Genomic DNA, 115,343 nt, shown 5'->3' on the forward strand with positions numbered 1-115,343 from the left:
AACTTTTATGGATACATTCTATCAATACAATATTGATATCAAACATATGCATGAGCCGTGGGAACTGCAAACCAACGGAACCTACGAATCCCGCTGGGCAGTATGTGGCATGTCGAGTGAAGGAACAGTCTATGCCAAAACAGGAATTGATATTGCTCGTGTGAATGAAGAAGGTAAGATTGTATTTTTGGAAAATGTACAGGAGAATCAAGACGCTTTTAGCAAGTATTGATACTAACTATGTAGATTAGGTTCTATGTTTATTGCGATAGGATCTGACTGCTACAATCGTAATCCATGTCAGTACCGCTACGACAGCAATCACGATTCCCATCGTAATCAACAAATTACTCCATACGATATGCATATCATTCACCTCATTTATATCTGGATTTTATTGGTAATGATAATAAGTGTACATAAGCGATCATCATCATGCAAATGAACAGCATATAGACAAGCAAAGGAGCATCTTCGTTCACAAGATGCTCCTTCTTTTGATCTACTTTTTCAATATAAATGTTATTCCTAGAACGACTATTAACAACAACCCCATATACCAACCATCTCTGCCTGCTAATTGTGGAGTTAGATAATAGGTACGCTGACGTGTGCCTGTGAATCCGCGTGCTTCCATCGCTATCGCTATTCGTTCAGACTTACGAATACCTTGCGTGAATAGTGGTAGTGCATAACGGATAAAAGATTTCCAGCTATTCTTCTGCTTATACCCTCTAATCTTATGCGCCGATTTCATTTGAGTCAGTTCTGTCTGGAACAAAGGAATAAAGCGAAATCCAGCTAACAGTCCATAAGCCCACTTTGGCGATAATCTACATTGATGAACCAGACTCATAATCATAGCAGTAAGATCGGTGGTCGATGTGAACAACAGTCCATACGTAACAAATCCAAGCATCCGCAGGGCGATCATTAGACCATTATTCAGACTTTCTTCAGTAATATGGAACCATCCCCATTGCCAGATGGTATGTTCACCTTTACCAAATGCCGCCATCATCCAGAAAATCATTACAAAAAAGATCGTGTACGGCAGCAATCGTTTGAGCAAATAAGCAATCCGCCAACCACCCAAAGTCATTCCAATCACTAGTGCTACTAACCAGATCGCTAAAGTGATACGAGGATCAGTGACTGCCATCAATACGCACATCACTAACAAATGAGTTACCAACTTGATCGTCGGATTCAAGGTGGATAACCACGAATGATTGCTTTTCATACAATACTCCGCTCCTTCTGTGGCTGTAGCAACCGGTAATGAAGCGGAGGGATAATCGCATGATCCCCGATCTGTTCTGGATTAGCAAAGAGATGATAAGGTGCTCCATTGTAGACCACTTTGCCCTGATCAAACAAAATCACGGTATCGGCGTATTCATCGACTAGATCCATATCATGCGTGACCATCACAATCGTTGTTCCTTGCGCTTGCCGTTGTTGCAGTCGCTTGATTAATTCAGCCGATGTTTTAGCATCTTGACCGAATGTAGGTTCATCTAATAGAAGTAACGACTGATCGAATAACAGCATAGTGGCTACACTCAAGCGCCTTTTTTGCCCCAGACTAAGTGTAAATGGATGTTGATCTTGATAAGCTTCTAAACCGAATTCTTGCAACAATTGTATCGTTTTGGAGGTTACTTCCTCTTCTGACCAATTCCGTTGTCGTCCGCCAAAAGCGATCTCGTCAAACACCGTATCGGTTACAAATTGCAGTTCAGGATTTTGAAAAACAAATCCCGCTTGCTCATACAGATCACGATCACTCCATTTTTTTAATAATTTATGTTGAAAAGAAAGCTGACCACTACGAATACGTTCTAACCGAATTAAGCTTTTGAGAAATGTGCTTTTCCCACTTCCATTAGCACCGACAATCGCTACCCATTTCCCTGACTGAATCGAAATGTTCATATCGCTCATAACAGATTTTTGACGATACCCGATCTCCAGTTGTTCGGTAACTATGATATCAGGTGTATGATTGTCGGTTGTATCTGCATGTAGTGTAGCTGTACGGCGTTGTTGTAGTGTCTGTTGCAACTGCTTCGCTAATGGATGAGACGGATGATCTTGTACATCTTCCCATGTATACGGGAATAATTGAGGTTGCCATATGCCGGCTTCTTCCATCTCTGCACGATACCGCTCGATCATCTCTGCTGGCTTGCCTTGAGCCATAATACGCCCTTGCGCATTCATCAAAATGACTGTATCCATCCACTCAATACACCCATCTAATGTATGTTCTACAAATACCATCGTCTGTCCGTACTGATCAGCTAGGTCATGTAGCAATTGAAAAATTTCTTTGCGACTGATCGGATCAAGTTGTGCTGTCGGTTCATCGAAAAAAAGAACTTCCGGTTCAAGCGCTAACAGACACGCTAGCGCTAGCCGTTGCTTCATACCTCCAGATAGGGTCTCAATAGCAGTATGACGATCTATATTCAGACCGACTTGCTTCATCACTGTATCTATCATAGTGTCCATCTGAGCACGCGGAATAGAGCGATTTTCCAAGCTAAAAGCAATCTCTTCATCCACATGAAGCATACAGAACTGCGAATCCGGGTCTTGAAACATCACGCCACATTGAGGGGCTAACTGAATCTCGCCTTCCACTTCAGCTTCTACATGTTCAGGAATAATACCGGACAATGCAGATAATAGCGTCGACTTGCCACTACCACTTGGCCCGAGAATCAATACTTTTTCTCCACGTGAAATCGATAAATGAATATGCGTTAATACATTTTCTTCTCGATGATAAAAACGTACTGACAGGTCTTTACACCCTAGAAGCGATTCCATTCGCATTTCCCTTCTTCCGCCGTACTTTCATAATTTCGTATTGATCCAGTACCCCTGTTTTGCACAAAGCTTCTACAATAATTTTGGCTAACCATCCACCTAAAATCATTCCACTGATCACTTGAATAACCAGAGTCGTAATCAATACTTGTGTGGTGTAATAGCCGAATCCATTAGCGATAACGTTATACAATACTCCACCTACTGCCGCCAGCGCTCCTGATAACATTAACGTCATCAAGTTATAACGTTTGTAGCCAAATAGAGCAAACGCAATCTCTGCTCCAATCCCTTGAAACACGCCGATCAATAATGCAGACAATCCAAAATGGCTACCTGTTAACAGCTCTACAGCCGCAGCCGCTACTTCAGCGATCAATGCCGCCCCTGGCTTACGAATAATATAAGCTACAATCGGGCTTGCAATAATCCAGATGCCGAACATAAATCCTGCACCCACAGGCCCTACTAATGCAGAGATCGGTATCCACAATGTCGACCATCCCAGATAAATAACGCCACAAGCCACCGCCAAAATAACAGTCAGCACCACTTCTTTCATTTTCCATGTCATAGAGATCGATGAGGAGCTCATACGCGTGCAACCTCCATCGGCACAGGCCAATCTTCCAGAGTGTACGCCATATCCCAGAACATATATTCAAACTGACAACTTAGAAGAAAATGCTCTTTCATACGCGCTCGATGTGCAGGTGTCGTCTGCTCTGCCCATTTATCTAACCGAGCACAAAATTGATGCGTAATCGTATCGGTACGATTGCCATAGAAGTTAATCCAATCATAAAAAGGATGGGAGGCATCAGGCTTCACTTCATCCAATAATTTCACACCAATCTCCCAATACGTCCACGGGCAAGGCAACAATACCGCCAAAATATCGCCTAAATCCCCTTCATGAGCCACAGTTAACATATGACGAATATAATGATGAGAAGAAGGAGAAAGCGCATATCCTTGCAAATCTTCATACTTGACGCCAGCCACCTCGCAAAAGTTATTATGAGGATGAATTTCACTATGAAGCACAAATGAAATCTGCTCGTTAAACATCGCCATATCTTCACGTGTTGGGCATTTCGCAATCGCCGTTCCATAAATACGCATAAAAGAATTCAAATACTCAAAATCTTGCTTTACATAATGGATCAATTGCTCACTACGCAGATCACCTTTGGCAATCCCTTGTACAAATGGATGGTTAAAAATCGCTTCAAAAATAGGGTCTGCGGCCTGTCTAATTTCCTGTGAAAAACTCATAACTGTATCCTCCTTAGATTGAAGCATCGATAACGACGCTTGGTTAATAAAGAAGGACCACTACTGGAATATATGGAAAAATACATGCAAAAAAGCCGCCCCGTGATGGAGCGGCAGAATAGGTGTACGTATATGTACAGGTACCCTTGCACAGTCTCCACTTTCCTACGCTAGTATGAACTAGATCAGGTTCCAAGGGTCCGGGATCTTCCCGTCTCAGCCTACACAAAGGCTCCCCTAGTGGTCATTCGATTCATTTGCATCTTACTGTACACACGATTGAACAGACTGTCAACTGCTACAACCTCAGTAATCTTTCCTTTTTTAACAGTTATAGGGTTATAAAATGGTGTAAAATATAATTATTAGTAAGGATTGGCGCGTAGATTTAACTATCCAAACAGAATTGAGTTGATCTCGATGACACGTAAAGTGGTATTGGCAGGTGGCACAGGATTTATCGGACAGTATTTGGAAAAAAGATTTGCAGCATTGGGTATTGAAGTGCAGATCATTTCCAGACAATCTCCACATATCGCATGGGATGATCATCAAGGAATTGTTCAAGCTCTCGATGGAGCAGAAATGGTGATTAATCTAGCAGGTAAATCGGTCAATTGTCGTTATAACGAACAAAATAAACGTGAAATTATGAACTCTCGAATCGAAACCACCCAGATTCTTAGAAACGCTATCCTGGCTTGTGAACATCCACCTGCGCTTTGGATCAATTCCAGCACAGCTACTATTTATCGCCATGCAGAAGATCGCCCTATGACCGAGACGAAAGGCGAAATCGGTAGCGGATTTTCGGTAGACGTTGCCAAAGCGTGGGAAGAAGCTTTTTTCTCTTTTAGCCTTCCGCATACCCGACAAGCCGCATTACGGATTGCTATCGTATTAGGACCTGGTGGTGGTGTCATGACCCCTTTCAAAAATCTAGTTCGCTTCGGGCTGGGTGGTCATCAAGGGTCAGGGAAGCAGATGTTTAGCTGGATTCATGTTGAAGATTTATTTCAGATTATTTTATTTATTCAAGAGTGGGAATCGCTTGAAGGAGTATTTAATTGCACGTCTCCCAATCCGGTGACCAATCGTGAACTGATGGCAACGATGCGCAAAGTGATGCATCGTAAAGGCGGTCTACCTGCGTCTACATGGATGCTTAATCTAGGAGCTAGAGTGATTCGGACGGAACCCGAATTGGTGCTTAAAAGCCGTTGGGTGATCCCTAATCGTCTCATCAAAGAAGGATTTATGTTCAAATACGGACGGTTGGAACAAGCACTGCACCATATTTTGCATACAAAATCATAACATCATACCGTACAGACGAACATGACTTTTAAAATAAAGCAAAAAAGGGTATCGTAGAGATAGACTTGAGTAACGGCTTGAATAGCTTACTCAAAAATTAGAGTTAAAGGTGTGCTTATACGTGCGAATTAATAAATATATTAGTGAATCTGGAATTACATCCCGCCGGGGTGCTGATAAATGGATCAATGAAGGTATTGTCACAATTAATGGTGTGGTTGCCGAGCTAGGCAGTCAGGTCGAAGAAGGCGACGATGTGCGGGTCAAAGGCAAACCGATCAAAGTCGAACAAGAAAATGTCTATATTGTGCTCAACAAACCGGTAGGCATTACCAGTACAACCGAGCGTCATATTCGAGGCAATATCGTAGATTTTGTCAATCATCCCCTACGTATTTTCCATGTCGGACGATTGGATAAAGATTCGGATGGCTTGATTATGCTGACCAATGATGGCGATATCGTTAACGAAATTTTGCGTGCTGAAAATAAGCATGAAAAAGAATATATCGTCACTGTAGATCAACCGATTACGCCTTCTTTTCTCAAACAAATGGCTTCCGGTGTAGAGATTCTAGATACAGTGACTTTACCTTGTCAGGTCGTTCAACAATCCAAATATGTATTCAAAATCATTTTGACGCAAGGATTGAATCGCCAGATTCGTCGCATGTGCTCTGCACTTGGCTATGAAGTTCGTGCGCTACGTCGTACACGCATTATGAATATTCGTCTGGGTAATTTACCGACAGGCAAATGGCGCGACCTGACGACTGATGAACTCAATCGCCTATTCCGCGATCTGGAATATACGCCCAAAAAACGCTAATTCACCTGAAAAAGACCTCTTTGACTTGATCCGTTATCCTATATCAGATAGCAGATCATTGAAAAGGTCTTTTTGGTATCAAAAAATGTCTGTCCAGAAAAAATCCAAATAAACGTGACTTATTCCTATTTGGATAGTCTATATTTTAACTGTAAAGTCTCTTCCAATATCATCGTTTTATAGTTTTTAATTATTGTCATAACAAAGCATATTAGCGAAGATTTTATTCTACAAAGAAAAGAGGCGATCTTATCAAACTACTCCTATCAGTAATTCTGATGGTTATTTTACTTTCTGGATGTTCACTAAACGGAAGTAAACCAAATCCTGAGAACAGTAATGCCGATTATGTGAAATACAAGGATCAAATGTATATTAATGAGCCCAAAATGATCGTTATAGACTCCACCCAACTTTCAAAAATAGATACTGTAAGCGAATCCTCTACAGTACCTAAAGACACCCCTATTTATAAAATAAATGGGTACTCGGATAATGATATAATAGCTGTAAAAAATACTAATAATGCATTGCAAGGAAAAATGAATATAGATATATACAATGTGTATAAGTTATTAAAAGATATGAATGTAAAATCTAAAAAATTGGATATTTTTGATCAAAAGATAGAATCTGTTGATCTATATAAAGAAGGACAATTTATGCGTACATTACACGGAAAAGAAAGTAAACAATTTATTGCTCTCGTAAATGCTGCTAAAACGACTATTCATATAGATAGTAGTAATGCTGTGATGTATTCGTTTTTGTATAAACTAAATAGTGCTATCGTTCTAAAATACAATGTGCTAGAGCATAATAATCAATACATGCTTGATTATACTGATGCAGAACTTCCTTCAGCTATAGGTAGATATCTTAAATAAATATAGATATTTTGCCAGATAAAAGCTATTTTATTGCCAATTATCGTCACGTATACGAAAATTCTACTCATCTGATGAATCCAAAATAAAAAGACCTCTTTTACTTTGTCTATTATCTTATGTTCGATAATTGACTACAAAAGAGGTCTTTTTTGCGATTACTTGTAAAATACTTTTTCTACATTGTATTTCGCATGTAGTGTATTGATAATGTACGTCTCATAAATCTCACGATCCATAGCGTTGTCGATCAAGCAGACTTCGATCTTGGTGACTTCATCACGATGATCTTTGATCGGTGATACGGTATCTTCGAAATGCTTTTTGATACGAGGTCTAAGCTTACGTGCTTTACCGACAAATAGTAATTCATCTTGTTCGTTATAGAACATAAAGATACCGCCTGTTTCACGCGAAATCAGATGAAAATCGGTAAATCCGTAAATATGGCTAAGCTCAGGGTTAATTTGTTTGGTAATCGTAACATCCGCTGTCGGGATTGTTATAGTAATCAATATGGTCACTTCCTCATTCTATATAGGTGTTCATCCTATCATAATTTACACTGCAAAACTACGACTACTCTCATCTTACCACGTTGCTGATCTGCATCTCTATATGATTTTGCTAGTTATGGATGAGGTATGGCTCTATTTCATCACATGATTTGTGCAAATGCTATACCTTTTTCCACCACATGCCTAAGGAATGAGGTGCTGTATACGTAAATCCATACTGTGCATACAATTGGTCTGCCGGCGGGTCTGCGAATAGTACCGCATGAGATTGAAGAGACATATTCTTTTCCAAGTATGTTGTGATCTCACGCATAATCGCTTTGCCGTAACCTTTGCCTTGATATTCTGGGCGCACACAGATATCGGTAATATGAAAAAATAATCCGCCATCTCCTACAACCCGTCCCATCCCGATCGCTTGTCCTTCTTCTTCCAATACAACAGCAAATAGGGTATTCGGCAATCCTTTACTTGCGCCTTCGACACTCATTTCGCTCAGCCCGGATACTTTACGCAACGTTAAGTACTCTTCAATCGCTGGAATACGATGAACAATCTGCATGTATGTACAACTCCTTTTTTTATCTCACATGATAACAAATAATCCCTATACTGCATACGAATGTATACAAATAAAGTTGACGCTCTCTATTAATGGTTAATATCTTAGTAAAAGATGAAAAGGTTGGTGACATTACATGGCGGTACATAACCAAAAAGATACTACGGTAGAACCCACAATAATTATTGGAGCAGGACTGGCAGGTCTATGTTGTGCTTTTGAATTAGCCGACCAAGGCAAGTCTGTAATCGTTCTTGAAGCGGCTCCTTATATCGGAGGAAGAACAGCCAACTGGGTCGAAGACGGCATGGAAGTCGAATCTGGATTTCATAAATTTCTAGGTTACTACACTGTTCTGCCTGAAATTTTGAAAAATGCAGGTATTTCGATGAGCGATATGGTTCACTGGGAAGAAACCACCAATATTCGTCATACGGAAGCACAGGGTACATTTGGGTTAGACCCTTTCAAAGCTCCTCTCAAAACGATTGCGGGTGCACTTGGGAATAACGATCTTATCTCTCCAGCAGACAAAGCATCGTTGATTCCTTTTTTTGCAGCCGGATTTAAAGATTATATCAGCAATCCAGATAAACTCGATCAATCTTCGATCCAAGAATATGCTGAACAGCATGGTGTATCTACCGATGCGATTGAGCGATTGATTCAGCCATTATCATCAGGGATTTTCTTTTTACCTATTGAAGAATATTCTGCGTATGCGTTTTTCGGTCTATTTGCTCCAGCTCTGCCACGTATCGCCAAAGTACGTATCGGTGCTTTCAAAGGCGGAATGACTGATGTCATGACAGGCCCTCTTGCCAAAGCGATTGAAGAACGTGGTGGACAGGTGCTAACAAATAAAACGGTAGCTCATTTACTATATGATAATGAAAAAGTCGTTGGTGTGCAGTTGGAAGATAGCTCTCAAATTTATGGCGAACAAGTAGTTGTTGCTACAAATATCCGTCGTGCTCAGATGCTATTATCCGAACATTTCCATGCACATGAGTGGTTCCAAGATTTCTTATCATTAGAATCGATGCCTTATATTACAGCTCAATTTGAAGCAACAGAAAAATTAGCAGCCGTCGATCATACGATGTTTGGCCCGGGTACACAATTAGGTTCGTTCAGCGAACAATCTCGAACTACATTTGAACGTCCAACTGGACGAGCTTCGATCATTCTGGTTGATCCTGATACATTAATTGATCTACCGGATGAAGAAGTATGGGAAATCACCAAAAAATCACTTCACGATGTCGATCTTCCTAATGTAGATACGATGACACAGTATCGAATTATACGGGGCAAAGAAAACTTTTATCGTCTGGCAAAAGGCAATGAACACAAACGTCCGAAGCAGATTACTCCAATCGATGGACTATTTCTTGCAGGTGATTATACTGATCAACCGCTCCTTGCAACTATGGAAGGTGCAGCTATTTCAGGCAGACGAGCAGCAACCGGTATTTTAAAAGGAAAAGTCATTTAAGAATACAATTAGCAATAAGACCTTGTCATAGGACAAGATCTTATTGCTAATTTTTATATATTCTACTAACACTAATTTTTATAATTATACTTATAGAGCTGTAAAATATTTTGCACTCTCGACCATCGGCGTACAATCGCTGTGATCGCCTATTAGATTAATCTCAAAAATATAATCTTTGCCTTTTACAAAAGGCTTCACCATCTGCCAATCGATCAGACCTTCACCCAGTGGCAAAGAATCATGAACTTGTCCCATACTATCCACCAGATGATAATAGACCGCATATGGAGCGGTACGTTCAAGCACATCGCGTAATTTCTGATTATCTCCTCGAAAAGCGATAAAGGTATGGCTTACATCAACATTCAACGGCAAATCTAACGGAATAATAAGATCATCTATTAAGTATGGATTGGAATAACAAAATAGCCCTTCTGTTGAATCTTCCCAGACAATCTGTTCACGTCCATATTCTAAAATAGCAGCAATTTCTTCGCGCAATGCGATTGTACGTTCACGTGAAACTTCTGCATTTTCACTACGTACATAATGTGCATGTAACACACACTTTGCACCTTCTGCTTTACAAATTTGAACCAATTGGCGTGTTGATTCATGATAAAATCGGCGCAGCTCGATATTTGTACTCATAATATCTAAAAATGTATTTTGATATCGGGATGGATGGTGTAAATATACTGTAACTCCTCTATTTTTCAACTCACGTATTCGAGCAACAATCAAGTCGGGTTGTTGCATATCTGTCGCACTCAAATAAAATTCGATAATCTCGGGGTTATACGCAAGTCGGTTATCTAGACTTGATCGATCTAAGCTTCCTTTTAGTCGCATATTATTCACAGTACTCTCTCCTTTTTTCACTCTATCTATTCTATCGTTTTCTATGTATCTATATATTACAATATATGAAATAAACCTTGATGCGTAATTATATGTGTATTTGTAAAATACGAATATAATCAGCCAGGGAGACAGGACGGAATCTATGGAAAGTTCGATACTTCTAAAAACGAAAGTTTCTAAACCGATGATTCGTAACTACACGATTGACCGTCCAGAGTGGATTCATCGTGTAGAACAAGGCATGAATTTTAGAATAAATATGATCTATGCACCGGCAGGAAGCGGCAAAACCACCTTACTAGGACAATGGTTATATGAAAAAAAGCAACCGTACGCATGGCTTTCTCTAGACGAACGTGATAATGATCCTCGTCGATTCTGGCGCTATATGATCTATTCTTTATCTTGTTATATGATTCCTGATCTAGAAGAGCGATTATTACCTCTGCTGTCTAACTCTTCTATGAGTAGTATCACGTCTTTTATCGATATGTTTATTCATGAATTAGACCAATTAAAGGCACCACTTGCTATGATACTGGATGATTATCAATTTATAGCAAGTTCTGATATTCACAAAGGATTGTGTTATCTGATCGATTATTTACCGCCCCATATTCATCTCTATATTTCGTCTCGCCAAACACTTCCATTTGTACATATTGGAAAATGGTTAGTTCGACAACAATTAAATATTATCGCCGCTGGTGAAATGGCTTTTTCAGAAGAAGAAGTTGCTTTACTTTGTCAGCATACGATAGGTTATTCGCTACCTACTGAGATTATTCATAAGCTTGTTCAACAAACCGAAGGCTGGATTGCAGGGATTCAATTAGCTTTGATTTCATTTCAACAAGATGAAGGACAATACCGTTTTACTTTAGACTTTAATGGCAAGCATCGCAGTATAGCAGATTATTTATTTTATGAAGTATGGAGCGGTTTTGATGAAGAACTGCAATCTTTTTTATTACAAACGTCTATTTTGAAGCGTATGAATGCAGAGTTATGTGATGAGCTCACCGGTCTGCAAGACAGTCAGTGCAAATTACATCGTCTACAACAGCTCACTCTATTTCTAATTCCACTGGATGAAGATGGCGAATGGTATCGATATCATCATTTATTTGCAGAATTTGTCCAAAATGTATTACGTCAATCGTCACATACACGATGGATCAGCGGGCATCAGAAAGCGAGCCAAATCTATATCGAGCGACAATGGATCGAAGAAGCAATCGATCATTCTTTGATCGCCCACCACTATGAGCAAGCCGCCCAATTAATCGATAATCATGTAGAAGAATGGCTAAGTAAAGGTGAACTGGATACGTTACTGCACTGGTTCCAGCTATTCCCTGCTGATTATGAATTTACAATAGCGCTCTGTCTGATTCAAGCGTTTATTTTAGGGATTGTGGATCGTTTTGAAGAATCGATTGAATTACTAAAGCGATGTGAGCAACGTATTAAAGCATTATCTTCTTCTGACAAATATTCTAATTATTTAGGCATTTTATTTTTGGTCAAAACTAATATTTTATTTGCATCTCGAGACTTTGATGAATGGTTTGCTTTTATGCGTTCTATTCAACAACAAATCCCTCAAAACTCGGTCTTTTTCCACTTTAATTATAATAAAAACGAACCGTTTGTTAGAAATACAGCTTTTGGCTTAAAAGGACTTCTAAGTCAGGAGACAGCTCATGTCAGTGCAGAAATGATCCGTATCTTGCATCAGCAACATGGAGAAAATTCGTTATTGGTACAGTATGTTATGCAAGCTGTTGTTGAAGGATCTTATGAACGTAACGATCTCAATACCTGTATCTATTGGGTTCAAAAAATATCGAAAAACGATAACTATCGCATCGTTCCAGGATTGCTTGTTCCTTTCCGCTTAATGACAGTCAAATTAAAATTGAAAGAAAAACAGTATATTACAGCACGTACTATTCTCGAAAATACATTACAACTGCTGGAAGATCCTCAATACCATAACTGGCGCAAACATCTATATGCTTTTATCGCATGGATCGATCTTTTAGAAGGTGATATCGAGAAATCTATCCATGTATTAGATTCGATCTCAATCACTAGCAAGCAACGTATCTCTTTAGACCAATCGCTTGCATTTATGATATTATCTCGTGCACTGATAGCTAACAAAGACTATAATACCGCTCTGGAAATTTTAGCTTCTATTCGCTTTTTTGCAGAAAATGAGCATTCGACTAATATTGAATGTTCTGTTATTGTTCTTCAATCGATCTGTACTTATCGCAAAGGACAAGTAGATACGGCTATTTTATTGCTCCAACAAGCGATTGAATTAGTCATGCCGTTTGATTATGTACGAACATTTGTAGATGAAGGAATGGTTATTTATATTTTGCTACAAAAATTAAGCCATAAGAAGCATATCGTTAACCATCCTCAGATGCTTAAATATATAACTAAATTACTAAATATATTAGAAGCAGAAGGCAAAACGCCTCTATCATTGACAGACAATCATCTTATTGAAGCGTTAACACCTAAAGAATTAGACGTGCTCAAATTGATTCGTCAAGGTCATTCCAACCAACAAATTGCCGATCAATTGGGGCTTACAATCGGTACGATCAAAGTGTATATTAATCGCATTTATAATAAGCTGGGCGTGACTTCTCGTGTTCAAGCATTACTCAAATCGCAAGAATTAGAACTGCTTTCCGGTCTATAAATAAAGGGTTGAACATTATATTTTTTATTAAAAAAAGTATCTCATTTGTAATAAAAATGTATTCAAGTTAACTTTAGTTAATAGATGCGTACGGCTTGGATTTGCTACAATAAAAACAACCCAGATCATGGGAGAATAAATGACATCAAATAGAAAATCTTCTGCTATCATTCGATTTTTCTCTGTGATCTTACCTATCCGAACGGTTTCCTCCAATCATATTTTTGTAGACCTCGATTCGGCAGATATTATCGAGGTCTTTTTTTTTACAGATAATAAATGATCAAAAAGATGGTTGATACCGATGTACCGTTTAACCAAAAGGAGTTGTTAATGATGAATTATCGTATACAAGCTTGTTCCAATGCGGTGTATCAAGAACAACATATGACATTTGTATTAGAAAATTATGTTCCGCTTCATGTGCCTAATACTTTTTTATTAACACTTGGCTTTACGTCTGCTCCTATTCTTTTAGAAGAAGAATGTTTTATCGCTCTGGATCAACATGATGAAGTGATCGGGGCTTGGAATTATCTGTACGGAACAGAAGAGTATGCTTATTACAATACTGAAGTAATCCAGATTCAATCTGTGATTTTGAGCGCTCCTTATCGCAAAACCAGACTATTTGCTCAAGGTCTTCAACATCTGGTTCGACATATTGATCAATCCAGAAGAGGAGTCAAAGAAGTGCGCTTCTGGATTGCTGCTGATCCCAAATTAAAAAGGTTATGTTCCAAATTCGCAAAGCCTACTTCTACTTTATTGACCCCTCAAGGTATTGTAGAAGAGTATCGTGTTCCTTTTAACCAACTCTATAATTATGCTAGAGGATTACAAAGTAAACGACATGCCCGATAAATTAAAATAAGCCCGATAAGGCTTCTCTTATGCTTACAAAGAGAAGATCGTATCGGGCTTTGTGATGTCTTATAGGCTGCTAGCGTTAAATGTATCTCCACCGGCAATCGTTCCAGATTCAAATCCTTTATAAAACCAGCGTTGACGTTGTTCTGACGTACCATGTGTAAAGCTATCCGGCACGACATACCCTTGTCCTTGCTTCTGGAGAGTATCATCACCGACAGCACTTGCGGCAGTTAATGCTTCTTGTAGATCGCCTTCTTCTAACAGATTGGTTCCTTGTGCATCATGAGCCCAGACACCTGCTAGATAATCGGCTTGTAACTCTAATTTAACCTGCATTTTGTTATATTGCGTTTCGCTCATATTTTGACGGGCAGATTGAATCTTATCCATCGTTCCAAGTAATGTCTGTACATGATGACCCACTTCATGAGCAATCACATAAGCCATCGCAAAATCACCCGGGGCTTTGAATTTCTGTTGAAGCTCATCATAAAAACTCAGATCAATATATAATTTCTGATCACCCGGACAATAAAAAGGCCCTACCGCAGAACTGGCTGTACCACAAGCAGAATCAACACGATCGTTATACAGTACCAGTGTAGGCTTAGTATAGGTTAATCCTTGCTTTTCAAATTGAGCTGTCCAGACATCTTCTGTACTGGCTAATACTACAGATACCATATTCACTAACTCTTGTTCTGCTGCGGTTGCTTGATAAGGTGCAGACGATTCAGTCGTTGTGGATGTTGTCCCGTTCAATAATTCACTAGGGTTGCCTCCTAATAACGTTACAATCAAAATAATAATAATACCGCCAATTCCGCCACCTATAATCGTTTTGCCACCTTTACCTCTGCGATCTTCTACGTTGGAACTTGTTCGTCTACCCTGTAACTTCATCTTTCTGCCCCCTAATGACTGATCCAAACCGATTTCTTTTACGTATGTATTAGTGATATACCCCAAAAGAATTGTAACATCCCATTTACGTTCTATCTCAAGCCATTTATTTCGTTTTTTACCTATCTACATAGTTCTATCATAACGACAAATTATTGAAACCCTATTTCATATAATTAAGTTAATTTTTTAATATAAGGTTTTTTCTTTAGTAAATATGTTTAATATAGTATCAATCAACTACATCGATAATCATGATACGAATATATACGGTTGTATCATTTATCAAAATAGCATGATCACACACTATAATAACAAACATCAGGAGGCGACAAGAATGGGACGTTACGTACAAGTAGAAGACAATGTAAAGATTCATGTAGAAGATATTGGTGAAGGGATTCCGGTTATTTTCTTACACGGATGGCCAGCAAACAACCTTATGTTTGAATATCAATACTCTATCCTACCTAAAGAAGGCTACCGTTGTATCGGGATCGACTTCCGTGGATTCGGTAAATCAGATGCACCGTGGGAAAGCTATTCATTTGACCGTATGGCAGATGATTTGAAAGCGGTTATCGACGAGCTTGATATCGAAAATGCAGCTTTGATTGGCTTCTCAATGGGTGGAGCAGTGGCTTCTCGGTATATGGCACGTCATCAAGGTAAAGGCATCTCTCATCTTGCATTGATGGGTTCTGCAACACCAGTCTTTACACAGCGTCCTGATTTTGAATATAACATCACGAAGGAAGACCTTAATGAACAATTAATTATTCCTACGTATGAAGATCGTCCAAAAATGCTATCTCAATTTGGTCTTAAATTTACGCATACGAAGTCCAAAGCAGCTATGATGGTATGGTTAGAATCATTGTGCTTCCAAGCTTCTAATCACGGTACAATCAAAGCAGCAGAATCATTACGTGATGAAGACTTGCGTGGAGACTTGCCACATATTAATGTACCGACAGTCATTTTCCAGGGTCAAAAAGATAAAATCTGTGATCCTCAATTAGCTGAATTAACACAACAAAGTATCGCTGGTTCTCGTCTTGTTGAATTTGAACATAGCGGTCATGCTATGATGTTCGACGAGCAAGAGAAGTTTAATTCAGAGTTATTATTATTCCTTAACCAAATGTCTCGTGATAACCATACACCAAGAGCAGCAAGCCGTAATCTATAATATTTCCTATCATCTGATGAAGATTAAAGCTGGCGATCCCAAGTTGTGATCGTCAGCTTTTTTTATGCTTATTTTTTACGAAATAATGACGATATTATACGTAGTATCTGTTATTCCATAGTAACGCAATAATAGATATGTATAGGGAGCATGCACGAAAGGCTAAGTATGTAATCTATGGGAAAGGAGAAGTATACGCTTGAATGTGCTGGAGTCACTAATTCCGATAGCTCTTTATGTTTTACCGATGCTCTTCTTTTTCTATATGGGGATTAATGTGTTATTACGCAATCCCAAAAAAGTAGAACATCGTCTGGTAAGTATCGCGATTGGTTGTTATTTTTTACTTTTTTTAGAAGAGTATGTTCGCTACCAATTACCGCTTGAATATAGTTCTACTCTGTCTTCTTTGTGGTTCGCTAATGTAGGTATTGTGTTACCGAGTTTGAGTTTTCATTTTATTATCAAGCTATCCGGAGCTTATCGCAAAATGCCCAAATGGTTGTATCCGTATATTTTTTATCTTCCTCTCCTGATTATTCCGGTAGGCATTATGAATAACTCAAAATTTATTTCTTCACAACAATTCGTCATGGCGGGCATGTGGAAAGTGCCTGTATATAATACTTCTTATTATGCCGCTCTTACTGTAAGTATTCTAATCAGTGTTGCTTCACTAATCTTTCTTTCCCGTCATCAGGCTTTGAATCGCTCATCTGAACACCAAGCCATCTATCGTATATTGCGCCGGGGTATGAGTATTTCTTTAAGCTGGATCGCTTTTTTTGGTTATTTTCATTTCGGTGAATCTTTGCCGCCTTATCCGTATTTGTATGGTGGATTAATCTGGTGCTTTACGTTACAAGTCGCTATGAAAAAATATGATTTTCTCAACTTTGATCATCATCGTTACAAAAAATTGTTTGATATGAATCCAGCGGCGATCCTGTTAGCTAATGTATCAGGCACGATTAAAGAAGCGAATCCCAGTGCCAGACAATTATTTTCTTTTGTTGATTTGGATGATACGAATTTGCATACACTAGCCAGTGAAGACCTGGCTTCTAAATTACAAAGGCATCAAGGCATTATTGATATGGAAACCAAAGTGTGGAATGGTGAACAATGGATCGATATTCTGGTCAAAGGCGACTATGTATTCGTAGAGCATGAAGATCATGTTATTCTTATTATGCGTGATATTACAGTCAAAAAAGAACAACAACGTCAAATTGCTTTTCTCGCTTATCATGATTCTTTAACAGAATTGCCGAATCGTCGTTACTTTTATCAAGAATTAGAGAAGTCGATTGTACAAGCCGAGCAACATCAAGAACAACTTGCCATTATTCTGATTGATCTGGATTATTTCAAAGAAACCAACGATCGGTACGGGCATCAAGCAGGTGATGAGATGCTTCAACATACCGCCAAGCTTATTCAACAATTAGTAGGCTCTACCGGTATGGCGGCACGTCTTGGAGGCGATGAATTTGTACTATTTATTCATCCTGTCGAACATCAGATTCAAGTCCAGAAGATTGTGAATCAATTGAATGCTGTATTCGCTCAAGCGGAACTGGCATATGGTAATGACACACTTTCGATTCCGATGAGTTGTGGTGCTAGTATCTACCCACAAGACGGTACCGATGTCGATACACTGCTCAATCATGCAGACAAAGCCATGTATCGTAGCAAACGTCAACGTAAATTAAAAATATGAAAACCGTCTATATCACCTGACTGTGGTATAGACGGTTTTTTTATAGAAGAAATCTTATTGAATCGCAATATAAATCTTCACTTCTGATTGTTCAGGATTAGCCGTCGATTCATACACTTCAAAATCACCTGTATATGTTCGCACTTCCGAAGCATCCTCGAAATAATTCCAGATCATGCCCCATGTCTGAGCAACAGTCTCAAATACAGGTCCTTTCGGTGTGGTAAATACCATATAACGACTGGCTGGTACAGTAATCTCTAGTTGTCGCTGTGCTGATTCTGAAGCATGAGAAGGATCTTCTGCTTGCTGTCCGATCACTACCGTATATGCTCCGGTCGCATCACTTTCATAATCGGTATAGAGTGCATAGGTTGGAGCATCACTAGAAGATAGATCAGGATGTTGACCTTTGTAATGCAGATAAGATGCCCACAACTGTGGTAAACGTGCATTGGTAACTCCTAATTCGTCTGCATTGGTTGTTCTTGTCCCAATGCCATGTATTACAAAAGCAGGTAACTGTACAATCGTCGGTGTCGCTACCGTAGTCATATATCATCCCTCTTTCTGTTCTTTTATTCAAAGTATACAGAAGGAATATAGACAACTGTCTGTCTAGTTAGAATAGCGGTCGATTATTTTTTGCGCACGCTGTATTAATTCTGGAATAAGGGTCGGTGGTGATTGTATCTGCACCTGATCTCCAAAGCCCAGCACCATACTATAAAACCAATCATCTATAATAAAAGAACCCTGCACATCAATATCTCCATCCGTTTGCACAGTGATCCAAGCAGGGTCAAATATATCGCTTAAACGATGGCGGACTTGCGGGCTAAATCGTAATCTTACGTCTTGTCGCTGTTCTTCATTTGTTCCACTATTCCATTGATATTGATCCCAATCTGGAATATCTCGCCGCTCAAATGTATGTGAAGTACATTCTAATTCCAAAATACGAGACAACCGGAACAACCGAAAATCTTGTCGTAATGTGCAATACGCATGTAGATACCAGACATATCCTTTCAAAATCAAAGCAGATGGTTCTACGGCTCGTTCACTTTCAACGCCGTTGGTATTGAGATAATGTAAATTCACTTGATAGGTATTGGTAATCGCTTCACGTAATAGATTCACTTTATCGCGTGTCGCTGGATTCTGGCCCCAGGGGTTAAAATCAAATACAATACCTGCACTTTGTATCGTAGTCTGCATTCGATCATGTGGACGAAGTAGCGCTTGTACTTTATCCAGTAATGTCGCAAACATCTGATCATTGAATACAGTCGTCATCCCTTTTACTGCAGAGATCATCGCATCAATCTCACTTAGTGTCAAAAACTGACGGGCAATCGTGTACTGCTCCATAATCTCAAATCCACCGGTGGTGCCTTGATGAGCGACAATCGGAATACCTGCCTGACTGAGAGTATCAATATCTCTATAAATCGTTTTGGTCGATACTTCAAAGCGTGTCGCCAATTCTTTGGCACTGATCCGTTGGCGATTCAATAACAATACAGTGATCGCAAGTAATCGATCTATTTTCATAATGTCTCCTTAGCTTATGCTCTCTGCTGTATACTCACTTTGCAATAGAGCAAAAATCGCAAGATCCACATACGTTTCTTTTTCATATTCATGTTGTCTTAGTAGACCTTCTTGTACAAATCCTAATTTTTCTATTAGACGAATCGAAGCTTGATTGGCTGGCTCAATTTTGGCTTCAATCTTATTCAATTTCATCTGCTCAAATCCAAACTGAATAATACATAAAGCCACTTCTTTCATAATGCCTTTGCCCCAGTATGCAGAAGATAGATCATATCCTAATTCTGTTCGATGATGTTCTTGCTCATAAGCTAGAAATCCACATGTGCCTATCACTTTGCCTGTCTCGCGATCTTCGATCATCCAGCGTAATCCAGATTGTTCGGCAAAAATACGCTCATACCATTTCATCTCATCTAGCGCTTCTTCCACCGAGTTGAACGGAGTAAATGGCATATACTGTACAACGGCTTGATCTGCATACAATTGATATAGATCATCTGCATCTGTGAGTTGTGCTTGTCTTAATACAAAACGTGGAGTCTCTAACTGTGGAAATTGCTCAAATGTAAATAAATCGCTCATTGTTGTACTCCTTTAGATTATGTATAATGCCACACTTCTATCTGTACCGTTACAGTTGTCTGATTTGGAAAGTACCCATCCTACATTATTCTCGTATACTACATATCATACTACTTATCCTAATCTTATCATCATACCTTTAATATAATCGAGGTGCGTATCCATGTACACATTATCTACAACAGAAATTCAAACCTATCTTCAACAACTGGGAGTCGAAGAGATTCAGCCTCCTACTCTAGATTATTTAGTTCAATTGCATCAAGCTCATGTCCGCCGCTTTTCATGGCAGACGGTCGATATTTTTGCAGGGCATCCGACCGGTATCGATATACAGCAATCTATTGCACTCCTTTTAAGCGGGCGTAGCGGTTATTGTTTTCATCTGAATGGAGCGTTTAGCACTTTGCTACGTTCTCTAGGTTATCAAGTGTTCTGGCATCGAGCAGGTGTACAGCCTTTGGGTACAGAACCGCGTATCAATTCGTTTCATTTAGGATTAACAGTTCATCTGGATCATGAAGGAATATCGCAACCATGGATTATTGATGTGGGTCTTGGCGATATGCCTTATACGCCGCTGCCTTTAATAAAAGGGACTTATACTCAATCGCCTTTTCAATATGCAGTAACGTCTTCAAGTATTGATCCCAAAGGATGGCGGTTAGAACATGATGCTTATGCTTCTATTGTCGGTGTCGATATCGATCATCAGGTGGTCACTGATCTCAAACCTTTTGAAGATAATCATGAATTTTATAGCCGTTCTCCGCAGTCACCGTGGTTTGATGTCTTTCTTTTGCGCCAACGAGATCAATCCACCAGTCATGAATTACGTGGATGTGTGCTCAAAACGATCAATGCTAGCGGTGTTCAGTATACCGAAATCGTAAACAAACAAGAATGGTTGAATGTGTTACATGATATATTTGGCGAATCTTTTGTTCCATACACTGCTTTAGAAAAAGACGAGTTCTGGCATCGTGTACAGCAAGCTCATGACATATGGAAACAGACCCAATCATTGTCCAATCATCCACATTTATAATCACGTATTGCACCTGTGTATCTTATAATTTCAAGCATCCTACATGTAAAATGCTAAAAAGCCACTCCTACGCAGGAGTGGCTTTGCTGATTATATTGAATATCAAGCTGGATTACACATGTAACTGCTGTGCAACGATAGTAAATGTTTTGGGAATCCCTTTATCAAATACTTCTGAAGATTGATTCGGCAATTCTTCCAGTACTTTGATCATCAGACCCGATGTAGCCACAGCGGTAACAATCTCACCGATCGTCCACTGACGTAAATACACTTTTTGCTCGTCTTTGATCTGTTGATCGGATTCGGTATATTTAGAATAAGAGACGGCTTTTTCTGTTAATGAAGTATCAAAGTAATCTCCTGTTACTTTATGCTTGCGAATATTAGCTGTTGTACCTTTAGAAGTAATCAGCTTGGTCGAGATCGGGTGGAAATCTTGTAATACCAATTGACCACCTGGCGCAAGTAAGCTAGATACTACATAGCATAATGGCTGTAGATCGGTAAAATAATGCAAAATGCCAAATTCCATAAATACGATATCATATTGATTAGCCAGTTCCTGTAAAGGCAGTTGAAGCACATCAGACACGATATACTGCAAAGGCACTCCTGCGGCACGTGCTAAATCTTGAGCATACTGTTCATTTTCAGCAGAGAAATCTACGATCGTCAGTTCAGCGCCGAGCAAAGCTAATGCAACTGCTTTGTTACCATTAGAACCGAGTAAATTGATAATTTTTTTGCCTTGTATATGGTCTTCCATATGTTTGAATGCTGTGCCGATCCGTTTTTGCGGATCTTGTTTAATTTTCTCAGCCGCTTCTTCTGGTGTACCAAAGCGATTCACCCATGATTGATAGGTGCCGTTGTTCCAAGCATTTTTGTTCTGTTGTGATGATTCCATAAAAAAACCTCCATAGATAGCGTAACGCGCAAAAATATTATTTTATCTATCGTACCATCTTATGAAGGAATGTAGTTATTTTTATCGTTTTTTATAGAGATTAGATAAATCCACCATTGGCACGTAACGTCTGACCTGTGACCCATTTAGAAGATTCACTTGCTAGAAATAATACAACCCCTGCAATATCATCCGGTTCACCCAAGCGTCCAAATGAATTCATATTGCGAAGACCTTCGATCTGTTGCTCGGTTTTGCCTACTGTGAACAATTCGGTATTCACAGGCCCCGGAGCTACTGCATTGATCGTAATTCCTTTTTTGCCAAATTCTTTGGCGAGTTGACGGGTGAATTGCTCGACTGCACCTTTGGTTCCTGCATAGACGCTATAACCAGGGAACATCTGACCTACAACCGACGTTGAAAAGTTAATAATACGACCGTTAGGCTCCATATGTAGAGCCGCTTGCTGACATGCAAAAAATGTTCCTTTGACATTGATCCCAAATTGTTGCTCAAAGTCCTCTTCAGTTACTTCTGTGATCGATTGTGTTTTCATTACACCTGCATTATTGACCAGAATATCTAATTTGCCATATGTCGATAAAGTAATCTGAAATAATTGTTCGAGTTCAGTAAGTTGACTGATATCGGCTTGAACAGCTGTAGCTTCACCGCCTGCTTGCTTGATCGCTTCCACCACTTCTGCTGCTTTGTCAGGGCTACTTGTATAATTCACAATCACTTTAGTGCCATGAGCAGCTAATTGTTGTGCAATCTCACGACCGATTCCTCGGGATGCTCCTGTAACTAAAGCCACTTTACCTGCTAATATTGTTTCCATAACATAAACCTCCTCTGTGTACTGTACGATCTATATATTTGATGTGTTGATTATAAATAACTCCCCTTAAATAATCAAGTGACAATTTTTGATATTTGTCATTATAGTTTTTTTATTGATTATATGCATAGCAAAAAAACACACTCTCTGTGATGCAGAAAATGTGTTCTGGGACTGATACGTCTATGATGAATGAGCTTGAATACTGGCTAAAACCATATGCCAGACCTGTTCAAATTGTTGATCGATTGCCGGATCTGTCCATTGATAAGCATGAGCAGGGTGATGAAAATAAGAAGTCGCTATTATTAATGTTCGGGCTATCTGCTCAGGTTGGCCCTGCTTAAATTCGTTATCTTTTATCCCTTGCTGAATAATAAGAGATACTTGCTCCACTAACAGATCAACATGATTCACTATAGAAGGCAAAGCTTCCATCGTAACCGCTGTATACATTTGGAACATCTCTGGATCTTCCACAGCATATTTTCGCTTAGTCTGTGCCAGTGTCTCTAACCATTGACGTAAACGTTTTGTTGCAGAATGATCACCATCTTGGACGATATGCTGTAAAGGGCTTGAAATCTGCTGTAACCAACGTTCTGTGACTGATTCTCGTAATTCTGCTTTGCTAGCAAAGTGGCGATAAATCGTGCCATGACTGACTTTTAACGCGCGGGCGACATCGACGACCGATGTTTTGTCAGGTCCGTACCGACGTAACGCTTGCTCTGCCGCATCTAAAATTTGTTCTTTCGTTAATGGTGCATCATATGCCATCTGTTTCACCTCAATATATGTTTTACGATAGCATAGCAATAATGGGATATCAATTCATGTTTATTGTTATTCTCAAGCAACATAGAACTTCCAGAGCAATTAGCGATATAATAGTCTAAAGGTCTACAGCACGTTAGCAACAGGAAAGGACGTGACTTCATCCGTGTCCGATACAACTTCTTACTCATTCTCTCGAAATCAGCTATGCTTTTGTGGAAGCGGGCAAAAGCTTAAACATTGTCATAAAACAGCCGAGCCGGATAGCCGGGCTGCTCATCTATACCAATTGTATCAAGATATCGATCATACGATTGACGATTACCGCGCAACAAGTGTGCAACAGCCTCCTTGTTCAGCAGGTTGCCGGGCTTGTTGTTCGGATTATGTACCTATTTCACAGGTGGAATTTGAATTGTTACTGATCTATATGGAGCGCAATTGGAGTACATCTGATATTGAAAATGCTTTTGCCAAAGCGGCTAAAGACTGGGAGACTTTTCGAGTAGAAAATCCGCCCATGTATGCTTCTTTAGCACATCCTACTAACACTGATGACGAATTGAATGCGATCCGTCATCACGCTACACGTAATAGCTTTGCTTGTCCATTACTGGATGCTGAAAAAGGAACCTGTCGTGTGTATCCAGTACGTCCTTTTATTTGCCGTACTCATGGAAGTTCCCATACTTTTTATGGAACATGGAAAGAACGGCTTCGCCCTGAAAAGATATGCGAATATATTCCCGGTGGTAAGCCTCATCGTAAAATCACGCCTAATATTGCAGATCGTTGGAGTGATTATGAACGTATTGCGGATGTAATGATTGGACCGAAGCGTCGCCCACTCCGTCAATATCCGATTATGTACTGGTTGGTATTGTATGCCAAACATGGTGGCGGAGCTACAACAGCTATCGGTAATCTCGATAACTTTGAACTTTCTCTTCATGATCACAATAATAAAATGGCTCAATATACAGGCAAATAAAAAAAGAGCAGCGATATCGATATCGTTGCTCTTTAGGCTTATTTCTTATGCGTATATTCTTCGTTGGCTTTGTCTAACATCGATTTCCAATCGCTGAAGTTTGTCTCACGATTGACATGACGATCAAACAATTCGCCTTCAACATTTTGAATGTCCTCTAGCGTGTCTGCTTGGAAATTACCTTTTTTCAAAAATTCAGCAAAGCTATCCAGACTCGAATACTTGCTCATAAATCCGCGGTTAAACAACATATCCAAAGATACATAGCCTTCACCTTGTGCTTCTTTTTGCCCTTGCAAATCTTTTAACAAATCTTCCATTGACATCGGTTTTTGCTTTTTCAAATGACCACTCCTATATTGTGTTTTGGCAATAGATAACTTTCGTTCGATTGCAAACATCTTGTTATTGTAAGCTATCTCAACAGAAAGCACCATACTTCTACAAGTGAAATAGAATATAGATACTCCCTATGACTTCTTTATATAACATACTTCTACTTATTATAACATTAACCGCTCTAGATACCCAGAAACACCTTGTGATTTTTTTCCCAATTCTTTGCTACATATTTATGGATTGCCGTTACTTGTTAACAAAAAAACCTTCAAGATCATAAGCAACAGAAATCATGCTTATGACTTTGAAGGTTTGAAATTGCTTTATTATTGATTGGCTTCCCATTCTGCAACTTCTGCACGTACCCGTGGTGCAACTTCTTTTCCTAACAATTCAATCCCATGCATCACCTGATCATGTGGCATGGTGCCTACAGGTGCATGTAAAAAGAATCGTGTAATACCGACTTGTTTGCGCAAATTAATAATTTTACGAGCCACTGTCTCTGGATCACCGACATATAGCGCGCCTTGCTCACTACGAGCAGCATCAAAACTATTGCGTGTATAAGGACCCCAACCACGTTCTTTACCCAGCTTGTTCATACTTTGTTGAGTCGAAGGGAAAAATTGCTCTACGGCAAGTTCAGTCGTATCTGCAATAAAGCCATGCGAATGACAAGCTACAGACAGTGTCGAAGCATCATGCCCGGCGTGAGCGGCTGCTTTGTAATATAGCTGAACCAATGGAGCAAATTGAGCCGGTTGTCCACCAATAATCGCTAATACTAATGGCAAGCCCAGCATACCTGCACGAATCACAGACTCTGTATTGCCTCCACTACCTATCCATACTGGTAATAATTCTTGTACAGGACGCGGGTAGACTCCTAGATTGTGAATAGCTGCGCGATGTTGTCCTTGCCAGCTTACTTTTTCAGAAGCTCTAATTTTCAAAAGTAAATCTAATTTCTCATCAAATAATTCATTATAATCATCTAGATCGTAGCCGAATAAAGGGAATGATTCGATAAAAGAACCTCGTCCCGCCATAATCTCAGCCCGTCCATTTGAAATCCCATCTAATGTTGCAAAATCTTGAAAAACACGTACCGGATCAGCCGAAGATAGTACGGTAACCGCACTGGATAAACGAATACGTTCGGTTTGCGAAGCCGCTGCTGCAAGAATAACTGCTGGTGAAGAAGCCGCATAATCTTCTCGATGATGCTCTCCTACTCCATATACATCCAATCCTACTTGATCGGCAAGTACAATCTCTTCAACCACTTCACGAATACGTTGTGCATGACTCATTACTTCACCGGTTTGTGCATCTGGCGAAGTTTCTACAAAGGTGCTTATGCCTAGTTCCATCGAAACATTCCCTGCTTTCTTATTCTATATTATTCTTTATCTATATCGCTATAAATTTGTTATTTACTAACTTTACAAGTAATATCTTTATATTGAACCTTTTTGACATGAATATCAAGTCTTTTATAACAAATATAGATAAAAAAAGAATAATCAAGGAATTAACGACTGGCTAAAGCTTGCTGACCTACTTTTTCCAACGTATTCATCACTTGCTGATAAGGTGACGGCCCGTAACTAATACGAGATACTCCCCATGCAGAACATTCGGATACAGAAGGGGTATCTGTAGTAAGCATAATATTGATTGGTAATGGAGAATGAGTGCATAACATTTGAATCGAAGAAGGATCACTCAAACCGGGTACAAAAAATCCATTCGCTCCTGCATGAGCATAGGCGATAGCACGTGTTAAAGCCTGTTCGGTATTCTCCTTTTGTACAGAAGCAGAAGACAGCGGATCGGCTTGTAAAAAAATATCGGTGCGCGCATTAATAAACAAAGGAATACCTAACTGGTCAGCAGCTTGGCGAGCTGCAACAATACGTTCACATTGATCTTCGATCGTATATAATCGTTGTTCACCGATAATCTGATCTTCGATATTGATACCTACTGCTCCAGCTTCGATAACCATTTTTACAGATTGAGATACTTGTTCAGGAGTATCGCCATATCCACCTTCTATATCAATTGTGACAGGTAACTGTACTTTTTGCGTAATCTGTTTGAGATTGTCGATCACCTGTGTAAAAGGAAATGCTTGTCCATCTTCATAACCATGTGCACTAGCGACAGACCAACTGCCTGTAGCGATCACTTGGGCACCTGTACGTTCGATAACCGCTGCACTACCTGCATCCCATATATTGACTAACACCAACGGATTTCCTTTTACATGTAGATCATGTAATACTTGTGCTTGCTGAATTTGAGTAGTCATGAGTTATATTCTCCTTGTTCATGTATTAAAGCGTTAGACGATTGAATGGCTTGTAGTGGAGTTCGTTCATGTTGTAATAACCATGTTTTGCGAGTAAGCCCACCGCCATATCCACCCAATTCTCCATTGGAATTAATCACACGATGGCAAGGGATCACAATCGCTAATTGATTCGCTCCATTGGCTTGAGCAACCGCACGAAAAGCAGACGGCTTCCCTAACGCTGATGCAATCTGAGCATAAGAACGAGTTTCTCCTGCTGGAATCTTCATTAATTGATCCCATACCTGTTGTTGAAAAGGGGAACCTAGTAATTGTAGCGGTGTTGTAAATGTCGTAGACTTTCCTGAAAAATACGTATTCAATTCTTGTTCGATCAATCGAATCGGTTCAGTCATTCCTGGGATAATCGCCGATTTTGTTTTTATCCGTAATCGTTCGACTTCACGTTCCAATCCTCTACGATCTACAAATTCTAATAGATACAATGCTTCTTCACTTGAGACAGCAATCATCGGACCGAGTGTCGTATCGATCCAGGAAGCTTTGAGCACTCGATCTTCTGTCAGCAATGTCGGTGCAGCACCCATAATTCGTGCAAACGCATCTCGAAATCCACTACTCGACTCATATCCTGTTGACAACTGTGTATCAATAACCGTTTGCCCGGAACGGATATGTTTGAGCGCTAGTCCCATTCGGCGAGCACGCGCATATTCGACAAACGTCATGCCAAAGCGCTTTTTAAATTGGCGACGAGCGGTGGACTCATCTACTGATAATTGGCGGAAATCTTCTTCACGCCAGCGCTTTTCAGGTTCTTTTTCTACCGCTTCCACCAGTATACGTACAACATCAGATACATGATTCGGATGGGACAATGGACGACAACGTTGGCAGGGTCGATAAGAAGCGAGCAAAGCTTCTTGCGCGGTTGCATAAAACTCACAATTTTCAAATTTCGGCTTACGCGCCGGACAGGTAGGACGACAAAATACGCCTGTCGTTTTGACACCGACATAAAATAAACCTTCGTATTCTGTCTTTTTCTCAAGTAATGCTTGGTAATACTCTTGCTGGTATTCAGGCGAGATCATAGAGATGCTCCTTTACGAGAAGTGGATACGTTTATTATAATTCCTCGACTGTATGTTCATCGCCGAAATTCAGGCATTGATTTTTTTATACGAAAAAAGCTAAGCACAATGCTTAGCTTGATCTCCGTTATATCAATATCGTGTAGCCTTATTCAAAGAATGGATCATTAAATCTTTTTCACAAATTCAGACTTCAATTTCATCGCGCCAAAGCCGTCGATTTTGCAGTCGATATCATGATCGCCATCGACCAGACGGATATTTTTGACTTTGGTACCGATTTTGAGGGTAGAAGAACTACCTTTCACTTTCAGATCTTTGATAATCGTGATCGAATCGCCATCTTGTAAAATATTGCCGTTGGCATCTTTAACGACTTTCTCTTCGCTATCTTGAGTCTCTTCAGCATTTGGATTCCATTCATAAGCACATTCCGGGCAGACTAACATATCGCCATCTTCATATGTATATTCCGAATGACATTTAGGGCAATGGGGCAAGCTCGACATCTTTTCATTTCTCCATTCGTTCGGTTCATTTGACAACCTGTTTATGCTTATATTTTGCCATAGACTTGGAAGTTCTACAAATTTTTATTCCAGATCAACTATGATTTCCTTATTGCTCCATATTTCGTTAAAATAAAGATATCTTTTTACGATATGAACAGGGGGCGTTACATATGGCTTTTACTATTAGCAATCTTACCGATAATAGCAATACAGTGATCAAAGACAAATTGGGTAGTTTTACCGTATTGGAATATATTAAAGACCTTAGTTGTACCTCGGTAGGTGAGGCTAGTGCTCAATATTATATGTCCAAAAGCAATATGCATCGCAAACAGTTAATGATCGAAATTAACAATAGCGAAATTATTATGCGTGCAGGCGCGATGCAGTACACCGTTGGTAATATGGAAATGACAACAGGCGTTAAAGGCGCTGGTGGAGCTGTGCGTGGTTTTCTAAGTGGAGCAGCAACAGGTACTGGCTCTATCAAACCACTTTATAACGGAACAGGTACGATCTTGCTAGAACCTACCTACAAATACATCTGGTTAATTGATGTCGATAACGATGAAATTGTTCTGGATGATGGATTGTTTTTGGCTTGTGAGACGACACTCAAAATCGGCGTTGTTGCACGCAGTAACTTCTCTTCTGCTGTACTTGGTGGTGAAGGATTATTTAATATGAGTGCTAGCGGCAAAGGCGTTATTGCTCTCGAAGCACCTGTTCCTGCTGAAGAAGCTGTTGTGGTTGAACTGCAAAATGATGTGCTAAAAGTCGATGGCAACTTTGCGATGATGTGGTCGAATACACTCAACTTCACAGTCGAGAAATCAGGCAAAACCAAAATGGGTTCTATGGCATCTGGCGAAGGATTAGTGAACGTGTATCGGGGTACAGGAACTGTCTGGTTAGCTCCGCCTTCGAATTAACATATCATAGATTAATCAGACATCTTGTGCTCTACTAATCTACTCATTATTTAATGAATAATATTGATAATGACACCTTATATAAAGGAACAACCTCAAGATTAAAAAGACAATAACAAAAAAGGTAAAGAACGCGATTATGCATTCTTTACCTTTTGTTAGTTTATTATCACAATAGATACGATGTACTTAAGCCGCTCCAAAAATCTTCATTAAGCCCATAATCAGAATCCCTACAGCGCCAAAGTCAGTATCGCCAAATGTCGAACCACCGAAGCCGAACTGTGTCAGGAAGATGAGCAAGATTGCTGGTAAGAAGCTAATTAACAATCCATTTGCAAATGCACCGATCATCGCTCCACGCCGTCCACCTGTCGCATTCCCGAATACCCCTGCTGCCGCTCCTGTAAAGAAGTGAGGAACCAAGCCCGGAATAATCACCTTCAAGCCGACAGCTGGCAAAATAAACATCGACAATAATCCTGCCAAAAAGCTAAATAAGAAACCGATAATCACTGCATTGGGTGCAAATGGGAATACAGTCGGGCAATCGAGTGCTGGCTTCGTATTCGGAGCCCATTTCTCAGCTATCCCTTTAAATGCAGGTACAATCTCTGCAATCAACATCCGTACACCAGCAAGAATAATATATACCCCTGCTGCAAAAGTAATCGCTTGAATTAGAGAGAAGACGATAAAGTTAGAACCGTTAGACAATTCGGTCTGGATATATTCTTGTCCTGCAAACAAAGCTACGACGATAAAGAAGATCGACATTGTCAGCGAGACTGCTACAGAAGTATCTCGCAAAAAGCCTAACGATTGCGGAACTTTAATCTGCTCGGTCGTTTTTTCTTTATTGCCGAACCATTTCCCGATGGTTGCAGAGACAAAGTAACCGATCGAACCAAAATGTCCTACAGCAAAATCGTCACTACCTGTAATCTGACGTACATACGGCTGTAAAATTGCCGGGAATACAACCATACATAATCCCAAAATAATTGATCCTACAATCACCAGTGGTGCGCCGCTCATACCACCAACTGTTAACGATACAGCAATCAGACAAGCCATAAATAGCGTATGGTGTCCGGTTAAGAAAATGTATTTAAGCGGTGTAAAACGTGCCAGTATAATATTTACGATCATCCCGAATACCATAATAAGAGCCGTAGATGCTCCAAATTGACTTTGGGCTGCCGCTACAATCGCTTCATTGGTCGGAATAATACCGGGAACCTGAAAAGCATGGGTAAACATTTTGCCAAAGATATCTAGCGCACCTGTTAATACGGTTGCACCAGCTCCAATAATTACAAACCCCATAATCGTTTTGAGTGTACCGGAGACTACTGTAGCGATAGGCTTGCGCTGTAATAGTAGTCCGATCAGCGCAAACAATCCAACCAGTATAGACGGTGTGCCTAGAATATCGTTCATTATTAAATTCATCATATCGGCTCTACCTTCTTCCCTCAGATCAAGCTAGAAGCGGTTCTAATTTGGATTTAATTTCAGGGATACTCATCATATTTTCAAGCGATACGACTGTACGACCCCCATCGCTAAGTTGTGCCATAATATCTGCCGCTCCGATAAAGATATCCGCTTGCTCGGATTTGGCTGACGATAGATCGGTATGATCCACATCTGCTACTTTGCCCATTTCTGTTAAAGCCTTTTTGATATTGATCTCCATAATAAAACTGCTTCCTAATCCGTTTCCACATACGACCATAATTTTCATTCTGTTTCCTCCTTAGAATATTGATGAATATATTGCATGAGTACATTTTTATCTGGGCTGTTCAAAATATCTTCGATATTCGACGGTTCCCCTAGCAAATGCGTTAATTGCACCAGTGCTCGTAAATGGGACGAACGATCTGCCGCCGCCAAAATAATAATCAACCGTACAGGCTTATCCGGTGCAAAATAAACCGCTTCTTCTAATCGCAAAAAGCTCATTGATAGCGAACGTACTCCTTGATCTGGACGGGCATGAGGAATCGCCACTCCCGGCGTAATTACCACATAAGGTCCATTTTGTTCAATCGATTGGATCATCGCTTCAATATATTGTTCTTCGATCGTACCCATCTCTAATAGTGGCTGAGAGGCTACTGCAATCGCTTCTTTCCAATCGCTGACATTGGACTGGAAAGTTATTGTTTTTTCAGTAATCAATTGTTCCAGCACAGGTTTCTCTGCCCCCTCTAGGGAATGCTTATTTGTTCTATGCGTATAGGTATAAATGTGTGCTTGTAATGCTTTTTCTAACTCTTCCGGTTGAAAAATAGTAGCATGCTGACCAATCACTTTGAGCAGTGAAGCGGTATCTACTTTTTCTATCGTGTACCCGTATAATTCTTGCATCACTTGCTGTCGTAGCTTTTGTTTATCTGGAATCTCCATAATTGGCGGAACTACGAACAATGGCGCAGATGTTCTAAGATGAACGGTTGAAAAAACCAGATCATATCTTAGCGTATAATTCGCCATATCTCGTACTGACAAAGCATCCAAAAATAGAATATCTGGAAACATTTCACGAAGCGTATACATCAGAATATGACTGATTCCTATACCGTTCGCACAGACAACAATCGCGCGCTTGCGATCATCAAGTACGGTTCCCTGTCTACGTAACCATCCACCAAAATGAATCGTAAAGTAAGCGGCTTCATCTTCAGGCACTTTGACCCCGATACTTTTTTCAAGTGGAATCAGTGCTTTGTGGGTTAAATGATGAAGTTCAGGATAGACTTTCTGAATCCGCTCGGTCATCTGGTTGATCAAAGAGATTCCATATAACATTCGGTAATACGCAGGACGCAAATGAACATATAACTGCTGGTACAACAGCTCCTGATCTTGCAGACTTACACATGCCCAGCGTTCAAATTCAGATACAATCTCCCGAATCAACTGCTGGATCACTTTGTCTTCCTGTAGTGGCGAGATATCTCGTGTACGATTCATACTAAGCAAATGAAGTGTCGCATACAGACATTCATTTTGACTCCACTCCTGCTCAAAAGCAGACGATTGCACCATTTGCTTCACCAGTTGATACTCTTGTGTACCTGTTAACTCTTCCCAACTTTGCTGGACTGATAAAGTAGCACCTTTGCCAATCAATTGATCGGTACATAATATCAGGTACGTCAGTTCTTGCAGGCGTTCATCGGCAAAGCTAATTGCCAGTTGATGCTCAATCTTTTCCAATTGTTGACGAATCTGCTCCAACTGCTCTGTATGATCTTCCCAGATACATTGAATAATCAATAAATGGCTGGGGCTATGAAGCACCTCGGGTAACCATTCTTCGATTAGATGGCGTTTGCGATGGTTGCTTCCTTTGATCACATATCCATCTTTTTTGGAATATTCAATCGACAATTTGTAGGCGTGTAACTTGGACTTCAATCGTTGCAGATCTTTGAGCACCGTATTACGAGACACACTGGCGATCGACTGAAAATGGTAAACAGATAATGATTCTTTGCTTAGTAGCAAAAGCAGTCCAAATACTTTTTCCCGATCTCCTTCTGAAAAAAGATAAGATCGTTTGGTTAATTTCACAGGCACATCTTCTGCTCGAATAATATCTGTTAAGTAGTAACCCACTTGACGATCATAGGAAATCGCAGAGTAACCATGATGTACCAACCAATCATTTATTTTGTTGATGCTGTATTGCAATTGTCTTCGGGTAAGCTCCATATGAGTTTCCAACTCGACCATCGTGAGTGCTGATGACTGTTGAAGTAATTGTAAGATGCCGGCACTTCGTTCATCTAAAATCATCTTTGTGTTGCCTCCCTTGTGATAACGATACAACAATAACCGACAAATCTATACTGTTTTTGAGTCCCTTTATTGTCGAATAATCTGCACAACAATATACACTTCTTGTGCATAGTTATACCGATCATAAATAAAATACAGATAAAATCACTGCAATAGCGGAAGAATTTATTTATAATTTAAACCAACTAATAGATTGGTCAACTGCACAAAGGGGGATGAGATATGTTCCAACTGTCCGAGCAGCAAGCTCAAGAGATAGTCGATAAAATGATGGCAGATATTCCATACAATATTAATATTATGAATGAACAGGGGATTATTATAGGCAGTGGAGAGCGACATCGAGTAGGCACTATTCATCAAGGTGCAGTTGAAGCGTTATCGATCGGTAAAATGATTGAAATTCGTACGGCTCGTGAATATGAAAAGCAAGGCACCAACGAACCGATCGTGATCAATCAGCAGTATGTAGGGGTCATCGGTATCACCGGGCATCCTGATGAAGTTCGTCCTTTTTGCAATATTGTACGAACGACAGTGACTTTGTTGATCGAACAGCGCATTGCTTTTGAAAAGCAGACGTATGAAAATAATCGCAAAAAAGCATTTAGTGACCTGTTACTTCATTATGCAGGCACGTATTCGCAAAAGATAAAAAAAGAAGCTACTTCTTATCATATTGATTTGCTTGTCAAAACAACAGTCTTATATATCAAATCATTCCAACGGCAAGAAGATCAACCTAGTAATTGGTTACCTTATCCCTGGTTTGAGATAGATGAAGATAGCTATGTTGTGCTTATACAAGATCCAGCGAATATCAGTCCATGTATCTCCACCTTATATAGTCATCATCCTGAGCAGTGGATTGCAGTAGGCACTTCTCATACCAATATCGCTACAAGCTACCAACAAGCTCGATCAGCAATGACTCTGTTACTGTCTTTGCGTCCATCGACACAGATCATACATTATGATGAAGTGGCATTTATCGCTCAATGGAGTCATACAGAACTAATGCAGACAGGCAATAGTGTAACCAAGTTAGAAGGGTATAGCGATTTGCTAGATACGTTGCGAAGTTTTATAGAGCATAATTGCAATATGTCAGATACAGCGATTCATCTTAATATCCATCGCAACACACTACAATATCGTTTGAAAAAAATTCAGCAAGTAACAGGTAAAGACCCCCGTCAACTGCTGCACTTGATTGAACTCATATACGGTCTAATTTCGCTTTACAAATAAATCAGTCTGCACTATCCCTGATTATGAGACGTTATTAGACAGCAAAAAAACGTTCCTGATCATATAGATATAGGAACGTTTTTTTGATTATTTGATGTATAGAGCTATTTGCGTAGAAAAGTAGCCATCTACCACTATGATCTCTTTATTGGTTACGCAAAGCCAGTACTCTAGCGATATTTTCACACGTACGTTCGATATTGGCTGCACCTGATTGCAATAAGGAGTCTAGATCAGAGGCTCCGGGAACAATACCGAATATCGCATCTATACCTTCATCATATAACGTATCAATGCCTTCTCCAATATACCCTGCGATAGCGATAACAGGCTTACCTGATGCACGTGCAGCCCGAGCTACACCATACGGTGTTTTGCCAAATTTGGTCTGGAAATCGATTCCGCCTTCTCCTGTAAATACAATATCAGCACTTTCCAATTTGGGGATTAATCCGCTGTATTCGATCACAATATCTATTCCTTTTTGCAATACAGATTGTGTGAAAATAAGCAAACCTGCTCCTAATCCGCCTGCTGCGCCTGCACCTGGAATAGATGCTACATCTTTATCCAGTTGTTGCTTCACCACTGCCGCATAATGGTGCAGATTATGATCCAATTGCTGTATCATCTCCGGTGTAGCTCCTTTTTGCGGACCAAAGATCTGAGAAGCTCCTTGTTCTCCACAAAGTGGATTGGTAACATCACAAGCCACAATCAACTGTACATCTTGTAGACGTTGATCCAGTGCAGAGATATCAATAGTAGATAAGCGACCTAGATCACCACCTCCACACGCAAGTGGTTCTCCTTGCTCATCGAGAAAGCGTACCCCTAATGCTTCCGCCATGCCTGCGCCACCATCATTCGTTGCACTTCCACCGATACCGATAATAATCTTTTTCATACCGCGATCTATACACGCTCGAATCAATTCACCTGTACCGTAAGTGGTGGTGATTAACGGATTGCGGGTATGCTGATTTACATAGTGAATCCCACTTGCTGAAGCCATTTCAATGACTCCTGTTACACCATCGCCCATAATACCGTAAGCAGCAGTTACCGGAGTGCCCAAAGGGCCTGTCACTTCTTTTTGATACAATTGTCCGCCTGAAGCGTCGACTAACGATTGGACGGTACCTTCCCCGCCGTCTGCCATCGGGACATGAATATAACGGGATTCTGGATAGACTTTGCGAAGCCCTTTTTCTATAGCGATGCAGACTTCTTTGGCGGTCATACTTTCTTTAAATGAATCGGGTGCTAAAAGAAATGTTGGTTTGTTCATGTTCTCACCTCACTACAGGATAAATCCGTAAAGGATTGTTGCTACAATGGCCATCGTTCCACCGACTATTGCTTCATAAGGGATTAATCCCATCCGTTGTTTAATACTCATTTTCATAGCGCCTGCTGTTACATGGAAATAATTGCCCTGTGGTAAAGAATCGATTACGGTAGCTCCAGTATGTACCATCACTGCCGCAGCTAATGGAGCTGTGCCCATATTCAGAATGGCTTCACCAAATGAACCGGTGGCTAAAATAACACCTGTTGAAGTAGAAGCTGTTGCCGCCGCCATCAATATCCCTGCAATCGGTGCTAAGAATGTTCCCGAAATACCGGAAATTTCAATCAGACTTACCACTTGATTCGACAAATCAGAAGCGGTAATCAGACCTGCTATTCCACCTGCTCCGATTAGAATTAATACCGTAGCCGTCATTTTATTCAGACCTGATGTCGTATATTCTACGATCTTACTGCCTTGTCGCATCGCTAACATGCCTATAATGCCTGCAATCGGCAAAATATACATCGCATCTACTTTGAAATTAGCTAATGCTTGGATACCGGATATCGAACCGATTGGATTAATCATTAATAACACCACAGCTACAACAGGAGCGACAATCGCTCTACCTAGAGGCGGATATTTGGAAGTATCGACATCTTGTTCGACAGCTTCCTCGTCTGTCACCATGACTCCTTTGTTTTTGAGTAGCGAAGCGACTACTACTGTCACAATCAATCCACAGATCGCAGGAATAACACCGGCAAGCATCACCTGACTGAGATCCAGATTGAATCCACGTGCCGCCGCGATAGTATTGGGATTAGGAGAAATAATATTTCCTGCTTTACCGCCTCCCGATAAAGCTAATAACAATGCTATTTTGGAAATTCCCATTTTGTTACCTACTGAAAGAGCAATTGGTGCTACGATCAGTACCGCAACTGGAATAAATACACCTACAGCCGTAATAATCATAGTTGCCAGCGCTAGTGCTAGAATCGCTTTACTACCACCGAACTTTTTGACAATGGCTTGAGCAATAGTCTCTGCCGCCCCTGATTCCATCATCACACCTGCTAATACACCTGCGGCAAGCACGCGCAGTACGGTTCCCATCACACTTTGTGTACCATTGACCAATATTGTAACGGTCTGCTCTAGATTGGCTCCCCCTAGAAGTGCACCGATAATGGCTCCCAGAAATAAAGCATATACCGGATTCAATTTGCGCAAAATGAGAATGATAGCGATAGCTAATCCTACTAAAGCGCCTATCCAGCTAATCGTTAAACCTTCCATTCGTCTTCCCCCTATTGCTTTGTTGAACACGCTCTCAGTATAGCGCTTTCAACTTTGAAAACCTATTGATAAAAAGACGAAATTGATTGTGCATATGAACAACTAAATAAGATTGTTGTGTTGGATCATATCAAGGTCCAATGTGCCGCAATTCGGGTAATAGACAAAGAACCATACCCACGATACATATTATACGTTGCGTATGAAAGGAGTTAACCGCTTGAATCCTTCGGCTATTTTGCTTTTGAAAAACACGATCCGGTTATTACGACCGATTGCTGTGATTACTTCCAGTGTGGTGATTATCTTTTCAGGTGTTTTTCCACTTTTCGCTTATTATGATCTGCCTAAAGGGGTATTAAGCGCTGTCTCGTTATTACTACTGGTTGGATGCTTTATGATTCATGGCGCATTAACTCATGCACTGAATGATTATACCGATTATTTATCAGGTACCGATCAACACAGCCCTGCTTATTTATCTGGAGGAAGCCGGGTTATTCAAGAAGGTCGCATCGCTCCACAGACACTCAAATGGATCGGATATGGACTTGCAATCGGGTTATTGGTGATTGCCGGAGTACTGGCTTTGCTCGGATATTATCCGTTAGCTTTACTGCTGGTGATTGGTGTCTGGGGAGCCGCTTCTTATTCGATGCCTCCGTTACGATTCAGTTATATCCCTCTAGCAGGTGAATGGTTAAGTACCTTTCCGTCAGCCTTTTTCTTAGGATTAGCAGGCGTATGGATCATGTTAGGGGATTTTCCAGAATGGGCGGTACAAAATGCTGTTATCAATGCGCTATATTGTATCGCCTGGGTAATGATCCACCATATTCCTGATCTAGCAGCCGATCAGCAAGCTTCTCCTGTGAAGCGGACAAGTGTAGTCTGGTCTGTCGATATGTTTGGTCCCAAGTACAGCTCGCTTCCTGCAATTGTCTATATGATTCTGATCGGATTATGTGCATTATGGTTAGGTACCGATCGGCTATGGGCGGCTATAGGTGTAGCGGTAATTGCGATTGTATCTATCTTTTTAATCGTCAGAACTGATATACAAGATGCCGAACAAGTAACTGCCTGTGAGAAAAAGCTATTATTGATCGCGATGATCACAGCGATATGGTTAGGTATTTTTATATAAATAGATAAAAGTATATACACTTCACTACATCTAACTATGCTTCAATGATAAAAAAAGAAACGCTATCGACTAAGCTTGATGATCGGTAGCGTTTCTTTTTGGTTTTTTTCATGTTGATATGTTCATTAGATACTGCACATCTATTGATTAGATAGCGCACATACAATTATAGGTACTTACCACTTTGGACAAATTATAGGATTATCGCTACATCCCTATTCTTAATATGCTTCAAAGTAGCTTTGAATCGTTGCAGGGTCTTTGGTCTGAGTTAGAGCTAACATTAACAAAATGCGAGCTTTCTGCGGATTCAGTGAATCAGCATATAATGTACCTATTTCAGCATCCGAGTCTAATGGAGTGACTACACCACTACCTGTACGTGTCGAACGCACAACAGTTACTCCCTGATCGACGGCTCTAGCTGCGCCTTCACTGGAACGGGTAGATAATGATCCATTCCCACTGCCTGCTACGACAATGCCTTTAGCACCTGAGGCTACTGCCGCATCGTACAGATAACTGCCATTGTTTTGATATTCGTATAAAATATCGACCTGTGGTAATTCGGTCATTCCTTTGACATCAAAAACTGTATTTGCTGTATGTTTGCGTGTCGATTGATTATAAAAATACACTTTATCGCCAGACACGACACCCAGATAACCTTGTTCGACCGATTTGAATGTATCGGTTCCTGTCGTATTGGTTTTGGTAATATAACGTGCCGCCCCAATCCGATCATTCAGAACAATCATGACTCCTTTGCCAGTAGATTCAGGGTTACTCGCAATTTTGACAGCATTGTATAAATTAAATGAACCGTCTGCACTGATCGCTGTTGCCGGGCGCATCGCTCCTACAACCACTACAGGCTTATCACTTTTGACGACCAAATCTAGAAAATACGCTGTTTCTTCTAATGTGTCTGTACCATGTGTGACTACAATACCATCGACATCGTCAGAAGAGAGTAATTCATTGATCCGATTGGCTAATTTGAGCAAAACAGCATTGTCAATATCAGGGCTACCAACATTCGCAATTTGTTCTCCGCTGATATCTGCTACTTTTTTCATTTCAGGTACAGCATTAATTAATACATCGATACCTAATGCGCCTGCTTTATATCCGGTTACATCGGTATTGGATTCTGAAGAACCTGCAATAGTACCGCCTGTAGCAAGAATTTTGATGTTTGGTAAAGATGTTTGTACAGCTGTGGTCTGAGAAGTAGGATTGGTGTCTGTCGCCGCCGATGCAGAATAACTCATAACAGGCATTAACAATACCGCTGTTAACATAGAGACACACCATTTTTGTTTCCATTGCACTGATAATTTCATACCTATTCCCCCTTGTCATTGAATAATAACGCTATGACTTTAAACCTTATGTAAATTAATATTACATAAATATAATATTAATATGTATTATAGCGATAAATAGCTAAATAACTCAATAGAATTGTATATTTATGCAAACAATATGTCATTTTATATAACACAAAATAAGGATGTCAGCTTATAATAACTGATATCCTTATTGATCATGTTAGATTATATTTAATTTTTACTACATAATGATTATTGTGCTGTATCTGAGGTGCTATTGGTTGTACCTGTCGTGTTGTTCGTCATATTTCTAGTCGGTCTTTGACCTCCGCCTCCACCAAATCCTGTGTTCGCTGTTGTTACACCTGACTCATTCACCCATGTGATCTGGCTAGCTAATTCAAAATCGACTACTTTGGTTCCGCCTGTATATTCACCATCTGCATATAGTCCATCTGTTGCTGTACCTGTAGACGTTCCACCTGTGTAGATCGAGTATGAATCACCTTTGACCAGATCAGGAGAACTGACAACAACGGATTGATAATCTTTAGTCGGTGCAAAAGTAAGGATATTTTTGCCTGTGCTATCTTGAATATGAACCAGTGTACCTGCTGATTGGGTAGCAGAATAACTCATACTGATTGCAGATTGCGTAGAATCGTCAGAAGGTGCTTGAGCCATACCTGAACTGCCGACAGCGACTACATATCCACCTGTCATTTCAAAGGTACCATCATAATCGAGTGGGCCATTTCCGTTCGCAGTTGGACCATTAACTATAACAGTTCCGCCTGACATCGTGATAGATCCATTGGAATCTAAGCCATCTCCCTGTGCATCTACAGTAAGTGTACCTCCTGTAATATTTAATAGAGCATTTTGGGAACTACCTTGACCGCCGCCTCCACCGAAACCTCCTGGAGGAGCGCTGTTACCTGCTGGATCGGTGTCTGTCGATGTTGCTGGTTCTGTAGTCGTTGCAGTGGTTGATTCTGTGGTAGTTGAAGCTGTTGTCGCTTCAGTCGATGCTGTTGTACTTGTTGTGTTCGCATCACCAGAAGCATTTACACCATCATCAGAAGCTATCACATTCGTGTCTCCACCAGAGACATTGATATTTGTCGCTTCTAACCCTTCATAACTGGTAGTTACATTGATCTTCCCACCAGAGATATTCAGATCCACATCTGCATGCATAGCATCATCACCTGTAGCAATTTCAAGCGTACCGCCTGTGATATGGACTGTTGCATTACTATGAACAGCATCATCTGCAGAATCTATGGTGAACGTTCCACTATTGATTGCGATATCACCTGTTGCTTTCAGACCTTTAGTACTGGTAGATTCAGTAGCTGTTGCATCTGTGTCTGTTGATGCAGTCGTGTCTGTCGATGTTGTTGTATTAGTAGTTGCTTTGGTAGTTGTTGTTGCTGTAGCTTGATCTTCTTGACCTCGTGGTCCACCGAATCCTCCACCTTGACCGGGTTGTTCTTCCACTTTGGCTTCAGCCTTGGTATGACCTCCACCGGATACAATCGTAAATGTACCGTCATCAATAACTAACTGCTTTTCAGATTGAATCCCATCATTCGTGGATTGGATATCGAAAGTTCCACCTGCTATAGCGACAAATCCTTTATCTGCATCAGTATCGTTTGTAGACTTGATCCCATCTCCACCCGCTACGATCTTAAATGTTCCATCTTCGATCGCCACCATATCTTTACCGACTATACCATCATCTGTAGCGGTAATATTTAGTGTGCCAGATACGATTTTGAGATCGTCTTTGCTGGTAATACCGTCTTTGTAATTGGCATGTACAGATAATGTACCTTCACCATTGATAGTTAAGTCTGCTTTGCTAAAAATCGCTGCGCTTGGTTCATCTGTAGTATCATCTGCAAAAGTATATTCTGCTCCATCTGTGATCACATTTTCTGTACCGTCGGCTAAGGTAATAAACGCATTTTTCGCTTCTTTGATATAAATTGGTGCACTATCACTATCTGTAATCGTTACGCCATTTAGTACCAGTATGACATCTTCTTCATCCTGTGAATCGACCACAATCTGTCCATCTGTCAATTGACCGCTAAGCACATACGTACCACCTGCGGTAATCGTAATGACTCCATCTGCTACAGTTGCGCCATTGCCTGTGATGGTTGCACTGGAACCTGTTAATTGGATCGCTGTATAGTCGGATGATTTCCAATCTATAGCATCGTCTCCACTATCAAATGTAACCAGATCAGAGACTTTCAGTGCTGTTGAAGAGGATACTGTAGTCGCTGTTGTTGCCACTGTAGCAGTCGAGCTAGTTGCCGCCGCTAATGCCTCGGATGCTGTCGGTGTTGTTGAACTGCATGCTGATAATGCCAGTGTACTTAGAAGAACTATGCTCAAGTTAGTTTTTGTGATCCATTTTTTCATATGATATCGTTCCCTTCAATCGTTGGTTTGGAATTCGTTTGGTTTGGATAATTTAATATGCTTCTACTGCTGTTGGACTCATCGTTAAGGAGAGGTCGAGGTTACCATTACGGCACCGGATCGCATCCAGAAATTCTTTTTGGTTGGTAACCTGGTTCATTGTGACCAAGTAGACCAGTTCATACAGACTGCCAAGCTCGGTTGTTCTAATTTTTTTCAAATCATACTGTACGTTAAATTGTTGGAATACTTCTGCAAATGCTTCGTCATAAGCTAAATTTTCTGGAATCGTGACTTTAAGTGTTTTTTGCAATTTTTTACTGACACCAAATTTGAAGCGGTTGAGTACAAACATCATCACACACAGGATGATCGTGAATAACACAGCATAACCAAAGTATCCTGTACCACAGGCAAGACCTGCTGCCATGGTGAACAATACATAAGCGATATCTTTAGGATCGCCGGGAGCGCTTCTAAAGCGAATAATCGAGAATGCACCGGCAAGACTGAATGCTCTGGCAATGTTGCTACCAATCAGTAGAATAATGATAGCGACGATCACTGGAAGTAGTACCATCGTTAATGTAAAGTTTTGCGAATACCCGCTCGGATTCGTTTTCATATACGTTAAGCTGATTAATCCGCCTAGAACAATAGCGACGAATATCGTGAGTAGCGAAGTGGTTAAAGTCAGATCTGTTGTGGTTGTAGCTACCGTTAGTAATGAATCAAGCATAAAGAATGCTCTCCTTTTCAGTTGGAATATGTTCTACAGGTTGGTTTATTTTTGATTTCAATAGTTGTTTGTATTCGTTGCCGTATTTGGAAAAGCTCGTACGGTACATTCCGTGTTCGGACAACTTTTGTGATAACCATAATGGAATCGTTTTTTCAGCTTTCACTTCCATCAGCCATTGCCCTTTCTCCATTAACTGGTCGCCATAATCACCTTGTTCTAATTTGAGATCATAACGTCTGGTGCGGATATTGCTATCAAATGTGATCCGTAGATCACGATTGTGCTTGCTGAACAATGCTTTTCGATCATACGAAAGATATAATTTCGGTGCTAGATCGTAAATTTGCAAAAAGTAAGTCAGCTCGTTTAGCACTTGCTGATTCATATAATCTTGATACTCCGGTGCCAGACCCGTGCGAACAAATTCATAGGCTTCGTCTAATTTCAGCGCTGTCCGGCGTTTGTTCACCAAGCCCATCACTTTCTTTTTAATTTCCAGATAGACTTTAGCATTCTCACCGGGAACGCCGTAAGCCCGCAAGCGTAGCTTTTCTTTGTATTTCGGTTTGGAAAGACTCATACGAATTAACGAGTCATGCGGTGTATCAAAGTACAGATTGCTGATCGAGTAAAAATCGTGTTGTTGGCAATATTCATCGACTTCCATATACTCCAACAATTCGTTATACAATTTGAAATACGATGGAGTGTCCATCAGATATTTACTTTCATACCGGTTGAATACTTCGATTGCCATGTGGATCATTTCCTTTCATGTAAGCATGTATTGGATATTGTCTGATTGGTTTTTGGAAATAGTTATCAAGTGTGTATTGAGTCTTACCTCACATGTAGATGTTGTCTGTTGGTGTGTCTCGCTTGCTTATATTTGAATCTTACAGCCCTAACCTTTAGTGAATCTTAAATGTTTTACATTGCGAAAACATTTTTGACAAAACACAAAAAAAGCCATGACGCATACGCGCACATGGCAATAATGAATGATTTATATGATTCGCTTCTATAAAGAAGAATGTTGCTCGCTTTGTTTTATTTTGAATATAAACTGCTGCTTGTAATCGATCCAGGCACAATCTTCTATCCATAATGTATATCCCTGATCATTATAGATATATAATTGCCGATCTTCACTCCCCAGACGTTGATCTATAGTAACAATTCCTTCTTCTATCATCGTAACGATTCCTTGAGGTTGTAAAATCTCAGCAATCTGCTCGCCTGTGCTTAACTTATACAATCGAGTAGACATATCCGACGTGTGGGTAGCATAAAAGATGTGGTTCAGATGATATAATTTGTTATACACATGTGGATAACTAATATATTCTTTATTTTGGTTATCCACAGTGTATATCATCAATAGAGAATCTTTTGTATCAAACCGCTCGACTAAAATAACCAATTGATGATCCAGTATAATTAAATCTGCAAAAGCTTCATGACTTTGAGAAGAAAATATAATATGATCACTTAAATCTGTATCGTTAGCTTGCACTTTGGCAATAAATTCATCGACTGCAATCACTATTAATTGTTCGACTTCTGGACGGTTATATTCAAATTTGGCACAGATCTGGTCGATACAGTAATAAGGTTTAAGATTGGCTAAAGCTTTGACCATTATCATTAATGTATCATACAAATAATCCGTTACTCTACCAAGTACGTGGATAGTGATCAATGTGTAGAGAACGATATATAAAGGACGATAGCCACTATGCGAATATTAATAGTAGAAGATGAACAGCATTTAGCAGAAGCGTTAACCCAAATTTTGAAAAAAAATCATTATTCCGTTGATGCGGTACATGATGGTCGTACAGGGCTGGATTATGCCCAAAGTGGGATCTATGATCTGTTATTACTGGATATTATGATGCCCGAAATGGACGGGATCAGCGTTCTCAAAACTTTACGTCAGCAAGGCGTAGCAACACCTGTTATTTTGCTGACCGCTAAAGGTGAGATTACCGATAAAGTGATCGGACTGGATTATGGCGCAGATGATTATATCGCTAAGCCTTTTTCATCGGAAGAATTGTTAGCTCGTATTCGGGCTGCACTCCGTCGTAAAGGAGAAGTCTTACCCGAAGATGGACTCCGATTTGGAGATATTCAATTAAATACAGCCAATCTCAAGCTATCGGTGAATGGCAAAGAAATGAAGTTAAATCTAAAAGAAAATGAGTTGTTAGAACTTCTTATCACTCGCAAGCAAGGAGTCACTTCCAAAGAACAGATTATCGAAAAGTTATGGGGATTTGATTCGGATGTAGAGTACAACAATGTGGAAGTGTATATTTCTTTTTTACGGAAAAAACTGAACTTCTTGCATTCCCAAGTTAAGATTAATACGATTCGTGGAGTCGGTTATGTATTAGAAGAGGTGACTTCTTAATGTTCAACAAGCTTCGTAATCGATTTCTGATTGTTAATCTCGTGACGATTTCGGTATTGATGCTAATCGCCTTTGCTTCGATCTATACGATTACGTATCGGAACGCTCAAAATGATATCCGTAGTGAGTTATCTCGCATTGCTAACATCGCTCCGCGGAACTTCGATAATGGACAGAATCCTCCAGGTGGAGGGGATATGAACAATCCCGGCGGGATGAATGGAAATGGTCAACCTGTAGACGATACATTTACAGAACGTTCGTTATCTTTTTCTATCGAAATCGATAGTAACTGGAAAATGACAGCCACCCATTCTCCATTTGATATGGATACTACTTTGTATCAATCTGCTCTAGCAGAAGCGAAAGCGATTAACAAAAACAATGGACAATTTAAGCTCGATAATAGTGACTGGGCATTTATCAAGCAACCTATCAGCACAGGGTATAAGCTTATTTTTCTAGATGTAACAGCGCAACAAGATATCTTAAAAAATCTGATCTATACATTTGCTGTAGTAGGATTAATTATGTTGGTCGCGTTGTATTTCACCAGCCGCTTTTTTGCCAATCGTTCGATTTATCCGGTTAAAGAAGCTTTTGATAAACAAAAGCAATTTATCGCCGATGCTTCACATGAACTCAAAACACCGCTGGCGATTATTAATACGAATGCTGATGTGCTGTTATCTAATCGCGAGGAAACGATCGAAAGTCAGGCTAGATGGCTAGAGTATATCAAGTTAGAAACAGAGCGTATGGCTCGCTTAACCAACGATCTATTGTATTTGACAGAAATGGACGATTCTCGAACTTCGATGGTATATACGCCATTTGATCTGAGTGAAACGGTAGAACGGATTATATTAACGATGGAAGCTGTTATTTTCGAAAAAGAATTAACACTGGATTATGAGATTGAGCCGAATCTTATAGTACAAGGTAGCCAAGAACAGATTCATCAGGTGATTATGATTGTTCTGGATAATGCGATCAAATATGCTAATTCTCAAGGAACAATTACGATCTCACTTACACATCAGCAACAGGAAGTTTTATTGAATGTGACCAATACTGGCGAAGGGATTGCGCCAGAACATCTTACCCGTATTTTTGATCGCTTTTACCGAACAGATACTTCACGTGCTCGTAAGCAAGGCGGTTATGGATTAGGACTTGCTATTGCACGCTCTATTGTCGATCAGCATGAAGGCAAGTTGTATGCTACTAGCGTCGTAGGAGAGTCGACCACTTTTCATTTACTATTCAATGCGGTCTGAATGAGATTCATCGTACTCCCACCAATACATGTATCATACAGACACTTTATAAACAAAGGATGCTAACGATCAAGCTAGCATCCTTTTTGTTGCTATTTTATAAGACTGTTCCATCTATCAGGTATATTCACAATTATGGAGCAGGTACTTCAGTGGTCTCTAGGTTATCTTTTTCCAGCATAATAGACTGTCCATCTGTGATCCCTTTGCCGAAAAATTGTTTTAACCATTTTAGTGCAGGGCGTTCTGTACCATTCGCATTCAGTAAATGCGTATTCGGCTCCCATGTCTGTCCTTCGATGTATCCCCATAGTGTCACTCCTTTGACAGAAGGGTGATTCCAAAGTACAGGGAATTTTTCTTTATAACGTGCTAATTGAGTGGCATCATCACCAGTCATATCCAGTTCAGATACGTAGATCGGTAAGCCTGTCGATCCTAATTTGTTCAGTACTGTTGTCATTGTACTGGTCGATACATTGTTCATATTAAAATGGTGACATTGAATACCGATTCCATCGATTAAGCCACGACTTTTGAGAATATTAATAATTTTCACATATTGATCCGCTAGATTAGGATCGCTAATAACGCCGTATTCATTGATAAGTAATTTGGAATTAGGAAATTGTTGCCTTGCTTGTTGGAAAGACCAGACAATCCAATCCCAGCCTGTCGCTCCACTTCCACCGATCGCATTACTGTAAGATGGCTTGGCATGAAATGGCTCGTTGACTACATCAACAAAAGCAGATTTCGAATACTTCTGACCTGCTAACTGTATCCATTGGGTTACTTCTGCTTTTTGCTCTGCCGCAGATAGACCACTTACCCATCCAGGTTCTTGACTTCCCCAGACTAAAGTATGGAATTTGAAAGGGTAGCCTTTACTTTGCGCATAATTGTACGCCATATCGGCTTGTCCCCAGTTCATCGAATTGCGATTGCCTTCAACGGCTCCCCATTTGGTCGAATTTTCCGGTGTCACTTGATTCCAGTAGTTACCGTAACTTGCGGGAACATTCCCAGCAATAATATTACCTAAAAACTTACTTCCACTGGTTAGACTCGCATAGCTGTACTCTGCAAAAGTAGATGTACATAATACCCCTGTTAATGCGACCGTTCCAATCACTTTCCATAGGCTTGATTTTGACATCTCATTTCCTCCTCTGGATAAATAGATGGACTGCGTATGTTTCGATATCGAACATTACCAAAATATGAGATAAGCGCTTACATTTGTAAGTTTAACAACTTATCTTCATTTTTTCGCTATAAACATAAGGAAATAATAGAATATGCTATATAACCACATAACAAAAAAAGAGAAAGCACTGTATATGCTTTCCCTTTAATGAAATAAAATTTTAAGAACGAACAGATTGAACCGCATTTTCCAAAGCTGTAATCACTTTATCGCACCATGTATCAAATTCAGGATCTTCTTTTTGCAATTCAGGATGATTCAGGATATGATTCACTACCTGCTTCACTCCTTGATCGAAGCGAGTCGTAGCTACAAAGTCAGGTACTAGCCGTTTAAGCTTACTATTGTCAAATACAACCGAATTGGCTTTGTCTCCAAGCAGACTTCCACGATAATCTTCTGTACTGCAAGCATCCAAAAATGTAGAAGAGACATAGACTGCATTCAGCTTCACACCAAGCGCATCTGCCACTGCTCCATAAATCTGATTCCAGGTCAGCGATTCATCTGATGTGATCTGTACCGCTTCTCCAATCGCTTGAATATTACCCATCAACCCGATAAATCCTTTGGCAAAATCAGTATTATGAGTCATCGTCCACAACGATGTACCGTCTCCATGAATAATTACCGGTTTATTTTCTAGCATCCGCTTGGCGACTTGCCAGCTTCCTTCACTACCATGTACACCCATAGGAATCGAACGTTCATCATACGTATGGCTTGGACGTATAATCGTGACCGGGAAATGGTGTTCACGATACATTTTCATCAAATAATCTTCACAATCGATTTTGTTACGTGAATATTTCCAATAGGGATTGGATAAAGGAGTGCCTTCATTAATGCGATAATCCGCAGGTGGGGACTGGTACGCAGAAGCGGAGCTGATAAAGATAAATTGCTTTGTTTTACCTGCAAATAGTCGATAATCTCGTTCCAACTGAGAAGGTTCAAATGCAATAAAATCAGCAACAACATCAAATTCTAGATCTGCAATCAATGCTGCTACTTGCTGTTCATTATTAATATCTGCTTGCAACAGATGTGCATTAGCAGGTAAATCTTGATTACGATTTCCTCGATTCAGCAGATACAATTCGCAATCAGTGGTTAACAATTGTTGCGTGATCGCCGAACTGATAATCCCTGTACCTCCAATAAATAGCGCTTTCATAAATACACCTCCGTTGCAAAATAGCCAAGCTTTTGAGCAATAATCTGAAATCTCCTATACGATACCATTTCTAGAGGAAGCAAACAAATGATAAAGGAAGGACTTTTATTATTATATTTTTCAATAATTTAGGCGAAAAGGTAATATTCTTGTATCATCACTGCTATTTTGGGTAATGGTAATTGATGTCGAATTCATTTCCAACTTTTCAAAATTGCTTACATGCACTTATATAAATTGTAGAGGGGAATTCATCTCATGAAGGCAACGATCATTATTAATCCATCTTCAGGTAAAGAACAAGCCTTAGAATATGTCAAAAAAGCAGAAGATATTCTCAGCGAACAAGGATACCATGTCACAGTCAACGAGACTGCCAAAGAATTAGATGCTACTCAATTCTGCACAGACGCTTGTAAAGAGTGTCATGATCTGGTCGTATCGATTGGTGGAGATGGTACTCTGCACGAGACGATTAATGGATTGATGGATCAAGACTATCGTCCGAAATTAGCGGTTATTCCACTTGGAACAGTCAATGATTTTGCACGTGCTCTTCAGATTCCATTGAACCCTGATCAAGCGATAGAGACACTGCGATCTTCTCATGTCAAAAATGTAGATATGGGTAAATTAAATGATCAATTATTTGCCAATGTGATCGCTGCTGGTTCTCTGGCAGAAGCATTATCGTCTGTTCCTTCTGAAGACAAATCCAAATTAGGCGCATTTGCTTATTTTAGAGATGGGATGAAAGAATTGATGAGCAATTCGGCTTCTCCTTTAAAAATCGAACACGACGGCGAAATTTGGGAAGGGGAAGCTCCTCTTTTTCTAGCGGCACTTACCAACTCGGTTGGAGGATTCGAAAGTATGGTTCCTGATGCTGAAGTAGATGACGGTTTATTACACTGCTTTATTATGACGAACCTGAATATGTTCAATACATTAACCGCAGGATTATCGTTATTGCTTGGCAATCTAAAAGAACACAAAGATGTTATTTATTTTACTGCCAAGCATGTTAAAGTCAGTTCAACCGATCCTGTCAAAACCAATGTAGATGGCGAAGAAGGCCCTCCTTTACCTGTGGATCTGCGGATTATTCCCGGTCATATTCGTGTAGTTGTACCTGAAGAATCGTAAAAGATAAACGATAGGCAAACGTTAGATGTCTATATCATTTCTGTATTCATCGCTATATTCAAAAAAACACCGACGACATATTTTGTGTCATCGGTGTTTTTTGATTGATCTTATTTTGGAGATATTTATCTGATCTATTTGGGTAATTGATGTGTGATTAAAGAGGTCTATTAGTGTCACGTGGATCATGACGTCGTCCTCGAAGACCTAACAATCCAAGAAGACCTAACAACCCGAGCCATCCCCAATCCATATCATTATCGTCATCATCCATATCGGTAGTCATCGGTGCATCATTTCCAGAAGTTGTTGTAGCCACACCAGTTGCTCCAGTAGAAGTTGTTCCTGTTGTTCCTGTCGTACTCGTTTCTGTTGTATCGGTACCTGTTACGCCAGTGGAGTCTGTTCCGGTCGTTCCTGTGGCATCCGTTCCTGTTACTCCAGTAGAATCTGTTCCGGTCGCATCCGTTCCTGTTACGCCAGTAGAGTCTGTTCCGGTCGTTCCCGTTGCATCCGTTCCTGTTACGCCAGTAGAATCTGTTCCGGTCGTTCCTGTAGCATCCGTTCCTGTTACTCCAGTAGAATCTGTTCCTGTTGTTCCCGTTGCATCCGTTCCTGTTACTCCGGTAGAGTCTGTTCCTGTGCTACTTGTAGTACCTGTGCTTCCTGTTGTTCCAGTAGTTCCTGTTGTCGAAGCGAATGTCGGCGTTGCCCCAACGGTCAATACGATTAATAATGAGAGAAAAGTAGTCTGAAATTTTTTCTTCATGATGTCATAATCTCCTTGAATTAATGTATTTTGATGTTAGGCTATATTAACCGTTAGTTTACTATTCAAACACTATTTTTTACATTTTTATGAATAAATTGTATAAATGTAGTGGAATAATCTTACTACTTCAAGGATGTAGATTTTTCTTGTAGTCTACGATTTTGGGCATTAAGACGAGTAATCCCGTACAAAAATAGTGCGAAAATCAACAGATAAACGACCAAAATCGTCGTGCGAATTTGCCACATCGGTTGTAACATCATATTCATAATTAGAATAGGTATTAATACTAGACCTACCGTAAGCAATGTTGTTTTGATTCGATTGTTACGCTGAACTATTGAGTCCACATCTGAATAAATTTCTGGACGTTGCTCTGGATGATCTGCTAGATAGGATTTACGCCATAAATACCAATTATTTTTCGCATACATCTGTTCCCAGCCTGCATCTTCATACAACTGCTTATAATCCTCATCTACGTCATGCTGATAATCAAATACATATCGCATTGTGCGTGGAGAACCTTTTGCAAATTGAAATCTCAGCAATTTACTTTTTACTTGGACTAAATGCCAGCCTTGTATTTCCTGTGCTTCGATCCACCGCTCTATTTTTTCAGATTCCCAACTCCACCACCAACGGAATACATTCTTGTTACTCATTGTTATTCCCCTCCATTTGGATAGCGTTATGATATAATTCGCTAATTCGTGCGATTTCTTGCTGAAGCAAACTTTTGCCCAAATCTGTGGCTATATAAGACTTACGTCGATTTTCTTCACCTACTACCTCAATCAGCCCATCCTTTTCCATTCGAGATAGACTGCCATAAATAGTTCCTGCACCAAGCTTAATCCGACCTTTAGTTAACTTCTCTACATCCTGCATAATGCCGTAACCGTAACGAACTTTCTGCAAAGTTAGTAGAATATAAAAGGCAGTCTCTGTCATTGGTAGGTAACTGCTTATTTTTTTGTTCATAAATTCCTCCACTTTTCTACCCCAACTATATCGTACCTCGATATAGTTTAATGCAGTTACTATATCACGCCACGATATAGTAATTCAATAGTAAACTCCATCATTGAGAAAATATACAAAAGCTTATGGGTGCTAGTTTTTACATTCTTCTGTGTTATAAAGCTCACTACTCAATACTTTTATTTGATTAGTCTCATAAAAAAATCCACAGTCTAAACCTGTAATATACAAGTCTACATTGTGGATGCTTACTTTTATTTATTCTTATTTATTGTTGTACAGACTATATGAGAATTAGCGACTTTCTTCAGACTTCACTGCATACTCACTTAACTTGCCTTCATAGATCAATTGCAATCGGTCACTTTGGCGAAAGTCGTCTGGAGTAACAAGTGCAGGAAGCTTGTTCCAGATTTTGATACCAGAACGTTGCAATATTTCAGCGACAAATTGAGAGCAAAAATAAGAATTACTGAACTCGACAGGTTCTTTGAGCGTGATGCTGATTACACCTAGAATATTGTATAAATATTTCTGATGCTTACGGATAAACAGTTGCAACACCCGTTGCATTTTCTCTACTTCACGCTCGGTAACTTGAAGTTCATAGATCACACAAGTGGTATTCGGATATTTGCTATATGTACCTGTTTTAATATCTTCTTTCACAAAACCACCATTCAGCGGATTGCTCGGATGCTTCCGTCCAAAGCTATACAACTCCGATAATTCACGGTCAAACGAAATCGAAGCATGATTGTACGGTGCTTTCGTATAAGTCTGAATCATTTTGGTAAATAACGTTCCTGTATTGGTCAATAAAATAAAAACTGATCGCTCTGCCGCCATCACAACATTTCCCCTTATCAATTCACCTTTATTCCTTCATAATAGCATATGATCCCTTTTATGGAATCCTAATTCAAGGTAAGTTGGTGCCGATTTATGAATAGTTCGCTAATAACATTAATCCTTATTTTTATTGCTTTACTTGTTATCCATTTTATTTACATTATCGTCAGTAAAATTCAAAAAAATCAAGATTATAGTGTGATTGGATTACGAATCAAAACGTGGTGGGGAATGTTCTTTATTTTCTGTCTGGCTACGCTATTTAATCCAATTGTATCGCTATTGTCGCTGATGGTTCTGACCTTTTTTGCACTAAAAGAGTACTTTTCGATGATCCGTTCACGCAAAGCCGATCGGCGTTTATTTTTATGGGCGTATCTAGCCATTCCGATTCAATTTTATTGGATCTATATCGGTTGGTACGGCATGTTTATCGTATTTATCCCGATCTATGTGTTTTTGCTGTTACCATTGCCACGCTTAATTAACAAAGGCACCGGTGGATTTCTACGGAGTGTTAGTTCAACCCAATGGGGATTGATGCTAATGGTATTCGGACTCAGTCATCTCGCTTATTTTCCATTTGCGACGGCTCAATATGGAGGAAGATTGGTATTATTTCTGGTGTTACTTACCCAGCTTAATGACGTCGTGCATTATGTCGCCTCTATGTATATCGGGAAACGCAAAATTGTACCGACATCCAATGCCAGCTTAACTTGGGAAGGATTCGCGTGTGCTTTTGTAGTGACGGCTGTGACTTCTTACTTTGTAGCTCCTGTGCTTACACCACTCGGTGCTAACTTTGGTCTGGTCACCGGGATGCTGATTAGTTTGAGTGGCTTTTTCGGTAGTCTAACCGTTTCTGTACTCAAACGAGATCTGCTCATAGGCGAAGATCAGAAAGTAGATAATGAAAAACAAAGTTATCTCAGCCGTATCGACAGCTTAACGTATACTGCTCCTGTCTTTTTCCATGTAGTACGTTATGTGATGGACTTTATGTAAATAGCGATTGTATATCAGAATAGATCAGCAAAAAAGCCTCTATCTTTGAAGATGGAGGCTTTTTGTAGATAATATATATGATCCAGTTAGACTTCTCCCCAGAACACTTCAGTCTCATAATCGAAAAAGACTACGCCTTCTTGCTGATTCTGCTCAAAAATAACCTTTAATTGCTCCATCATATCGTGATACTTAGGATCATCTGAAGTAGGCACATAGGAAGAAGATTGTAATCTTCCTGCTAATCCATCGAAATCAAATACCTGCCGATTGCCGAACTTCGCCAGTTCCATCGTATCTTTTTTAAAAAAAGGTTCTAATTTCTCTGCTGAAATATTTTTATGGTTAACTTTCGTATAATCTGTTCCATAATCACGCAATAATTGCTCATATTGTTCTAAAAATGGAGTACCTGTCGTCAATCTGGAATTCCAGACTAATATCACTTTACCTTCAGGTCGCAAAATACGTTTGAACTCAGTTTGAGTAGCTTGCTGATCAAACCAGTGAAAAGCCTGTGCACAAGTAATATAATCCACCGACTGATCTGCAAGACCTGTCGCTTCTGCCGATCCTGCAATCACTTCAAAGTTAGGCTCTTCTGCTAGCTTGACTGCTGCGGCTTCACGCATTTCGGTATTTGGCTCCACCCCAATCACATGGTTACCACGTTCCAAAAGCAATTCAGCAAAAATACCTGTACCTGCACCAATATCTGCAATCTTACTTTCTCGCTCGACACCAATCACATCATACAAATAATCTATAGCGGCTACCGGATAACTAGGACGGTATTTGACATATGAATCTACTCGATCTGAAAATCTTTCTTTACTATTCATTGTTATCACGCTCCTATAGTTTCATCTAATAAAACCATGTTTCATTTAAATATTATAAATCAATCTGCTTTAGATAGCTAGTTCCGGTATGCTGTTATTGTGGCTTTATAATCATGTGATTTACGGTTGAACGCCCTTTTTCTTGATATCACTTTTTTATAGATATATTTTCTTGTCGATACGTAGGTTTTCGATATATAGATATACTTTTATCCATTGAGTTATATTCCTTATATGGTCTGATTGCCAAAAAAGACGATCCTCTACTATATCAGGGATCGTCTTTTTTGTATGATGCTATATTCAATTATGGATGCACGGTAAATTCTATATTCAATTATTAATGTGCCGTAAATGCTTCTTTTAGTTTATCGCTCATTAGATGCCAGGCATCTTCTGCTACAGCTAGCTCACCGTTATGAGTAAATCCATGTGCGGCTCCTGCATATTGCTTCGCTGTAACCTGCACACCTGCTTCTTCCAACTGCTTAGCATAGCCTACAGTTTCTGCTGCCAATGAATCGCGTTCTGCGGTAATAACCAGTGCAGACGGAAGCCCTGTTAAAGATGGAGCAAATACAGGTGAAGCTAACGGATTACGTGCATCTTCTGGATTTTCCAAATAACAAGCGTTAAAGATGCGAGAAATATCATTAGGAATCGCTTCAGGAAATTGTGGCTTTTGCTCAGGATCGGTAGCTAGATCAAGCGGTGCATAATCCAGCACCTGATACACAATATTGAGTTCATCGCCACGCTCTTTGTTCAATAGACAGATCGCTGCTGCTAGATTACCACCTGCGCTATGCCCGCCGACTGCTATACGTTTGGCATCTATATGAAGTTCTTCGGCATGTTCCGAAATCCATTTCACCACTTCATACGATTGGTAGACTGGAGCTGGAAATTTATGTTCAGGCGCTAATACATAATCCACATTAATAACAATACATTCTGCCCGATCGGCAATCACACTACACCACGGATCATCCATTTTGGGATCACCCATCACAAATCCACCACCATGAAAGTTAACGAATACCGGTAACGGATGAGCAACCTCTCGATCAGGGATATGCACAGTCACAGGGGCATCGCCATACGTTGTTGGGATGACGTGCTGTTCTTGCTTCACCTGTGGTGTGTAGCTTGGTTGTAATGTAGAGCCACTGACATTATTCATCGATGCTTCTCTTACTTTTTTCACCATTGCAAGTTGTTGGTCTTTATCCATTGGTTCTCACTCCTATTCGTCTGGTGCATGATCTAATTATAAAAAAGATAACGGAAGATAATCAAATTTGGCGCTCAGACAGCGTATGGCTGCTACTATTTACGCAAAATCCACAAACTAAAAAGTGATTTCTACGATCAGAAATCACTTTCGTGGTGAGCTTGCTTTTACTGTTCTACTTTGTGCAAACGGAACGCTTCACGAGAATCGACCAGTGAAGCAATATTTTCCCGATACGATTTGAAATGAGGCGTATTCATATGAAATTCAAGCGCAGCTTCATCTTCCCATATTTCATAAAATACAAACACACCCGGTTCAACCGATTCATGTAACGTATATTGAATACAACCACTTTCACTACGAGAAGGCTCCAACATTTTGATCAATTCTGCTTTCAACTGCTCTTCATGCCCTGCTTTTGCTTTCAAAATCGCATTATTCACAAGATTCGTCATGGATCTATTCTCCTTCTGGCGGATAAGTTTGGTGGTGCTATGTATTATCATACCCGTTTTGAAGGAAGATCAAAAATCGATACTTTAAATTACAACATATCCCTAGCTTCGGATAGAAGATCGTGTTTCTCCTCTAAACGCTCAATCTCATCTTTTAATCTCTCTAGATATTCTTGTTTTGTTCCTTCCGATATATTTTCGATGATAGATTCAATTAATAAAAAAGACTTTCTACTTACTTCAAAATTACCTTCAATTAAAAAACCGAAAAGCATATCAATATGATTAGAATAATCAAACGGTTCTAAAGAAGCTAATAAAGTCCCTCTATACCCTAGCGTTTTAGGATCTTTTAATACATGTACTATAGGTTCAACCGCATCTGAATTTCCGATATCACGTAAAGCAAGAGCAATTGAATTTCTCAATACATGACTTTTGGTGAGTTGTAATTGTTCAATAAGATAAGGAACAGCTTCATTCAGCCTTTTCTCTCCTATTTCTTCTATCATACATATGGCTTCATCGATATGATTTGTATTTATTTTTTCTTTTAATATAGAAATTAACAATAGCCTTTCTCCTATTTTATATAATCGTAATGCTGTTATAATAAATATCTTGTTTATTAAGGCATAAATTTAATCGGTATGTAGATATACCTTCTATTATTTTTTTCAGATGTTGTAAGCGTGTCTTTTCATCGTTGACACTTATCGTTGTAATTCCGCCTAGATTTCCGATAGATATAATCTTATTTTGTTGATGTCTTAATGCATCGTGAAGATGTAATACAGTTACGACTGTCTCATGTAAAATACAATGACTTCCAGTCTGAATAACGAAAGAGGATACCCAACGTTCAAGTTGATCTACTTCTAATACAGACAAATACTGATCATCTAGCACTTTATTAGCGAGAAAATATATTTCTTCTACATATTTAATCTTTGCTTCAAGTACGTTCTCTTGGACTATCATTACTTCTATAAAATTTCTTTTTCCAACTAAAAATTCATATATTTCATTAAGCTCTTCTATATAAATAGATTGTTTGCTTTCTGTATAACCCCATTCCCAATCATCTAACAAAGGATCGTTAATATCTCGAAGTCTCAACAAAATATCTAGTATTAATCGGTATCTCAAAAATGTATTGTACCCTTGCTTATACATGAAATGATGTTTCTCATCTGCCCAACGAGATAATGATTCTATTTCAGTGAGATTTTGAATAGTGTATTTTACTTTGATATTAAGTTCATTTATCATTTTTTCCATCAAGTACCTCACTAATTCCTAAAATTTATTCTATATCTATCCATATACGTTATCAGCTTGTAGCTTAATAAGATCAATTAGTTAAATATATAAAAAAGACTTTAAAAATAGCTATATGACTTACAACATACTCATAAAGAACTAATATATGTAACGTGTTTATCTTTATCGCTCTATTCCTATTCATTACCTTTCTCTGATTCTTCTTTAATCATTTCAAATAATTCCTCAACAGTCAATCGTACAGAATCTGTATATTCCCACGAGAAATAAGGTTTAAGAGATATAGCAACCTCTTCCCAGGTTTCGCCTTGATGCTTTGATAAGATCTGATTAATCGTTTCTGTAATCACTTCAAAGTCTAACTTATTTACAATAAAATGTTGTGCACCTAGAATAATTTGTTTTCCATCTTCCAATTTTTTGGCTAATGCTTTGGGTGTGATGATAACAAAATCGAAATTATCTTCACCTATCGAATCTTCTTCTCCTATACCCGCCGTTCCGAATAAACAAAAATCGTCCCCAATATCTTCAGTTTCTGTAAATTGTAGCTTTCCATAAATATTAGGATTCCCTGTGATAGTAAGGTCTTTCAGTACGGGTTGGATCAAATGCTATTTCACTCCTTCAAATATAATTATACTATCTGTACCATTTATTATAATCCTCTAATCGAAATGAATAGCTATTAACAACTGCTTTACTTTAGGCAATAGAATCTCTAATTTGGAGCTATCAAACCACTCTATGTCTTTCAATAGTTCAACAGCTAATTCAAATTGCTCATAAGCATAGACGATATCTTCTCGCTGATAAATATCATTTCCATGTATGAGATCGTCTATGATTTCAAAGCAAGTTACTTCGATATCATCAACCTTCATATCTTCAAATAATTCTCTGCAATCTTTCAATTCTTGTATTTCATCTGTAGAGAATAATATTTCCATAACAATTCTCCTTCTTTAAACCATCTAAATAGCTTCTATTTTAGATCAAAAAAAGCAAACTAATTATGAATGTACCTAAACATAATCATCTGAGGATGTTACTTGATAGGGTTATTTGTGAATCAAAATGTAAGTATTACCTTGCTTAACATACTATGCTACTTCGTAATCAAGAAAATCTTGAAAGACACAAAGCTAATCAATATCATATTTAATATGTTAAAATCTAATTCTTACTTTTCTACAAATTCAGATGAAAGACTATAAAAATTTAGGTATCCATCTCCCATCTAAAATATTTGGAGAGCTCCTTCATTGCTACATCATAATCAGCATTCTGACATTTTGAGATAATCTGATTTACTGTAGATTCTATATGTTTTATATTAAAATCATTCATGATTAAATATCCTCTACCTATTTCGATATCGATTTGAAATATTTCCAATTTCTCATCTTTTGTTAAGAATTATTGTACTTTATTTTTCATGTTCATTCCTAAATTTTATAAACTGATTTCGAGCTTCTTTCAGGAAATTTTGGAGTACTGCATCAACGTACGATTCTGTAATATGACCTACGAATATTACTCAAATTGAATATTTATCATTTTGATTCCTTCTAACATAAAAATACAGTTTTCAGTTGTATCAGAGGCTAGAAGTTCAGTTACAGGGTCGCCAAATCGTATCCATTTGTTTGCAATACATTCCAAAATTCTATTTAGTTTCGATTCAGTTTGATTTTCCGAAATTAACATTGTAATTTCTACAATATATACTTCGTCCATCTTCCAATAAGGTTCTATCTTCTTAATTTCTTTATTCTCTAGTATAGGGGAAAATATTCTAAAAACTTTTTCTAAAACTACACGCGCTTCAGTTTCACTCTTTGCATTTACAAAAAGTCGAACAAACATACTCGATCACCTTATTTATGAGTTATTTTACCATCTAATGATACATTTAAATGCGAACCATCTCTATTAAAATGCCCCAATTGATTTTTTCCTGTTCTTGAAAGTTGGACATCCCATTCAAAGGATTGTCCTTGAGTTCTAGATGGTCCTTTAGTCCAAAGATTTCCAAACCTATCTTTATAACCACCATTCATCTTAGGTAAGGGTTCAGATGGAGACATTCAGCACTGAATAGTTCTTGTTTGGTTAACATTTTTCCCAATATACAGCCTGTGCTATGATGTTCACCCAGCAGTATGATTTCGATAACCCTATTTTCAGGATAAATTTTCGCTTTGAGAATTTCACTACTGTTTATCAAAAACGAAAGTGGCTCTATTGTAAATGACTCTACATCAGTGAAAGATAATACGCCTTCCTGCATTTCGGATTCAGATTCATCATAATCAGCTTGCTTCCATTGGCATAATTCCAATGTGATAAGAACCTTTTTCTCAGACGGTAAATATTCAATATTCTCTACTACACTATCATGCAGATCATAAATCGCTAATAATTCGCTTATTTTAATTTCAATCTCCTCCTGAATTAAGGTAAGATATAGGACATTTTTGAACCTTTTGCAATAACATCAAATCTTGTTCTCATTTCAGACTCAGGGTTAATATACTCTCTAGAAATTGTATTTGATTATTATCTGCATTTGCTTTCGAATCTGTGCCAGCTAGGTCATATGTATACATTTCTTTGGGTACATTGGAACAAACCAATACACCTTAGTAAATAACTTTATTTCTTTAGGCTATTGAGTTTTCTCTTAATTTCTAAGACTTCTCTTTTTACTTCTTGTTCAGTATAGTACATATTTTGAAAAACAAAATCTTTTTCATATGGAGAAAACCTTGTAGTAACCGAACTCAACTCTAAGAATAATTTATTTTCTACTTCATTTAAATCTTCATAATCAGTTTCTGTATTGAATATGATTGTAAATTGATCACAGAAAGTTTTTGTATCGTAATTACCTTTGATATACTCATTAATTAGGTAATAGAGCTGCTCTTTTGATGTCATAAGCGATTCCTCCTTTATTCATTAGTGATTCATTGTAATTGTTGAAGATCTATCTGTTTCAACTATATGTGCTACTGCTAATTTTTTAAAATCAATTCTGTTATTCCTATTTATCATGCTATAAAACTCTGATTCGTACTTTTTTCTAATTTTAGATACAATAATATTAAATTTCAGGTATCCATCTCCCATCTAAAATATTTGGAAAGCTCCTTCATTGCTACATCATAATCAGCATTCTGACATTTTGAGATAATCTGATTTACTGTAGATTCTATATGTTTTATATTAAAATCATTCATGATTAAATATCCTCTACCTATTTCGATATCACTATCCTGTATAATTCTTGCTAATCTTTTAGGACTCACCACCTCAAAACTAAACATATCTCCTGAACCTAAAATATCTTCACATCCAATATCAACTTGAAAACAAACGTAAAAATCGTCTACATCTTCACCCCAATCTTCAAAATCTTGAGTTAATACTTTGATTGTTAGCATTCATCCCACTCCTTCCGATTCAATCGCTACTGGATGGGAGTAAAAAAAGAGCTTGGAGAATTAGCTCCCTCAAGTTCTTAGAATTATTCAGTGATTCGTTTATCATCTAGAACAAACGAACTTACGAATCCTTCTTCCCAATTGTCCTCATCTAATTCATATCCATCAATAAAAAACTCATTCGGATAATTTCGAAATCCTGGAATTTTCTTGTATTTTATTATAGTTGATTCGGCTATTTCCCTAGAAGAGTAGATGCCGATTATTTTGGGATTTTCCACTCCATTAACTTCATAGCTATGTTGCAATAAAAATACCGTTATCATATTTAATCACCTCCAAAATCAAGATTATTCGAACCCTCTATCTTGAGGAGTAAGTTGTTTGGTTCGTACTGCGTGACTCATTCGATATTAGGTAGGAATAAAGAAAAGACTTTGAAAGATTGTTGTCCTCAAGGTCGAAGTTTGATAAATCTCTCTTAGAAATGTTCATTAAATCCTTTCCTCTTCCATAGTAAAATAGTCATCATCCATTTTTCCATCTAAAGTAAATAGCAAGCGATATAATCCTATTCTTTTTCCATTATAAATTATTGGAACATAGGATATGACATGATTATAATTGCATTCTGGATAATTACCTAGCATCAATGCTATTTGTGTTATTTTCACATCAAGATTATCTCTATTAAAATTCTTAAAAAAATAGTTGAATTCATCAGGATCTTCTGTTTGATAATTATTCAAGTTCAACCAAAATCCTTGTAACGTTCTTTTTTCAATTTCTTGTTCAACTATCCATTGTTTAAATTCATCGATAGGCATTCAACCACCCCAGTCTAATGTTTTCTTTTGGCAAACAAATTAAATAATACTAGAAAATGCTACTTTCTTTTCACCCTCTCTATCGAAAAAAAGTGTTTTACTATTCTACAGTTGCGATTCATTTTTGAAAAACTATAATAAAGTGAAGATAACAAAAATAGGTCAATCATGATAATATCCACGTAATCAACTCATTAAACGGAATAGTGCTATTTGGGTAAAAAAAGACCTTAAAGAAAATAATCTCCAAGATCAGACAGACTATCTTTTAATATGTATCAAAGTATTCATCTGAGAACTCACCATCAATATTATAATCAACATGATAGTAGAAAAGTTGTATTCCCGTTTTGGGATGAACCAAGTCAAAACAAATCCTAAAATAAGGAAACTCTCTATCAAAGCTATTTACAAATATACTTACATATCTATATTGTATTTTTAAATCTGAATAGCTTAAGTCTTTTGGCAAACTCATCTCCTTATCTTTTAAAAAATTGTTCGAGCATTTACGTACAAGTCCTTCAAGTATTGCTTGGGTAGAATCCTTCAATTTTTCGAAGTCATAAATGAGATTAAAAGTGTTTTCTATTGACTTCAAGTCCATTCTTCTCACCACTCTCTATTTGCTATTTCCCACTGGTCATATAATCAAATATCATAGCACCATTATTACACGAGTATTTAAAAAACCCAGAAGAGCATAAATACTCATCTGGATTAACTGAAAAAACTATATTCAATACAATTATTTCTAAATGTTAATTCATATTATTCATTATCTTTCTCAGATTCTTCTTTAATCATTGCAAAGAATTCCTCAGCATTCAAGTGTACAGAATCTGTATACTCCCACGAAAAATAAGGATTAAGAGATATAGCAACCGCTTCCCATGTTTCACCTTGATGCTTTAATAAGATCTGATTAATCGTTTCAGTAATCACTTCAAAATCTAACTTATCTACAATAAAAATTCCTTTACCTATAATAATTTGAGTTCCGTTCCTCAGTTGTCTTTCTAATTCTTTTGGAGTCATAATAGTAAAATCAAAATTATCTTCACCAATCGAATCTTCTGTCCCTATACATGCTGTTCCAGATAAGTAAAAGTCGTCCCCAATATCTTCTGTTTCTGTAAATTGTAGCTTTCCATGAATATTAGGATTCCCTGTGATGATAAGGTCTTTCAGTACGGGTTGGATCAAATGCTAATTCACTCCTTCAAATTATGATGAAACTGCTGTACCGTTTATTGTAGTTGTATAATCAACGTTTTTTGGGATTTCGTTTAATCTACATTGATCAAGCAAACAATTCATTCTTTAATATTTGGGATAAAAAATCTTGAAGATTTGCGTCTCCAAGATCAAGATATTCAATCACCTGCAATATGTATAGCTTTGACATTTGCACCACTTAAAGCTTGGAGCAAACGATCTAACGACGAATGATGCATGCAGTCAATAAATGTACGTATTTGCCTCAGATCTTCTACAAAGCATGAGAGTTCATATAGATTAAGGTAAATATTAGTTTTGTAATAATCTTTAACTTTCTTTAAATAGCTATAACTACTCCAATTGGATGTGTTCGCAAATATAGCATCATGCAAATTATTTGGCATTTCTATTAGTCCTATTCTGACTTTTCCTTCATCAAATAATACAATATCTAGTCCCATGGCTCCTCCTAACAATAGTTTTAACCCTAATCTCTTTGCTCGCAATTGGACTTTGAGAATAAATTCTTTTTAAAACGAAAATCCTTTATCTGCTAATGTAACATTATTTTGAGTTTTAGCTATAAACATAATAAGTATTAGAGAGAACGTTCTGCTTCTAATAACAGCAGATATAGACAAAAAAGACCTTAAGATGGATTCCCTAAAATTATGAGTTGTTTCTTAAATGATTACTAGATCAATTCCTAGCTCTTGAAACTTATTTATAACTTTTTGTGCATTACCTTCTGTACTATGGAAAATAATTTTAAAAGGAATTGGAGATGTTTTCATCGCTCCAAAATCTCTATCCTGTTCCCATTCCATAATAGTATTCTTCATTATATTTAAGAACGTCACTAGACTTTCCATGTTTAACTCTAAAAGAGCCTCTGAATTGCTAATGAATAACACATAACTCTCAGCATTTAACCAACTAAAATCATTTATGCACTCGTCAAAAGCATTCCAATTCTCTCCGAAATACCAGGGAAACTGAAACACCGCAGAAAACTCATTAAATAAATTTTCAGTTGTATTACATTTTGTTCCTCTAACCAGTCTAGCTATCCATTGTTCATTAACCCTTCTCAAATCCCATAGTAGGTTTGTAAACTCGGATAAATCACCTTTTTTGATATAAAAATAAGGTTGACCTAAAGTTAGATCTATATTGTTATTAATCATGTATTCGACAACCTCATTTCTAGCTAATTTTCACTTTAGAGAATTTTATTTTTGCTGCTCTCGAATAGATTCCCCAATTTTTAAAGAGTCTATCAATATTTGAATCAGTCGATTATTTCCATTGACCTACGATTCTATTATTTAAGCCAATTACACACTTTTATCCATATTTCTTACAATATATTTATAATATGAAATAGAACTTCAATGCAAAAGGAGAGTTTAACGATGCAGCTCACAGCAAATGCGACGTTAATTATCGAAATAGAAGATGTGGATGCGATATGTTGTTATCGGGATCGAGATGGGTATACATTCGAAGAATCATTACGATTTGAAATTCTATTGCAGGATCTCATTTTGACGCCAAATTGTATATTAACTATCGACTTTCCAGCAGAGATGTTTATCGATCCTTATTATGAAGCTGAAAAAATAATGGATGCAGTACAGCATGTGATACAAGAACTCTATACTGCTCCTATTTCGATCTATTAATCACTTTACAGATAATATAACTTGGCTTGCTCTATCCACTCTTCCTTACTAAAATCTTCAAAATCTCCTGCGGATTCACACTTTTCTAAATAAGCCAGTTCGGCTGTAGCTTCTTCTTCATCTATATCTAGTAGATATAACTTGGTCTGCTCCAAGCCAGCCCCGCATAACAATTGCACATCAATCATCACAAATGAGTCCATACTGAGACGTTTGGCTTGCCAGATCAACCTTGTATCTTCTATCTGTCCTAGCGAAAACAACTGCATACATAACAGTCTCATATATTCATGATCTTCCCGCCCAGTATTGGCGCATTCTTTCTGTAGTAATGTGCGAATCGTCTGCAAATGCTCTATCTGTGGTGTTAATCCATATATTTCGATAACCTGTTCTAATTGATTCATGTTTGGTCTCCTTTATCTAAATCAAATAGACTACAGATGCCTACTCTCTGCCATGAAGTGTCTCCCATTCTTGCCAGGACATGATTTCCAGATCGGCTCTAGGCTCATCTTCTAACATCGCTAGTAACTCGACCGAATGACCATCTGGATCTGCAAAATAAATTGAGACCGCAGGCATAAATGGAAATACCGATAACTGTTCAGCACTTTCTCCAAAAAAGTTCGTCGTCTCAATACCCAAGCCCTCCAGATAACTACGAGCTTGTGGCATATCTTCGAGCTTAATACGAAAAGCAAAATGCTGTCTTTGCACAAGTGGCGACGGATAATTTTCCCGAATTCCAAGCATCGCCTCTCCCGGCTTACCTACCCAATAAAACTTCGATTTGCGAAAAGGATCATGATGGAGCGGAGTGATATGTAACAATTTCTCATAAAATGCTGCGGATCTCTGGTAGTCACTCACATTAATATGCGTTTCAAAAATTCCTTGTATCATTTAAAAATCTCCTCTCTATATAAGCAAATATTACAGATGTGATGTATTAGCAAAATCGATTAATGTAAAGTGATCTTTTTCAAAAGATACGATTGTAATCGAACATTCTTTAACAAGGCATGTTTGTAGATGAATAAAATTAGGATGCACTTGATCTAGTTCACTTTCACTTATCACATTTATTAGAAAATCAGTAATCAAACCTCCATGTGTCACAATAATAGTAGAACTTTCAGGATATTTGAATGATATATCAGATAAACACAAAGCTAATCGATCTCCTGCCATTCTAGCAGAATCTCCTTGAGATGGCACATAGTCTCTTTCTTGAGTACATTTATCCCACAGAGCAACAAACTCATCAAATGTTTGATCAGGTATATCTCCCCAATTAGCACGCTCACGCAATCGAAAATCTTCTATAACCGGTATGTATATAGAATCACTAATAATATGAGCGGTATGTTTAGCTCTTTGAAGAAGGCTTGAATAGATTTGATTGATATTTAATAGTTGAAAATAATGTGCTGTTTTTTTTAGCTTCTATGATACCTTGAGCAGTAATGTCTACATCACCGATCAACTTTTCTTTGATCGCATGTCTAACAATATAAAATAGATTAGTCATCTTCACTTCTCCTTATCCTATTATTGCATGTATTCTAAAACATTCTTTGTTCTAGATAATCTGAAGAAGAATTAATAAATGAAAACATATCTCATGCATTTAAGATATTGAAAGAATATATGGTACGATGAAATATATGTTTACTAATGAGAATATTAGTAAAGAACACTTACATATATCTTATTAATATCATTTTAGCAAAGGAGGACATAGTTGTAATACATATATCTAAGAAACGAAGTAACTATTTTATAGAAAAAAGAAGGTATATTATATGAAATCTAGCAAGTTAATTTTCCTATTATCTATAACATTATTCTGTGTATCTGCTTGTAATTCACACGATAGTACAAATCAAATATCAAATTCAAATCATCAATCGATCACTGATAAAAAAGCATTTAATCCAGAAACTCAAGATCATCAAACATCTGATCAACTTTCATTTGAAACTATACTTGCAGGCAAAAATCCTACATCAAACTTTTCAATCGATGCTGAACACAACTTTTTTCAATTGAAAATAATAAACAAAAGTAAATTAATAATTACTTTTAGTCTTGTAAATAATGAAACAGGAAAAGAAATTCTTGTAGATCAAGTAAAGCCAAATAAAATATGGACTTGGAACAGCAGTACCACTTATCCGAAAGGGTTAGATTCAGGAAAGTATACTATTCAATATAGATCGAATGGTAACAACATGAATGGCATTGCTTACGGGCAACTCAGCTCAACACCTAAATAATTAGACTAAATGAGATCTTACTTTGAAATAAATATAGCTACTAAACTCTATCTAATATCATATTATCATCAAAAAGCGGCTTCAAGTTCTATTACGAACTTAAAGCCGCTTTTTAATCATTTATATATCTACTTTCATGCCTCAATTCAACAACTCCACCGCATCATATACCCATCCTGCACTAAGCCAATTTCCAAGATCGCTTGAACCGCTAATCGGAGTGAGCGAGATTGTATTGGTGCCTTCTACTAGAGCGGAAGCGGGGATCGTCCATGAAAATGTAGTGTTGTTGCCACGATAGGTTCCAATCGTAAAGCTACGTGAATTCGGTTGTGTCGAGGCTGCTGGATTACTTAATATGGTGTTGTTCACAGTCACACTAGGACGACCATTATTGTATGCCGCTGTAATTCCGATATTCAGCACATGTGGTAAAGACGCTTGAGCGGCTGTTAGATTAAATGTGATCTTAGTTGGTGAATTTTGCCCTCTAAATTGAATCGCAGGGAACTTATTGGTTGCTCCACCGACGGCATACGTCACAGGGCCCCAACTTGCATTACGACTATCCGATGGATGACGAACAGCAATAGTCTGTCCATTCAAGAATTCTAGCGGTGTGCCATCCCATGTGCCGATACGCCATAGTGCTGGTTTGCTTGCAGGATCACCTGAAATGGTTCTTGTATTGATCGTTGTTGTGTTACCTGCGGTGACATTGACACTTTCTTTATAGACACCTAACTCGCCTTTGTAGACGGTCATGGTATATGTGCCAGGGATCATATCGCGACGGACAGCGGCTCCACTCGATGATGCTGTTGTCCAGTATTGAGCATTATCATTTGCAAATCCGATAGTATACGGCGAACCACTCACCATGCCAGATAGTCCATTCAATACAACTGTTCCACGACTGGATACCCAACCTGTTAATCCCAGTCCAGACATCCAGCTAAAGTCTGGTACACTTGGCGTTGACCCTGTAGTAAAGATCAGCGCATAAGGCCCATGTAGACCAAGTCGCCAATCTTCTGTCTGCTCATGACCGGAGTTCATATAGTTGTAGACTTCGGTATCTCCACCACTTTGAAATTGAATATCTCGAAAGAAAGGACCTCCTGAACTTTTCTCCCGATTGCCATACGCCATAAATACACCTACCCCATTACCAGTCACACCGCGAATGCTCAAATCTTTCGCCTGATCGTTGCCAAAATATTTGGATACGGTCTGACCGTTAGATAATCCAAACACATCCTGACTTTCAATCGCTCCTGTATTGTTGCGGATATTCGAATTGGCAGGAACACCTGTTAATACATTGCCATTTCCTCTGAAAATATAACGCAATTCTCCGACAGAAGGCTCTGCTGTAATATATGTCGCCATATAAATAATATTTTCGCCACTACGTGAGACATAATAGTGTGTTAACGTGCTTGTTTTGGTAATAATGGTCACTGTGGCACCGGATGGAGATGTATTCCATGTGACGTCTGCCCCTGATCCCAGACCAGAACTGATATGAGAACCTTTGCCTGCGGAGCTACTTAATTCGATTCCATTCATTTTGCTAGATGTAATATCTCCATTGTCTTTGTTTACGGTATAGACTAGCCCTGCGCCTGTATTGACAACAATCGTTGATCCATTGTCTGTTACACCGATAGCCGCGGCATGTCCGGTAGAAGTAGGAAATACACTCGATACACCTATCAATATCACTACAATCCACAGCATCAACCATTGGCGCCATCCCCATTGTCTTGCTTGCGATTCAACTTTGTTCATCATTATCCCTCCATTATTAGAATAGAAGTCATTTTGATAACGCTTACAAAAAACTGAACGACAGGACATTACTCTCAAAGGGCGATGTTTAGTGATTATCATTTATTAGTATAATAAGGAATAAAAAGTAATTTTCTATATATTATATGAAGTTACCATCGTTTTGAATGGATTTTCGGAATTGTTATACGGTAACTCTGTTTTTTCATCTGCTTTGTATAGTAGAGGTAATTATTGTCTAAATATTATAGATAAACGAGGTATAGTAAAAATTTTAGATCATCATTTAAAATAGTAATTTGGATTCATTAATTAAAACATAAAAAAGCCTTCATGCTTACAACGAAGGCTTTTCTTTGTGTAGATTATATGGTGCTTATATATCTGCTCTTCTATGACTGATAATTGTCTGTCTGCTTACTGTACATCTATGATCTGGATAACAGATAAATCACTTCTCATCTAACATCTTTTCCAACTGTTCTAACGCTTGTAGATTACCTGAAGCAGAATAGTCTAACCATGGTTGCTCTGTGATCATATAGATTTGTTTGTTTTTAACAGCTTTGAGACCTAACCAGATTGGATCGGATTGTAGCTTTTCAAATACTTGATCACTGCCTTCGTCTACCGAAGAGACCAGTACAAAGATCGCATCTGCATCCAAATCAGGTAAGATTTCTTTGGAGATATTTTCCCAGTTCTTATCGATGGTGGTGACGTTGGGAGAAGGGGTTAATTTCAAATCTTCAAACAAAATAGGGCCAAGCGGGCGATCCATACCATAGATACGGAATCCTTTTGCTGATACACGCATCGCTAACACTTTACCATTGCCAATCTTTTGTTGGAATCGCGTACTGACTTCTTTTGCTTTGGCTTCGTAAGCAGTAATAAATGATTTTGCGTTCTCTGTGCGATCTACGATTTGGGCGATTGTGCGTAAGTGATCTTGCCATCTTCCTTCATCCAAATTAATCACATGTGTAGTAGCTATCTGCTCAAATTTATCTAATCCATGCTTATCTGCAAATTCAGCATCTATAAAAATCTCATCCGGTTGTAATCCGATCAATGCTTCCATATCCGGTTCTTTGGTAAATCCTAAATACTGTATCCCTTGATATTGCTCCCCTGTAATCGGTAAATAATCGCTTGTTGTTGTTGCCGCAGGTTTAATACCCAATGCCATCAGATCACCTGTTAGAAAAATAGAAATCGAAGCAATCTTTTTGTTCTCTGTAGCTTCTGTTGTGCTTGTTGTTTCAGTCACTGCTGGTGCTGACCCACAAGCACTCAGTATCCAGATCATACAAATTCCTAGTGTTAACCCTATCCACTTTTTCATACTTAACCCCTTTATGTGTTTATTTCTCTCTGTGGAACGATTGACATATTGTAATGTATATAGAATTAATCTGTGTACTCATCTATATACTCAAACAACCTAATTGATAATTATTATCAATTAGGTTGAATTTTATAGTAGCTTCTATTCGTTGTCAATGGAAATGATTGTTATCATGTAACTCTATACATATCACACTTGTTCTGTATCATAATCGATAATTGTAGCTCATTCTAATCGTCATTTATATTGTTGAGCAGTTCTTTTCTATATTTCTCTTTGAACTGATCAGGAATCTGATCAAAAATATGTAAAGGTATTCCACATATAGACTTTAAGATTGTAATCTGCTCATTTGTATAACTATCAAGGAAATCCCAATATATCAAAAGAAAATTTTCTTCATGAATATAGTCGAGCCAACCATCTGCAATCCTCTGATCATTTTGGTCAAACACCGCAATCCCTGAAAAATTATCTAGCGGTTCACCCATATATGTAGTCATTTTTCCTTCTATACAACTATCTGACCAATCGAATTTATAGATATCCTTTTGAATATGATAAAAATTCAAATTCTTTACTAATTGACGTTCGATTTCTGCTCTCAACTAGTTACTCAACGGATAACTTAACCCCAGATCTATATAGTTTGGTTTCAATATATACCTCCATCTATGTGCCTATTATAGTTATCTTCATTTCTTACTTAGCAAATATATTCCCAAAATGACTACGATTAGAATAGCTAGTATTCGTATCTCATAAGGCAAAAATTTTGTCATCCATAAAGCTGTAAATATTGTGGATATCGCTAGATAGCCTATCCATTCTGTAGCATCAATATTCTTTTTATTAAGAAATATATTTATATATCCTATTGGGGGAACTACAATCGATAATACAATAATAACTATTGGTCGCAAATACCATTTTGTTTTCATTTAACCTCCGTATATTTAATTCTTGTTACATGTATTTAATAATAACAGATACTATACCCACCTCTTTAACTGCAATGTCTGTTCCTTAAAATATTTTCTATGTTTTTCAAAAGAAAATCAGTTTCAGTCCTACGATTAAAATCACTATCCCTATTACTCGTAACCGGATAGCTCCTTTGGGTTCTTCCAATATTAATAAACCTCCTACAGCTCCGATCACATGTAAGCCAATCGTGGTGATTAAGAACCCAGTAATGTAGACGGCTGGACTGAGCAGTAGAGGAATTTCAAGCCCATGTGCGTAACCATGTGCAAATCCGAAAAGAGCGACTCCACAACTTGCAATCCATACGGACTGTTGGCGATTCCAGACAATCGCTAATCCTAACAAACACACAGAACAAGCAATATACACTTCCAGATGTGACCATAGCCATCCCTCTAATCCAACTACACCACCTAGCAACATCATCAAGACAAAGCAAGATGGCACGATATAGATCGCTTTGCCACCAATCTGCGCGCTCCATACTCCAACAGCAAGCATCGCTACCAGATGATCCACCCCTGTTAATGGATGCAAAAAACCACTGCCCCCAAATCCATGTGCATCGGCAATATTTGTATAGAGTCCTCCTAATATCAGTACAAGCACTATAATTCTAATCATGTGACATCATCTCTTTTTGCTTTAGACGATCTTTTACACTTACGATCAAACTTAGAATCGCAGGGATCATCGGAAACAGCGACGTATACATGCCTGAGAAATACTCATATCCTACTCCTTCTTGCACCATTCGTACGATAGGAAATACAAGCAAATGTGTAGGTTCCCCTAGAATCATACCTACAATCATAAACCACAAAATAAAATTGCCAAATGCTTGTCTTTTCCATAGACTATACGCACCCAATATCCAGAAAAATGGGCCTATCAAAGTAATCAAATAATCGAAATCTCGATCTGTCCATGTCTGTCCGGTAATCGATGTGATGCCTTGATTAAAATGAGTCAGTACTTCTTCTCCAACATGAATATAAAAAAGAGCTTGTAACAATAAATATAGCGGTACTACTGTATATGGATCAGCCGGTAGATACGAAGTTGTTTTGCGCCAGCAGACCAATCCACCCATCATAGAACCGATAATCACACCTACTGGTAATAAGCTACCTGTTTGCGTATAAAAAGTCATCCCATAGATCGCAATACAAGTTACAATCAAAATCGTCCATAGATTTTTTTTACGTCGACTTAGTGGTTGTATCGATTCATGATGTACAGCTTGTTCTTGTGGTCGAATAAGCTTCAGTATCCCTGTACTTCCTAGATAAAATAATAACATTGCTACCCAGACTCCGCCGAAATAATGATGCATATATAACGAATAGTGCCCTAATTCTACAATCAGTTGAATCACTGATTCCACAGCCACATACGCATATCCCCACCATGCAAAAAATGCACCGACTATATAGCCTTTGCTCAAAAAATAACCACCAAATAACAAAATCACAACAGGTAATCCAACCATCCAGATAAACCAATGGGTATGACTCACTACAAAACCATTAGCAAATCCTGCTGAATAATGTATTGCTATAAAACTTGCATACATCGATGTATAACGAAGCGTATTCAGTGCTATTAGCAATACGATACAGATGATATAGACAGGTAAAAGTGAATCCATACGAGGAGCTGAGCGATAGGAGTAAGTTAGCCATCCTACCAAAGCAAATCCAGTTACCAGCCCATATTCTACACTTATTCCCCATCCTACATGAATCAATAATAAGACTGACAAGGTAACAGATATCGAAATAACGGTCAGCAAACTTTTACTATTGGAAGTGTCCACCTTTTATCACCTATCTCCCCTCAAAATGTGATCTATATCTGAAGTAAATAAACAACATGTTGTTGCTTAAATTGTAGCAATCTGACGCCTATATTCAACAAACAATACCGTTAGAATTGTTGCTTAACCTACACTTTATCGTACAGTGATGATTTTCTCTGGAATTACGCACAATACTGATAATAGTGACGATCACCAGCACAAAAAAAAGCCACTTCATTGATAGAAGTGACTGTTGTCTGAAAAAGGATTAAGTTGAAGTCTGTTGTAAAGTTTGTAGTGGCCCTTCCACAAAAAGATGCGCCATTTGAGTAGCCATAAATTCGGCTGAATAAGGCATTACACCTGTTAACCATTGTGTAAGTAACCCTACATTAGCTGTTGCTACATACGTAATAGCTATATCTTGCATCATCTGTTGTTGAGGATTAGAAGAAAAGTGTTGCCCGATCACTTCATAAAGATTAGCTTTGATTAACTGGATAAGTTGAGATTGAAAAGAAGGCAACCCTTTATCTCCAAGCATTACTTTAAAATAAAGCTGATGACGAGAAATAATCGTAAGTACACGCAAAAATAAAGCTTCTAACGAGTGAATATCTAATTGTACTTTTTTCATATCACTTACTTTCACTTCAGCTTGGAGTGAAGTTAACATATCAGTCATACTTTTTTCTAATAGATCGTATTTATCCCGGTAATGTTGATAAAAAGTAGCTCGATTAATCCCTGCTTCGCGGGTTAGACTTTGTACAGTTACCGCATCGAATCCTACTTGATCTATTAATTTGATCAATGCTTCTCGTAGCCAACTTTGTGTTCGTACCACACGTAAATCATTGACATTCACCATGCATTCTCCCCATCCTTGGTGGTATAAGTCTAGCCATGTAAATAGGAAATGACTGAAGATTAGACATATAAAAGATTCATTACTATCTATTTTATACAATTACACAGTAAAAAACCGCTCTATACAAAGATAGAACGGTTTTTAGAACTAATTAAATATACTGAACAGTTTAATCTCCACTTACTGTAACAGCACCTTGATCACTAAGAAGCGCTATATTATTTTGAATAACTTTATCGCCATCTTTTAACCCGCTGGTAATCAACGTCTGAGAACCTACTTCACTGCCTACTTTTACTTCTTTACGAATCGCTTTGTTATTGACAGCTACATAGACATAAGAAGTGTTACCGTCTTTTTGAATTGCTTTGGTAGGTACGATAATGCCTTCTTTGGCATCTTTACCGATAAAGCTTACATCCGCCAACATCCCCGGTTTGAGCTTATTATCTGCGTTGGAGACAGCTACTTGAACAGGATAACCATTTCCACTGCTATCGATAGAGTTAATATTTTTCACTTTACCTGTTGTCAAAATATTGGATGAAGCTACACGCACCTGTACACGATCTCCTGCTTGGATACGATTGATCTGATCTGCCGGTACATAGATCAACATATTCACTGTACTAAGATTTGCAATCACAAGCGAAGGCGCAGAAGGAGCGACCATTTCACCGGTTTCTGCATTTTTGGTAGTAATGATGCCGTTAATCGGTGAAGTGACTACTGCATTTTTGAGATTATCTTGAGCGATATTGACATTCAATCGAGCTTGCGCTACTTTTTGCTCGCTTGCCGAGATACCTGCTGTACTTTGAGCCACATCCAGTTGACGTTGAGCATTACTGTAACCGCTATTGGCATTCTCATAACTGCTGGTTGCATTTTCATATGCACTTTGAGCAGTGGATAAGCCTTTTTGCGCAGTACCTAAAGCATTTTGAGCAGCGACTAATTGTTCTTCTGCATTGGCTTTGGTATTTAGAGCATTTTGATAAGCAGTCTGGGCGGTAACGACAGCAGCAGTTACCTGTTCTAATTCTGCTTGTGTCGCTAGACCGTTATTGAATAATGATTGCGTACGTGATGCTGTTTTTTGCGCAGTAGTTACATTTTCTTGAGTCTGCTTAATCGTATTGGTTGCTGTAGAGATAGCAGTCTGTGCTTGCTTGAGCGCTGTTTGAGCTTGATTGACTCCTGCTTGCGCTTGATTCATTCCGCCTGTCGCTTGATCAATCGCGCTTTTGGATGAAATAACGCCACCTTTAGAACTGACTACACCTGAATTGGCAGAGACCATTCCGGATTCACGTGAATCTTTAGCAGTGGTCACTCCTGCTGCTGCCGCTTCTACATTCGATTGAGCAATTTTGAGATTGTTACGAAGATCGTCGTCCTCTAATTTGAATAAGACCTGCCCTTTTTTCACTTCTGTTCCGATATCCACAGAGATAGCCGAGACTTTACCTGATATTTTGGGCATAATATTTACTGTCTCTGAAGGGGTGACTGTGCCTGTATAGATTTCACCTTGTCCGATCAATCCTTTTTGCGCCTGACTGACTTTGACAGTGACATTCATCGCTTGAACCGGTTCACCACTAGAACAACCTGCTAACATCATACTACTTACTATTAAGGCGGCGGCTGTAACTTCCCACTTTTTGATTTTCATCGCTTCTTTCCTTTCTATAAAAACGTTCCTGAACATATTTATCTGTTGTCACCTTAGGCTTTGGCTAAAATAACTTCTTCTTTCGGTGCTTTCGGTTTGCGTTTGCTGATAAACAACAAAATTAACGGAATCGAGCAAAATAGTGGAATCGACGAGATCACAAATGTATCGGCAATTCCGCGTGAGTACGCGTCCAGAGAAATCATACTGGTTAACGAAGATACCCATGAGCTACCGAGTGTAGATTGCAAAGTCTGTGCACCATCTGTCGTAATCGATTCAGCAATATGTTGACCATGTAAAGCAGTTCGACTTTGCATAATAAAGGTCAAAATCGCAATAGCGATAGAACCAGCAATTGTACGAATCAGATTGGATGCCGCAGAAGCATTAGCTACTTTTTCCGGTGCAACAGCATTCATGCCTACAGTAGATAAAGGCATAAGACACATTCCGATCCCAATTCCGCGTAGCACTGTAACCGTTTCGAACCACGTACGAGAAGTCTGAGGAGACAGGCTGTACATATGGAATGTCATCAGACTGGTTAACGTCAAGCCGACTAGCCCTATAGGCACAATCCCTACTTTATCGAGTAATTTACCTGCAAATGGCATCACAATCGCCATCGCTAATGCTTGCGGAAGTAAGATCAAGCCGGTATCAATCGCCGAGTACGACTGTACACTTTGCAAAAATACAGGAGCCAAAAATGTTCCGCCATACATCCCCATCATGACAAAGCTAGAGGTAATAACACTGATCGTAAATTTATAATTTTTAAATAAAGATACATCGATAACAGCATTGTCTTTGCCAGATTCGACAACGATCAAAAAGATCAATGACCAGATAGAGATAAACAGTAAGCCTACAATTTCAAAAGATGTCCATCCTTTAGAAGAGCCATTCGATAATGCATACAACAATGTACCTGCACATGTTCCTGCTAATATAAAGCCCAGCATATCGAATTTAATCGGTTCACTTTTGGGTGGTTCTTTGATCAACAGAATCACCATCAGAATAGCGAATAATGCAATCGGCACACAGGCGATAAATAGAAAGCGCCAGTTAAGCCATTCGATCAAATATCCACTTAGTGTAGGCCCGATCGCAGGAGCTGCCATTGCTGAAATTCCCCAAATACCGATCGCCATCCCTACTTGCTCACGCGGAATAATTTTATAAATAATCGTCATACTTAGTGGAATAATAACCCCACCGCCAAGCCCTGCAATAATACGAGCAATAATCAGCGACATATCATTCCATGCAAAAATACAAAAGGCTGTGCCCAGAGTAAACACTGATAAAGCACCTATCAGGAATTTTTTATAACCGACTTTGCGCTCCATAAATCCGGTGATCGGCACGATAATACCTGAAGCCAGTGTATACCCTGTAATCACCCATTGAATTCGAGTGGTCGTTGATCCTAGATCTGTTGTTAATTGTGGAATAGCTACATTGATCAGACTGTTATTCAGTACAGCGATAAAAGCACCAAGAACAATAGCGAAGAAAGCAAGCCAGCGTTCTTTGGATGAGGTATCCAAGGAAGGAGCAACAGCGATTTCATTAGAAGCCACAGAGACTCCTCCTTTTACTGTGTATAGATTTTTATTTCAACATTTGTGCCGGGAATCAGTGTCAATCCATCCGGTACATTTAAAGCAATTTCGATCGGAATCCTTTGGGTGACTTTGTTAAAGTTACCGCTTGTATTGGTAGCAGGAATCGCAGAAAATACCGAATTTGAAGCTTGTCCGATTTTACGAACTTTCCCTTGAATACTTTCGCCTTCGATAGTATCCAGAGTGATATCTACCCGTGCACCTAGCTTAATACGGTTAATATCTGTTTCTTCGATATTGGCAGAGACGTATAGATTTTTCATATCAGCCATAATGGCTATCGCTGCACTGGGTGATCCCATTTCACGTTCTTTGGATTGTACTTTAAGTACAGTGCCGTCAATCGGTGCACGTACTACAGATTTGCTAATATCACTGGCTTCTAGACCGGAGACATCTTGTTCAGCGATCGGTTCATTCTTTTTGAGAATATCGCCTTCTTCTACATCAATATGATCTAAGCGTGCGGTTAGCTGAGGCATGACTTTATACTGATCTGCACTGATACGTGCATCTTCTGTTTTGACAAAATGACTTCCTTGATACCAATAGTAATAACCGAGCGCTCCACCGCTTACTACCAGTAGCACCAATAAAATGATTAAAACAATCTTTTTCTTCACACACTCCACCTCAGCAGTCTAAAAGTTTTGAATAATTGATAGCTCTCATATTGATCTTCAGCGCCAAAAGACACCGTAGATCAAGACTGTTTTTGCTCTAATAAAGATAGTAATTTTTTAAAAGATTTCAGTTCGACTTTTTGCTTTTCGGATTTGTAATCTTTCATAAAAAGGGCCATTTCTTGTTGCTCTGGTGAAATATATTCCGGCAACGGATGATCGGCATTCGCTTCTAAGTACGCCAGCTCTTTTTCGATGTTCTCAATCACTTCAAGTGTGGAATAGATCAGCTTATTCGTATCGACCAAATGCACAAATAACAAAGAAGCAAATAAAGACCGCACATCATCAGCATTTTTAAAACTTTTATAAATCATATCTTTGAGTGCTTGTTTGCCTTTTTCGGTAATCGCGTAATTGGTTTTTTCAGGACGGTTGTCGTTTTGCACTGTATTTACTTTTTGAACATATCCTTTTTTCTGTAAGGCTTCGAAATTGTAATACAGATTACCGTCTGTTACGCGAACTAGATTTTCACCAGCATTGTTAATACTTTTTTTGATATCGTACGGGTGATAATCCTGTTCATGAAGTCGTCCTAAAATAAAAATTTGTAAAGACAATAGAGTTCATCCTTTCATTGCACGTTCATTTTTTATAAAAGACATATTGATGTCGCTTATTTTTATACAGTAGATGTCTTTCCCCCGAAAATATACTTTGTATAGATTACTCTGTACAGAGTAATGAACAGATTTATTCTATGTAATTTTTTGAAGACTGTCAATACTTTTAGCCATTTAATTAGGTATGTAATGTATTTGAGTATGAATAGGGCAATATATGCACAAAAAAGAGTAGAATCTTTTACGTAGATGTAAAAGGTTCTACTCTTTGCGCTAGCTGTGTATCTATATAATATTTGACATTAAGCAGATTTGATCGTTGGAGATACTGGATTAGAATCGACTTTGTCTTCGGTTTGCTTAGTAGCGCTATACATCGGCTTTTTCAAAAAGCCAATAATACAAGCAGTCACTACAGACCCGACAGCAATACATAGGATATACAGTAGTGGATTACTTGCCGCAATCGGTATTACGAAGATTCCTCCATGTGGAGCTTGAAGCGAAATGCCCAGTGCCATACACATTCCGCCACCGATCGCTGCCCCGATAATATTCGCTGGAATAATCCGTAAAGGATCATTAGCGGCAAAAGGAATAGCGGCTTCGGTAATAAAAGATGCGCCCATTACATAAGCAGCTTTGCCTGCATTACGTTCTTCGATCGAGAATTTATTTTTAAATAATGTGGTCGCTAGTGCGATCCCTAGCGGTGGAACCATTCCGCCTACCATCAGAGCTGCTGACGGTTCAAAAATCTGATTGGCAAACATCGCCAATCCAAAAGCAGACGCTGTTTTGTTAATCGGGCCACCCATATCGGATGCCATCATACCTGCAAGTAAAGCACCTAACAATATCGCATTGGTACCTGTTAAGCTATTCAGCCAGCCTTGCAACGATACGTTAATCCATGCCATCGGTGTATTGACGACAAAGTACATAATCAGAGCGGTCACAAACGAACCAACTAATGGCAAAATCAGTACTGGTGATAAACTTTGCAAAGAGTCTGGAATCCCTCTCACCAATCGTTTGATCGCTAAAATACTATAACCTGCGATAAATCCAGCTAACATCCCACCGAGAAATCCTGATCCGCCAAGTGTAGCCAACATTCCGCCAATCATACCAGGCGCTAGACCCGGACGGTCTGCAATACTATACGCAATATAACCTGCAAGTACAGGAACCATTAATGCAAAGGCTGCACTACCACCTGCTGTACTGAGAAAAGCAGCAAAGGCATTATAATCAGGGCTATTAGGATCAGCCGCGTGAATGCCGAACATAAATGAGAGCGCAATCAATATTCCGCCAGCGACAACGAATGGAATCATAAAGGAGACACCATTCATAATATGGCTGTAGATTTTAGGCTGTTTGAGACGTGTTTTTTCTTTGGCTTCTTTGAGATTGGATTGACCTTGATTCTGAGCGACCCCTTTACCTGCAATCGCTTCTTCAATCAGATCTTTGGCATGATGAATCCCGTTTTTGACTGAAGTCTGGACTACTTTACGGTCGCCAAATACACTCATATCGACTTTGACATCAGCAGCGACTACAATCCCATCGGCTTGCTCAATATCGTCTGCGGTTAACTCATTTTCAACACCTGTGGAGCCATTGGTCTGGACTTTAATCTGTACGCCTAATTCTTGAGCGGCATTTTTTAATGATTCTGCCGCCATAAAAGTATGTGCAATCCCGGTAGGGCAACCGGTAACGCCGACTATTTTTTTGCCTGCATGCTTCTTATGGCTATGCAGAGCGGCTGTATCTTGTTCTTCTGCTTGTTCAAATAATCGTACAATCTCTTCCCGATCACGAGCCAGAATCAGCTTCGCTCTGAATAATTCATCCATCAAAAAGGTCGAAATTTTGGATAAAGTCTGCAAATGTTCAGACGAAGAATGTTGATCGACCGCAATCATAAAAAACAGATTGCATGATTCTGTACTGTAATTAATACCGCTGAGCGATCGCCCCATAATAATCGCCGGGGCTTTTACACCTGCGGACTTGGCATGAGGAATAGCTATACCAAATCCTACTTCTGTTGGCACCTGTTCTTCACGCGCCCAGATATCTTTTTTAAATTGCTCCATATCGCTTAAATAACCATTATCATTTAACTTTTGCGCCAATTCATCGATCAATTCTGCTTTGGTGGTAGCTGTGACATCCAATATGATATTTTCCGGTTGTAACACACTAGAAATCTTCATGATCGATCACTCCTTTTATAGCTCTCCCAATTTGTAAAGTGGCGCTTTGCCTGTTGATCCGAATAGATCCATTTTTTTCTTCACCAATTCTGTTGCCGCTTGCGTCGCTTCAGGCATTAAGAAATCAGGCTCATACGCATTTGGATTCGCATCCAGTGTTTTTCTTAATTGATTGTAAAAGGCTCGCTTCATATCTGTAGATAAGTTAATTTTGGCAATACCATGCTTCACGGCTTCTCGAATCTCTTCATCTGGATTATCTGATCCACCATGTAAGACTAACGGAATTTTTACTTTTTCATGGATTTGTTTGAGTCGATCGATTTTGATCGAATGGTCTTTCGTTTGCGGATAAATACCATGAGACGTTCCTACTGCAACCGCCAGTGTATCGATACCTGTCTGTTCTACAAAAATCGCAGCTTCATCTGGGTTGGTATACAAAATCTCGTCTGCTCCACCTTCGGAGCTACCTTCATTACTACCGATCGTACCCAGTTCACCTTCAACCGATACATCCACCAGATGTGCAAGTTCTACAGCTTCACGAGTAGCTGCAATATTTTCTTCAAATGGTAAATGCGAAGCATCCATCATGACAGAGGTATAACCGTTACGAATCGAGCGGGTAATATCTTTGATACTTGCGCCATGATCCAGATGAATAACAAATGGCACTTTCGATTTGGATGCGGCTTCACGTACATAAGCGACAAAACTATCTGTCACCAGATCAATTTCATTGGGATGAATCTGCATAATAGCAGGAGAATTTTGCGCTTCTGCGGCATTGATCACGACTTTGACAAACTCACTATTCGCTACATTAAAAGACCCGACTGCAAATTTATTTTCATACGCCACTTTAAGTAAATCTCTCATATTGATTAACATATCATTTCCTCCTAAGGGTTATTTGGAAGACCAGACTTCCAAAAATTCATCGTAATTTGTAATATTGAGTAGTTTCTCTGTCATATTGGTCTGCTTGAACACATCGTAAATTTCTTCAAAAAATTTGGTATTGTTCACTTTTTGATTTTTGGGTGGGATAAAAAGAAAAATGATCTGTGCCATCTTATCGCCCCATAATATTTTTTGCTTATTGATCGCCACGAGTACACGTAATTTTTTGTTATCTCCACAATCAAATGGATGGGGCATAGCAACCAGATTTCCAATATTGGTACTCGACATTTTTTCCCGTTCCAGAATACTGGTATACAAATGTTGAATGTCTCCTAATTCTGTAAGGGTTTTCAATAAATCGATAGGTTGATCTTCATCCAAGAAAAAGAGATCATTCGGTGATAAATAATATTTCAGCAATCCTCGATTTAACTGGATCGAAATATTTTTCATATCTTCACTGGTAATCATTTCACTAACGACAATAATATTTTGAGCATCCAGATGGTGTTGCTCGGCAATCTCGCTTGTCGTAATAATCGTTTCAATCCCTTCAGGTAGAAGATGAATTTCATGATTGGCGAGCAGACTATCAATTTTGATATTCGGAAAATATAAATTGATCTTGCGTTCTAACAGCTTCCCGACTAACGGATTTTTGCCATAAATAATAGCGATTCGTTTGCGGGTTTCTTGAGAGTTCTCGATAATACCCATAATATGGAGGGTCAAATAACCGATCTCATTTTCAGGGATTTTGATATTTAAGCAAAATTGCAATTCTTTTGCTAACACAACCGCGATATTATAAGCATTGGTATATTCTGATTTTATTTGAGCAATAAAAGGATTTTCGACAGGAAAGTAATATTTTAATGGATATAAAGACTTGGTAATATGAGCCAGTAGTCGATCAAATAGTTCTTCGTTTTTATAACTCACAAATCCATACTGCTCTCCAACATGCTGGATGACTGCTCTGATTTTGGCTTCAATCTCATTGGATTGTTCATGCTCGATGCCTTCATTTTTTTTCGGTAAAATCTGTAGCGCAATCAGCAGATAGCCTAAATACTGATATTCGTATTCATCAAATGGAGTCTTTAATTCCTGAGTCAGACGGTTCAAAATAGAGCGTGCGATACGCAATTCTTCAAAACTTGTATGATCGAGTCGCATATCTTGTTCTGCGATAGGTTGTCCCAATTCAACCCGCTTGAGGCTGATCAGTACATTGACACAGATCGAAAATAATTCCTGCGAACTCAGTAGCAATTGATATCGTGCCACTTCTTCCTCAATACAATTGTAGATAAAAGTAATCGCTGATTCGTTAAACCAATCGCCAAAATAATACTGTAATGCTTCATCTAATGACATGCGTTTGAGACAATCAGCAGTGACCAGCTTTTTGAGCAAAATCCGTTTTTCGACTTCGCTTCCTTTCAGCCGTATCCCTTGAAAAATAATCGCTTCGATCTCAATATTTTGCTTTTCCGCTTGAATCGTCTGTAGTAATTTTTGTACATCTTTACGAATTGTTTGTGTAGAAAAGTAAAGATTTTTGGCTAAGTCTTCATAGGTGATAAAATCTGTCTGAGACAGCAACGCTTTAATAATATGAAAAGCTCGCTCTTCGTAATCATCTTCATTCTGATGGAGATTCGATAAATCTCCGACAAGCTTATATCCTTTGCGAGTGTTACCCGTGATGATCGCTTTATCTAAATAATTCTCGTTGATTTCTTTGATGTCATTGCGTATCGTTCTCGTCGTTACATCAAATAGATTAGCTAATTCGCTCCCACTCACAAAGTCATGCTCCGATTGTTTTAAATGCTCCAATAGCTTAATGTAACGTTTCCGCATTTGTTTTCCTCCTCGCATTTATACTAATGCAAGCGCTTTATTTACACCAAGCCTATAGTGTTTCCTAATAGTTAGGAAGTGATTCGTTATTTGTTCTATGATACCTACTTTTTAAATATCTAAGGGACTTCACTATTTAAGAATCCCTGATAAAAAAATAAATAGCAAACAAGCCTTGAAAAAGTAACGAATAGATATCATCACTTTTCAAGACTCACGTTTATGATTTTAAATTAAAGAAATCCTACATCCTATTTTAGAAAATGTATTCAATCTCTACGATATAGCATTAACATCAAAACTGACTTCTTCTAAGAATTCAATGACTTCTCCATTTGGACTTTGAATAACAGCATTATGCACTACCAATTCTGGATGACCTAATACAAGATGCGCCGGTTTGATATAAGGAGAGGCTCCATACGCCAAAGACTGCTGATATATAGCTTCTACATCATCTACATAAAAAGCAAAGTGTAACATCGCTCCATAGCGAACCTCATCGCGTGATTGTGCACGCTCTCCTTGCGCAGGAATAACTGCGCCTGTATCAAATAACTCGATACAAGTACGCTGATCCGGTGAAATAAGCATACAAGCATGTTCAATATGAAAATCAGGTAAACTCCATTGATGACCTATTCGAAATCCAAGAACTTCTTGATAAAAAAGAAGCGTTTTTTTATAATCTTCTGCTTGAATCGCTACGTGTGCTAATCCATTAATGCCTATTTTAATCGCCCCTTCATGATATGATCATTTTATTATAAGAGAATATAAAGGAGTCATATATAAAGAAACAACGGACTTTAGCAAATAATAATAAAGAAAAAAAGTTGATTTATATGATTTGCCTTTTATTCAAATAATTCAAAAAATAAATTCTAAAGGAGAAAATATAGCATGCCTTATTCAATAGATAGTACCGATCGCAAGTTGATGCTCAAGCTTCAACACAATGCTCGTATCACCGTTGTTCAACTGAGCAAAGAACTCCATATGTCTGCTCCTTCGATCAGAGAACGAATACTACGTTTAGAAGAACAAGGAATTATTACAGGATATCATGCAGCTTTTGATGATAAACAATTAAATCTTCATTTGACAACTTTTATAATGATCAAAACAGAACGCTGTCAAGAATTTGTAGAGTTTTGTGAACAAGCTTTGGAAGTTACTGATCTGCATCGAATCAGTGGTGAATATAATTATTTGCTAAGAATTCAGACAACTTCGATGGAAGAACTTGTACAATTTCAGGAGAATATCAACCATTTAGGTGTTTCCAAATCGCATGTAAGTATCAAAAGTATATTTGAACATCGCTATCCTAGTTTTTAATACTCTGTTCTAGCCTTTGTGTAGGAAATAAGTTAACATCAAGGCTATTTTGTTTGACAATTCCTGTATTGATCTTTTGTATAGAGATCAAGTCTGTTGCAACTGCTTCGACTCCTGACTAGATCGCATAGGTCATATTTACACAAAGAGCAAACAGTTCTATCTTTATTTATAACGAATAGAAGCAAGATAAAAAAACGTTCCAGCATATAGCCAGAACGTTTTTTTAGTTTATCGTCGTATGCTTTTTATGGAGTTTTTGCTGTTGCTGTCATAATATCTGCAAATGCCCAGTGAGATGCTGGAACATCTGACCAGTTCGACAATGTTGTATCCTTTACAGGCGCTATCTTCAATACGCGATTGAACAAAGTGACTGCTTCTGCACGACTTAATGTCTGGTTGGGCTTGAATGTTCCATCTGGCATCCCTTGCATATAACCTGCTTGCTGAATTTGAGCAATCGCTACGGCTGCCCAGTGTTCTTGCGTATCTGCAAAAGTCGCTCCTGTTCCACTAAGCTTCATCCAACGCGCGATAACGGTTGCGATTTCAGCTCTAGTGATCGGACGCTCTGGTGCAAATGTGTTTTTATCGTACCCTTGCATCCATCCTGCACCCGTTACTGCTTGGATCGCTTCCGTACTCCATTTGCCAGCGACTACATCTGTATAGGTTGGTGTCTGAGTAAGTACACTCGAAGACGATGCTAATTGCTCCCCTCCCAGACGGAAAAGAATAGAAGCTAACTCTGCACGCGTCACTTTCCCGCCAGGTTGGAATGTTCCATTAGGATATCCTTGCATATACGATGTTGTTACCTGTGTGCTTTCTGTCCCTTTAACAGTTGGTACAGAAGGATCAAGATGAATAATCGTAAATGTACTGAATTTGCTGACGTTAAATTTTAATCCGGACGGTGTATTGCCTTCGGATACTACCGTAGGTTGTACCAGCTCTTTGGTTCCATCGCTATGCTCAATATAGATCATTAGACTGTTCACAAATGTCTGACGTTCTGTTGTTAAATCGGGTAAAAATTGAGCTGGTAAAGGAAGGACTAGATTCACCGGTTGTCCTTGTAGATTTGTATCAATCTCTACAGGAGTACCAATTACTTGCACAGTTCCATTGCCAATCTTAGCTTGCACCAGACGATCTTGTTGCACACGCTCAGTAACAGCTTGTTGATCAGTTGCTTTTTGCAAAGGATGTACTGTAAATTGACGATCTTCGCTCACTGTAGACAATGTAGATACAGGTAAGCTTAATCGTGCATGATTCGTATACACTTCTAGATTTATCCCGTTAGTTGCTAGAAGTTGAGCTGTTGCTTGAGGTAAGCCAAATTGTAATTGACTCACTTCATTGTTAGCATCCGGCATCACCAGACGTATAGTTGATTTACCTGTTGCTTTTACGTTTTGCACCGCTTCTTGTGCTTGGGAAGCTTCATAATTGACAGTGTCTTTTTTGGAGCCGTCTGCAAGTGTTGTGCGCTTGATCGTAATATTCGCTAATGACGTACTATTTTGTCCGCCATCTACATAAGCTGTGATATTCTCAGTCACTACCGATGAACCACCACCGCCTTTACTGGAAGAATTACCAGTGTTCGGGGTAGGCTCGGGAGATGGTGTTGGTTCTGGATTAGGGATAGGAGTAGGTGTTGGCGTTGAACCATCATCCGGTGGTGTAGCTTCTAAGTCGCGTGCAAAGGTCAGATAGAAATCATCCAGTGATCCCCATGCTCCACCGCCTGCTTGAATCGTCGCGCCTACGGTTAACATCCCATCGGTCACTTTAATCTCTTTCAGTTCTGGCTGATTCCATTGTACCCAGCCTTTAACACCTGTCTCTGCTTGTACTTCTTGTCCAGTCGTTGATGCGAATAATGCCATGTTTGCATTTGAAGCATCGCCACCTTGAATAGCCATTGAAAGATCATAATAACCTGGCTTCAATCCTTGTACAGTCTGCTTCACTTGAAAATTCACACCATCTGCTGAATAGAAATGAAGCGAGTATTGACCGGATTTGGCATCTGAAGCTTTGTTCTGGAAATCGGTATGTGGTGTGCTTCCATCACCATACGTGATCTTCCACATGCTACGATCGCTTTGTTCGAATCCACCATTTAGCAGTAGATTAGGACGGCGAATATCCAGTACCGCTTTTGCAATATGTCCACCTGTCGTCGTACCTTGTATCGTATACTGACCTGCACCTTTACTGACTGCTTCTTGTAACGCTTGCTGATCCCAATTTACCGATAACGTACCTGTACTACCATCGTTATAAGTCGCTGTGACTACCGTAGGTAATGTGATCGAATCACCTGCATTGACAGTGATATTCACAGTCTGCACTTGATCGACTTGGAGTGCTGCGATAGCTCCTGTATTTACATATTTGAATACATTGAGCGAAGGTAAGGGATGCCCTGCAAAATCAAACAACGCCTGATTATCGACAGCACTACCGCCATACCATTTACCTGCATCATCAGGATCGTATTCTGCGGCATAACTAGACGCCCACCCTGATCCATATTGTTCCCAAAGTTTTTTATTTTGCTCTAGATTTTCTTTCGATCCTACTGGTAACCATGCAGGCTCCCAGTAAAATACACCGATCCCTGCATCTCCAACTTGTGATACCGCTTGAATTACGTTACGCACCGATGTTGCTTGCCCTTGAACACTGATCGGGTAATCTAATGTCTGTCCAGAACTGCGAGGTGCTGTATTTTCATGTCCATCGCCATCTTCAGCAGTATACGCATAAGACGTTTCAGCCACCATTACTTTTTTGCCATACGTATCAGCGACTTGCTTCAATACAGAAGTTAGATTGCTAAGTGTGCCATGCCAGAACGGATAATATGAACTAGCAAATACATCATAGTCTACCCCTTGTTCAGAAAGTGCTTTGGCATAAGACAGATAACGACCCGGTGTCTCTGGATTCGTAAAATGCAAAGCGATCAGAATATGAGGATCAACTGCACGTATCGCCTGACTGCCTTGATTGAACAATTTGCTAATATTGACCCAGTTATTTTCGCCGATAAATGATTGGTTGGTCTCATTACCAACCTGTACCATGCCTACATCAACCCCTGCGTCAATAATCTGTTGCAGGCTAGTTTTGGTATACGTATAGACAGCTTGCTCTTTATCAGCGAGCGATAGATTTTCCCATGCTTTTGGAATATGTTGCTTGCCCGGATCTGCCCAGAAATCAGAATAATGGAAATCGACTAGCAATTTCATTCCATTGGCTGTTGCTCGTTTTCCCATTTGGATCGCTTTGGTAAGATCATTATCTCCACCGCCATATCCTTTGCCATCCGCCGTATACGGATCATTCCAGATGCGCACACGAATATAATTCACACCGGATTGTTTTAACGTGGTGAATATATCTTGCTCTATCCCTTGCTCATTATAGAAATGCACTCCACTTTGTTCTAGTGAAATAATACTCGATACATCGACACCTTTGATAAAATCAGACTTCAATCCCTGTACTTTTTGCACAAAAATATCTGCTGTTACAGGCGTAGAAGTATCGGTACTTGTCTGCTTCAACTTCACTGCATCAAGGTATCCCCATGCTCCTGCTCCACCTGTGATTCTAGCTCCGATCTTGAGATTGGATGTCGGCTCGGTTAGCACAAATTTCAATGTTACTGTACCCCACTGATTGTAGCCTGTCGTGGCGACTTCTTTACTTTGCTCATTGCCTGCGAACAATTGAACATGACCGGCTTCTGCTCCCGTACCGCCCATCGACTGTACAGACAATTCGTAACTTCCAGCCGACAAAGTAGGTATTTTTTGACTGACAGTGACTTGCTGATCGGTTGTCGATTGATCACTTACCCAATATTTGAACGCATACGTATCTTCTGCTGGTGTAATAAAAGAATCATTTGCATACGCATATTGCTGAATATCGACCAATTGCCAATCTGAAGCATCCACTTGCCAGGATTGATCACTCCAAAAGTCGCTTTCAAATCCTCCATTTTGGATCAATGCGTTGTTAGTAGTGTCTGCTGCTAGAGCAGGTGTAATGTGAATCGGTAATAGTCCGATTATCATAACGATCATTAAAAACAATGAAGCTATCTTTTTCTCTCTTTTCAATTGCTTATCCCCTTCCGTTATTCCTATGTGTATATCTTCACATAAGCACTCATTCACATTGTAAAGCGCTTACATATAGCTGTGATCACTATAGCATCCTCTTTTCACTAACGACATGGGACGATTGCAACATTTTGTGTTTTTAGACAAGCATTTTAGTAATCCATATCATTCCTACGATTTTGATTGGTTATTTATGTCATTTTGAGCAAAAAAAGAACCTTTTATCTGTAATAGATCAAAGGTTCTGCTGTATTTAATATCCTTTTTATCCTACCTATTCGCATAGTAAGCCTAGCTGTGAAGCTATACTTTTTTGAATACTTTAGTATCCATATCTAGCTCGGTTGCTGGATAATCGCTTAGACCTAACGTTTCGGAAGTTGACGCATGAATAGTCTGGAACAGGTCTGGATGTTCCGCTAATCTTTTACCATAAGAAGGAATCATATCTCTTAGCTTCGGCTCCCACTCTGGCATCCGTTGCGGGAAGCACTTCTGGAACAGATCGAGCATTACATGTACTGCTGTCGAAGCACCCGGAGAAGCCCCTAGCAAAGCAGCAATCGATCCGTCCGCCGCACTAACGACTTCTGTCCCGAATTGAAGTGTGCCTTTGCCATCCTCGGTGTCTTTGATAACCTGTACACGTTGACCTGCAACAACGATTTCCCAATCTTCGCTTTTCGCATTAGGAACGAACTCACGTACTTCTTCCATCCGTTTATCGTTTGACAGCATTACTTGTTGAATCAAATATTTGGTTAGTGCCATCTCTTTCGCACCTGCGGCTAACATCGTGAACAAGTTGTTCGGTTTGACCGAATTGATCAGATCCATATTTGAACCCGTTTTCAAAAATTTTGGTGAAAAGCCTGCAAACGGCCCGAACAATAACGCTTTTTTGTTGCCAATATATCGGGTATCCAAATGCGGTACAGACATCGGCGGAGCGCCCAATTTTGCTTTACCATACACTTTCGCATGATGTTGCTCAATCACTTCAGGATTTTTACACGACATAAATACGCCACTCACCGGAAAGCCACCGATATGCTTGGACTCGGGAATACCTGTTTTTTGTAGCAACGGTAGACTACCGCCACCACCGCCAATAAAGACAAATTTGGCAATATGATGTTCGGTTGTGCCTGTGCTAATGTTGTGGACTTTGACTTCCCAGCCACCGTCAGAAGAACGTTTGATATCTTTAATAATATGGTTATAGTGTATTTCTACATTTTTAGTTTTGAGATCTTCGAATAATATACGGGTTAATGCTCCAAAGTTCACATCAGTTCCGTAATCGATTTTGGTCGCGGCGATCGGTTCATTCGATGTACGGCCTTCCATCATCAAAGGAATCCATTGTTTTAACTTGTTTGGATCTTCTGAATATTGCATTCCTTGAAATAATGGATTTGCCGAAAGCGCTTTAAATCTTTTATTGAGAAAAGTAACATTACTTTGTCCTAATACAAAACTCATATGTGGAATTGGCTTGATAAAGTCTTGTGGTTGACGGATAATATTGCGCTTCACTAGATGAGACCAGAACTGCTTGGACAATTGAAATTGCTCGTTGATATTCACCGCTTTGCTAATATCGATCGACCCATCTGGCTTCTCAGACGTATAGTTCAGTTCACACAGTGCAGCGTGACCGGTTCCTGCATTATTCCATTCGTTAGAGCTTTCTTCTCCTGCACTGGCTAGCTTCTCAAACACTTTAATTTCCCACTCCGGTGCTAACTCTTTAAGCAATGACCCCAAAGTCGCACTCATGACTCCGGCACCAATTAAGATAATGTCTGTTTTTTTCGGTATGCTGTTCATAAAAACCTTCCTTTATCTCTTTATATTTGCAAAAAAGAGCAGGCGCTTCTATCCAGGTCATTCCAGAAGCAAAGCTCCACTCAGGAATATACGTTATCTGTATTCATTATAACCAAATTATCTTCTATTTAAAATATTATCGGCATGTATCTCTTCATTATAAACTATTTTGATCTGGTAAAAAATGAGAAGATTGACTGAAAAAGCCGTACAACTTAAAGTCTATCGGGTTACTTTGCTTTTGTCTAGCAATACCCTTCTTTTATTATGTTATATTATACATAATATGTAGGTCAAAAGGATACCCTAACTCGTCTAAGTTAGTCATGTATCCTTTATAATACAACGCTACCTTCTCTCTATCCTTAGACAGTTTGAGCAGGATATTTTAATAGAAATTGATCTCCAGTATCTTCTATTTCATATAGATAACAACGGGATGCTGGCATGTCAAAAGGTCGGTGTAAGATTAACATCCATTGCTGATCAAACGTCTGGAACAGCATGCCGTGACCGCTATCTTCTTTCACTAATGGCTCCAATTGTTCCCACGGACCTGCGAGTGTACCACTGATCGAACGAGCTATCGTCTGTACATAACTATTGCCTTCATAGCTTGACCACAACATCATCAAATGTCCGCCAGATGTACGATATAACTGACAACCATCGGTTACATAGACTGTACCATCTGGATGATCTGATATGTTTTGTTCACGATCCTGCTGAATCCATGGTGCAGAAGATGCTTGTAACAAAGTGATCGGCTCCCCTACAGCAGTAGACAAATCTTCGGTAAGACGCACTGCTTCAATCGTACCATCAATTGTCTGAATCCATTCATGGCAATAGACCATCCACGGTTGATTCTGTTCATCTAGATATAGCGTACCATCTAATGTCATCTGGGTTGGAGAGACAACAGGAGCTTCTTGATTAATCAATTCAAAAGGACCTGTCGGTGAATCGCTCACAGCAATCACAGTGCCTCTCCAATGCTTAGCATAGCCTTGAACAGGCTCACCTTCTAACGGCCGATCCTGATGATGCAATGTCACAAATAAATAATAACGCCCTTGATAAGCATGCACCTCAGGAGCCCATGCTCCATGTTGTGGATGCGCCCAACTATCCTCAGGTACTGTAAAGACCACATAAGGCCCTTCCCAATGCTCCAAGTCTTGGCTACTATACGTTAATACTCCATAAGCTTCTACCCCATGTAGCGAAGGCACTGCGCCCGTATACAAATAATAGGTACCTGTAGATGCATCTGCCAGCACAAATGGATCATGAGCAGGAATATCGGTAAGCAGGTGACCTTGCTTCGGTTGACTTACATCACAAGCACTATTATAGACAGTCATAGCGATCAGCTCCTTTTATTGAACACGCTTTCAAATCAATAGAGAAGGTAACTTGTATTAATAATGAATTATCTTTATTCAAAATAGTTGGATAGTACGTACTATTCTTTTAAAGTCTATTCAAATCATTTTCAATCTGCAAGTAAAATGATCTAAATTAGATAGGTTTACTACTTATTTAGTATTATACCGTAATTAAACACTTTTCGGTATACACGATTTGTTAGATCACTTTTTGATATCGAGCAGATGGATTCTATAATTCTTCTATCTCTACCTCAATGTTTCACGTGAAATAACAGTATCTTGCTCATAATTCATCTATGCACTTGGAATCATTTATAGCTTACAAGAGTGTAAGGCAAATGTAATCTAAATCAATGTGTAACACTTTGTTCATTCTTCTATATTAATCTTATCTATTGGATCAACATGTATTGGTAGGAGGAATGAATATGAGACTTTTCGAAATACTATTGTTGTTTTTGAATATTTGTTTATTATCCAGTCTGTTTGTAACTAATCCTCGTCTACGTAAATTAGCTTTGCTTCTCACCAGTGGAATCAGCTTTATTTTGGTCATCATCCATCTGCTTTTGGAAGGATACCGGATACAGTTACTCTTTTTATATGGATTGACGATACTGATGCTTATACGGTCTGTTATTGATGCTCGCAGAACACCGAAAGCTACACCATATACATCGAAAACAGGCAAAGTGCTAGGGCGGCTTGTTAGTATGATTGGACTGATTGCGACAGCGTGCTTGCTGTACATCTTTCCTGTATTCGATCTTCCTGCTCCTACCGGTTCATTGCCTGTCAGCACTACCACTTTTCATTTCACTAATGATCAACAGCAAGACATATTTGGTACCTCTAGTAAAGGCAACAGAGAATTGATGGTTCAGGTATGGTACCCCTCAGAAGCTAACACAGATAAATACGTTCCTTTTATACCGGACGCTTCTATTCTTCCATATATGGCGAAGAATTATAGTCTTCCCGAGTTTACTTTTCAACACTTACAATACGTATCCAGTCATTCTTATTCAGAAGGTGCTCTCTCTTCCACACAGACCTCATATCCGCTTATTATTGCCAATCCGGGTAACGCTTCTTCCCGATTTCTTCATACTTCACAAGCTGAGAATCTCGCAAGTCATGGCTATATTGTCGCTGTTATCGATCATACGTATAATACGTTTGCTACAAAGTTCCCCGATGAGCGAATCACCACCAGTACAACAGACCACTTATTCTCTCCTGACCATGATTATCCAACAGAAAAAGCGAATCGTGACAAGTTAGGAAAAGTATTAACCGATGATGTCACCTTTGTATTGGATCAATTTCAACTTCTTCAATCCGGCTCTATTCCAAGTCTATTCAAAGGCAAACTAGATCTTGCTCATATCGGAGTATTCGGTCATTCGATCGGCGGAGCGACGGCTTATGATGCTTCTTATGATCCACGAATTACAGCAGGCATAGACCTTGATGGCGGTCTTTATCGCCTCCAACATAGAGTAGCATTACGCAAACCATTTTTGTTTATAAACTCGCAGAGCAATTTTGAGCAATTCAAAATGGTGATCGATCATCACATCTATACCGATGAAGAGATTCAACGTACAGGCAATAGCAAAGAATGGGTTATGCAAGAACGAAAAAACAAAAAGCTAGAACGGCAACGAATCCATGAAACGATGGCTTTTGGTGGACAAGTGTTATATATCCAAAATACAGAGCATTTAAATTTTACAGATGTGCAGTTCATTTCACCACTATTCCAAATGATAGGCATTACAGGCAAAATAGCTCCTGAACGAGCTTCTTCTATTATAGATGCGTATATGCTTGATTTCTTTGATATGCATTTAAAAAACAAAGGTGGAACGTTAATCAAAGGATCAGATCATACCTTTCCAGAGGTGAAATTTGTTACTTCACTATTTTAAATGCTAGGTTAAACATCTTTTTAATCTAAAAAGCACATGTAAAGCCAGCAATACCCTCCGGCTTTACATGTGCAATCATCTATCACATCTATACTTGATTCAATTGATTATTTAATAATGACATAATCCAAGTTTACTAATTTTGCATACGTTACGATTTGGTCTGTTGTAAGGTTCAACGATACAACTGTATGGTGACCGCCACCATTTTCGATCCAAGCGCGCACGCCATCTTGGAAGTTAGGTTTTACTTGCCATAGTACACGTGCTACCGGTAAGTTCGGTGCAGGAACTGTTGGTTCGAATGCAGACACTTCGTTGATTAGCAATTTGTAATGAGTACCAAAGTCAGCCATCGATACCACTACACCTTCGCCTGCTTTACCGTCAAATACAAGACGTGCAGGATCTTCGCGATCGCCAATTCCTAATGGAGATACAACCACTTTTGGTTTGCTACTTGCTAGAGTCGGATCGACTTCCAACATATGAGATTGCAAGATCGCTTCTTGACCTGCTGCCATTTCATACGTGTAATCTTCCATAAAGCCTGTATTTTCGTTATGGCTCATCACTTTCATTAGACGATCCAATGCTGCTGTTTTCCAATCGCCTTCACCTGCAAAACCATAACCTTGCGCCATTAGACGTTGCACAGCAAGACCTGGAAGTTGCTTCATACCATGCAAATCTTCAAAGTTAGTTGTAAATGCAGTGTATCCACCGTTATCTAAGAAACGCTTGATTGCGATCTCGTAACTTACTTGTACACGTACACTCGCTTCCCAAGCTTCTTGACTATACGTACCATATTCGAAGTCATATAACTCTTTGTATTCTGCAAGTAGTGCATCGATTTCTTGTTCAGTCACAGCATTCACATATTCTACAAGATCGCCAATACCATAGTAATCGACTGTCCAGCCAAATTGAATTTGTGCTTCGACTTTATCGCCTTCGGTTACACCCACATTACGCATATTGTCGCCAAAGCGAGCAACTTTGATATTGAAGCTTTCGTTGTAAGCAAATGCTACATCCATCCAATCAGCGATCTGCTGTTGTACTTCTGGGCGTTCCCAGTAGCCGACAACGATTTTGTTTTGTTTACCCAGACGAGCATTGATAAATCCATATTCACGGTCACCGTGTGCCGCTTGGTTCAAGTTCATAAAGTCCATATCAATTGTAGACCAAGGAATACTTTCATTATATTGTGTTGCTAGATGAAGCAACGGTTTTTGTAGCAATTTCGTACCGCGAATCCACATTTTTGCAGGAGAGAATGTGTGCATCCATGTGATCACACCTGCTACTTCGTCACGATAGTTAACTTCTTTCATAATGCTTGTGATTTTGTCTGCGGTTACAGCCAAATCTTGCAATACCAATGGATACGGCAATACTCCGCTTGCATTTAAAGAATCTGCGATTTTTTGAGCATTCGCTTTTACCTGTCCCAATGCTTCTTCTCCGTACAAATGCTGTGAACCGACTACGAACCAAAATTGTTTAGTTGCTGCTGACATATCATTTCATCCTCTTTTCATCATTATATTAGTGAGCGTTATTTACAAGTGAGTTAATTGAAAAAATTTAGTGGATAAAGAGACCTGTATATATAGTTACTTTAATAAATCATCATAATCTTGTACTCTCTACATTCAAAAAGATTCCAGTGGATTACTTTTGACCGTAATAAGCGTCTTTACCATGTTTGCGTAGGTAATGTTTGTCCAAAATATTCTGTGGCAATTCTTTCGCAAAGTTGTTCAATTGACGTGCATATAGATTCATTTTGCAGACTTCTTCAAGTACTACACTGTTCACTACAGCAGACTTTGCATCTTTGCCCCATGTAAATGGTGCATGACCATGAAGCAATACGGCTGGAATCGCCATCACATCAAGTCCACGTTGTTCAAATGTCTCAATAATCACATTGCCTGTCTCTGCTTCATAGCCACGATCAATCTCTGCTTGATTCAGAAAGCGTGCACAAGGCACAGCCCCATAAAATGTATCTGCATGTGTTGTTCCCATTACAGGAACATCCAGACCTGCTTGTGCCCAGATCGTCGCCCATGTAGAGTGGGTATGCACAATTCCGCCGATTTGCGGATAATGTTTGTACAGAACCGCATGAGTCGCTGTATCGGAAGAAGGTCTCATATCGCCTTCGACTACATTGCCATCCAGATCCACAACGACCATATCGCTAGGTTTCATCGTCTCATAATCTACACCGCTTGGCTTGATGACAAATAGATTACTTTCACGATCGACAGCACTGGCATTACCCCATGTGAATTTGACCAATCCATGCTTAGGTAATTCCAGATTCGCTTGATAGACTTCTTCTTTTAACTGCTCTAACATGCTTAATTCCTCCCATTCTCTAACAAATGATCTACAGCCGCTTGTTCAATAGCCAGTCCTTGCTGGTAACGCTCGATAAATGCTTCAAATCCTTTAACATCCGATGCATCCGGTTGTACTTGTTCACCGACAACATCATGGAATACTTTTTGCTCCAAAAAGACATCCAGACTTTCCTGTTCGTCTTTGTTGATCATGTATGAAGCAAGTAACGCCATTCCCCATGCGCCACCTTCGCCAGCCGTAGACATAACCGAGATCGGAACATTCATAGCGGCTGCTACGATTCGCTGTCCGACTACAGGCGTTTTGAACAGACCACCATGAGCGAGAATACTATCGATCGCTACATTTTCATTTTTCGTCAAAATATCCATCCCGATCTTCAATGCACCGAACGCAGAGAATAGATGAGTACGCATAAAGTTCGCTAGATTAAAGCGACTTTCTGGTGAGCGTACAAATAACGGGCGACCTTTTTCGATACCTGTAATATTTTCACCGGAATAATAACCGTAGCTAAGCAGTCCGCCACCATCTGGATCAGCTTCAAGCGCTTTGTTAAACATCACGCTGAACAATTTGGCATTATCAGCTTCATATCCCATCGCTTCGGAAAATTCTCTGAACAATCCTAACCATGCATTGATATCACTAGAGCAGTTGTTAGCATGTACCATGCCGACAGGGCTACCATCTGGTGTTGTTACGATATCAATCTCTGGATGAACTTTAGACAATTCTTTTTCCAGTACAATCATTGCAAATACTGATGTACCTACCGAAATATTACCGGTACGCTTTTTGACACTGTTCGTTGCTACCATACCGGTTCCAGCATCACCTTCCGGTGGACAGAACGGAATACCTGGTTGTAGTGCTCCTGTCGTATCGAGCAATTTAGCGCCTGCTTCTGTTAATGGACCCGCTTGTTCGCCTGCACGATACACAGTAGGAAGCAAATCTTCAATCTTCCATGCGTACCCTTTATCTGCAATCAGTTCGTTAAATTGAGTTAACATTGATGGATGGTAATTGTGAGTCGCTTCTTCAATCGGGAATATGCCGGAAGCATCGCCGATACCGACTGCTTGATTGCCTGTTAACAACCAGTGTATGTATCCAGCTAATGTTGTTAGAGAAGCAATCTGAGGCAAATGATCTTCTTGATTCAAAATCGCTTGATATAGATGCGCAATACTCCAACGTTCAGGAATATTGAACTGGAACAATTCGGTTAATTCTTTGGCTGCGACACCTGTGGTCGCGTTGCGCCATGTACGGAAAGGAACCAGTAGTTGCCCTTGTTGATCCAGTGCTACATAGCCATGCATCATCGCTGAGAATCCGATTGAGCCTACTGTCTGTAACGTGATTCCATATTGACGCTCTACTTCTTGCTTCATTTCACGATAAGCTGTCTGCATTCCTGTAATAATGTCTGCTTGATCGTATGTCCAAAATCCGTCTTTCAGTAGATTTTCCCATTCATAACTTCCCGAGGCGATCGTCTCAAATTGCTTGTTGATCAATACCGCTTTGATTCGGGTAGAACCAAATTCAATCCCGAGCGAAGTCTCGCCACTCATAATCGCTTCTTTCATATCCACATGACTCATGCTCATGTAGTCCCCTCTCTTCTTGCAGTCTGGTGTTACTAAGATTGCTGTGCTGAACAAAGCATATATTTCCGAACAAAGTCTCTACGTTATCTATAAGTATGGTAATCTCCAATATTCTTTTTAAAAAGAATGCGTTTTCTTTTTGTAACAGTTACAGTATATTTTTTGTACGTACATTTGTCAACGTGATATGTATTTTTTGATCATAAAAAGAATAAAAATAGGTATTTATGTTGCAGTACAAGTAAGACAGATTATCTGCGATATTCCTTTTTAAAATCTTAAATCAAGTAAAAATGCGCTAAAAAAGACTTTTTAACTCTTTTATTAACGTATTTAAGTTCATTTATAGCTTTCTTGCTAGTATTTCTGAAAAAGTTTTAAGACAGATAAAATATGTACGTACAAGTTAGTGATGTTAATCTGCAATTGTCTGTTTATGGGCAAATAAAAGAAGCATTAAAGAGATACTATGTCTCTTTAATGCTTCTGAATATTAAGCTTATATCTATCTAGTCATGCCAGCGATTATTGTTCAGCTACCAGCACCGACATTAACGCTAATGCTTCTTCATGATCAGGTTCAAGAACAAGTAGTTGGTTCAAGTACTCTTCTGCTTGTTCCATCAGATCGAGTTCCAGACAAGCAATCGCCAGACAATAATAGACCGTCGATACCACTTCATCTTGCTCTTGAGCAACCGATATTTCTAGATATTGCTTCGCTTCTTCAAACATATCCATTTCAAATAAAATCAGACCAGCATCCAGTGCCAGATCATACCGCTGTGGCATTACATAGAACGATGACCACATTTTCTGAATGCCCATCCAGAGGTCTTTCTTTTCCTCGTCATTGGCTTCTGTTAATAATGCTGATAGCTGCTTGGTCGTCTGAATAAAGAATTCAGCATCATACCCGCCTAAGCGCCAAAAGCTTAAAATTTGTTGCATACCTAGCTCATCCAGATGGCGATCAATCCACATTTTCAGACTAAAGAAATCATCCGGTCCAAAGCGTTCAACTGAACGACGATAAGCTAATCGTGTATTCGTATAGGCTTTGGGCTGACCTACATGTAAAATACAACCCACATTAATATTGTTGTAATGATGAGGAACGAATAAGATTTCAGCACCTTTTTGCTGGAATACATATTGCACCGCATGGTAATTTGCGATTAATGAAAAGCTACCATGTAAGACCAGTTCAGGCGGTTCTGCAAACTCCCAATTTTCGATCAAATGATCTCCTTTATCAGCAGTCAGCAACATAAATCCTGATTGAGATAACGCATCTAAACGATCCAGACATTCCAATCCTACTTTGGGAAATAAAATATGCGCATCTTCCAGACGTTCTTGATAGATCGCAATCAGATCACGATAGATATAATCATCTTGCTCATATTCCGGTGCTTTGCGGTATTCATAACTTAAATGAATATGATTCAGTTGTTGCGATGTAGTCAGCGCTTCAAATTCTGCGCCTGTTTTGGAATATTCGATATATACATCTGCTTCATAAATACTACCTTCATCCACATAGATCAATTCTTGCGGAATCGCATCGAAAAAGTAGTTTGCAATAATCAGTAACGGTTGCGTAAGATCCCCTTGCTTAATCACCTGACCCGATACAGTTAGATGAAGCGCATCACTTTGCATCGCATCGAATTGGGCAAAATCAAGAATCCCTTGCTCAATAAATGGTTGTAAAGCAGGATGCTCTCTCCACCCGATCACATTGTTCATCGCTAGATCGGTCATCACATAATGATACTCTGGCAGATCGATCCCGGCGTATTCTTTAAGCTTTTGCAATTCATATAACACATGGTACGCAAGACGACCTGCGCCTGCACCCAGTTCTACAATATATACAGGTTCTGCCACTAATCCTTGATTCATCTGATCTTGTAAAAAAGCAAAAATCATTTCCGCATAAGCAATCGCTGTTGCTGGATTGCTGGTGATATATTGCGGAACCTGATCGTTTCTCCATGCTTCTAAGCCTGCATCTTCGTAATATTTGCGTTGTAGACTCCATATCGGTGCTTCACTAAAACGGTAACGTTGTTGGTGCTGTTCTGTCATTTTATAATATCCTGCTTTCTTGAAATTAATCATTTACGATTTCGTGGAAATATCTATAAATATATTGTAAACCACTACCTGCTTGTGATGTAAAAAAGTTTATTATACCAATGCATACATACTTTAGCGAAAAGAGAAGAATTATCGCGAATTTCCTTGTAAAATTGCCATTTTTTTATTGACACTATAGAAGATAAAACGCTATATTGTTGAGGTTGATAATCATTATCATGTATTACATATCTTTATATTTCATTTGAGTTTACTCATTTAAGATAATCAACACCACATTAGCGATAAAGTGCTACGACCGATACGGATCGAGTACGAAAGGGGATCATTATGAATACTAGACAGAAGTTATCTTTTACCGCGGTACTGATGTTAATGTTATCGATTGTTGCGCTTGTTGGTTGTTCCAACAATCAAACAGCATCTACAACTACTCCAGCTCCGACAGAATCGACCACTACGGAGACTGCTGCACCGGCAGATACGACACAATATCCGATTGTAATCAAGCATGCGCTTGGCGAGACAGTGATCGAAAGCAAGCCTGAACGTGTAGCTACTGTACAATGGGCGAATCAGGATGTAGCTCTTGCGCTTGGTGTTGTGCCTGTAGGATTTTCGGCAGCGAACTTTGGTGTTCAAGATGGTAGCGGGCTTTTGCCATGGACAGCCAAAAAGCTAGATGAGCTTGGCGTGAAAAATCCAAACGTTTTCCAGGATACCGATGGACTTGATTTTGAAGCCATCTCCGATTCCAATCCAGATGTAATTCTGGCTGCTTATTCCGGTATTACACAAGAAGATTACGATACACTTAGCCAGATTGCTCCTGTAGTCGCTTATCCAACTGCTCCTTGGGCAACCACATGGCGTGAACAAGTTCTACTGAATGCAACAGGTATGGGCATGAAAGCTCAAGGCGAACAATTGATCAAAGATACTGAGAAATTAGTGAATGACAAGTTAAGTGCTTACCCGCAAATCAAAGGTAAAACTGTTGTGTGGGTGAATTTCTCTGATACCGATATGTCGAAGCTTCATATCTATACACCTGCTGATTCGCGTGTCGCTTTCTTAAAAGAATTAGGTATGGAAGCACCTGCAAGTATTACAAAAGAAATCAAAGATCCTAAAAGCTACTCTTTAAGCTTGAGTGCTGAAAATGCAGAAGCGTTGAATGATGCAGATATTTTAATCGGCTATGGTGATGACAAATTGTATCAAGCCGTCAAAGCTGATCCATTGTTAGGCAAAATTCCTGCAATCCAAAGAGGTTCTGTAGCGTTTATTACAAGCGATACACCTTTGGTGGCTGCTGGAACACCTAATCCACTTTCGATCTCCTACACCATCGATGAATATTTGAAATTAATCGGTGCTGCTGCTGATAAAGTAAATGGATAGTTCAACTCTTTCTCATGATAAACAGGTACATTCACATCTACCTAAACATTTCATATGGGTGCTGATTAGTTGCTTGGTCTTACTGATTCTCACTATTGTTGCCTCACTGGTCTTAGGTTCACGATCAGTGGGGTGGCATGAATTAATAAATGGTTTATTTCATCCCAATGTCGATACCTATGGCGCTAATATCGTACGCAAACGAATTTCTCGTACCGTATTCAGCTTATGTTGCGGAGCAGCACTGGGTGTATCGGGAGCATTAATGCAAGCAGTTACCCGTAACCCGATCGCTGATCCTAGTATACTGGGAGTCAATACAGGGGCATCGTTATTTGTTGTATTCGGGATTGCTTTTCTTCATATTAGTCATGCTGGTCAGTATATCTGGTTAGCATTGGCGGGAGCGGCGATCACAGCCATATTCGTATTTGGAATCGGCTCGATGGGGCGTGGCGGAGCTACACCGATCAAGCTTGTGTTAGCAGGAGCAGCGACCAGTGCGGCACTTTCTTCACTCGTTACAGCCATTATGATTCCTCGTTCGTATGTAATGGATCAATTTAGATTCTGGCAAGTGGGTAGCGTCGGCTCTGCCAATTGGAGCGCGATTGCTACCTTTATCCCGTTTTTGGCGGTCGGATTGTTAATCGGTCTGATCACAGCACCTGCACTGAACGCACTTGCACTTGGTGATGATGTTGCTACAGGACTCGGTGTACGCACCGGAACATTGCGATTCATCGCGGCATTAGCAGGGGTTCTATTATGCGGAGCGGCTACAGCATTGGCAGGCCCGATAGGTTTTGTCGGCTTACTGGCTACTCATGTCATACGGCTGATTTTGGGAGCTGATTTACGATTGGTGATCCCGATGTCGGCGATTACAGGTGCTATTATTTTGACGGTATCTGATGTCGGCGGCAGACTGATCAGTAACCCAGGTGAGCTTGAAGTTGGTGTAGTCACTGCCTTTATCGGTGCTCCTATCTTAATCGTCTTGGCGATGCGCTCGAAAGTGCGTTCACTATGAGCCAGTCTGCAATTGAATTTATCCAAGCAGGTAGACGTCAACGACACCGCCGCTGGTTGCTTGTGACCGGACTGCTTGGGATACTTGCTGTGGTGCTTTGCTGCGCTATGCTTGTACTGGGAAATACAATCTATCCTCTTGAAGATGTACTTCGTGCACTATCAGGGGAAAAGATCAAAGGCGTTTCATTTGCTGTCAGTACGATTCGTTTGCCACGTATGTTAGCAGGTCTTTTTGCCGGGTTTGCTTTTGGCGTAGCTGGCTATACTTTTCAGACCATATTACGCAATCCACTGGCGAATCCGAATGTGATCGGGATTACGTCAGGTGCAAGTGCAGCAGCCGTATTTTGTATTGTTATTCTTCATGCTAATAACGCAGTCATCTCGATGGCTTCAGTGATAGCAGGGTTAATGACAGTTATTTTTATTTATATCTTATCTAGAGGTAAAGTCTTTTCCATCGGGCGCTTAATTTTAGTCGGTATCGGGATTCAGGCGATGCTGGATGCGGTGATCTCTTATCTGTTACTTATCAGTGCTCAGCAAGATATTCCGTCCGCCCTTCGGTGGTTGACAGGAAGTCTGAATGGTTCACAGATGCGTGAATTGCCACCGCTGATTATTATTGTGCTGATCGGTGCGCCGCTGATTATGGGGCTTAGCAAACATTTGAGCATTTTAGAATTGGGCGAACAATCTGCTTTTTCTTTAGGTGTAAATACAGATATGACACGAATTGTGCTGATCGTTAGCTCGGTATGTATGGTAGCCATTGCGACAGCCACTACAGGGCCAATCGCTTTTGTATCATTTCTAGCCGGCCCGATTGCCAAACGGTTAGTCGGTGTAGGTTCATCCAATATTCTGCCCGCAGGGTTAGTCGGCGTTAATCTTGTGCTGGCAGCCGATCTGATCGGACAATTTGCTTTTGAGTACAGATTCCCCGTAGGTATCATTACCGGATTACTCGGAGCGCCTTATCTCATCTTCTTGCTTATCCGAATGAATCAAAAGGGGGAACTATAATGAAGCCGACACATCTGTTTCAAGCAGAACAATTAGTCGCAGGTTATGAACATAAAACCGTTATTCATGGCGTAGACCTGACGATACCCAGTCATCAGATCAGTGTCATTATCGGGTCAAATGGTTGCGGTAAATCGACGCTACTCAAAACACTGGCACGATTGATTAAGCCAACATCCGGTCATGTTACTTTGGATGGTAAGCCGATTAGCAAATTTCCTGCTAAATCGTTAGCACGTATCATTGGACTGCTTCCCCAGTCGCCTATTGTGCCTGAAGGAATTTCAGTAGCTGATCTGGTCGGACGAGGACGGTTCCCTCACCAGAAAATGTTCGGAAGCTGGAGCAAAAAAGATTACGAAGCTGTTGCAGAAGCGATGACCATTATGGATATAACGCAATTCGCTAATCATAATATCGACGAATTGTCCGGTGGACAACGTCAACGGGTCTGGATCGCAATGGCACTCGCTCAACAAACAGATATTTTATTTTTGGATGAACCGACTACTTTTCTAGATATTACGTATCAAGTAGAGATTCTCGATCTACTAACCGATCTGAATCGCAAGCATGGTACTACTATCGTAATGGTACTTCATGATATCAACTTATCTGCGCGCTATGCGAATCATATGTTTGCTCTTCATACCGGTAAGCTCGTTGCTCAAGGTACACCTGCGGAAGTGGTGACCAGTGAGCGGGTGAAAGAGATTTTTGGATTGGATTGTACTGTAATTCCCGACCCTATCTCTGGCTCACCATTAGTCGTGCCAAAGGGACGTTATCATGGAAGTAGTGTTACAGTGTAAAGGTAGCTGTAGCGTAGATTCATAAAATACAACAAGAGGTTCTCCTAGATACTATATATCTGGAAGAACCTCTTTTTTATTTATTGTTCATTTATGCTGGCGATTACATAGGTTCTATTATGAGAATATATAGCGTTAAATGGTCTAGTCTTCTACTCATTTAAATAATGAATAAGTTCTTGCTGGATGTGTTCCCAAGAGTAGGTTGAGTTAGCCAACTGCAATTTGCTCATATTTAATTGCTCGAAAATCTCTAATTCTAATGTTCTTCGCACTTGCAGACATTCTATCAGTCCATCCAGTCCGCTCCATTGATGTGCTTTGCCATATTCCTGTTCTGTATAATACCAGATCACAAAATCCAACCATTCAGATGATCGTTCTACACTCACTTTATGAAGTGTCTGGCGGATATTTTCTTGATACAAATAAATAAGCACCGGTTGAAGTGGCTTAATGATATCGCTCAGTTCCAGAATATACTCCGTAATTACGGCTTGATCTGCGTTATTTTTTGCTAATAACATACACATTGGATTTTGAAAAAAACAACATTCTACAATAACTACTTCATCTGTAGATACTAATCGCTCTGCAAAATCTCTCCAACTCTGTAACATCAATTCGCAATGTCGAGCTAACGGTAATTCGTAAATATCATAAGTCGCTATATATGTATATAGATCGTCTGGAAAGGTATCCTGTAATATCTGTTTTGCTTTTTTGTACGAGAAAAAGTAATTGTGACCCTCAACACGAACCATCTGCTGAATACATTGTTGTTCATGTACAAACTGATGCAATAGTAAATTGTACTCTTGTTCATTTAGAAAAGCAACACCTTCAAAATCAACCGGATGATCCAGATCTCCTTCCAAAAATACACTTGCTTTCCTATGCTGTTGTTCTACATATTTCCCGATAAAAGAAGCTGTAGAGGTTTTGCCTGTCCCCATCAGACCTTCGACAATAATCAACTGAGTATTTTTCATATCTGCTCCTCTCCTACTGTATTCCATTAGATCATACCACTTTGATGTAGATCATAGAAAAAGAAGTAATCCAGCACAAACCTCATGCTCGGATTACTTCTTTATTATTTAGATCATCAAGTAGTAAATCTATCTATAATGACCTTTACTTATTTTAAAATCAGCAAGCGATCATCGTTCTTCTCTGGTGTTCCGCCTGCGGTATTGTTAGTAATCACATAAATCTTACCGTTGTGGATCGCTACATCACGTACACGTCCCACATCTGTTAAGATATCAGTCATTTTTTTGGAGATAGGATCGAATTCTTTCAGACTTTTGCCTGCCAGTGTAGCGACAAGTATTTTATCGTCTGGAGTCGTCGCGATACCGGATGGAGCAATCGCTTTGGAACTAGCTACATAGAGCGGTGAAACCATATTTGGCGCTGTTTCGGTTCCCATAATCTTAGGCCAGCCATAGTTGGAACCTGGCTTGATTAGATTCATTTCATCTAGTCCTGTGCGATCAGTGCCACCGCCTGGTATTGGTGCACCACTTGGCCCATGATCGGATGCATACAATTTGCCGTCAGATGTCCATGCGATCCCTTGCGAATTACGTAGTCCATAAGCATAGACGTATGAATTTTTGATCGGGTTGTCTTTAGGAATTTTACCGGTAGAAGTCATCCGTAAAATCTTGCCACCCAAGCTATCCAGATCTTGAGAAAGCTCTCTGACATTTGTTTCACCGGCTGTACTATACAGCATACCGTCCGGCCCAAAAGCTAAACGTCCACCTTCATGAATACGTCCGCCGGGAATACCTTCTACCAATTTGCTTTGCTCTTTCCAGACGTTGCCAACTAACTTCACTTTAACGATTCGATTGAATCCTTGTCCATTTTTCTCATACGCATGATAAATATATGCCATTTTATTTTTAGTAAATTTAGGATCAAGTACAAATCCTGTCAATCCTGCTTCACCTACAACACGAAGTGGCTTTTTGGTTTGCACTTTTTGTACGGTTTGCTTCCCATTCTTAATCTGTACGATACCACCACCACGTTGTGTGATATACACGGTATTGCCAGAGAACTGCATAGACCACGGTACATCTAGCTTCGTTCCTGCTACTGTGTAGCCACCTTTTAACGCACTGGTAATTTTGGATGGAGTAGTCGTCGATGTTGTAGCAGCGATTGCCGTTTCTGATGAGGATATAGATGGTATGATACCTGCGACAGTAGATAGCGGTAGAGCAATCAATACGGCTACTGTTAATGCTTTCCCTTTTGATTTCATATTAAACATTATATTCCTCCTCTTCCTTTTAGTTGTTCTTTACCCTTTGCAGGTGTGTTTAATCGGGAAAAGCTATTAGAAATATGTATTTACTTGTTTTTATTTCATAATTTCAAATTTATACACCTTATTCAGAAGGAATCTCTACTAAATATTCATCATCTCCCATTATTTCAAGTGTAGGTTTATCGAAAGCTTCTCGAATATAATCGATATTAGATTTTAATCCTTCATAGTCATATGTATTCATTACGTTTTTTTCCCAAATCCATGCTGTAGGTTTTCCTTCATTGTCATAATAAACCTCACACAAAGCAAAAGAAGTGAAATTTTCATTCCATTTTTTCTTTAAAACTCTATAATTCCAATGGCTCATTTCTTTTCTCCATTCTATTTAAAATAGTATTGTAAAAATGTAGTAGCTCGTAAATACATTTCTGATTTACATCGTTTGATAGTTTTCAATTTAATAATGTATATGCAACAAATACTATGTATAAAATGATTTCTCTTTAATTCTAATATAATCAACAAAAAGAGACCACCTTATAGATGATCTCTTTTTCATAATACTACTTCCATCCGAACTATCACTCTATATTATTCGCTAATATTAAACCAACCTGGTGAGTTTTTAAGAATAGTTACCAATTTTTCTGGAAGTTGAATACGGGACAGATTTAATTCGGAAGTAATCTCTGATTCGCGTCCGCTTTCTACTTTCTCCACCCAATCAGGATTCATAATTATTGTATGTCCAAGCGCAATCAATGGTAATCCTGATTCTACATGTTCAAGAGCTTGATCTGCTGTTGTCACCGAACCTGCTGCTAATACAGGTACTCTGCCGTTTGCTTTTTCCAAAATCAATTCAAGTCTGGTGCGATCATCTTGAGCATCTACTGGCTTGGAGGACAAGTGATCTAAGGAAGCATGAATATAATCCAGATCTTGTTCGACCAGAAAATCGATTAATTGATACGTATCTTGCATACGCAATCCATCGGCTTTGGATGATTCTTCGGGTGACAAGCGATAGCCTACCATGAATGGCTTGGTAGCATATTTTGCTATAACAGATTTGATCTCTTCAATAATAGCTAATGGAAAACGTAGTCGGTTCTCAAGCGTACCGCCCCATTGGTCTGTCCGTTGGTTCGTAGATGGTGACCAGAAGTTTTGAATTAAAAATCCATGTGCTCCATGAATCTCAACTCCGTCGAATCCTGCTTCTATCGCTCTTCTGGTTGTATCTCCAAAAGCTTGAATCATCGAAAGCACTTCTTCATGTGACAATTCTCTTGCTGCTGCGGTTGCTCCAAGAGCTGTACTTTCAGAAGGTAATGCACTTGCACTGACAACATCCAAGTCTGGCAATGCTTTATTACCTGCATGGAAAATCTGTAAAATAGCTGGTGCGCCTCCACTTTGGGTGACTTTCGCTAATTTTTGTAGACTCGGTACAAACTCATCAGCATATCCTGCAAATTCATGTGTAAACCCTTGTCCATTCGGAGTCACATGCGTACATCCTGTAATTACAAGTCCCACACCATTTACACGTTCTTGATAATAGTCCACTTCTTCATCGGAAACGGTAAGATCTTCATTGCTTGCCCATGTGGTCATCGGTGCCATAACCACTCTATTGTTAATGGTGACTCCACTTTTAAAAGTAAACGGTTCAAATAACTTGCTATATTTTGTATTCATATCGGTATCCCTCTTTATGTTATATTTTCTTTACAATACTTATTGTAATTGGTTGACGTAAGGGGAAGTAAAGAAAAATTTTTTATAGCTTTACTAATATTTTTCTAGTTTCCACTTCTGCTTTTATGATATGATCTAGTTACAGTAACTGTAACTAAAAGGTGGAGAAAATAATATGGTCTATACCATGAATTATGTTATCGAAAATGTAAATATTTCTGCGAAAACGCTAAGATTTTATGAAGAGCAAGGCATCTTACCTAATATCTCCCGCGATGAAAAAGGAAGACGAGTCTATACCGAACAAAATATAGATTGGCTTGCTTTTATTCGTTGTCTTCGAGAAACAGGAATGTCTATTGCCAAAATCAAAGAGTATAAAGAGCTTTTTGAAGCAGGTAATTCTACTTTTTTGGAAAGAGAAGAAATGTTAAAGATTCATAAATTAGAAATACAAAAACATATTGAAGAAGAATTAAAACATCTGGAAGAGATCAATTACAAACTAGCGATGTATGATCTGCAGAAAGAAGATATTAAAAACAACCCTGATCATGTTTTCAAATGTCATGGTATGGAAGTAAATATTGTTAATTAATCGAAAAAAGATCATTTTATATTAAGTATTGTGACCTAAAAAAGTGCCCTGCATCCTAACAGTATTGAGTTAGCGTGCAGGGCTATATGTATTTTATTCAAACAACTGCACATTTGGCTCCCGCTTCAACACATGAACGAGCATCGCATGTAGTTGTCCACGATGATGGTAGAAGTGTGCTTGAGTATCCAAAAGCCATTCATACCGGGAATGTGTACCACCCCAGAATGCTGTGGTTTGTTGTAAAAGCTCTGATTCTTCTAGCTCTGCTATCCCTTCTTTGAGAAAAGCATAATGATGTAGTAAACCCTCTGCGATAGCACTTAGATGAGGCGCAGGTTCCGCTTCTTCATAGAAACGATCGATTTCCTCTTCTGTGACACCTTTTCCGATCAGAAAGTCTGCTTTGCAAAGTACAGACATATGCGCAAGCAATTCTCCAATAGACATTTTCTCTGCCGTTGGTCTAACACTCAGATCATCGTCACTCAATGTGTTAATAAGCTTAATTACAGAATCGACAGCCATATCCATCTGCTTAAAAATCCCCTGACAATAGATGTTCATGCGTATCTTCCTCTTTTCTTCCAGCAGAATATTTGAATTTTTTGCAACTGCTCTACTGTATTTTACCTCTTATTATTTCATACTCTTTCTTATTAATCCTCTAGTTATACAGGTCATATGTATAGATTACAGCAATCTCACTATCCTTATTCTACTATGCTCTTCATCATAAAATGCACCGCGAAAAAAAACTTGCATTAGAGTTTACTCGAAGGTATATACTTTGTCTCATGGAAACATTATTAACAATTCGACAAGTAGCTACTGTCACAGGTCTTAGTGTCCACACCCTTCGATATTATGAAAATATCGGACTGTTGTCTTCGATTGATCGCAATGAGCTCGGGTATCGTTGCTATTCTTCAGCAGACTTAACATGGATTCAATTTCTCACCCGTCTTAAAGCAACAGGAATGTCTATTACCAACATGCTTGAAATTGCCGAACTTCGAAGACAAGGTGATTCTACTCTAACAACAAGGAGGATTCTTCTCGAAGAGCATTACGCAGAAGTACAGCAGAAAATGAGAGAATTACAGCACAATATGGATTTACTCGCTGATAAGATCGTTACCTACAAAGGAATGGAACACGATTACCAATCAAAACAATCATCTGCCGAGTAAATATCGTCTGCTTTTCTTCACCATGTCCTCAACCTATCCAGCTAGAATACATTCCCTGCTAGTTCTTATAGGGTGGTTGAGGCTTTGTGATAAAACCAACTAAATCAATTGAATTAGTCAACTAAATTTCGAAAGGATGATTGTGTTGTACTCCAATAAAACATTTTTCACTTATGCGATAGCACTCGGCGTATTTGGGATTACAAATACAGAGTTTGGCATCGTTGGTATTTTGCCAAAAATCGCTGAACATTTTCAAATCAGTGTATCTCAAGCAGGAATGTTAGTGAGCATGTTTGCTTTGATCATTGCTATTTTTGGGCCTTTTATGACTCTTTTACTTTCAAGGTTCAATCGAAAAAGGGTTCTAGTTAGTGTACTTCTTGTATTTACAATCGCTAATATTTTCTCTGCTTTTGCTCCCAGTTATGAAGCTTTGATGATCTTTCGGCTTTTACCTGCTTTTCTACACCCTGTCTATTTTTCTGTCGCTTTTGCAGCTGCGGCAAGCTCTGTACCCAAAGAGCAAAGTGCAATCGCCGTAGGCAAAGTATTTACTGGCTTAACGATAGGTATGGTATTAGGTGTTCCGATCACTGCTTTTATAGGCGACCAGTTTTCACTTGAAACCGCATTTCTATTTTCAGCGGTAATCAATGCGATCGCGCTACTTGGCATTGTGGTCTTTATACCGACTTTACCAGTTGAAACAAAGTTATCTTTTGGCAAACAGTTAACGGTGTTGAGAAAACCACAACTCTGGCTTACGATTGCAACAGCTTGTTTATTTCTAGCTTCTTTATATTCTGTTTATTCTTATTTTGCAGAATATCTTCAAGTCGTAACCGGGATGAGTGGCAAAGTAGTCAGTATTATGTTAATTCTTTTTGGTGCGAGCGGAATCGTTGGCAATATACGAGCAGCTACATATTTAAGTAGAAATATGCTAAAAACCACTATTGTCTATCCTTTTGCACTCGGTATTATTTATATACTGGTCTATTATATGGGCAGTTATGCGATTCCTATGATAATCATTATTCTATTGTGGGGAGCTGTGTTTACCAGTGGTCTAATTGTCAGTCAGACCTGGCTCACTTCAGAAGCCTCCGAAGCGCCGGAATTTGCAAATAGCTTATTTGTCTCGTTTGCTAACTTGGGAGTTACGATTGGAACAACGTCTGGCGGATGGTTTATATCGCAGATCGGAATACATTCGATTACATGGAGTGGTATTTTATTTCTACTGCTTGCATTGGGCTGTATTGTGATCAAGATCAAGGTTTTTGATTCTAAAAAAAGGTTGCAAATGTCTAGTGAAGTAAGACCATAATCTACTTTATATGTATGTAGGGGCGGATGGATTGAAGAACTAACTACATTTCAATCTGAAATTCTATCGAAAATAGGTAAAATAAAAAGACCACTTCTTGTGCTAGCAGAGAGTGGTCTTTTGTTTGGTTACTGTATAACATAAAAAATCGATCAGCGAAATCTACTGTGCATTTCTTTCGCGAATCGCTTCTTCTGTCTGTGGAATCAGAAAGTCTACCATCATTGCCGCCGTTTCTTGCACTTCTTCGATAAAAGGACGGAAACTCTTATTGTACGTCTGAAATGCAAGTTCTACATCATCTTGATGTTGCTCCAAAGCATCTGCCAAAGCCGCCGCCCCATCGATAGCCAGTGATCCACCCATACCCGCAGCAGGAGAAGCACAATAGCCTGCATCACCAACTAATGCTACCCGACCTTTCGTCCATGATGGCATTTTCATCTGACAAAGCTTATCAAAGTAAAAAGGTGAGGAGTTTTTCACTTCTTCCAGTAGTTCAGGTACACGCCAGTTCATACCGGTAAACTGCTCTACAATAAGCTCACGTTGCTGTTCTTCATTCCGATAATCATAAGTAATTTCATGATCTGAAGAAAAGCATAATACGATATCTGTTTTGCCATTATACGCATTCACCATAACGGTCTTGCCCGGTTCATTGTAGATCTGGGTTGTATTCTCACGAATTAATAGCTTATCTACGATAGTGATAGAGAAATAGGTTTTTAGAAAATGAGAGAACTCTTCTTCTTTTCCAAAACACAATTTGCGGACAATCGAATGGATGCCATCACAGCCAAATACCAAATCATACGAACGTTGTTGTCCGCTTTTGAAAGTGACGTCTACGTTATCATTGTTCTCGGTTAGCGATGTAATGCTTTCGCTAAATACAAACTCTACATCGTCTTTGACAGCGTCGTACATCATACGTAGCAGAATATCTCGTTCTATTTCATATTCGTTATCGTCAAGAGGCTCACGAATTTCTGATTTTTCTGTAATATCATCCGCATTTTTGAATTCAGTTAGTTCCATATGGATCTGATGCTCTCGAATATGTTCGAACAATCCCATGCGCTTGACGATATCTACCGTATTTTCGCGAATATTTACCGGAGTACCGCCTTTTTTGAGACCGCTTGCAACTTCGACAACAGTTACATGATAGCCTCGCTTATTCATCCAATAGGCTGTTGCCAGACCTGCAAAGCTTGCTCCGCTAATCAGAATTCGTTTATTCATGTTGTTTCCTCCAGCTCTTCGCTATAATTTGTAAGCACATGAGATAGCATAGTACAATAATATCAATAGAATATAAAAATTATGGCATATAATAGTTGTCGATACCAATAGTCTACATGCTCTACTTCAAAGCGATTTGCTGTAATAGCTTAAATCGCATGTGTGAATAGCAGAATCATCCTTTAAAAGGCTATAATTATATGCTGCACAATCTCCAAAAGTGGCTAGACTAAACCTAGTTTGATCTCTTTTCAATATTCCTTTGGTAGGACCTTCTGCGATAATACACGCCCGGTGTACTATCCAATCGATATCTTGCGCTTCATCCACCAAATATTCGATAACAGATTCATTATCCTTATGCTGACCGAGAAGACCGGCACGTCTTGCCACTGTATTTTTTAAAATCCAAGTTAGCAAAGGAAGCTTTTCTTTATAAGGACGAGTAAATCCTCCAGCTTGATAAAGGAATTGTTTTACATGTTGTCGCCGCATAGCCGGTATTATTCTTTTCACAAATAACGTGTTGATCGGCTCTTTCTGTTGTTGTTGAGCATCTCCAAGCATACAAATCACCACATCGACATCATGAAGTAGTGCATCTATATCTTGGTCATCCATAATAGAGCCCTGAATTAATTCCAAATGTATATGTTGTTGCTTCATCTTTGACGGGTTTCGTACTAAAGCTTTGACTTTATGTCCATTCGCTAGAGCGATCTTAACAAAATGTTGACCTGTTCGACCTGTTGCACCAAATACTAAAAATGTTGATGGTGAAGCCTCCATAGATCATCCTCCAATATGAATATCATAAACAATGCTAATCATGAATAATACCTGATACATTTTGTACTGATAAAATCAGAATACAGTATGGAGTGTACTCCATAGCAAGGAGAGAAACGGAATTGGTTAAGGAACAGTATTATTCTATGAAGCAAATGGTGCAGTTAACTGGATTATCCAAAGATACATTACGTTATTATGAGCAGATTCGTGTTCTGCAACCTGTTGGCAGAGATACTAACAATTACCGAAAGTATACACAAGCTGATCTGGATTGGCTGAAGATGGTGAAGCTTTTACGAGCCACGGGAATAGGAGTCAACGAATTTATAGATGGACAGCTTGCCAGTACTCAAAAGCGACGCGAATATCTTGAGCAACATCAACTTCAAATTGAGCAAGATATCCAAAAGCTCCATCGTATTCACGATTTTTTAAGTGAAAAAGTATCTTTTCTAAAAATGTTGGAAGATCGAGAAAAGAAAGAGTAGCTTCTTGCAGAGACATGTACGGGTATCGGTAGTACAACTAACATTAGTATGCTAATCATAAAAGAATCCTAGAAGCACCTTCTATATGGCTTTATTCTATTGATGCTACATTGAAAAGATATGGCTCATTTAGAGCAATAAAGAGTTCTACATAACAAAAAGACACTGAGATGTGATGCACCAGTGTCTTTTTGCTGTATAGAGGCTTTTCCATTATCTTATTTTATTGAGGAGCTAGAGCTTATTCACTCTAATCGTATCGCTGTCCGTTAAACCAATTTAATCAATTCTTCCAGTTCGTCTAGTAGACGCTTGGCAAGTTCGAAATTCGTATCTTTTAACGCTAGTTCGATTTTCATTTCAACAGCTTTTTTATTTTGCTCTGCTTCCAGATATCCTTTATTAAAATGACTCGTATAAATCATCTCTTTAAATTCAACCATACTCATTTTTTTAACCGTTTTATCTTCAATAATCAACACATAATCCATACCATTCACAACCGAATAGAAATCATGCGAAATCATCAGAATCGCACCTTTATAGTCTGCTATCGCTTTTTCCAATGCGATCTGCGTATAGGTATCTAAATGGCTTGTCGGTTCATCCAGAAACAATACATTGGCATGACTGGCAGCAACTTTAGCCAATTGAAGCAAGTTCTTCTCTCCACCGGACAAAGAAGCTATCTTCTGATTCAAAATTTCGTCTTCAAAGCCGTACTCTGCAAGGTAGGTGATCACCTCGTCATACGTTTTAAAGCCAGCTTCTATAAATTCTTCAATAATTGTATTGGAATCGGTGAGCATTTCACCTTGAAACTGAGATAAATACGCCATGCTAGCATCAGTCTTGATGTCGATTGCTTCATGATTATTTTTGAAAATA

Annotated in this window: 116 protein-coding genes and 1 riboswitch (2 of these 117 running past the window's edge); of the genes, 30 read left to right on the top strand and 86 right to left on the bottom strand. The window is 39.1% G+C overall.

Annotation, left to right across the window (positions count from 1 at the left end; genetic code table 11):
- Window positions 1–232 carry the 3' portion of a nuclear transport factor 2 family protein gene (locus PQ456_RS22140; RefSeq protein ID WP_273614166.1) on the top strand. 146 nt of this gene lie to the left of the window's left edge, so the window shows 232 of its 378 coding nt (coding positions 147–378); its start codon lies off the left edge, out of view; its stop codon occupies window positions 230–232.
- Window positions 233–502: 270 nt separating this feature from the next.
- Here the strand turns inward: PQ456_RS22140 and PQ456_RS22145 are convergent, their stop codons facing one another.
- The 4 genes from PQ456_RS22145 to tenA are packed head-to-tail and all read right to left on the bottom strand — an operon-like array spanning window position 503 to window position 4,116.
- On the bottom strand, window positions 503–1,243 hold the full coding sequence (locus PQ456_RS22145; protein WP_273614167.1) for an energy-coupling factor transporter transmembrane component T family protein: 741 nt from the start codon (window positions 1,241–1,243) through the stop codon (window positions 503–505).
- Window positions 1,240–2,838: an ABC transporter ATP-binding protein gene (locus tag PQ456_RS22150; protein WP_273614168.1), complete on the bottom strand. Its 1,599-nt coding sequence runs from the start codon at window positions 2,836–2,838 to the stop codon at window positions 1,240–1,242. The genes PQ456_RS22145 and PQ456_RS22150 overlap by 4 nt, the downstream gene beginning before the upstream one ends.
- A complete protein-coding gene (locus PQ456_RS22155; RefSeq protein WP_273616380.1) occupies window positions 2,816–3,412 on the bottom strand; it encodes an ECF transporter S component in 597 nt (198 codons plus the stop codon). Before PQ456_RS22155 ends, PQ456_RS22150 begins: the two co-directional genes overlap by 23 nt.
- Before the next feature lie 17 nt (window positions 3,413–3,429).
- Window positions 3,430–4,116, bottom strand: a complete 687-nt coding sequence (tenA, locus tag PQ456_RS22160; RefSeq protein WP_273614169.1) for a thiaminase II — start codon at window positions 4,114–4,116, stop codon at window positions 3,430–3,432.
- 145 nt (window positions 4,117–4,261) lie between these two features.
- Window positions 4,262–4,365, bottom strand: a riboswitch (TPP riboswitch).
- Between the two features lie 171 nt (window positions 4,366–4,536).
- Between tenA and PQ456_RS22165 the strand changes: the two genes are divergently transcribed.
- The 3 genes from PQ456_RS22165 (at window position 4,537) to PQ456_RS22175 (ending at window position 7,149) form a co-directional block, all read left to right on the top strand.
- The gene (locus PQ456_RS22165) at window positions 4,537–5,433 is read left to right on the top strand and encodes a TIGR01777 family oxidoreductase (protein WP_273614170.1); all 897 of its coding nucleotides are present in this window, start codon (window positions 4,537–4,539) and stop codon (window positions 5,431–5,433) included.
- A 121-nt stretch (window positions 5,434–5,554) separates the two neighbouring features.
- Window positions 5,555–6,262 carry a 23S rRNA pseudouridine(2604) synthase RluF gene (gene rluF, locus PQ456_RS22170; protein ID WP_204825881.1) on the top strand — a complete coding sequence of 236 codons (708 nt, stop codon included), beginning with the start codon at window positions 5,555–5,557 and terminating at the stop codon, window positions 6,260–6,262.
- Between the two features lie 278 nt (window positions 6,263–6,540).
- Window positions 6,541–7,149 (top strand): hypothetical protein, encoded by a 609-nt coding sequence (locus PQ456_RS22175; RefSeq protein WP_273614171.1) that lies wholly within the window; start codon window positions 6,541–6,543, stop codon window positions 7,147–7,149.
- Between the two features lie 158 nt (window positions 7,150–7,307).
- On the opposite strand, the gene PQ456_RS22180 is transcribed toward PQ456_RS22175, so the two are convergent.
- Both PQ456_RS22180 and PQ456_RS22185 read right to left on the bottom strand, forming a co-directional pair.
- Window positions 7,308–7,664 (bottom strand): nucleotide excision repair endonuclease, encoded by a 357-nt coding sequence (locus tag PQ456_RS22180; protein WP_204825879.1) that lies wholly within the window; start codon window positions 7,662–7,664, stop codon window positions 7,308–7,310.
- A 163-nt stretch (window positions 7,665–7,827) separates the two neighbouring features.
- Entirely contained in the window at window positions 7,828–8,229 is a 402-nt protein-coding gene (locus PQ456_RS22185) for a GNAT family N-acetyltransferase (RefSeq protein WP_273614172.1), read from the bottom strand.
- Between the two features lie 136 nt (window positions 8,230–8,365).
- Here PQ456_RS22185 and PQ456_RS22190 point away from each other — a divergent pair, with 136 nt between their 5' ends.
- On the top strand, window positions 8,366–9,727 hold the full coding sequence (locus PQ456_RS22190) for a hydroxysqualene dehydroxylase (RefSeq protein WP_273614173.1): 1,362 nt from the start codon (window positions 8,366–8,368) through the stop codon (window positions 9,725–9,727).
- A gap of 90 nt (window positions 9,728–9,817) precedes the next feature.
- Here the strand turns inward: PQ456_RS22190 and PQ456_RS22195 are convergent, their stop codons facing one another.
- Window positions 9,818–10,582, bottom strand: a complete 765-nt coding sequence (locus tag PQ456_RS22195) for a sugar phosphate isomerase/epimerase family protein (protein ID WP_273616381.1) — start codon at window positions 10,580–10,582, stop codon at window positions 9,818–9,820.
- Between the two features lie 154 nt (window positions 10,583–10,736).
- Between PQ456_RS22195 and PQ456_RS22200 the strand changes: the two genes are divergently transcribed.
- Window positions 10,737–13,319: a winged helix-turn-helix domain-containing protein gene (locus PQ456_RS22200; protein WP_273614174.1), complete on the top strand. Its 2,583-nt coding sequence runs from the start codon at window positions 10,737–10,739 to the stop codon at window positions 13,317–13,319.
- Window positions 13,320–13,655: 336 nt separating this feature from the next.
- On the top strand, window positions 13,656–14,183 hold the full coding sequence (locus tag PQ456_RS22205; RefSeq protein WP_273614175.1) for a hypothetical protein: 528 nt from the start codon (window positions 13,656–13,658) through the stop codon (window positions 14,181–14,183).
- A gap of 69 nt (window positions 14,184–14,252) precedes the next feature.
- Here the strand turns inward: PQ456_RS22205 and ypfJ are convergent, their stop codons facing one another.
- Window positions 14,253–15,095 carry a KPN_02809 family neutral zinc metallopeptidase gene (ypfJ, locus tag PQ456_RS22210; RefSeq protein ID WP_273614176.1) on the bottom strand — a complete coding sequence of 281 codons (843 nt, stop codon included), beginning with the start codon at window positions 15,093–15,095 and terminating at the stop codon, window positions 14,253–14,255.
- 337 nt (window positions 15,096–15,432) lie between these two features.
- On the opposite strand from ypfJ, the gene PQ456_RS22215 reads away from it, so the two are divergent.
- Both PQ456_RS22215 and PQ456_RS22220 read left to right on the top strand, forming a co-directional pair.
- Entirely contained in the window at window positions 15,433–16,287 is an 855-nt protein-coding gene (locus PQ456_RS22215; RefSeq protein ID WP_273614177.1) for an alpha/beta fold hydrolase, read from the top strand.
- A gap of 205 nt (window positions 16,288–16,492) precedes the next feature.
- Complete coding sequence (locus PQ456_RS22220; protein WP_273616382.1) at window positions 16,493–18,013, top strand: sensor domain-containing diguanylate cyclase; 1,521 nt, start codon at window positions 16,493–16,495, stop codon at window positions 18,011–18,013.
- Between the two features lie 54 nt (window positions 18,014–18,067).
- Here PQ456_RS22220 and PQ456_RS22225 read toward each other — a convergent pair whose 3' ends face one another.
- From PQ456_RS22225 to PQ456_RS22235, 3 genes are all read right to left on the bottom strand, one after another.
- The gene (locus tag PQ456_RS22225; RefSeq protein WP_273614178.1) at window positions 18,068–18,568 is read right to left on the bottom strand and encodes a GyrI-like domain-containing protein; all 501 of its coding nucleotides are present in this window, start codon (window positions 18,566–18,568) and stop codon (window positions 18,068–18,070) included.
- Window positions 18,569–18,631: 63 nt separating this feature from the next.
- Entirely contained in the window at window positions 18,632–19,570 is a 939-nt protein-coding gene (locus PQ456_RS22230; protein WP_273614179.1) for a helix-turn-helix transcriptional regulator, read from the bottom strand.
- A 9-nt stretch (window positions 19,571–19,579) separates the two neighbouring features.
- Window positions 19,580–20,155, bottom strand: a complete 576-nt coding sequence (locus tag PQ456_RS22235; protein WP_273614180.1) for a GNAT family N-acetyltransferase — start codon at window positions 20,153–20,155, stop codon at window positions 19,580–19,582.
- Window positions 20,156–20,318: 163 nt separating this feature from the next.
- Here PQ456_RS22235 and PQ456_RS22240 point away from each other — a divergent pair, with 163 nt between their 5' ends.
- Window positions 20,319–21,203, top strand: a complete 885-nt coding sequence (locus PQ456_RS22240; RefSeq protein ID WP_273614181.1) for an arylamine N-acetyltransferase family protein — start codon at window positions 20,319–20,321, stop codon at window positions 21,201–21,203.
- Between the two features lie 112 nt (window positions 21,204–21,315).
- Here the strand turns inward: PQ456_RS22240 and PQ456_RS22245 are convergent, their stop codons facing one another.
- The 3 genes from PQ456_RS22245 to PQ456_RS22255 form a co-directional block, all read right to left on the bottom strand.
- Entirely contained in the window at window positions 21,316–22,113 is a 798-nt protein-coding gene (locus PQ456_RS22245; protein WP_273614182.1) for a class I SAM-dependent methyltransferase, read from the bottom strand.
- A gap of 100 nt (window positions 22,114–22,213) precedes the next feature.
- Entirely contained in the window at window positions 22,214–22,957 is a 744-nt protein-coding gene (locus PQ456_RS22250; protein ID WP_273614183.1) for an SDR family oxidoreductase, read from the bottom strand.
- Window positions 22,958–23,140: 183 nt separating this feature from the next.
- Window positions 23,141–23,737 carry a TetR/AcrR family transcriptional regulator gene (locus PQ456_RS22255; RefSeq protein ID WP_273614184.1) on the bottom strand — a complete coding sequence of 199 codons (597 nt, stop codon included), beginning with the start codon at window positions 23,735–23,737 and terminating at the stop codon, window positions 23,141–23,143.
- A 163-nt stretch (window positions 23,738–23,900) separates the two neighbouring features.
- Between PQ456_RS22255 and PQ456_RS22260 the strand changes: the two genes are divergently transcribed.
- Window positions 23,901–24,725, top strand: coding sequence for an SEC-C motif-containing protein (locus tag PQ456_RS22260; RefSeq protein ID WP_273614185.1), 825 nt, complete (start codon window positions 23,901–23,903; stop codon window positions 24,723–24,725).
- A gap of 38 nt (window positions 24,726–24,763) precedes the next feature.
- Here the strand turns inward: PQ456_RS22260 and PQ456_RS22265 are convergent, their stop codons facing one another.
- The 5 genes from PQ456_RS22265 to PQ456_RS22285 form a co-directional block, all read right to left on the bottom strand.
- A complete protein-coding gene (locus PQ456_RS22265; RefSeq protein ID WP_273616383.1) occupies window positions 24,764–25,051 on the bottom strand; it encodes a hypothetical protein in 288 nt (95 codons plus the stop codon).
- A gap of 339 nt (window positions 25,052–25,390) precedes the next feature.
- Window positions 25,391–26,440, bottom strand: a complete 1,050-nt coding sequence (locus tag PQ456_RS22270; RefSeq protein ID WP_273614186.1) for an LLM class flavin-dependent oxidoreductase — start codon at window positions 26,438–26,440, stop codon at window positions 25,391–25,393.
- 161 nt (window positions 26,441–26,601) lie between these two features.
- Window positions 26,602–27,384 (bottom strand): isocitrate lyase/PEP mutase family protein, encoded by a 783-nt coding sequence (locus tag PQ456_RS22275; RefSeq protein WP_273614187.1) that lies wholly within the window; start codon window positions 27,382–27,384, stop codon window positions 26,602–26,604.
- Window positions 27,381–28,481 carry a bifunctional transcriptional activator/DNA repair enzyme AdaA gene (locus PQ456_RS22280; RefSeq protein ID WP_273614188.1) on the bottom strand — a complete coding sequence of 367 codons (1,101 nt, stop codon included), beginning with the start codon at window positions 28,479–28,481 and terminating at the stop codon, window positions 27,381–27,383. Before PQ456_RS22280 ends, PQ456_RS22275 begins: the two co-directional genes overlap by 4 nt.
- Window positions 28,482–28,648: 167 nt before the next feature.
- Entirely contained in the window at window positions 28,649–28,990 is a 342-nt protein-coding gene (locus PQ456_RS22285) for a zinc ribbon domain-containing protein YjdM (RefSeq protein WP_273614189.1), read from the bottom strand.
- Window positions 28,991–29,163: 173 nt separating this feature from the next.
- Here PQ456_RS22285 and PQ456_RS22290 point away from each other — a divergent pair, with 173 nt between their 5' ends.
- A complete protein-coding gene (locus PQ456_RS22290) occupies window positions 29,164–29,925 on the top strand; it encodes an AIM24 family protein (RefSeq protein WP_273614190.1) in 762 nt (253 codons plus the stop codon).
- 189 nt (window positions 29,926–30,114) lie between these two features.
- Here the strand turns inward: PQ456_RS22290 and PQ456_RS22295 are convergent, their stop codons facing one another.
- From PQ456_RS22295 to PQ456_RS22305, 3 genes are read right to left on the bottom strand one after another with little or no spacing between them, the layout of a single operon-like run.
- Entirely contained in the window at window positions 30,115–31,383 is a 1,269-nt protein-coding gene (locus PQ456_RS22295; RefSeq protein ID WP_273614191.1) for a PTS ascorbate transporter subunit IIC, read from the bottom strand.
- 25 nt (window positions 31,384–31,408) lie between these two features.
- Window positions 31,409–31,675, bottom strand: coding sequence for a PTS sugar transporter subunit IIB (locus PQ456_RS22300; RefSeq protein ID WP_069326492.1), 267 nt, complete (start codon window positions 31,673–31,675; stop codon window positions 31,409–31,411).
- Window positions 31,672–33,738, bottom strand: coding sequence for a BglG family transcription antiterminator (locus PQ456_RS22305; protein WP_273614192.1), 2,067 nt, complete (start codon window positions 33,736–33,738; stop codon window positions 31,672–31,674). Before PQ456_RS22305 ends, PQ456_RS22300 begins: the two co-directional genes overlap by 4 nt.
- Before the next feature lie 225 nt (window positions 33,739–33,963).
- On the opposite strand from PQ456_RS22305, the gene PQ456_RS22310 reads away from it, so the two are divergent.
- The gene (locus PQ456_RS22310; protein WP_273614193.1) at window positions 33,964–34,992 is read left to right on the top strand and encodes a CdaR family transcriptional regulator; all 1,029 of its coding nucleotides are present in this window, start codon (window positions 33,964–33,966) and stop codon (window positions 34,990–34,992) included.
- Window positions 34,993–35,137: 145 nt separating this feature from the next.
- On the opposite strand, the gene PQ456_RS22315 is transcribed toward PQ456_RS22310, so the two are convergent.
- Together PQ456_RS22315 and PQ456_RS22320 are read right to left on the bottom strand one after the other, a co-directional pair.
- The gene (locus PQ456_RS22315) at window positions 35,138–36,283 is read right to left on the bottom strand and encodes a glycerate kinase family protein (protein WP_273614194.1); all 1,146 of its coding nucleotides are present in this window, start codon (window positions 36,281–36,283) and stop codon (window positions 35,138–35,140) included.
- 12 nt (window positions 36,284–36,295) lie between these two features.
- Window positions 36,296–37,591 (bottom strand): GntP family permease, encoded by a 1,296-nt coding sequence (locus tag PQ456_RS22320; RefSeq protein WP_273614195.1) that lies wholly within the window; start codon window positions 37,589–37,591, stop codon window positions 36,296–36,298.
- Window positions 37,592–37,811: 220 nt separating this feature from the next.
- Here PQ456_RS22320 and PQ456_RS22325 point away from each other — a divergent pair, with 220 nt between their 5' ends.
- Window positions 37,812–38,738 (top strand): prenyltransferase, encoded by a 927-nt coding sequence (locus PQ456_RS22325; RefSeq protein WP_273614196.1) that lies wholly within the window; start codon window positions 37,812–37,814, stop codon window positions 38,736–38,738.
- Between the two features lie 221 nt (window positions 38,739–38,959).
- On the opposite strand, the gene PQ456_RS22330 is transcribed toward PQ456_RS22325, so the two are convergent.
- The 5 genes from PQ456_RS22330 to PQ456_RS22350 form a co-directional block, all read right to left on the bottom strand.
- Complete coding sequence (locus tag PQ456_RS22330; protein WP_420540628.1) at window positions 38,960–40,084, bottom strand: type II asparaginase; 1,125 nt, start codon at window positions 40,082–40,084, stop codon at window positions 38,960–38,962.
- 240 nt (window positions 40,085–40,324) lie between these two features.
- The gene (locus PQ456_RS22335; RefSeq protein WP_273614197.1) at window positions 40,325–42,514 is read right to left on the bottom strand and encodes a carbohydrate-binding domain-containing protein; all 2,190 of its coding nucleotides are present in this window, start codon (window positions 42,512–42,514) and stop codon (window positions 40,325–40,327) included.
- A gap of 52 nt (window positions 42,515–42,566) precedes the next feature.
- On the bottom strand, window positions 42,567–43,253 hold the full coding sequence (locus PQ456_RS22340) for a DUF4956 domain-containing protein (RefSeq protein ID WP_273614198.1): 687 nt from the start codon (window positions 43,251–43,253) through the stop codon (window positions 42,567–42,569).
- The gene (locus PQ456_RS22345) at window positions 43,246–44,013 is read right to left on the bottom strand and encodes a polyphosphate polymerase domain-containing protein (protein ID WP_273614199.1); all 768 of its coding nucleotides are present in this window, start codon (window positions 44,011–44,013) and stop codon (window positions 43,246–43,248) included. The genes PQ456_RS22340 and PQ456_RS22345 overlap by 8 nt, the downstream gene beginning before the upstream one ends.
- 264 nt (window positions 44,014–44,277) lie before the next feature.
- Window positions 44,278–44,904, bottom strand: a complete 627-nt coding sequence (locus PQ456_RS22350) for a hypothetical protein (protein WP_273614200.1) — start codon at window positions 44,902–44,904, stop codon at window positions 44,278–44,280.
- 90 nt (window positions 44,905–44,994) lie between these two features.
- Between PQ456_RS22350 and PQ456_RS22355 the strand changes: the two genes are divergently transcribed.
- Together PQ456_RS22355 and PQ456_RS22360 are read left to right on the top strand one after the other, a co-directional pair.
- Complete coding sequence (locus PQ456_RS22355; RefSeq protein ID WP_273614201.1) at window positions 44,995–45,675, top strand: response regulator transcription factor; 681 nt, start codon at window positions 44,995–44,997, stop codon at window positions 45,673–45,675.
- Entirely contained in the window at window positions 45,675–46,955 is a 1,281-nt protein-coding gene (locus tag PQ456_RS22360) for a sensor histidine kinase (RefSeq protein WP_273614202.1), read from the top strand. Before PQ456_RS22355 ends, PQ456_RS22360 begins: the two co-directional genes overlap by 1 nt.
- 133 nt (window positions 46,956–47,088) lie before the next feature.
- On the opposite strand, the gene PQ456_RS22365 is transcribed toward PQ456_RS22360, so the two are convergent.
- Together PQ456_RS22365 and PQ456_RS22370 are read right to left on the bottom strand one after the other, a co-directional pair.
- Window positions 47,089–48,114 (bottom strand): endo-1,4-beta-xylanase, encoded by a 1,026-nt coding sequence (locus PQ456_RS22365; protein ID WP_273614203.1) that lies wholly within the window; start codon window positions 48,112–48,114, stop codon window positions 47,089–47,091.
- A 211-nt stretch (window positions 48,115–48,325) separates the two neighbouring features.
- The gene (locus PQ456_RS22370) at window positions 48,326–49,342 is read right to left on the bottom strand and encodes an SDR family oxidoreductase (protein WP_273614204.1); all 1,017 of its coding nucleotides are present in this window, start codon (window positions 49,340–49,342) and stop codon (window positions 48,326–48,328) included.
- A gap of 258 nt (window positions 49,343–49,600) precedes the next feature.
- Here PQ456_RS22370 and PQ456_RS22375 point away from each other — a divergent pair, with 258 nt between their 5' ends.
- Entirely contained in the window at window positions 49,601–50,488 is an 888-nt protein-coding gene (locus PQ456_RS22375) for a diacylglycerol/lipid kinase family protein (RefSeq protein ID WP_273614205.1), read from the top strand.
- A gap of 157 nt (window positions 50,489–50,645) precedes the next feature.
- Here PQ456_RS22375 and PQ456_RS22380 read toward each other — a convergent pair whose 3' ends face one another.
- From PQ456_RS22380 to PQ456_RS22395, 4 genes are all read right to left on the bottom strand, one after another.
- The gene (locus tag PQ456_RS22380) at window positions 50,646–51,257 is read right to left on the bottom strand and encodes a WGxxGxxG-CTERM domain-containing protein (protein WP_273614206.1); all 612 of its coding nucleotides are present in this window, start codon (window positions 51,255–51,257) and stop codon (window positions 50,646–50,648) included.
- A 125-nt stretch (window positions 51,258–51,382) separates the two neighbouring features.
- A complete protein-coding gene (locus PQ456_RS22385) occupies window positions 51,383–51,925 on the bottom strand; it encodes a DUF2812 domain-containing protein (protein ID WP_273614207.1) in 543 nt (180 codons plus the stop codon).
- Window positions 51,918–52,244, bottom strand: coding sequence for a PadR family transcriptional regulator (locus tag PQ456_RS22390; protein WP_273614208.1), 327 nt, complete (start codon window positions 52,242–52,244; stop codon window positions 51,918–51,920). The genes PQ456_RS22385 and PQ456_RS22390 overlap by 8 nt, the downstream gene beginning before the upstream one ends.
- 294 nt (window positions 52,245–52,538) lie before the next feature.
- Entirely contained in the window at window positions 52,539–53,093 is a 555-nt protein-coding gene (locus PQ456_RS22395; protein WP_273614209.1) for a hypothetical protein, read from the bottom strand.
- A 96-nt stretch (window positions 53,094–53,189) separates the two neighbouring features.
- Here PQ456_RS22395 and PQ456_RS22400 point away from each other — a divergent pair, with 96 nt between their 5' ends.
- A complete protein-coding gene (locus tag PQ456_RS22400; protein ID WP_273614210.1) occupies window positions 53,190–54,104 on the top strand; it encodes a phosphatidate cytidylyltransferase in 915 nt (304 codons plus the stop codon).
- Window positions 54,105–54,190: 86 nt separating this feature from the next.
- Here the strand turns inward: PQ456_RS22400 and PQ456_RS22405 are convergent, their stop codons facing one another.
- The 18 genes from PQ456_RS22405 to PQ456_RS22485 all read right to left on the bottom strand — a co-directional run bounded on the left by PQ456_RS22405 (window position 54,191) and on the right by PQ456_RS22485 (window position 64,606).
- Window positions 54,191–54,946 carry a class I SAM-dependent methyltransferase gene (locus tag PQ456_RS22405; RefSeq protein WP_273614211.1) on the bottom strand — a complete coding sequence of 252 codons (756 nt, stop codon included), beginning with the start codon at window positions 54,944–54,946 and terminating at the stop codon, window positions 54,191–54,193.
- Between the two features lie 340 nt (window positions 54,947–55,286).
- On the bottom strand, window positions 55,287–56,180 hold the full coding sequence (locus PQ456_RS22410) for an alpha/beta hydrolase (protein WP_273614212.1): 894 nt from the start codon (window positions 56,178–56,180) through the stop codon (window positions 55,287–55,289).
- 167 nt (window positions 56,181–56,347) lie between these two features.
- Window positions 56,348–56,638, bottom strand: coding sequence for a putative quinol monooxygenase (locus PQ456_RS22415; RefSeq protein WP_273614213.1), 291 nt, complete (start codon window positions 56,636–56,638; stop codon window positions 56,348–56,350).
- 89 nt (window positions 56,639–56,727) lie between these two features.
- A complete protein-coding gene (locus tag PQ456_RS22420; protein ID WP_273614214.1) occupies window positions 56,728–57,210 on the bottom strand; it encodes a HEAT repeat domain-containing protein in 483 nt (160 codons plus the stop codon).
- Window positions 57,211–57,226: 16 nt separating this feature from the next.
- Window positions 57,227–57,919: a hypothetical protein gene (locus PQ456_RS22425; protein ID WP_273614215.1), complete on the bottom strand. Its 693-nt coding sequence runs from the start codon at window positions 57,917–57,919 to the stop codon at window positions 57,227–57,229.
- 179 nt (window positions 57,920–58,098) lie between these two features.
- Window positions 58,099–58,533, bottom strand: coding sequence for an Imm8 family immunity protein (locus tag PQ456_RS22430; protein ID WP_273614216.1), 435 nt, complete (start codon window positions 58,531–58,533; stop codon window positions 58,099–58,101).
- Window positions 58,534–58,590: 57 nt separating this feature from the next.
- Window positions 58,591–58,872, bottom strand: coding sequence for a hypothetical protein (locus PQ456_RS22435; RefSeq protein WP_273614217.1), 282 nt, complete (start codon window positions 58,870–58,872; stop codon window positions 58,591–58,593).
- Between the two features lie 271 nt (window positions 58,873–59,143).
- Window positions 59,144–59,320, bottom strand: coding sequence for an Imm8 family immunity protein (locus PQ456_RS22985; RefSeq protein WP_367317640.1), 177 nt, complete (start codon window positions 59,318–59,320; stop codon window positions 59,144–59,146).
- A gap of 138 nt (window positions 59,321–59,458) precedes the next feature.
- On the bottom strand, window positions 59,459–59,791 hold the full coding sequence (locus PQ456_RS22440) for a hypothetical protein (protein WP_273614218.1): 333 nt from the start codon (window positions 59,789–59,791) through the stop codon (window positions 59,459–59,461).
- A gap of 11 nt (window positions 59,792–59,802) precedes the next feature.
- Window positions 59,803–60,012, bottom strand: a complete 210-nt coding sequence (locus PQ456_RS22445) for a polymorphic toxin type 17 domain-containing protein (RefSeq protein WP_273614219.1) — start codon at window positions 60,010–60,012, stop codon at window positions 59,803–59,805.
- 568 nt (window positions 60,013–60,580) lie between these two features.
- Window positions 60,581–60,865, bottom strand: coding sequence for a colicin immunity domain-containing protein (locus tag PQ456_RS22450; RefSeq protein WP_273614220.1), 285 nt, complete (start codon window positions 60,863–60,865; stop codon window positions 60,581–60,583).
- Window positions 60,866–61,038: 173 nt separating this feature from the next.
- Complete coding sequence (locus PQ456_RS22455; RefSeq protein ID WP_273614221.1) at window positions 61,039–61,371, bottom strand: Imm8 family immunity protein; 333 nt, start codon at window positions 61,369–61,371, stop codon at window positions 61,039–61,041.
- An 83-nt stretch (window positions 61,372–61,454) separates the two neighbouring features.
- Entirely contained in the window at window positions 61,455–61,697 is a 243-nt protein-coding gene (locus PQ456_RS22460; RefSeq protein WP_273614222.1) for a DUF7336 domain-containing protein, read from the bottom strand.
- Window positions 61,698–61,865: 168 nt separating this feature from the next.
- Window positions 61,866–62,198 (bottom strand): hypothetical protein, encoded by a 333-nt coding sequence (locus PQ456_RS22465; RefSeq protein WP_273614223.1) that lies wholly within the window; start codon window positions 62,196–62,198, stop codon window positions 61,866–61,868.
- 268 nt (window positions 62,199–62,466) lie between these two features.
- Complete coding sequence (locus PQ456_RS22470; protein ID WP_273614224.1) at window positions 62,467–62,805, bottom strand: hypothetical protein; 339 nt, start codon at window positions 62,803–62,805, stop codon at window positions 62,467–62,469.
- 164 nt (window positions 62,806–62,969) lie between these two features.
- On the bottom strand, window positions 62,970–63,404 hold the full coding sequence (locus tag PQ456_RS22475) for an Imm8 family immunity protein (protein ID WP_273614225.1): 435 nt from the start codon (window positions 63,402–63,404) through the stop codon (window positions 62,970–62,972).
- A 170-nt stretch (window positions 63,405–63,574) separates the two neighbouring features.
- The gene (locus tag PQ456_RS22480) at window positions 63,575–63,880 is read right to left on the bottom strand and encodes a hypothetical protein (protein WP_273614226.1); all 306 of its coding nucleotides are present in this window, start codon (window positions 63,878–63,880) and stop codon (window positions 63,575–63,577) included.
- A gap of 222 nt (window positions 63,881–64,102) precedes the next feature.
- Window positions 64,103–64,606, bottom strand: coding sequence for a barstar family protein (locus tag PQ456_RS22485; protein ID WP_273614227.1), 504 nt, complete (start codon window positions 64,604–64,606; stop codon window positions 64,103–64,105).
- 228 nt (window positions 64,607–64,834) lie between these two features.
- On the opposite strand from PQ456_RS22485, the gene PQ456_RS22490 reads away from it, so the two are divergent.
- Entirely contained in the window at window positions 64,835–65,104 is a 270-nt protein-coding gene (locus PQ456_RS22490; protein WP_273614228.1) for a hypothetical protein, read from the top strand.
- A 5-nt stretch (window positions 65,105–65,109) separates the two neighbouring features.
- On the opposite strand, the gene PQ456_RS22495 is transcribed toward PQ456_RS22490, so the two are convergent.
- Genes PQ456_RS22495 through PQ456_RS22510 form a run of 4 tightly spaced genes read right to left on the bottom strand, consistent with a single transcriptional unit; the run spans window position 65,110 to window position 66,638 of the window.
- Window positions 65,110–65,511 carry a hypothetical protein gene (locus PQ456_RS22495; protein ID WP_273614229.1) on the bottom strand — a complete coding sequence of 134 codons (402 nt, stop codon included), beginning with the start codon at window positions 65,509–65,511 and terminating at the stop codon, window positions 65,110–65,112.
- Window positions 65,512–65,551: 40 nt separating this feature from the next.
- Window positions 65,552–66,010 carry a VOC family protein gene (locus PQ456_RS22500; protein WP_273614230.1) on the bottom strand — a complete coding sequence of 153 codons (459 nt, stop codon included), beginning with the start codon at window positions 66,008–66,010 and terminating at the stop codon, window positions 65,552–65,554.
- Between the two features lie 30 nt (window positions 66,011–66,040).
- Window positions 66,041–66,514, bottom strand: a complete 474-nt coding sequence (locus PQ456_RS22505; protein ID WP_337957885.1) for a histidine phosphatase family protein — start codon at window positions 66,512–66,514, stop codon at window positions 66,041–66,043.
- Window positions 66,477–66,638, bottom strand: a complete 162-nt coding sequence (locus PQ456_RS22510; protein WP_273614231.1) for a hypothetical protein — start codon at window positions 66,636–66,638, stop codon at window positions 66,477–66,479. Before PQ456_RS22510 ends, PQ456_RS22505 begins: the two co-directional genes overlap by 38 nt.
- Window positions 66,639–66,912: 274 nt before the next feature.
- On the opposite strand from PQ456_RS22510, the gene PQ456_RS22515 reads away from it, so the two are divergent.
- Window positions 66,913–67,386 (top strand): hypothetical protein, encoded by a 474-nt coding sequence (locus PQ456_RS22515; protein ID WP_273614232.1) that lies wholly within the window; start codon window positions 66,913–66,915, stop codon window positions 67,384–67,386.
- A 141-nt stretch (window positions 67,387–67,527) separates the two neighbouring features.
- On the opposite strand, the gene PQ456_RS22520 is transcribed toward PQ456_RS22515, so the two are convergent.
- The 14 genes from PQ456_RS22520 to PQ456_RS22585 form a co-directional block, all read right to left on the bottom strand.
- Entirely contained in the window at window positions 67,528–69,180 is a 1,653-nt protein-coding gene (locus PQ456_RS22520) for a rhamnogalacturonan lyase B N-terminal domain-containing protein (RefSeq protein ID WP_273614233.1), read from the bottom strand.
- A gap of 451 nt (window positions 69,181–69,631) precedes the next feature.
- Window positions 69,632–70,528, bottom strand: coding sequence for an ABC transporter substrate-binding protein (locus PQ456_RS22525; protein WP_273614234.1), 897 nt, complete (start codon window positions 70,526–70,528; stop codon window positions 69,632–69,634).
- 233 nt (window positions 70,529–70,761) lie between these two features.
- A complete protein-coding gene (locus PQ456_RS22530; protein ID WP_273614235.1) occupies window positions 70,762–71,139 on the bottom strand; it encodes a hypothetical protein in 378 nt (125 codons plus the stop codon).
- 439 nt (window positions 71,140–71,578) lie between these two features.
- Entirely contained in the window at window positions 71,579–72,142 is a 564-nt protein-coding gene (locus tag PQ456_RS22535) for a HupE/UreJ family protein (RefSeq protein ID WP_273614236.1), read from the bottom strand.
- Window positions 72,135–73,337 (bottom strand): hypothetical protein, encoded by a 1,203-nt coding sequence (locus tag PQ456_RS22540; RefSeq protein ID WP_273614237.1) that lies wholly within the window; start codon window positions 73,335–73,337, stop codon window positions 72,135–72,137. Before PQ456_RS22540 ends, PQ456_RS22535 begins: the two co-directional genes overlap by 8 nt.
- Window positions 73,338–73,587: 250 nt before the next feature.
- Window positions 73,588–74,187 (bottom strand): TetR/AcrR family transcriptional regulator, encoded by a 600-nt coding sequence (locus PQ456_RS22545; protein WP_273614238.1) that lies wholly within the window; start codon window positions 74,185–74,187, stop codon window positions 73,588–73,590.
- Window positions 74,188–74,359: 172 nt separating this feature from the next.
- Window positions 74,360–75,868, bottom strand: a complete 1,509-nt coding sequence (locus tag PQ456_RS22550; RefSeq protein WP_273614239.1) for an efflux RND transporter periplasmic adaptor subunit — start codon at window positions 75,866–75,868, stop codon at window positions 74,360–74,362.
- A gap of 53 nt (window positions 75,869–75,921) precedes the next feature.
- A complete protein-coding gene (locus tag PQ456_RS22555) occupies window positions 75,922–77,460 on the bottom strand; it encodes a DHA2 family efflux MFS transporter permease subunit (RefSeq protein WP_273614240.1) in 1,539 nt (512 codons plus the stop codon).
- 14 nt (window positions 77,461–77,474) lie between these two features.
- Complete coding sequence (locus tag PQ456_RS22560; protein WP_273614241.1) at window positions 77,475–78,128, bottom strand: HlyD family secretion protein; 654 nt, start codon at window positions 78,126–78,128, stop codon at window positions 77,475–77,477.
- 80 nt (window positions 78,129–78,208) lie between these two features.
- Complete coding sequence (locus PQ456_RS22565) at window positions 78,209–78,751, bottom strand: PadR family transcriptional regulator (RefSeq protein WP_273614242.1); 543 nt, start codon at window positions 78,749–78,751, stop codon at window positions 78,209–78,211.
- Between the two features lie 305 nt (window positions 78,752–79,056).
- Window positions 79,057–80,985, bottom strand: a complete 1,929-nt coding sequence (locus PQ456_RS22570; protein WP_273614243.1) for a PTS fructose transporter subunit IIABC — start codon at window positions 80,983–80,985, stop codon at window positions 79,057–79,059.
- Between the two features lie 15 nt (window positions 80,986–81,000).
- Window positions 81,001–81,879: a ketose-bisphosphate aldolase gene (locus tag PQ456_RS22575; RefSeq protein WP_273614244.1), complete on the bottom strand. Its 879-nt coding sequence runs from the start codon at window positions 81,877–81,879 to the stop codon at window positions 81,001–81,003.
- Window positions 81,880–81,897: 18 nt separating this feature from the next.
- On the bottom strand, window positions 81,898–83,763 hold the full coding sequence (locus PQ456_RS22580; RefSeq protein WP_273614245.1) for a BglG family transcription antiterminator: 1,866 nt from the start codon (window positions 83,761–83,763) through the stop codon (window positions 81,898–81,900).
- Between the two features lie 276 nt (window positions 83,764–84,039).
- Window positions 84,040–84,501 (bottom strand): VOC family protein, encoded by a 462-nt coding sequence (locus PQ456_RS22585; RefSeq protein ID WP_307302777.1) that lies wholly within the window; start codon window positions 84,499–84,501, stop codon window positions 84,040–84,042.
- A gap of 165 nt (window positions 84,502–84,666) precedes the next feature.
- Here PQ456_RS22585 and PQ456_RS22590 point away from each other — a divergent pair, with 165 nt between their 5' ends.
- Window positions 84,667–85,104: an Lrp/AsnC family transcriptional regulator gene (locus PQ456_RS22590; RefSeq protein WP_273614246.1), complete on the top strand. Its 438-nt coding sequence runs from the start codon at window positions 84,667–84,669 to the stop codon at window positions 85,102–85,104.
- 248 nt (window positions 85,105–85,352) lie between these two features.
- On the opposite strand, the gene PQ456_RS22595 is transcribed toward PQ456_RS22590, so the two are convergent.
- From PQ456_RS22595 to PQ456_RS22605, 3 genes are all read right to left on the bottom strand, one after another.
- The gene (locus PQ456_RS22595; protein WP_420540629.1) at window positions 85,353–89,258 is read right to left on the bottom strand and encodes a glycosyl hydrolase 53 family protein; all 3,906 of its coding nucleotides are present in this window, start codon (window positions 89,256–89,258) and stop codon (window positions 85,353–85,355) included.
- 306 nt (window positions 89,259–89,564) lie between these two features.
- Window positions 89,565–91,094, bottom strand: coding sequence for a malate:quinone oxidoreductase (locus PQ456_RS22600; protein ID WP_273614247.1), 1,530 nt, complete (start codon window positions 91,092–91,094; stop codon window positions 89,565–89,567).
- Between the two features lie 365 nt (window positions 91,095–91,459).
- Window positions 91,460–92,461: a glycoside hydrolase family 43 protein gene (locus tag PQ456_RS22605; RefSeq protein ID WP_273614248.1), complete on the bottom strand. Its 1,002-nt coding sequence runs from the start codon at window positions 92,459–92,461 to the stop codon at window positions 91,460–91,462.
- Window positions 92,462–92,916: 455 nt separating this feature from the next.
- Between PQ456_RS22605 and PQ456_RS22610 the strand changes: the two genes are divergently transcribed.
- Complete coding sequence (locus PQ456_RS22610) at window positions 92,917–94,422, top strand: alpha/beta hydrolase family protein (protein ID WP_273614249.1); 1,506 nt, start codon at window positions 92,917–92,919, stop codon at window positions 94,420–94,422.
- A 107-nt stretch (window positions 94,423–94,529) separates the two neighbouring features.
- Here the strand turns inward: PQ456_RS22610 and araA are convergent, their stop codons facing one another.
- The 4 genes from araA to PQ456_RS22630 all read right to left on the bottom strand — a co-directional run bounded on the left by araA (window position 94,530) and on the right by PQ456_RS22630 (window position 100,520).
- Window positions 94,530–95,951 carry an L-arabinose isomerase gene (araA, locus tag PQ456_RS22615; RefSeq protein WP_273614250.1) on the bottom strand — a complete coding sequence of 474 codons (1,422 nt, stop codon included), beginning with the start codon at window positions 95,949–95,951 and terminating at the stop codon, window positions 94,530–94,532.
- Between the two features lie 154 nt (window positions 95,952–96,105).
- A complete protein-coding gene (locus PQ456_RS22620; protein ID WP_069326434.1) occupies window positions 96,106–96,801 on the bottom strand; it encodes an L-ribulose-5-phosphate 4-epimerase in 696 nt (231 codons plus the stop codon).
- Between the two features lie 2 nt (window positions 96,802–96,803).
- Complete coding sequence (locus PQ456_RS22625; protein WP_420540630.1) at window positions 96,804–98,420, bottom strand: xylulokinase; 1,617 nt, start codon at window positions 98,418–98,420, stop codon at window positions 96,804–96,806.
- 531 nt (window positions 98,421–98,951) lie between these two features.
- Window positions 98,952–100,520: an SAM-dependent methyltransferase gene (locus PQ456_RS22630; RefSeq protein ID WP_273614252.1), complete on the bottom strand. Its 1,569-nt coding sequence runs from the start codon at window positions 100,518–100,520 to the stop codon at window positions 98,952–98,954.
- A gap of 342 nt (window positions 100,521–100,862) precedes the next feature.
- On the opposite strand from PQ456_RS22630, the gene PQ456_RS22635 reads away from it, so the two are divergent.
- The 4 genes from PQ456_RS22635 to PQ456_RS22650 are packed head-to-tail and all read left to right on the top strand — an operon-like array spanning window position 100,863 to window position 104,809.
- The gene (locus tag PQ456_RS22635) at window positions 100,863–101,936 is read left to right on the top strand and encodes an iron-siderophore ABC transporter substrate-binding protein (RefSeq protein ID WP_273614253.1); all 1,074 of its coding nucleotides are present in this window, start codon (window positions 100,863–100,865) and stop codon (window positions 101,934–101,936) included.
- Window positions 101,929–102,969, top strand: coding sequence for a FecCD family ABC transporter permease (locus PQ456_RS22640; protein WP_273614254.1), 1,041 nt, complete (start codon window positions 101,929–101,931; stop codon window positions 102,967–102,969). The genes PQ456_RS22635 and PQ456_RS22640 overlap by 8 nt, the downstream gene beginning before the upstream one ends.
- The gene (locus PQ456_RS22645; RefSeq protein WP_273614255.1) at window positions 102,966–103,997 is read left to right on the top strand and encodes a FecCD family ABC transporter permease; all 1,032 of its coding nucleotides are present in this window, start codon (window positions 102,966–102,968) and stop codon (window positions 103,995–103,997) included. Before PQ456_RS22640 ends, PQ456_RS22645 begins: the two co-directional genes overlap by 4 nt.
- A complete protein-coding gene (locus PQ456_RS22650) occupies window positions 103,997–104,809 on the top strand; it encodes an ABC transporter ATP-binding protein (RefSeq protein WP_273614256.1) in 813 nt (270 codons plus the stop codon). Before PQ456_RS22645 ends, PQ456_RS22650 begins: the two co-directional genes overlap by 1 nt.
- A gap of 152 nt (window positions 104,810–104,961) precedes the next feature.
- On the opposite strand, the gene PQ456_RS22655 is transcribed toward PQ456_RS22650, so the two are convergent.
- The 4 genes from PQ456_RS22655 to PQ456_RS22670 all read right to left on the bottom strand — a co-directional run bounded on the left by PQ456_RS22655 (window position 104,962) and on the right by PQ456_RS22670 (window position 108,803).
- Entirely contained in the window at window positions 104,962–105,801 is an 840-nt protein-coding gene (locus tag PQ456_RS22655) for a P-loop NTPase family protein (RefSeq protein WP_273614257.1), read from the bottom strand.
- Window positions 105,802–105,950: 149 nt separating this feature from the next.
- Window positions 105,951–107,099 (bottom strand): PQQ-dependent sugar dehydrogenase, encoded by a 1,149-nt coding sequence (locus PQ456_RS22660; protein ID WP_273614258.1) that lies wholly within the window; start codon window positions 107,097–107,099, stop codon window positions 105,951–105,953.
- Window positions 107,100–107,217: 118 nt separating this feature from the next.
- Window positions 107,218–107,466, bottom strand: coding sequence for a hypothetical protein (locus PQ456_RS22665; RefSeq protein ID WP_273614259.1), 249 nt, complete (start codon window positions 107,464–107,466; stop codon window positions 107,218–107,220).
- Between the two features lie 224 nt (window positions 107,467–107,690).
- A complete protein-coding gene (locus PQ456_RS22670) occupies window positions 107,691–108,803 on the bottom strand; it encodes an NADH-dependent flavin oxidoreductase (RefSeq protein ID WP_273614260.1) in 1,113 nt (370 codons plus the stop codon).
- A gap of 175 nt (window positions 108,804–108,978) precedes the next feature.
- On the opposite strand from PQ456_RS22670, the gene PQ456_RS22675 reads away from it, so the two are divergent.
- Window positions 108,979–109,401 carry a MerR family transcriptional regulator gene (locus tag PQ456_RS22675; RefSeq protein WP_273614261.1) on the top strand — a complete coding sequence of 141 codons (423 nt, stop codon included), beginning with the start codon at window positions 108,979–108,981 and terminating at the stop codon, window positions 109,399–109,401.
- Window positions 109,402–109,494: 93 nt separating this feature from the next.
- Here PQ456_RS22675 and PQ456_RS22680 read toward each other — a convergent pair whose 3' ends face one another.
- Window positions 109,495–109,968 (bottom strand): DinB family protein, encoded by a 474-nt coding sequence (locus PQ456_RS22680; protein ID WP_273614262.1) that lies wholly within the window; start codon window positions 109,966–109,968, stop codon window positions 109,495–109,497.
- 230 nt (window positions 109,969–110,198) lie between these two features.
- Between PQ456_RS22680 and PQ456_RS22685 the strand changes: the two genes are divergently transcribed.
- Both PQ456_RS22685 and PQ456_RS22690 read left to right on the top strand, forming a co-directional pair.
- Complete coding sequence (locus tag PQ456_RS22685) at window positions 110,199–110,594, top strand: MerR family transcriptional regulator (RefSeq protein ID WP_273614263.1); 396 nt, start codon at window positions 110,199–110,201, stop codon at window positions 110,592–110,594.
- 136 nt (window positions 110,595–110,730) lie between these two features.
- Window positions 110,731–111,927 (top strand): MFS transporter, encoded by a 1,197-nt coding sequence (locus PQ456_RS22690; protein ID WP_420540631.1) that lies wholly within the window; start codon window positions 110,731–110,733, stop codon window positions 111,925–111,927.
- Between the two features lie 162 nt (window positions 111,928–112,089).
- On the opposite strand, the gene PQ456_RS22695 is transcribed toward PQ456_RS22690, so the two are convergent.
- Together PQ456_RS22695 and PQ456_RS22700 are read right to left on the bottom strand one after the other, a co-directional pair.
- The gene (locus PQ456_RS22695) at window positions 112,090–113,175 is read right to left on the bottom strand and encodes an FAD-dependent monooxygenase (protein ID WP_273614265.1); all 1,086 of its coding nucleotides are present in this window, start codon (window positions 113,173–113,175) and stop codon (window positions 112,090–112,092) included.
- Between the two features lie 126 nt (window positions 113,176–113,301).
- On the bottom strand, window positions 113,302–113,964 hold the full coding sequence (locus PQ456_RS22700; RefSeq protein ID WP_273614266.1) for an NAD(P)-dependent oxidoreductase: 663 nt from the start codon (window positions 113,962–113,964) through the stop codon (window positions 113,302–113,304).
- A gap of 122 nt (window positions 113,965–114,086) precedes the next feature.
- Here PQ456_RS22700 and PQ456_RS22705 point away from each other — a divergent pair, with 122 nt between their 5' ends.
- A complete protein-coding gene (locus PQ456_RS22705; RefSeq protein ID WP_273614267.1) occupies window positions 114,087–114,455 on the top strand; it encodes a MerR family transcriptional regulator in 369 nt (122 codons plus the stop codon).
- Window positions 114,456–114,724: 269 nt separating this feature from the next.
- On the opposite strand, the gene PQ456_RS22710 is transcribed toward PQ456_RS22705, so the two are convergent.
- On the bottom strand, window positions 114,725–115,343 hold the end of the coding sequence (locus tag PQ456_RS22710; RefSeq protein ID WP_273614268.1) for an ABC-F family ATP-binding cassette domain-containing protein. The gene runs 1,121 nt beyond the window's last position; 619 of the gene's 1,740 nt are visible here — the last part of the coding sequence; its start codon lies beyond the right edge, outside the window; it ends in the stop codon at window positions 114,725–114,727.

Source organism: Paenibacillus kyungheensis (assembly GCF_028606985.1).
GTDB classification, from domain to species: Bacteria; Bacillota; Bacilli; order Paenibacillales; family Paenibacillaceae; genus Saccharibacillus; species Saccharibacillus kyungheensis.

Coding starts and splice junctions, on each gene's coding strand:
- PQ456_RS22255 (WP_273614184.1), bottom strand. CDS start 23,737: ATGGCATATGATGCACCATTAACGAAAGAACAAATTTTAGATGCGGCA.
- PQ456_RS22635 (WP_273614253.1), top strand. CDS start 100,863: ATGAATACTAGACAGAAGTTATCTTTTACCGCGGTACTGATGTTAATG.
- PQ456_RS22480 (WP_273614226.1), bottom strand. CDS start 63,880: ATGGGACTAGATATTGTATTATTTGATGAAGGAAAAGTCAGAATAGGA.
- PQ456_RS22245 (WP_273614182.1), bottom strand. CDS start 22,113: ATGGAATCATCACAACAGAACAAAAATGCTTGGAACAACGGCACCTAT.
- PQ456_RS22700 (WP_273614266.1), bottom strand. CDS start 113,964: ATGGAGGCTTCACCATCAACATTTTTAGTATTTGGTGCAACAGGTCGA.
- PQ456_RS22250 (WP_273614183.1), bottom strand. CDS start 22,957: ATGGAAACAATATTAGCAGGTAAAGTGGCTTTAGTTACAGGAGCATCC.
- PQ456_RS22405 (WP_273614211.1), bottom strand. CDS start 54,946: ATGAATAGTAAAGAAAGATTTTCAGATCGAGTAGATTCATATGTCAAA.
- PQ456_RS22440 (WP_273614218.1), bottom strand. CDS start 59,791: ATGTTTGTTCGACTTTTTGTAAATGCAAAGAGTGAAACTGAAGCGCGT.
- PQ456_RS22230 (WP_273614179.1), bottom strand. CDS start 19,570: ATGAAAATAGATCGATTACTTGCGATCACTGTATTGTTATTGAATCGC.
- PQ456_RS22200 (WP_273614174.1), top strand. CDS start 10,737: ATGGAAAGTTCGATACTTCTAAAAACGAAAGTTTCTAAACCGATGATT.
- PQ456_RS22655 (WP_273614257.1), bottom strand. CDS start 105,801: ATGAAAAATACTCAGTTGATTATTGTCGAAGGTCTGATGGGGACAGGC.
- PQ456_RS22345 (WP_273614199.1), bottom strand. CDS start 44,013: ATGGCAATCGAAGTATTCAACCGGTATGAAAGTAAATATCTGATGGAC.
- PQ456_RS22610 (WP_273614249.1), top strand. CDS start 92,917: ATGAGACTTTTCGAAATACTATTGTTGTTTTTGAATATTTGTTTATTA.
- tenA (WP_273614169.1), bottom strand. CDS start 4,116: ATGAGTTTTTCACAGGAAATTAGACAGGCCGCAGACCCTATTTTTGAA.
- PQ456_RS22215 (WP_273614177.1), top strand. CDS start 15,433: ATGGGACGTTACGTACAAGTAGAAGACAATGTAAAGATTCATGTAGAA.
- PQ456_RS22490 (WP_273614228.1), top strand. CDS start 64,835: ATGCAGCTCACAGCAAATGCGACGTTAATTATCGAAATAGAAGATGTG.
- PQ456_RS22515 (WP_273614232.1), top strand. CDS start 66,913: ATGAAATCTAGCAAGTTAATTTTCCTATTATCTATAACATTATTCTGT.
- PQ456_RS22535 (WP_273614236.1), bottom strand. CDS start 72,142: ATGATTAGAATTATAGTGCTTGTACTGATATTAGGAGGACTCTATACA.
- PQ456_RS22410 (WP_273614212.1), bottom strand. CDS start 56,180: ATGGATAAAGACCAACAACTTGCAATGGTGAAAAAAGTAAGAGAAGCA.
- PQ456_RS22665 (WP_273614259.1), bottom strand. CDS start 107,466: ATGAGCCATTGGAATTATAGAGTTTTAAAGAAAAAATGGAATGAAAAT.
- PQ456_RS22380 (WP_273614206.1), bottom strand. CDS start 51,257: ATGAAGAAAAAATTTCAGACTACTTTTCTCTCATTATTAATCGTATTG.
- PQ456_RS22330 (WP_420540628.1), bottom strand. CDS start 40,084: ATGAAATTATCAGTGCAATGGAAACAAAAATGGTGTGTCTCTATGTTA.
- PQ456_RS22650 (WP_273614256.1), top strand. CDS start 103,997: ATGAAGCCGACACATCTGTTTCAAGCAGAACAATTAGTCGCAGGTTAT.
- PQ456_RS22305 (WP_273614192.1), bottom strand. CDS start 33,738: ATGATTTTAGATGAACGAAGTGCCGGCATCTTACAATTACTTCAACAG.
- PQ456_RS22450 (WP_273614220.1), bottom strand. CDS start 60,865: ATGACATCAAAAGAGCAGCTCTATTACCTAATTAATGAGTATATCAAA.
- PQ456_RS22465 (WP_273614223.1), bottom strand. CDS start 62,198: ATGCCTATCGATGAATTTAAACAATGGATAGTTGAACAAGAAATTGAA.
- PQ456_RS22570 (WP_273614243.1), bottom strand. CDS start 80,985: ATGAAGATTTCTAGTGTGTTACAACCGGAAAATATCATATTGGATGTC.
- PQ456_RS22425 (WP_273614215.1), bottom strand. CDS start 57,919: ATGGAAAAAATGATAAATGAACTTAATATCAAAGTAAAATACACTATT.
- PQ456_RS22300 (WP_069326492.1), bottom strand. CDS start 31,675: ATGAAAATTATGGTCGTATGTGGAAACGGATTAGGAAGCAGTTTTATT.
- PQ456_RS22145 (WP_273614167.1), bottom strand. CDS start 1,243: ATGAAAAGCAATCATTCGTGGTTATCCACCTTGAATCCGACGATCAAG.
- PQ456_RS22275 (WP_273614187.1), bottom strand. CDS start 27,384: ATGACTACTCAAATTCAGCAAGCACAAGTATTACATGATCTACATGTA.
- PQ456_RS22340 (WP_273614198.1), bottom strand. CDS start 43,253: ATGCTTGATTCATTACTAACGGTAGCTACAACCACAACAGATCTGACT.
- PQ456_RS22525 (WP_273614234.1), bottom strand. CDS start 70,528: ATGAAAAAGTGGATAGGGTTAACACTAGGAATTTGTATGATCTGGATA.
- PQ456_RS22185 (WP_273614172.1), bottom strand. CDS start 8,229: ATGCAGATTGTTCATCGTATTCCAGCGATTGAAGAGTACTTAACGTTG.
- PQ456_RS22280 (WP_273614188.1), bottom strand. CDS start 28,481: ATGATCTCGCCTGAATACCAGCAAGAGTATTACCAAGCATTACTTGAG.
- PQ456_RS22435 (WP_273614217.1), bottom strand. CDS start 58,872: ATGGAAATATTATTCTCTACAGATGAAATACAAGAATTGAAAGATTGC.
- PQ456_RS22395 (WP_273614209.1), bottom strand. CDS start 53,093: ATGGCGGCAGAGCGATCAGTTTTTATTTTATTGACCAATACAGGAACG.
- PQ456_RS22630 (WP_273614252.1), bottom strand. CDS start 100,520: ATGACAGAACAGCACCAACAACGTTACCGTTTTAGTGAAGCACCGATA.
- PQ456_RS22235 (WP_273614180.1), bottom strand. CDS start 20,155: ATGAGCGATTTATTTACATTTGAGCAATTTCCACAGTTAGAGACTCCA.
- PQ456_RS22600 (WP_273614247.1), bottom strand. CDS start 91,094: ATGAACAGCATACCGAAAAAAACAGACATTATCTTAATTGGTGCCGGA.
- PQ456_RS22195 (WP_273616381.1), bottom strand. CDS start 10,582: ATGCGACTAAAAGGAAGCTTAGATCGATCAAGTCTAGATAACCGACTT.
- PQ456_RS22385 (WP_273614207.1), bottom strand. CDS start 51,925: ATGAGTAACAAGAATGTATTCCGTTGGTGGTGGAGTTGGGAATCTGAA.
- PQ456_RS22165 (WP_273614170.1), top strand. CDS start 4,537: ATGACACGTAAAGTGGTATTGGCAGGTGGCACAGGATTTATCGGACAG.
- PQ456_RS22375 (WP_273614205.1), top strand. CDS start 49,601: ATGAAGGCAACGATCATTATTAATCCATCTTCAGGTAAAGAACAAGCC.
- PQ456_RS22310 (WP_273614193.1), top strand. CDS start 33,964: ATGTTCCAACTGTCCGAGCAGCAAGCTCAAGAGATAGTCGATAAAATG.
- PQ456_RS22620 (WP_069326434.1), bottom strand. CDS start 96,801: ATGTTAGAGCAGTTAAAAGAAGAAGTCTATCAAGCGAATCTGGAATTA.
- PQ456_RS22455 (WP_273614221.1), bottom strand. CDS start 61,371: ATGCTAACAATCAAAGTATTAACTCAAGATTTTGAAGATTGGGGTGAA.
- PQ456_RS22320 (WP_273614195.1), bottom strand. CDS start 37,591: ATGGAAGGTTTAACGATTAGCTGGATAGGCGCTTTAGTAGGATTAGCT.
- PQ456_RS22640 (WP_273614254.1), top strand. CDS start 101,929: ATGGATAGTTCAACTCTTTCTCATGATAAACAGGTACATTCACATCTA.
- PQ456_RS22295 (WP_273614191.1), bottom strand. CDS start 31,383: ATGATGAATTTAATAATGAACGATATTCTAGGCACACCGTCTATACTG.
- PQ456_RS22150 (WP_273614168.1), bottom strand. CDS start 2,838: ATGGAATCGCTTCTAGGGTGTAAAGACCTGTCAGTACGTTTTTATCAT.
- PQ456_RS22445 (WP_273614219.1), bottom strand. CDS start 60,012: ATGTCTCCATCTGAACCCTTACCTAAGATGAATGGTGGTTATAAAGAT.
- PQ456_RS22690 (WP_420540631.1), top strand. CDS start 110,731: ATGATTGTGTTGTACTCCAATAAAACATTTTTCACTTATGCGATAGCA.
- PQ456_RS22415 (WP_273614213.1), bottom strand. CDS start 56,638: ATGACGAATCTTGTGAATAATGCGATTTTGAAAGCAAAAGCAGGGCAT.
- PQ456_RS22335 (WP_273614197.1), bottom strand. CDS start 42,514: ATGAAAAAATGGATCACAAAAACTAACTTGAGCATAGTTCTTCTAAGT.
- PQ456_RS22485 (WP_273614227.1), bottom strand. CDS start 64,606: ATGATTAATAACAATATAGATCTAACTTTAGGTCAACCTTATTTTTAT.
- PQ456_RS22285 (WP_273614189.1), bottom strand. CDS start 28,990: ATGTCGAGCTTGCCCCATTGCCCTAAATGTCATTCGGAATATACATAT.
- PQ456_RS22365 (WP_273614203.1), bottom strand. CDS start 48,114: ATGTCAAAATCAAGCCTATGGAAAGTGATTGGAACGGTCGCATTAACA.
- PQ456_RS22370 (WP_273614204.1), bottom strand. CDS start 49,342: ATGAAAGCGCTATTTATTGGAGGTACAGGGATTATCAGTTCGGCGATC.
- PQ456_RS22225 (WP_273614178.1), bottom strand. CDS start 18,568: ATGACTACGGTAGCGACACCGACGATTGTACAGTTACCTGCTTTTGTA.
- PQ456_RS22695 (WP_273614265.1), bottom strand. CDS start 113,175: ATGAATAAACGAATTCTGATTAGCGGAGCAAGCTTTGCAGGTCTGGCA.
- PQ456_RS22360 (WP_273614202.1), top strand. CDS start 45,675: ATGTTCAACAAGCTTCGTAATCGATTTCTGATTGTTAATCTCGTGACG.
- PQ456_RS22660 (WP_273614258.1), bottom strand. CDS start 107,099: ATGTTTAATATGAAATCAAAAGGGAAAGCATTAACAGTAGCCGTATTG.
- PQ456_RS22270 (WP_273614186.1), bottom strand. CDS start 26,440: ATGGAACTAGGCATAAGCACCTTTGTAGAAACTTCGCCAGATGCACAA.
- PQ456_RS22240 (WP_273614181.1), top strand. CDS start 20,319: ATGTACACATTATCTACAACAGAAATTCAAACCTATCTTCAACAACTG.
- araA (WP_273614250.1), bottom strand. CDS start 95,951: ATGTCAGCAGCAACTAAACAATTTTGGTTCGTAGTCGGTTCACAGCAT.
- PQ456_RS22550 (WP_273614239.1), bottom strand. CDS start 75,868: ATGAAAATCAAAAAGTGGGAAGTTACAGCCGCCGCCTTAATAGTAAGT.
- PQ456_RS22520 (WP_273614233.1), bottom strand. CDS start 69,180: ATGAACAAAGTTGAATCGCAAGCAAGACAATGGGGATGGCGCCAATGG.
- PQ456_RS22680 (WP_273614262.1), bottom strand. CDS start 109,968: ATGAACATCTATTGTCAGGGGATTTTTAAGCAGATGGATATGGCTGTC.
- PQ456_RS22625 (WP_420540630.1), bottom strand. CDS start 98,420: ATGAGTCATGTGGATATGAAAGAAGCGATTATGAGTGGCGAGACTTCG.
- PQ456_RS22645 (WP_273614255.1), top strand. CDS start 102,966: ATGAGCCAGTCTGCAATTGAATTTATCCAAGCAGGTAGACGTCAACGA.
- PQ456_RS22190 (WP_273614173.1), top strand. CDS start 8,366: ATGGCGGTACATAACCAAAAAGATACTACGGTAGAACCCACAATAATT.
- PQ456_RS22605 (WP_273614248.1), bottom strand. CDS start 92,461: ATGACTGTCTATAATAGTGCTTGTGATGTAAGTCAACCGAAGCAAGGT.
- PQ456_RS22175 (WP_273614171.1), top strand. CDS start 6,541: ATGGTTATTTTACTTTCTGGATGTTCACTAAACGGAAGTAAACCAAAT.
- PQ456_RS22290 (WP_273614190.1), top strand. CDS start 29,164: ATGGCTTTTACTATTAGCAATCTTACCGATAATAGCAATACAGTGATC.
- ypfJ (WP_273614176.1), bottom strand. CDS start 15,095: ATGAAGTTACAGGGTAGACGAACAAGTTCCAACGTAGAAGATCGCAGA.
- PQ456_RS22500 (WP_273614230.1), bottom strand. CDS start 66,010: ATGATACAAGGAATTTTTGAAACGCATATTAATGTGAGTGACTACCAG.
- PQ456_RS22510 (WP_273614231.1), bottom strand. CDS start 66,638: ATGACTAATCTATTTTATATTGTTAGACATGCGATCAAAGAAAAGTTG.
- PQ456_RS22580 (WP_273614245.1), bottom strand. CDS start 83,763: ATGCGGAAACGTTACATTAAGCTATTGGAGCATTTAAAACAATCGGAG.
- PQ456_RS22590 (WP_273614246.1), top strand. CDS start 84,667: ATGCCTTATTCAATAGATAGTACCGATCGCAAGTTGATGCTCAAGCTT.
- PQ456_RS22315 (WP_273614194.1), bottom strand. CDS start 36,283: ATGAACAAACCAACATTTCTTTTAGCACCCGATTCATTTAAAGAAAGT.
- PQ456_RS22265 (WP_273616383.1), bottom strand. CDS start 25,051: ATGTCAATGGAAGATTTGTTAAAAGATTTGCAAGGGCAAAAAGAAGCA.
- PQ456_RS22350 (WP_273614200.1), bottom strand. CDS start 44,904: ATGATAATGGTCAAAGCTTTAGCCAATCTTAAACCTTATTACTGTATC.
- PQ456_RS22675 (WP_273614261.1), top strand. CDS start 108,979: ATGGTCTATACCATGAATTATGTTATCGAAAATGTAAATATTTCTGCG.
- PQ456_RS22205 (WP_273614175.1), top strand. CDS start 13,656: ATGAATTATCGTATACAAGCTTGTTCCAATGCGGTGTATCAAGAACAA.
- PQ456_RS22155 (WP_273616380.1), bottom strand. CDS start 3,412: ATGACATGGAAAATGAAAGAAGTGGTGCTGACTGTTATTTTGGCGGTG.
- PQ456_RS22355 (WP_273614201.1), top strand. CDS start 44,995: ATGCGAATATTAATAGTAGAAGATGAACAGCATTTAGCAGAAGCGTTA.
- PQ456_RS22495 (WP_273614229.1), bottom strand. CDS start 65,511: ATGAATCAATTAGAACAGGTTATCGAAATATATGGATTAACACCACAG.
- PQ456_RS22685 (WP_273614263.1), top strand. CDS start 110,199: ATGGAAACATTATTAACAATTCGACAAGTAGCTACTGTCACAGGTCTT.
- PQ456_RS22575 (WP_273614244.1), bottom strand. CDS start 81,879: ATGTTAATCAATATGAGAGATTTACTTAAAGTGGCGTATGAAAATAAA.
- PQ456_RS22460 (WP_273614222.1), bottom strand. CDS start 61,697: ATGATAACGGTATTTTTATTGCAACATAGCTATGAAGTTAATGGAGTG.
- PQ456_RS22400 (WP_273614210.1), top strand. CDS start 53,190: ATGAATAGTTCGCTAATAACATTAATCCTTATTTTTATTGCTTTACTT.
- PQ456_RS22470 (WP_273614224.1), bottom strand. CDS start 62,805: ATGGACTTGAAGTCAATAGAAAACACTTTTAATCTCATTTATGACTTC.
- PQ456_RS22670 (WP_273614260.1), bottom strand. CDS start 108,803: ATGAATACAAAATATAGCAAGTTATTTGAACCGTTTACTTTTAAAAGT.
- PQ456_RS22390 (WP_273614208.1), bottom strand. CDS start 52,244: ATGAACAAAAAAATAAGCAGTTACCTACCAATGACAGAGACTGCCTTT.